The organism is Bradyrhizobium sediminis, assembly GCF_018736085.1.
GTDB lineage: Bacteria > Pseudomonadota > Alphaproteobacteria > Rhizobiales > Xanthobacteraceae > Bradyrhizobium > Bradyrhizobium sediminis.
Genome location: NZ_CP076134.1, coordinates 4,444,727 through 4,556,505 on the forward strand (window position 1 = coordinate 4,444,727; position 111,779 = coordinate 4,556,505).

Annotated in this window: 108 protein-coding genes, 1 tRNA gene and 2 pseudogenes (1 of these 111 cut by a window edge); 59 read left to right on the plus strand and 52 right to left on the minus strand. The window is 64.1% G+C overall.

Annotation, left to right across the window (positions count from 1 at the left end; genetic code table 11):
- The 6 genes from KMZ29_RS21365 to KMZ29_RS21390 form a co-directional block, all read right to left on the minus strand.
- Positions 1–63 carry the 5' portion of a carbohydrate ABC transporter permease gene (locus tag KMZ29_RS21365; RefSeq protein WP_215624363.1) on the minus strand. Its footprint begins 744 nt before the window's first position, so only the first 63 of its 807 coding nucleotides appear in the window; the start codon lies at positions 61–63; the stop codon falls past the left edge of the window.
- Positions 63–965, minus strand: a complete 903-nt coding sequence (locus KMZ29_RS21370) for a carbohydrate ABC transporter permease (protein ID WP_215621071.1) — start codon at positions 963–965, stop codon at positions 63–65. Before KMZ29_RS21370 ends, KMZ29_RS21365 begins: the two co-directional genes overlap by 1 nt.
- Positions 965–2,047, minus strand: coding sequence for an ABC transporter ATP-binding protein (locus tag KMZ29_RS21375; protein WP_215603230.1), 1,083 nt, complete (start codon positions 2,045–2,047; stop codon positions 965–967). Before KMZ29_RS21375 ends, KMZ29_RS21370 begins: the two co-directional genes overlap by 1 nt.
- A 12-nt stretch (positions 2,048–2,059) precedes the next feature.
- Positions 2,060–3,139 carry an ABC transporter ATP-binding protein gene (locus KMZ29_RS21380; protein ID WP_215621072.1) on the minus strand — a complete coding sequence of 360 codons (1,080 nt, stop codon included), beginning with the start codon at positions 3,137–3,139 and terminating at the stop codon, positions 2,060–2,062.
- The gene (gene glpD, locus KMZ29_RS21385; RefSeq protein WP_215621073.1) at positions 3,136–4,698 is read right to left on the minus strand and encodes a glycerol-3-phosphate dehydrogenase; all 1,563 of its coding nucleotides are present in this window, start codon (positions 4,696–4,698) and stop codon (positions 3,136–3,138) included. The genes KMZ29_RS21380 and glpD overlap by 4 nt, the downstream gene beginning before the upstream one ends.
- Positions 4,699–4,937: 239 nt before the next feature.
- Positions 4,938–5,768, minus strand: a complete 831-nt coding sequence (locus KMZ29_RS21390) for a DeoR/GlpR family DNA-binding transcription regulator (protein WP_215603233.1) — start codon at positions 5,766–5,768, stop codon at positions 4,938–4,940.
- Positions 5,769–5,991: 223 nt separating this feature from the next.
- On the opposite strand from KMZ29_RS21390, the pseudogene KMZ29_RS21395 reads away from it, so the two are divergent.
- A pseudogene (locus KMZ29_RS21395) lies at positions 5,992–6,294 on the plus strand (YMGG-like glycine zipper-containing protein); the annotation flags it as partial.
- On the plus strand, positions 6,271–6,423 hold the full coding sequence (locus KMZ29_RS27095; RefSeq protein WP_249779969.1) for a BA14K family protein: 153 nt from the start codon (positions 6,271–6,273) through the stop codon (positions 6,421–6,423). The pseudogene KMZ29_RS21395 and the gene KMZ29_RS27095, both read left to right, overlap by 24 nt.
- A gap of 65 nt (positions 6,424–6,488) precedes the next feature.
- On the opposite strand, the gene KMZ29_RS21400 is transcribed toward KMZ29_RS27095, so the two are convergent.
- Positions 6,489–7,694 carry a serine hydrolase domain-containing protein gene (locus tag KMZ29_RS21400; protein WP_249779751.1) on the minus strand — a complete coding sequence of 402 codons (1,206 nt, stop codon included), beginning with the start codon at positions 7,692–7,694 and terminating at the stop codon, positions 6,489–6,491.
- 190 nt (positions 7,695–7,884) lie between these two features.
- Between KMZ29_RS21400 and KMZ29_RS21405 the strand changes: the two genes are divergently transcribed.
- On the plus strand, positions 7,885–9,492 hold the full coding sequence (locus tag KMZ29_RS21405) for an AMP-binding protein (RefSeq protein WP_215621075.1): 1,608 nt from the start codon (positions 7,885–7,887) through the stop codon (positions 9,490–9,492).
- A gap of 107 nt (positions 9,493–9,599) precedes the next feature.
- Positions 9,600–10,238 (plus strand): class I SAM-dependent methyltransferase, encoded by a 639-nt coding sequence (locus tag KMZ29_RS21410; protein WP_215603236.1) that lies wholly within the window; start codon positions 9,600–9,602, stop codon positions 10,236–10,238.
- Positions 10,239–10,271: 33 nt separating this feature from the next.
- Here the strand turns inward: KMZ29_RS21410 and KMZ29_RS21415 are convergent, their stop codons facing one another.
- The 7 genes from KMZ29_RS21415 to KMZ29_RS21445 form a co-directional block, all read right to left on the minus strand.
- Positions 10,272–10,706 carry an acyl-CoA thioesterase gene (locus KMZ29_RS21415; RefSeq protein WP_215621076.1) on the minus strand — a complete coding sequence of 145 codons (435 nt, stop codon included), beginning with the start codon at positions 10,704–10,706 and terminating at the stop codon, positions 10,272–10,274.
- Positions 10,703–12,799: a 3-hydroxyacyl-CoA dehydrogenase NAD-binding domain-containing protein gene (locus tag KMZ29_RS21420; protein WP_215621077.1), complete on the minus strand. Its 2,097-nt coding sequence runs from the start codon at positions 12,797–12,799 to the stop codon at positions 10,703–10,705. The genes KMZ29_RS21415 and KMZ29_RS21420 overlap by 4 nt, the downstream gene beginning before the upstream one ends.
- A gap of 2 nt (positions 12,800–12,801) precedes the next feature.
- On the minus strand, positions 12,802–14,085 hold the full coding sequence (locus tag KMZ29_RS21425; RefSeq protein WP_215621078.1) for an acetyl-CoA C-acetyltransferase: 1,284 nt from the start codon (positions 14,083–14,085) through the stop codon (positions 12,802–12,804).
- A 113-nt stretch (positions 14,086–14,198) separates the two neighbouring features.
- Complete coding sequence (locus KMZ29_RS21430) at positions 14,199–14,822, minus strand: flavin reductase family protein (protein WP_215621079.1); 624 nt, start codon at positions 14,820–14,822, stop codon at positions 14,199–14,201.
- A 115-nt stretch (positions 14,823–14,937) separates the two neighbouring features.
- Positions 14,938–15,546, minus strand: a complete 609-nt coding sequence (locus KMZ29_RS21435; RefSeq protein ID WP_215621080.1) for a TetR/AcrR family transcriptional regulator — start codon at positions 15,544–15,546, stop codon at positions 14,938–14,940.
- A gap of 28 nt (positions 15,547–15,574) precedes the next feature.
- Positions 15,575–18,712, minus strand: coding sequence for an efflux RND transporter permease subunit (locus KMZ29_RS21440; RefSeq protein WP_215621081.1), 3,138 nt, complete (start codon positions 18,710–18,712; stop codon positions 15,575–15,577).
- 164 nt (positions 18,713–18,876) lie between these two features.
- Positions 18,877–19,983, minus strand: coding sequence for an efflux RND transporter periplasmic adaptor subunit (locus KMZ29_RS21445; protein ID WP_215621082.1), 1,107 nt, complete (start codon positions 19,981–19,983; stop codon positions 18,877–18,879).
- Positions 19,984–20,248: 265 nt separating this feature from the next.
- Here KMZ29_RS21445 and KMZ29_RS21450 point away from each other — a divergent pair, with 265 nt between their 5' ends.
- From KMZ29_RS21450 to KMZ29_RS21470, 5 genes are read left to right on the plus strand one after another with little or no spacing between them, the layout of a single operon-like run.
- Positions 20,249–20,431, plus strand: coding sequence for a hypothetical protein (locus tag KMZ29_RS21450; RefSeq protein ID WP_215621083.1), 183 nt, complete (start codon positions 20,249–20,251; stop codon positions 20,429–20,431).
- A gap of 4 nt (positions 20,432–20,435) precedes the next feature.
- Positions 20,436–21,941: a DUF4153 domain-containing protein gene (locus KMZ29_RS21455; protein WP_215621084.1), complete on the plus strand. Its 1,506-nt coding sequence runs from the start codon at positions 20,436–20,438 to the stop codon at positions 21,939–21,941.
- A 7-nt stretch (positions 21,942–21,948) separates the two neighbouring features.
- Positions 21,949–22,647 (plus strand): response regulator transcription factor, encoded by a 699-nt coding sequence (locus KMZ29_RS21460; protein ID WP_215621085.1) that lies wholly within the window; start codon positions 21,949–21,951, stop codon positions 22,645–22,647.
- Positions 22,644–24,254 (plus strand): sensor histidine kinase, encoded by a 1,611-nt coding sequence (locus KMZ29_RS21465; protein WP_249779752.1) that lies wholly within the window; start codon positions 22,644–22,646, stop codon positions 24,252–24,254. The genes KMZ29_RS21460 and KMZ29_RS21465 overlap by 4 nt, the downstream gene beginning before the upstream one ends.
- Complete coding sequence (locus KMZ29_RS21470) at positions 24,251–24,751, plus strand: ribosomal maturation YjgA family protein (protein ID WP_215621086.1); 501 nt, start codon at positions 24,251–24,253, stop codon at positions 24,749–24,751. The genes KMZ29_RS21465 and KMZ29_RS21470 overlap by 4 nt, the downstream gene beginning before the upstream one ends.
- Here KMZ29_RS21470 and KMZ29_RS21475 read toward each other — a convergent pair.
- Complete coding sequence (locus KMZ29_RS21475) at positions 24,678–25,376, minus strand: nitroreductase (protein WP_249779753.1); 699 nt, start codon at positions 25,374–25,376, stop codon at positions 24,678–24,680. The genes KMZ29_RS21470 and KMZ29_RS21475 overlap by 74 nt on opposite strands.
- Before the next feature lie 99 nt (positions 25,377–25,475).
- Between KMZ29_RS21475 and KMZ29_RS21480 the strand changes: the two genes are divergently transcribed.
- Complete coding sequence (locus tag KMZ29_RS21480) at positions 25,476–26,354, plus strand: LysR family transcriptional regulator (RefSeq protein WP_215621087.1); 879 nt, start codon at positions 25,476–25,478, stop codon at positions 26,352–26,354.
- A 6-nt stretch (positions 26,355–26,360) separates the two neighbouring features.
- Here the strand turns inward: KMZ29_RS21480 and KMZ29_RS21485 are convergent, their stop codons facing one another.
- Positions 26,361–27,527, minus strand: coding sequence for a winged helix-turn-helix domain-containing protein (locus KMZ29_RS21485; RefSeq protein WP_215621088.1), 1,167 nt, complete (start codon positions 27,525–27,527; stop codon positions 26,361–26,363).
- Between the two features lie 35 nt (positions 27,528–27,562).
- Between KMZ29_RS21485 and KMZ29_RS21490 the strand changes: the two genes are divergently transcribed.
- Positions 27,563–28,963 (plus strand): esterase/lipase family protein, encoded by a 1,401-nt coding sequence (locus KMZ29_RS21490; protein ID WP_215621089.1) that lies wholly within the window; start codon positions 27,563–27,565, stop codon positions 28,961–28,963.
- Positions 28,964–29,033: 70 nt separating this feature from the next.
- On the opposite strand, the gene KMZ29_RS21495 is transcribed toward KMZ29_RS21490, so the two are convergent.
- Together KMZ29_RS21495 and KMZ29_RS21500 are read right to left on the minus strand one after the other, a co-directional pair.
- Complete coding sequence (locus tag KMZ29_RS21495; protein WP_215621090.1) at positions 29,034–29,282, minus strand: hypothetical protein; 249 nt, start codon at positions 29,280–29,282, stop codon at positions 29,034–29,036.
- 176 nt (positions 29,283–29,458) lie between these two features.
- Positions 29,459–29,689: a hypothetical protein gene (locus KMZ29_RS21500; RefSeq protein WP_215621091.1), complete on the minus strand. Its 231-nt coding sequence runs from the start codon at positions 29,687–29,689 to the stop codon at positions 29,459–29,461.
- Between the two features lie 135 nt (positions 29,690–29,824).
- Here KMZ29_RS21500 and KMZ29_RS21505 point away from each other — a divergent pair, with 135 nt between their 5' ends.
- Together KMZ29_RS21505 and KMZ29_RS21510 are read left to right on the plus strand one after the other, a co-directional pair.
- Positions 29,825–30,127 carry a hypothetical protein gene (locus tag KMZ29_RS21505; RefSeq protein ID WP_215621092.1) on the plus strand — a complete coding sequence of 101 codons (303 nt, stop codon included), beginning with the start codon at positions 29,825–29,827 and terminating at the stop codon, positions 30,125–30,127.
- A gap of 162 nt (positions 30,128–30,289) precedes the next feature.
- Positions 30,290–30,934, plus strand: coding sequence for an OmpA family protein (locus KMZ29_RS21510; protein ID WP_215621093.1), 645 nt, complete (start codon positions 30,290–30,292; stop codon positions 30,932–30,934).
- A 68-nt stretch (positions 30,935–31,002) separates the two neighbouring features.
- On the opposite strand, the gene KMZ29_RS21515 is transcribed toward KMZ29_RS21510, so the two are convergent.
- A complete protein-coding gene (locus KMZ29_RS21515) occupies positions 31,003–32,331 on the minus strand; it encodes a phospholipid carrier-dependent glycosyltransferase (protein ID WP_215621094.1) in 1,329 nt (442 codons plus the stop codon).
- 160 nt (positions 32,332–32,491) lie between these two features.
- On the opposite strand from KMZ29_RS21515, the gene KMZ29_RS21520 reads away from it, so the two are divergent.
- The 3 genes from KMZ29_RS21520 (at position 32,492) to KMZ29_RS21530 (ending at position 35,501) form a co-directional block, all read left to right on the plus strand.
- Positions 32,492–33,211, plus strand: coding sequence for a FecR family protein (locus tag KMZ29_RS21520; RefSeq protein ID WP_215621095.1), 720 nt, complete (start codon positions 32,492–32,494; stop codon positions 33,209–33,211).
- 2 nt (positions 33,212–33,213) lie between these two features.
- Entirely contained in the window at positions 33,214–34,338 is a 1,125-nt protein-coding gene (locus tag KMZ29_RS21525; RefSeq protein WP_215621096.1) for a hypothetical protein, read from the plus strand.
- 77 nt (positions 34,339–34,415) lie between these two features.
- Positions 34,416–35,501: an IS5 family transposase gene (locus tag KMZ29_RS21530; protein ID WP_215620267.1), complete on the plus strand. Its 1,086-nt coding sequence runs from the start codon at positions 34,416–34,418 to the stop codon at positions 35,499–35,501.
- 330 nt (positions 35,502–35,831) lie between these two features.
- Here KMZ29_RS21530 and KMZ29_RS21535 read toward each other — a convergent pair.
- The 7 genes and pseudogenes from KMZ29_RS21535 to ggt all read right to left on the minus strand — a co-directional run.
- Positions 35,832–36,944, minus strand: a pseudogene (locus KMZ29_RS21535) (IS4 family transposase); the annotation flags it as partial.
- A gap of 197 nt (positions 36,945–37,141) precedes the next feature.
- Entirely contained in the window at positions 37,142–37,633 is a 492-nt protein-coding gene (locus KMZ29_RS21540; protein ID WP_215621097.1) for a VOC family protein, read from the minus strand.
- 27 nt (positions 37,634–37,660) lie between these two features.
- Complete coding sequence (locus KMZ29_RS21545) at positions 37,661–38,092, minus strand: VOC family protein (RefSeq protein WP_215621098.1); 432 nt, start codon at positions 38,090–38,092, stop codon at positions 37,661–37,663.
- A gap of 121 nt (positions 38,093–38,213) precedes the next feature.
- Positions 38,214–38,495, minus strand: coding sequence for a DUF1488 family protein (locus KMZ29_RS21550; RefSeq protein WP_215621099.1), 282 nt, complete (start codon positions 38,493–38,495; stop codon positions 38,214–38,216).
- 76 nt (positions 38,496–38,571) lie between these two features.
- Positions 38,572–39,108, minus strand: a complete 537-nt coding sequence (locus tag KMZ29_RS21555) for a cupin domain-containing protein (RefSeq protein WP_215621100.1) — start codon at positions 39,106–39,108, stop codon at positions 38,572–38,574.
- A 36-nt stretch (positions 39,109–39,144) separates the two neighbouring features.
- A complete protein-coding gene (locus KMZ29_RS21560; RefSeq protein ID WP_249779755.1) occupies positions 39,145–39,603 on the minus strand; it encodes an FKBP-type peptidyl-prolyl cis-trans isomerase in 459 nt (152 codons plus the stop codon).
- 52 nt (positions 39,604–39,655) lie between these two features.
- Positions 39,656–41,242 (minus strand): gamma-glutamyltransferase, encoded by a 1,587-nt coding sequence (ggt, locus tag KMZ29_RS21565; protein ID WP_215621102.1) that lies wholly within the window; start codon positions 41,240–41,242, stop codon positions 39,656–39,658.
- Positions 41,243–41,414: 172 nt separating this feature from the next.
- Here ggt and trhO point away from each other — a divergent pair, with 172 nt between their 5' ends.
- From trhO to KMZ29_RS21585, 4 genes are all read left to right on the plus strand, one after another.
- On the plus strand, positions 41,415–42,167 hold the full coding sequence (trhO, locus tag KMZ29_RS21570; protein ID WP_215621103.1) for an oxygen-dependent tRNA uridine(34) hydroxylase TrhO: 753 nt from the start codon (positions 41,415–41,417) through the stop codon (positions 42,165–42,167).
- Entirely contained in the window at positions 42,160–42,375 is a 216-nt protein-coding gene (locus tag KMZ29_RS21575) for a SlyX family protein (protein WP_215603263.1), read from the plus strand. The genes trhO and KMZ29_RS21575 overlap by 8 nt, the downstream gene beginning before the upstream one ends.
- 216 nt (positions 42,376–42,591) lie before the next feature.
- The gene (locus tag KMZ29_RS21580; RefSeq protein WP_369810042.1) at positions 42,592–44,136 is read left to right on the plus strand and encodes an acetolactate synthase large subunit; all 1,545 of its coding nucleotides are present in this window, start codon (positions 42,592–42,594) and stop codon (positions 44,134–44,136) included.
- Between the two features lie 10 nt (positions 44,137–44,146).
- Positions 44,147–45,523 carry an FAD-binding oxidoreductase gene (locus tag KMZ29_RS21585; protein WP_215621105.1) on the plus strand — a complete coding sequence of 459 codons (1,377 nt, stop codon included), beginning with the start codon at positions 44,147–44,149 and terminating at the stop codon, positions 45,521–45,523.
- A gap of 31 nt (positions 45,524–45,554) precedes the next feature.
- Here the strand turns inward: KMZ29_RS21585 and KMZ29_RS21590 are convergent, their stop codons facing one another.
- The 5 genes from KMZ29_RS21590 to KMZ29_RS21610 all read right to left on the minus strand — a co-directional run bounded on the left by KMZ29_RS21590 (position 45,555) and on the right by KMZ29_RS21610 (position 52,410).
- Entirely contained in the window at positions 45,555–46,334 is a 780-nt protein-coding gene (locus tag KMZ29_RS21590) for an enoyl-CoA hydratase (protein ID WP_215621106.1), read from the minus strand.
- Positions 46,331–46,771 carry a MarR family winged helix-turn-helix transcriptional regulator gene (locus tag KMZ29_RS21595; RefSeq protein ID WP_249779550.1) on the minus strand — a complete coding sequence of 147 codons (441 nt, stop codon included), beginning with the start codon at positions 46,769–46,771 and terminating at the stop codon, positions 46,331–46,333. Before KMZ29_RS21595 ends, KMZ29_RS21590 begins: the two co-directional genes overlap by 4 nt.
- Before the next feature lie 125 nt (positions 46,772–46,896).
- Positions 46,897–48,525, minus strand: coding sequence for a GMC family oxidoreductase (locus tag KMZ29_RS21600; protein WP_215621107.1), 1,629 nt, complete (start codon positions 48,523–48,525; stop codon positions 46,897–46,899).
- Positions 48,526–49,132: 607 nt separating this feature from the next.
- A complete protein-coding gene (locus tag KMZ29_RS21605; RefSeq protein WP_215621108.1) occupies positions 49,133–49,483 on the minus strand; it encodes a hypothetical protein in 351 nt (116 codons plus the stop codon).
- A 23-nt stretch (positions 49,484–49,506) separates the two neighbouring features.
- Positions 49,507–52,410: an NHL repeat-containing protein gene (locus KMZ29_RS21610; RefSeq protein WP_215621109.1), complete on the minus strand. Its 2,904-nt coding sequence runs from the start codon at positions 52,408–52,410 to the stop codon at positions 49,507–49,509.
- Between the two features lie 273 nt (positions 52,411–52,683).
- On the opposite strand from KMZ29_RS21610, the gene KMZ29_RS21615 reads away from it, so the two are divergent.
- Positions 52,684–53,016: a hypothetical protein gene (locus tag KMZ29_RS21615; protein WP_215621110.1), complete on the plus strand. Its 333-nt coding sequence runs from the start codon at positions 52,684–52,686 to the stop codon at positions 53,014–53,016.
- A gap of 214 nt (positions 53,017–53,230) precedes the next feature.
- On the opposite strand, the gene KMZ29_RS21620 is transcribed toward KMZ29_RS21615, so the two are convergent.
- The 3 genes from KMZ29_RS21620 to mnmA all read right to left on the minus strand — a co-directional run bounded on the left by KMZ29_RS21620 (position 53,231) and on the right by mnmA (position 55,400).
- Positions 53,231–53,307 (minus strand) — tRNA-Met (locus KMZ29_RS21620).
- Between the two features lie 230 nt (positions 53,308–53,537).
- Complete coding sequence (locus tag KMZ29_RS21625) at positions 53,538–54,176, minus strand: class I SAM-dependent methyltransferase (protein ID WP_215603271.1); 639 nt, start codon at positions 54,174–54,176, stop codon at positions 53,538–53,540.
- A 33-nt stretch (positions 54,177–54,209) separates the two neighbouring features.
- Positions 54,210–55,400 carry a tRNA 2-thiouridine(34) synthase MnmA gene (mnmA, locus tag KMZ29_RS21630; RefSeq protein ID WP_215621111.1) on the minus strand — a complete coding sequence of 397 codons (1,191 nt, stop codon included), beginning with the start codon at positions 55,398–55,400 and terminating at the stop codon, positions 54,210–54,212.
- Positions 55,401–55,785: 385 nt separating this feature from the next.
- On the opposite strand from mnmA, the gene KMZ29_RS21635 reads away from it, so the two are divergent.
- The 8 genes from KMZ29_RS21635 to flbD all read left to right on the plus strand — a co-directional run bounded on the left by KMZ29_RS21635 (position 55,786) and on the right by flbD (position 63,873).
- Entirely contained in the window at positions 55,786–57,372 is a 1,587-nt protein-coding gene (locus tag KMZ29_RS21635; protein WP_215621112.1) for a flagellar hook-length control protein FliK, read from the plus strand.
- A gap of 10 nt (positions 57,373–57,382) precedes the next feature.
- Positions 57,383–58,078, plus strand: coding sequence for a flagellar hook assembly protein FlgD (locus KMZ29_RS21640; RefSeq protein WP_215621113.1), 696 nt, complete (start codon positions 57,383–57,385; stop codon positions 58,076–58,078).
- A 194-nt stretch (positions 58,079–58,272) separates the two neighbouring features.
- Positions 58,273–58,548: a CtrA inhibitor SciP gene (gene sciP / locus KMZ29_RS21645; protein ID WP_002714638.1), complete on the plus strand. Its 276-nt coding sequence runs from the start codon at positions 58,273–58,275 to the stop codon at positions 58,546–58,548.
- A 171-nt stretch (positions 58,549–58,719) separates the two neighbouring features.
- On the plus strand, positions 58,720–60,348 hold the full coding sequence (gene fliF, locus KMZ29_RS21650) for a flagellar basal-body MS-ring/collar protein FliF (RefSeq protein ID WP_215621114.1): 1,629 nt from the start codon (positions 58,720–58,722) through the stop codon (positions 60,346–60,348).
- 1 nt (position 60,349) lies between these two features.
- On the plus strand, positions 60,350–61,432 hold the full coding sequence (fliG, locus tag KMZ29_RS21655) for a flagellar motor switch protein FliG (RefSeq protein ID WP_215621115.1): 1,083 nt from the start codon (positions 60,350–60,352) through the stop codon (positions 61,430–61,432).
- Positions 61,432–62,079, plus strand: a complete 648-nt coding sequence (locus KMZ29_RS21660; protein ID WP_215621116.1) for a FliH/SctL family protein — start codon at positions 61,432–61,434, stop codon at positions 62,077–62,079. Before fliG ends, KMZ29_RS21660 begins: the two co-directional genes overlap by 1 nt.
- A complete protein-coding gene (fliN, locus tag KMZ29_RS21665; protein ID WP_215621117.1) occupies positions 62,076–62,426 on the plus strand; it encodes a flagellar motor switch protein FliN in 351 nt (116 codons plus the stop codon). The genes KMZ29_RS21660 and fliN overlap by 4 nt, the downstream gene beginning before the upstream one ends.
- Before the next feature lie 61 nt (positions 62,427–62,487).
- Positions 62,488–63,873 (plus strand): sigma-54-dependent transcriptional regulator FlbD, encoded by a 1,386-nt coding sequence (gene flbD / locus KMZ29_RS21670; RefSeq protein ID WP_215603279.1) that lies wholly within the window; start codon positions 62,488–62,490, stop codon positions 63,871–63,873.
- 77 nt (positions 63,874–63,950) lie between these two features.
- On the opposite strand, the gene KMZ29_RS21675 is transcribed toward flbD, so the two are convergent.
- The gene (locus KMZ29_RS21675) at positions 63,951–64,130 is read right to left on the minus strand and encodes a hypothetical protein (RefSeq protein ID WP_215603280.1); all 180 of its coding nucleotides are present in this window, start codon (positions 64,128–64,130) and stop codon (positions 63,951–63,953) included.
- A 215-nt stretch (positions 64,131–64,345) separates the two neighbouring features.
- On the opposite strand from KMZ29_RS21675, the gene KMZ29_RS21680 reads away from it, so the two are divergent.
- Both KMZ29_RS21680 and KMZ29_RS21685 read left to right on the plus strand, forming a co-directional pair.
- On the plus strand, positions 64,346–65,641 hold the full coding sequence (locus tag KMZ29_RS21680; protein ID WP_215621118.1) for an O-acetylhomoserine aminocarboxypropyltransferase: 1,296 nt from the start codon (positions 64,346–64,348) through the stop codon (positions 65,639–65,641).
- Positions 65,642–65,644: 3 nt separating this feature from the next.
- A complete protein-coding gene (locus tag KMZ29_RS21685) occupies positions 65,645–66,427 on the plus strand; it encodes an alpha/beta fold hydrolase (protein WP_215621119.1) in 783 nt (260 codons plus the stop codon).
- Between the two features lie 47 nt (positions 66,428–66,474).
- On the opposite strand, the gene KMZ29_RS21690 is transcribed toward KMZ29_RS21685, so the two are convergent.
- The 3 genes from KMZ29_RS21690 to KMZ29_RS21700 form a co-directional block, all read right to left on the minus strand.
- Positions 66,475–67,413 carry a TauD/TfdA dioxygenase family protein gene (locus KMZ29_RS21690; RefSeq protein ID WP_215621120.1) on the minus strand — a complete coding sequence of 313 codons (939 nt, stop codon included), beginning with the start codon at positions 67,411–67,413 and terminating at the stop codon, positions 66,475–66,477.
- 27 nt (positions 67,414–67,440) lie between these two features.
- On the minus strand, positions 67,441–68,358 hold the full coding sequence (locus tag KMZ29_RS21695; RefSeq protein WP_249779970.1) for an aliphatic sulfonate ABC transporter substrate-binding protein: 918 nt from the start codon (positions 68,356–68,358) through the stop codon (positions 67,441–67,443).
- Positions 68,359–68,580: 222 nt separating this feature from the next.
- Positions 68,581–69,789: an LLM class flavin-dependent oxidoreductase gene (locus KMZ29_RS21700; RefSeq protein ID WP_215621122.1), complete on the minus strand. Its 1,209-nt coding sequence runs from the start codon at positions 69,787–69,789 to the stop codon at positions 68,581–68,583.
- A gap of 247 nt (positions 69,790–70,036) precedes the next feature.
- Here KMZ29_RS21700 and napE point away from each other — a divergent pair, with 247 nt between their 5' ends.
- The 8 genes from napE (at position 70,037) to msrB (ending at position 77,155) form a co-directional block, all read left to right on the plus strand.
- Positions 70,037–70,219 (plus strand): periplasmic nitrate reductase, NapE protein, encoded by a 183-nt coding sequence (gene napE, locus KMZ29_RS21705; protein ID WP_215621123.1) that lies wholly within the window; start codon positions 70,037–70,039, stop codon positions 70,217–70,219.
- 26 nt (positions 70,220–70,245) lie between these two features.
- A complete protein-coding gene (locus KMZ29_RS21710; RefSeq protein WP_215621124.1) occupies positions 70,246–70,566 on the plus strand; it encodes a chaperone NapD in 321 nt (106 codons plus the stop codon).
- 84 nt (positions 70,567–70,650) lie between these two features.
- Positions 70,651–73,155 (plus strand): nitrate reductase catalytic subunit NapA, encoded by a 2,505-nt coding sequence (gene napA, locus KMZ29_RS21715; RefSeq protein ID WP_215621125.1) that lies wholly within the window; start codon positions 70,651–70,653, stop codon positions 73,153–73,155.
- A 5-nt stretch (positions 73,156–73,160) separates the two neighbouring features.
- Positions 73,161–73,631 carry a nitrate reductase cytochrome c-type subunit gene (locus tag KMZ29_RS21720; RefSeq protein WP_215621126.1) on the plus strand — a complete coding sequence of 157 codons (471 nt, stop codon included), beginning with the start codon at positions 73,161–73,163 and terminating at the stop codon, positions 73,629–73,631.
- Entirely contained in the window at positions 73,628–74,266 is a 639-nt protein-coding gene (locus tag KMZ29_RS21725; protein WP_215621127.1) for a NapC/NirT family cytochrome c, read from the plus strand. Before KMZ29_RS21720 ends, KMZ29_RS21725 begins: the two co-directional genes overlap by 4 nt.
- Positions 74,267–74,397: 131 nt before the next feature.
- Positions 74,398–75,507, plus strand: a complete 1,110-nt coding sequence (locus tag KMZ29_RS21730; RefSeq protein ID WP_215621128.1) for an ATP-dependent DNA helicase — start codon at positions 74,398–74,400, stop codon at positions 75,505–75,507.
- 366 nt (positions 75,508–75,873) lie between these two features.
- Positions 75,874–76,590: a peptide-methionine (S)-S-oxide reductase MsrA gene (gene msrA / locus KMZ29_RS21735; protein ID WP_215621129.1), complete on the plus strand. Its 717-nt coding sequence runs from the start codon at positions 75,874–75,876 to the stop codon at positions 76,588–76,590.
- A gap of 151 nt (positions 76,591–76,741) precedes the next feature.
- Complete coding sequence (gene msrB, locus KMZ29_RS21740) at positions 76,742–77,155, plus strand: peptide-methionine (R)-S-oxide reductase MsrB (RefSeq protein ID WP_215621130.1); 414 nt, start codon at positions 76,742–76,744, stop codon at positions 77,153–77,155.
- A gap of 18 nt (positions 77,156–77,173) precedes the next feature.
- On the opposite strand, the gene KMZ29_RS21745 is transcribed toward msrB, so the two are convergent.
- Positions 77,174–77,362 (minus strand): hypothetical protein, encoded by a 189-nt coding sequence (locus tag KMZ29_RS21745; protein ID WP_215624430.1) that lies wholly within the window; start codon positions 77,360–77,362, stop codon positions 77,174–77,176.
- A 59-nt stretch (positions 77,363–77,421) separates the two neighbouring features.
- Between KMZ29_RS21745 and KMZ29_RS21750 the strand changes: the two genes are divergently transcribed.
- The 3 genes from KMZ29_RS21750 to KMZ29_RS21760 all read left to right on the plus strand — a co-directional run bounded on the left by KMZ29_RS21750 (position 77,422) and on the right by KMZ29_RS21760 (position 78,753).
- Positions 77,422–77,799 carry a hypothetical protein gene (locus tag KMZ29_RS21750; RefSeq protein ID WP_249779548.1) on the plus strand — a complete coding sequence of 126 codons (378 nt, stop codon included), beginning with the start codon at positions 77,422–77,424 and terminating at the stop codon, positions 77,797–77,799.
- Between the two features lie 275 nt (positions 77,800–78,074).
- Positions 78,075–78,239, plus strand: a complete 165-nt coding sequence (locus KMZ29_RS21755) for a DUF3309 family protein (RefSeq protein WP_215621131.1) — start codon at positions 78,075–78,077, stop codon at positions 78,237–78,239.
- Between the two features lie 217 nt (positions 78,240–78,456).
- Complete coding sequence (locus KMZ29_RS21760; protein WP_215621132.1) at positions 78,457–78,753, plus strand: hypothetical protein; 297 nt, start codon at positions 78,457–78,459, stop codon at positions 78,751–78,753.
- 102 nt (positions 78,754–78,855) lie between these two features.
- On the opposite strand, the gene KMZ29_RS21765 is transcribed toward KMZ29_RS21760, so the two are convergent.
- From KMZ29_RS21765 to KMZ29_RS21810, 10 genes are all read right to left on the minus strand, one after another.
- Positions 78,856–79,795, minus strand: a protein-coding gene (locus tag KMZ29_RS21765; RefSeq protein WP_369810043.1) for an IS630 family transposase whose coding sequence is annotated in 2 segments (ribosomal slippage) — positions 78,856–79,458 and positions 79,460–79,795 — 939 coding nt in all. Because the reading frame shifts where the segments join, the coding sequence is not laid out codon by codon here.
- A 91-nt stretch (positions 79,796–79,886) separates the two neighbouring features.
- Positions 79,887–80,429 carry a DUF4112 domain-containing protein gene (locus tag KMZ29_RS21770; RefSeq protein WP_215621134.1) on the minus strand — a complete coding sequence of 181 codons (543 nt, stop codon included), beginning with the start codon at positions 80,427–80,429 and terminating at the stop codon, positions 79,887–79,889.
- 48 nt (positions 80,430–80,477) lie between these two features.
- The gene (locus tag KMZ29_RS21775) at positions 80,478–80,897 is read right to left on the minus strand and encodes a DUF5413 family protein (protein WP_215621135.1); all 420 of its coding nucleotides are present in this window, start codon (positions 80,895–80,897) and stop codon (positions 80,478–80,480) included.
- A 620-nt stretch (positions 80,898–81,517) separates the two neighbouring features.
- Positions 81,518–82,480 (minus strand): IS110 family RNA-guided transposase, encoded by a 963-nt coding sequence (locus KMZ29_RS21780; RefSeq protein WP_215620192.1) that lies wholly within the window; start codon positions 82,478–82,480, stop codon positions 81,518–81,520.
- 586 nt (positions 82,481–83,066) lie between these two features.
- On the minus strand, positions 83,067–84,689 hold the full coding sequence (locus tag KMZ29_RS21785) for a hypothetical protein (protein ID WP_215621136.1): 1,623 nt from the start codon (positions 84,687–84,689) through the stop codon (positions 83,067–83,069).
- A 37-nt stretch (positions 84,690–84,726) separates the two neighbouring features.
- Positions 84,727–86,019, minus strand: coding sequence for an adenylosuccinate synthase (locus KMZ29_RS21790; RefSeq protein ID WP_215621137.1), 1,293 nt, complete (start codon positions 86,017–86,019; stop codon positions 84,727–84,729).
- A gap of 309 nt (positions 86,020–86,328) precedes the next feature.
- Positions 86,329–87,606, minus strand: a complete 1,278-nt coding sequence (locus tag KMZ29_RS21795; protein ID WP_215621138.1) for an NRAMP family divalent metal transporter — start codon at positions 87,604–87,606, stop codon at positions 86,329–86,331.
- Positions 87,607–87,642: 36 nt separating this feature from the next.
- Entirely contained in the window at positions 87,643–88,158 is a 516-nt protein-coding gene (locus KMZ29_RS21800; protein ID WP_215621139.1) for a Spy/CpxP family protein refolding chaperone, read from the minus strand.
- Positions 88,159–88,214: 56 nt separating this feature from the next.
- On the minus strand, positions 88,215–88,427 hold the full coding sequence (locus KMZ29_RS21805; RefSeq protein ID WP_215621140.1) for a YgaP family membrane protein: 213 nt from the start codon (positions 88,425–88,427) through the stop codon (positions 88,215–88,217).
- A gap of 152 nt (positions 88,428–88,579) precedes the next feature.
- Positions 88,580–89,209, minus strand: a complete 630-nt coding sequence (locus tag KMZ29_RS21810) for a TMEM175 family protein (protein WP_215621141.1) — start codon at positions 89,207–89,209, stop codon at positions 88,580–88,582.
- Positions 89,210–89,379: 170 nt separating this feature from the next.
- Between KMZ29_RS21810 and KMZ29_RS21815 the strand changes: the two genes are divergently transcribed.
- The 6 genes from KMZ29_RS21815 (at position 89,380) to KMZ29_RS21840 (ending at position 93,538) form a co-directional block, all read left to right on the plus strand.
- On the plus strand, positions 89,380–89,553 hold the full coding sequence (locus KMZ29_RS21815; protein ID WP_215621142.1) for a LiaF transmembrane domain-containing protein: 174 nt from the start codon (positions 89,380–89,382) through the stop codon (positions 89,551–89,553).
- A gap of 18 nt (positions 89,554–89,571) precedes the next feature.
- Positions 89,572–89,736: a hypothetical protein gene (locus tag KMZ29_RS21820; protein ID WP_215621143.1), complete on the plus strand. Its 165-nt coding sequence runs from the start codon at positions 89,572–89,574 to the stop codon at positions 89,734–89,736.
- Between the two features lie 17 nt (positions 89,737–89,753).
- Positions 89,754–90,230, plus strand: coding sequence for a Cys-tRNA(Pro) deacylase (gene ybaK / locus KMZ29_RS21825; protein WP_215621144.1), 477 nt, complete (start codon positions 89,754–89,756; stop codon positions 90,228–90,230).
- Positions 90,231–90,395: 165 nt separating this feature from the next.
- Positions 90,396–91,331: a DMT family transporter gene (locus KMZ29_RS21830; protein WP_215621145.1), complete on the plus strand. Its 936-nt coding sequence runs from the start codon at positions 90,396–90,398 to the stop codon at positions 91,329–91,331.
- A gap of 110 nt (positions 91,332–91,441) precedes the next feature.
- A complete protein-coding gene (locus KMZ29_RS21835) occupies positions 91,442–92,233 on the plus strand; it encodes an MlaD family protein (protein WP_249779756.1) in 792 nt (263 codons plus the stop codon).
- Between the two features lie 150 nt (positions 92,234–92,383).
- Positions 92,384–93,538: an alpha-hydroxy acid oxidase gene (locus tag KMZ29_RS21840; protein ID WP_215624367.1), complete on the plus strand. Its 1,155-nt coding sequence runs from the start codon at positions 92,384–92,386 to the stop codon at positions 93,536–93,538.
- Here KMZ29_RS21840 and KMZ29_RS21845 read toward each other — a convergent pair.
- Entirely contained in the window at positions 93,535–93,936 is a 402-nt protein-coding gene (locus tag KMZ29_RS21845) for a DUF1330 domain-containing protein (RefSeq protein ID WP_215621147.1), read from the minus strand. The two genes, KMZ29_RS21840 and KMZ29_RS21845, sit on opposite strands and share 4 nt — an antisense overlap.
- A 96-nt stretch (positions 93,937–94,032) precedes the next feature.
- On the opposite strand from KMZ29_RS21845, the gene KMZ29_RS21850 reads away from it, so the two are divergent.
- Positions 94,033–94,968 (plus strand): DMT family transporter, encoded by a 936-nt coding sequence (locus tag KMZ29_RS21850; RefSeq protein WP_215621148.1) that lies wholly within the window; start codon positions 94,033–94,035, stop codon positions 94,966–94,968.
- A 93-nt stretch (positions 94,969–95,061) separates the two neighbouring features.
- On the plus strand, positions 95,062–96,042 hold the full coding sequence (locus KMZ29_RS21855; RefSeq protein ID WP_215621149.1) for a Bug family tripartite tricarboxylate transporter substrate binding protein: 981 nt from the start codon (positions 95,062–95,064) through the stop codon (positions 96,040–96,042).
- Positions 96,043–96,197: 155 nt separating this feature from the next.
- Here the strand turns inward: KMZ29_RS21855 and KMZ29_RS21860 are convergent, their stop codons facing one another.
- Positions 96,198–97,883 (minus strand): methyl-accepting chemotaxis protein, encoded by a 1,686-nt coding sequence (locus KMZ29_RS21860; RefSeq protein ID WP_215621150.1) that lies wholly within the window; start codon positions 97,881–97,883, stop codon positions 96,198–96,200.
- Positions 97,884–98,124: 241 nt separating this feature from the next.
- Here KMZ29_RS21860 and KMZ29_RS21865 point away from each other — a divergent pair, with 241 nt between their 5' ends.
- The 9 genes from KMZ29_RS21865 (at position 98,125) to KMZ29_RS21905 (ending at position 109,913) form a co-directional block, all read left to right on the plus strand.
- Entirely contained in the window at positions 98,125–99,168 is a 1,044-nt protein-coding gene (locus tag KMZ29_RS21865; RefSeq protein WP_215621151.1) for a C-terminal binding protein, read from the plus strand.
- 299 nt (positions 99,169–99,467) lie between these two features.
- Positions 99,468–100,352 carry a substrate-binding domain-containing protein gene (locus KMZ29_RS21870; RefSeq protein WP_215621152.1) on the plus strand — a complete coding sequence of 295 codons (885 nt, stop codon included), beginning with the start codon at positions 99,468–99,470 and terminating at the stop codon, positions 100,350–100,352.
- 5 nt (positions 100,353–100,357) lie between these two features.
- Positions 100,358–101,803 (plus strand): sensor histidine kinase, encoded by a 1,446-nt coding sequence (locus tag KMZ29_RS21875; RefSeq protein WP_249779758.1) that lies wholly within the window; start codon positions 100,358–100,360, stop codon positions 101,801–101,803.
- Positions 101,793–103,121: a sigma-54-dependent transcriptional regulator gene (locus KMZ29_RS21880; protein ID WP_215621153.1), complete on the plus strand. Its 1,329-nt coding sequence runs from the start codon at positions 101,793–101,795 to the stop codon at positions 103,119–103,121. Before KMZ29_RS21875 ends, KMZ29_RS21880 begins: the two co-directional genes overlap by 11 nt.
- 207 nt (positions 103,122–103,328) lie before the next feature.
- On the plus strand, positions 103,329–103,850 hold the full coding sequence (locus KMZ29_RS21885; RefSeq protein ID WP_215621154.1) for an arsenate reductase (azurin) small subunit: 522 nt from the start codon (positions 103,329–103,331) through the stop codon (positions 103,848–103,850).
- 12 nt (positions 103,851–103,862) lie between these two features.
- On the plus strand, positions 103,863–106,391 hold the full coding sequence (locus KMZ29_RS21890) for an arsenate reductase (azurin) large subunit (protein WP_215621155.1): 2,529 nt from the start codon (positions 103,863–103,865) through the stop codon (positions 106,389–106,391).
- A gap of 254 nt (positions 106,392–106,645) precedes the next feature.
- Positions 106,646–107,710: an IS630 family transposase gene (locus KMZ29_RS21895; protein ID WP_215620943.1), complete on the plus strand. Its 1,065-nt coding sequence runs from the start codon at positions 106,646–106,648 to the stop codon at positions 107,708–107,710.
- A gap of 56 nt (positions 107,711–107,766) precedes the next feature.
- Positions 107,767–108,348, plus strand: a complete 582-nt coding sequence (locus KMZ29_RS21900) for a DUF2478 domain-containing protein (protein WP_215621156.1) — start codon at positions 107,767–107,769, stop codon at positions 108,346–108,348.
- A 209-nt stretch (positions 108,349–108,557) separates the two neighbouring features.
- Positions 108,558–109,913, plus strand: coding sequence for an esterase-like activity of phytase family protein (locus KMZ29_RS21905; protein ID WP_215621157.1), 1,356 nt, complete (start codon positions 108,558–108,560; stop codon positions 109,911–109,913).
- A gap of 104 nt (positions 109,914–110,017) precedes the next feature.
- Here the strand turns inward: KMZ29_RS21905 and KMZ29_RS21910 are convergent, their stop codons facing one another.
- A complete protein-coding gene (locus KMZ29_RS21910) occupies positions 110,018–111,673 on the minus strand; it encodes a mucoidy inhibitor MuiA family protein (RefSeq protein WP_215621158.1) in 1,656 nt (551 codons plus the stop codon).
- Between the last annotated feature and the right edge of the window lie 106 nt (positions 111,674–111,779).

Consider the following 111,779-nt stretch of genomic DNA (forward strand, 5'->3'; position numbering starts at 1 on the left):
CGGCAGCAGCAGGAAGATCAGGAACAGCGAGAGGATGAGGCGCCGGCCGGGGATCGAATGCATCATGCTGCTCCCTTGTCGGCCCGGCGCTCGACGCCGGCGTTGGTCATCACGGTGTAGAACACCCAGCACACGATGATGATGATGAGGTTGTAGACCAGCGACAGCGCCGCGGCCTTGCCAAGGTCGAACTGCCCGAGCGCGATCTTGACCAGCTCGATCGAAACGAAGGTGGTCGAATTGCCCGGCCCGCCGCCGGTCACCACGAACGGCTCGGTGTAGATCATGAAGCTGTCCATGAAGCGCAGCAGCACCGCGATCAGCAGCACCCTGTTCATCTTCGGCAGCTGGATCGCGGTGAACACCGCCCAGCGCGACGCGCCGTCGATCTGCGCCGCCTGGTAATAGGCGTCGGGGATCGATTTCAGCCCGGCGTAGCACAACAGCGCGACCAAGCTGGTCCAGTGCCAGACATCCATCACGATGACGGTGGCCCAGGCGTCGAATTCGTTGGAGACGTAGTTGTAGTTCAACCCGATGTGGTTGAGCACATAGCCCATCAGGCCGATATCGGGCCGTCCGAAAATCTGCCAGATGGTGCCGACCACGTTCCATGGAATCAGCAGCGGCAGCGCCATGATCACGAGGCACGCTGCGACCCGCCAGCCCTCGCGCGGCATCGACAGCGCGACTACGATGCCGAGCGGCACCTCGATCGCCAGAATGATCGCCGAAAAGAACAGATTGCGCCACAGCGACGCCAGGAAGCGCTCGCCGAGGTCGGTGGTGGGATCGAGCAGTTCCTTGAACCAGCCGACGCCGTTCCAGAAGAACTGATTGTTGCCGAAGGTGTCCTGCATCGAATAGTTGACGACCGTCATCAGCGGCAGGACCGCGGAGAACGCCACAATCAGGAACACCGGCAGCACCAGGAACCAGGCTTTCTGATTGACGGTCTTGTCCATTATGCCCCCTCGACCAGAAGGCTGTCGGCGTAGACGTGAACATGCGCGGGGTCGAACAACAGTCCGGCCTCGTTGCCGGGAATCGAAAATCCCGGCGGCACCCGTGCTGCGAATTTGGCGTCGCCGACGCGGACCCGCGCGAAGCGGACCCGGCCGAGATCGTCGATCCGCTCGATATTGGCCAACAGCAGGCCGGAGCCGGGCGGCGCGACGTCGACGAATTCCGGGCGCACGCCGATTTCGATCTTCGCGCCCGGCGGCAGGCCGTCATAGTTGCGGTCGAGCCGGATGATGTGACCGTCGATCCGGGCCTCGCGGCCCCGCACTTCGGCGGGCACGATGTTCATGCCGGGCGAGCCGATGAAATAGCCGACGAAGGTATGGGCAGGCTTGTCGAACAGTTCCGCCGGAGTGCCGCTCTGCACCACGCGGCCGTCATGCATCACGACCACGGTATCGGCGAAGGTCAGCGCCTCGGTCTGGTCGTGGGTGACATAGATCATGGTGAGGTCGAGCTCGCGGTGCAGCGCCTTGAGCTTCGAGCGCAACTGCCATTTCAGCTCGGGATCGATCACCGTCAGCGGTTCGTCGAACAGCACGGCGGCGACGTCGGAGCGCACCAGCCCGCGGCCGAGCGAGATCTTCTGCTTGGCGTCCGCCGTCAGCCGCGTCGCCTTGCGCTCGAGATAGGGCGTGAGGTCGAGCAGATCGGCGATCTCCGCGACCCGCGCCAGGATGTCGCTCCTGACCATGCCGCGGTTCTTCAACGGAAACGCCAGGTTCTGTCCGACCGTCATGGTGTCGTAGATCACCGGAAACTGGAACACCTGCGCGATGTTGCGCTTCTGGGTTGACAGCGGTGTGATGTCGACGCCGTCGAACAGGATTTTTCCGCGCGACGGGGTGACGATGCCGGAAATGAGATTGAGCAGCGTGGTTTTGCCGCAGCCGGACGGTCCGAGCAGCGCATAGGCCCCGCCCTGCCGCCAGGTCATCGAAATCGGCTTCAGCGCAAAAGATTCGGGGGCGGCATCGTTGCCGCCGTAGGAATGCGCGAGATCGACGAGGTCAATGCGGGCCATGTTGCATATCCCTCACATCGCGCCTGGCGCGGCGACCAGGCGGTCGGCCGCGTCGAACACAAAGACATTGTCGGGATCGAGCACGGCGTCGAGCACGTGGCCCGGTTCGAATTCGTGCACGCCCTGCAGCACCGCGACCCAGTTGGAGGCGTCGCGGCTGAGATGCACGAAACTTTCCGAGCCGGTGATCTCGGTCACGGTCACGGTGGCGTGGAAGGCGTGGCGGCCGGCAATGCCCTTGGCGACCTCAAGCTGATGGGCGCGGAAGCCGACGCGGTAGGCCCCGTCGCCGAGCCCGGCATAGAGTCCCGAGGCCGGCGCCTTGACGCCGCCGGCATATTGCACCGAGCCGTCGTGCTTTTCGATACCGACGATGTTGAGCGGTGGATCGGAAAACACCTGGGCGACGCGCAAGGTGTCGGGATGGCGATAGACCTTCGAGGTGTCGCCGGCCTGCAATACCTCGCCTTCCCACATGCAGACGGTGCGGCCGCCCAGCAACAGGGCTTCCGACGGTTCGGTGGTGGCGTAGACGAAGATCGCGCCAGAGGCTTCGAAAATGCGCGGCAGTTCAGTGCGCAGCTCCTCGCGCAGCTTGTAGTCGAGATTAGCCAGGGGCTCGTCGAGCAGCACCAGATCGGCGCCCTTGACCAGCGCGCGCGCGATCGCGGTGCGCTGCTGCTGCCCACCCGACAATTGCAGCGGCGTGCGGTCGAGATACGGCTCGAGCTTCAGGAGCTGCGCGGCTTCCCGCACGCGCTTTTCGATTTCCTCGCGCGGCCGGCGCTGCACCCGCAACGGCGAGGCAATGTTTTCATAGACCGTCAGCGAGGGGTAATTGATGAACTGCTGATAGACCATCGCCACCGAACGCTGCCGCACGTCGAGGCCGGTGACATCCTTGCCGTCGACCAGCACGCGGCCCGAGGTCGGCGTATCGAGGCCGGCCAGAAGCCGCATGATCGAGGTCTTGCCCGACAGCGTCGGGCCGAGCAGCACGCTCAAGGTGCCGCGCTCGAGCGTCAGCGAGACATCGCGGATGGCCGGAATGCCATCCACGGTGCGCGTGACGTGCTCGAGCGTGACCGTCATGTCCGCCCTCCTGCTTCGCGCAAGGGAGGCCCGGAAGCAACGTGGTTGGCGGCCATCCAGTCTTCAAGGGCGGCAACCTCGGCCGCCGACAGGCGCAAGCCGAGCTTGGAGCGCCGCCAGACGATGTCTTCGGCGGTGCGGGCCCATTCGTTCGCAATCAGATACCTGACTTCGCTCTCGGTCAAAGTGGCGCCGAAGGACCGGCCGAGATCATCGAGCGATTTGGCTTCGCCGAGCAGTTTGGCAGCGCGGGTGCCATAGGCATGCGCCAGACGGTTGGCATGGGCAGAGGTCAGGAACGGATAGTTCCGCACCAGTTCCGCCGTCAGCGCCGCGATCGCCGAGACATCCATGTCGCCGCCGGGCAGCGGCGACTTGCCGGTCCAGCCTTCCTTGGCCTTGAAGTCCTCGCGGGGCGTGGCGCCGCGCAAATACGGCGAAAGACGTTCGAGCGCTTCCTCGGCGAGGCGCCGGTAGGTGGTGATCTTGCCGCCGTAGATCGACAGCAGCGGCGCGCCGCCGGGGGTGTCGAGTTCGAACACGTAGTCGCGGGTGGCAGCCTTGGCTTCGCTGGCGCCGTCGTCATAGAGCGGGCGGACGCCCGAATAGGTCCAGACCACATCCTCCGGCTTGACCGGCTTGGCCAGATATTCGCTGACGGAATCGCAGAGATATTTGATCTCTTCGTCGGTGGCTTTCACCTTGGCGGGATCGCCGTCGTAATCGCGGTCGGTGGTGCCGATCAGGGTGAAATCATCCTGATAGGGAATCACGAACACGATGCGGCCGTCGCTGTTCTGGAACATGTAGGCGCGGTCGTGGGCATAGAGCTTGCGGACCACGACGTGGGAGCCCTGCACCAGCCGCACTTTGGCCTTGGCGTTGACGCCGGCGCCGGAGGCCAGCACGTTCTCGACCCAGGGGCCGCCAGCGTTGACCAGCGCGCGAGCCCTGATCGTCGAGCGCGCGCCGCTCGCGGCATCCTCGACGGTGACGTGCCAGATGCCGTCGGCCTGCCGGATCTCGACCGCGCGGGAACGGGTGCGGATCTCGGCGCCGCGGTCCGCCGCATCGCGCGCGGTGAGCACCACGAGGCGGGCGTCGTCGACGAAGCAGTCGGAATATTCGAACGCCCGAGTGAAACGGTTGGGCACCAGCGGCTTGCCGACCTCGTCACGGGTCAGGTCGACCGAACGCGTCGGCGGCAGCAGTTTGCGGCCGCCGATATGGTCGTAAAGAAACAACCCCAGACGCAGCAGCCAGGCCGGACGCAATCCTGCGTGGTGCGGCAAAACGAAACGCAAGGGACGGATGATGTGCGGGGCGATCTGCCAGAGCACTTCGCGCTCGATCAGCGCCTCGCGCACCAAGCGAAACTCGTAATATTCGAGGTAGCGCAGCCCGCCATGCACGAGCTTGGTCGACCAGGACGACGTCCCGCTGGCCAAGTCGTTCATTTCACATAGGAAAACGGAATTGCCCCGGCCCGCCGCATCGCGCGCGATGCCGCAGCCATTGATGCCGCCTCCGATGATGGCGAGGTCGAAAATTCGGTCCAACAGCGCTTCCCCGGCGTTCGCCTGTTCACTTAGGCGATTTCGCTTTCGGTTTGGAGTAAAACACAAATAAATGTGAAAGCAAGTGAAAACAGAAGACTGGCGCGCTTGAACGCCAGCGGCGGCAAAATCCAGAAAAGTGGAAGGTCGCGCTCGTTTATCGATCAACCGCACAAGCGAAGATCAGACGAGTGTCTCGCTCATCCAACCGCACCTCAGGTCGATCCTGAGGCCCGCGGCGATCAGGCGCGCCGCAGGGTGGGTGGAGCGGGCTCGGGGCCGGCTTCGTCAATGTCGACCGATGGTTTCGGCATCGCCTCGATCACCTCGATGCCTCTGCTATGGCAGATGTTGGCGATGCCGGCCGGCAGCGCCGCGTCGGTCACAAACGTCTGGATCTGGCTGAGGTGGGCGATGCGCACCGGCGCGCTGCGGCGCAGTTTGGTCGAGTCGGCTACCAGCATCACGCTGCGGGCATTGGCGATGATGGCCTGCGCCGCCTGCACTTCGCGATAGTCGAAGTCCAGTAGCGCGCCCTCCTCGTCGATCGCCGAGGCGCCGATGATGGCGTAATCGACTTTGAACTGGCCGATCAGGCTGATCGCGGTCGAGCCGATCACCGCACCGTCGGCGCGGCGCACCGCGCCGCCGGCCACGATCACCTCGATGCGCGGATGCCGGTACAACAGCATCGCGACATTGAGGTTGTTGGTGATGACGAGCAGATCCTCATGCGAGGTCAGGGCGCTGGCGACTTCTTCCGTGGTGGTGCCGATGTTGATGAACAGCGAGCAGCCGTTCGGTATCTGCGCCGCGGCGGCGACCCCGATCGCCTTCTTCTCCTCGGCGGCGACGAAGCGGCGCGCCTCGTAGGCGAGGTTCTCGACCCCGGAGGCGATGATGGCGCCGCCATGGATCCGGGTCAGCGAGCGGTGGTCGCAGAGGTCGTTGAGGTCCTTGCGGATGGTCTGCGCCGAGACCTCGAAACGCCGGGCGAGATCGTCCACCATCACCCGGCCGAAGGCGCGGGCGATATTGAGGATTTCGGATTGGCGATGGGTCAGGCCGGTCACGGGGCACCTCGGACAACAACTCCCATGGTGCGGCCGATTGCCTGGCCGGTCAACGAGCGAGATCGGGCCCGGCGGGCGGATCAGCAGTTGAATATTGGATAAGGTTAAGGGCTTTGGACGGCGATTGTGAGGCGCCGATGGCAGGCACCGCGGCCTTGACCTGCATCGAGACAGGCCCCAATGCTAGCCGTGAGTGCTCATCGAAACGGGCTGGAGAACGGACATGATATCGAAATTCACGCTGACAGCGCTGCTTGCGATCGCGGTTTGCGCGCCTGTCGAACGGGCGGCGGCGCAGGGCAGCACCCTCGGCGGCGCGATCTTCGGCGGCGCGGCCGGCGCCATTGTCGGCGGCGCGATCGGCGGCAATAGCGGTGCGGCGGTCGGCGCAATCATCGGCGCCGGCACCGGCGCGGCCATCGGCGCCCAGGGCGAGCCGCGGCCCGGCGGCTACCGCTATTACCAGAACGGCTGCTATGTGCAGCAGCCCGACGGCTCGTGGATGGGCGTTTCGCCGCGTTATTGCCAGACCGTGGAATACGCTCCCCGGGAGCGCTATTACGACGAAGCGCCGGCCTGCACGCGCTACCGCTCCTACAATCCGCGCACCGGCACCTTCATCGGCCGCGACGGCTACGAGCGTCCCTGCCCGTAGGGCATCGCGCGCTCCCGTCCGAGCGCACGAGGTGAAATAGCGCCGCGTGGCCTGACCAGGTGCGGTCAGGCCCTGCGCCTGACCGCTTCATAGGCCAGCCGCTTGAACTCGACGGCGAAGGGGTGGAAGAACGCCATCTGGCGCTGCGTCATCAACAGGCCGGCGATGTCAGTCTTCGGCGAGATCCACCATTGCGTGCCGGCCACGCCGCCCCACCAGAACTCACCGCTCGAATCGCCGTGATCGAACGGCGAAGGCTGCAGAGTCAACGCGCCCGCCAGCCCATAGCCCTTGCCGACGAGCTCTCCCGTCATCGGGAAGCGCATCCAGACCCCATCGGCCAGTTGATTGGTCATCATCTCGGCGATGGTTTCCGGTTTCAGCAAGGTCGGTCCGCCCGGCAGCAGGCTTCGAACCAGCGCCACCATATCCGGCAGCGTCGAAACCAGGCCGCCGCCGCCGCTCAGCCGCGGCCACGCCCGCACATAGGCGCCGGGCCAGGGCGAATTATCGGTGCGAGTCAGTCCCGGCTTCATCGGGTCCATCAGGTCTGCCCCGGCGTAATAGGCGGCGAGCCGGCTGTGGTCTTTTTCCGGCACCGCGAAGGCGGTGTCGACCATGCCGAGCGGAGCGAAAATCCGCTGCTGGATGAATTTGTCGAGCGGCATTCCGCTGACGACTTCCACCAGCCGCCCCACCACATCGGTTGCGATCGAATACTCCCATGACGTTCCCGGATGATAGACCAGCGGCAAATCGGCCAGCGTGTCGATCATGTCAGCCAGCGGCGTCGCAGGATTGAGCACCTTGCGTTCCTGGTAGGCCTTGAACATGACACTCCCGGGGTCGAACAGACCGTAGCTCAGCCCCGAGCTGTGGCTCAGCAGCTGGCGAATTGTGATCGATCCCCTCGCCGGCTCGGTGTCATCAAGCGAGGTAGCGCCCGGCCGCAGAACCTTGCGGTTGCCGAGTTGCGGAATGTACCGCTCGACCGGGTCGTCGAGCTCGAAGCGGCCTTCCTCGAGCAGCAGCAATGCCGCGCAGGACGTGACCAGCTTGGTATTGGAGAACACCCGGAACAGGTGATCGGCGCGCAATGGGACCTGCGCTTCCTTGTCGGCCCAGCCGGTACAATTCACATCGACCAGATCCCGGCCGACCAGCACCGCGGACGACACGCCGGACAGAATGTTGCCGTCGACCAACCGGCCCATCGCGGCGTGCGCCGCCCCGAAATCGTAGCCGGCGGCTGTCACTTGCATGTTTTCCATTTTCACTCCCCCGTGCGCCCGCGAGCACATCTGATTGAACGGCCGCAGATAGAGCGCCTTCAGTGTCGGCTAGCATGCCGTCAATGTCCCGCAAAGCCCCAAGAATCTTCTGCTGCACGGCTGCAATGACCAGCGCCGAATGTCATAGTCGGATCAATCGCCGGCGAATGCCGGCACAGGGAGGGGACCAATGGCTTTGACCGAATCTTACGTCGCGGGACCGGCGCTCCCCGCCGTGCGCGATATCACGCTTGGCCAGTTGCTCGAACAGGCCGCGAAGTCGGCGCCGGACCGGATCGCGCTGATATCAGGCCTCCCCGATCCCGCGCTTCGCCGCCAGTGGACCTATGCCGAACTCTACGCCGAGGCGCAACGCACCGCGCGCGCCCTGCTCAGCCGCTTCAAGCCGGGCGAGCGGATCGCGGTCTGGGCGCAGAACCTGCCGGAATGGATCATGCTGGAATTCGGCGCCGGGCTCGCGGGCATGGTGCTGGTCACCGTCAATCCCGGCTTCAGGGCCAAGGAAGTCGAATATGTGCTGAAGCAATCCCGCTCGGCCGGCGTGTTCGTCGCCAATTCCTTTCGCGGCAACCCGATGCTGGAGACGGTGCGCGAGGTTGCACCGCGCTGCCCGGAGCTTCGCGAGATCGTCTGCTTCGACGACTGGCCGGCCTTCATCGCCGCCGGCGACGACAAGCGCATTGCGCTTCCCGACGTCAAACCCGACGATCCCGTGATGATCCAGTATACGTCGGGCACCACCGGCTTTCCGAAAGGCGCGCTGCTGCATCATCGCGGTCTCGCCAACAACGGCGCCGACACGGCCGATCGCATGGGGATCGACCCCGGCGACGTCTTCATCACCACCATGCCGCTGTTCCACACCGGCGGCTGCGTCTGCTGCGTCCTCGGCGCCGTCTCAAAGGCTGCGACACAGGTGCTGCTGGAAGCGTTCGAACCCGGCCTCGTGCTCGAACTTCTCGCGACCTACCGCGGCAATGCGATGGTCGGCGTGCCGACCATGCTGGTGGCGATGCTCGAGCATCCCTCCTTCGCATCGACGGATCTTTCCTCGGTCAAGGCGATCTGTTCGGGCGGCTCCACCGTGCCGGCCGCGCTGGTTGCGTTGTTCGAACAGAAACTGGGAGCGCCCTTCACCATCGTGTTCGGGCAGACCGAATGCTCACCGGTGGCGGCGCAGACCAGGACCACCGACACGATCGAGGACAAGGCCTCTACCATCGGCCTGCCGCTGCCCAACATGGAAACCAAGATCGTCAATCCCGACACCGGCAAGACGGTCCCGATCGGCGAAATTGGCGAGTTCTGCACGCGCGGCTATCACATCATGCTCGGCTATTTCGAAATGCCTGAAGCGACCGCCGCCGCGATCGATTCCGAGGGCTGGCTGCACACCGGCGATCTCTGCGCGATGGACGCGCGCGGCTATTGCACGGTCGAGGGGCGCCTGAAGGACATGATCATCCGCGGCGGCGAAAATATCTATCCGCGCGAGCTCGAAGAATTGTTGTTTCGTCACCCCAAGGTCGGCGAAGTCGCGGTGGTCGGACTGCCGCACGAAAAATGGGGCGAAGAGGTCGCCGCCTTCATCCGCCCGGCGCCCGGCGCCGTCATCGACGCGGAGGAACTGTCGGCCTACATGCGCGCCTCGCTGGCCCCGCACAAGACGCCGCGGCACTGGTTCGTGGTCGAGGCTTTTCCGCTGACCGGATCGGGCAAGATCCAGAAGTTCAAGCTGCGCGAATTCTGGGCCAAGGGCGAGATGCGGGCGTTGTGAGGGCCGGTGCGTTCGGTATCCGGGCCGCCACTCTCTCATGCTCGCAAATTTCGACGGTTTGCTTCTCCTGCGCCTATGCTAAGCCGCATTGCGAAAGGAACCTCACCATGAGCACCGCGAGCGATGCCCGTTTCTGGGACCGGATTTCACGGAAATATGCGAAGGCTGCGATTTCGGATCAGGCCGGGTATGAGCGCTCGCTGGAGCGGACCCGCACCCTGCTGGGACCAGACGACCGGGTGCTGGAATTGGGCTGCGGAACAGGAACAACGGCGCTCCGGCTTGCAGGCGATGTGCAAAGCTATTGCGCGACGGATATTTCCACTGAAATGATCGCGATTGCCGAGACGAAGCTTGCCGCCGGCCCGATCCCGTCGCTCGTCTTCCGCACCGCGACCGCAGAGGCGCTTGCGCCCGAGGACGGGCAATTCGATGCCGTTCTGGGGTTCAACTATCTCCATCTGGTCCGCGATGTGCCCGGCACGCTGCGCCGCATCCATGCCTTGCTTGCAGCGGAGGGCCTGTTCATTTCCAAGACACCCTGCCTGGGGGATATGAACCCGCTCATCCGGCTTGCCTTGTTGCCGGCGATGCGCGCGATCGGAAAGGCGCCCCATGTCAGCGTCTTCCGGGCGGCGGAGTTGAGCCAACTCATATCTGCCGCAGGCTTCGACATCAGCGCCTCGGAAAGCCACGCCACCAAGGGCAACGACACCCGTCCCTACATCGTGGCGCGCAAGCGATGAGGCGAACGGCCGAGGTTGGATCGGGCCCCTACCCTACGCCGAAATCGGCCGCTCATCGCGCTGGATGACCTGCGGCTGGCCGTGGTCGTCGATCGAGACATAGGTGAAATTGCCGTCGGTCACCAGGATCGACTGCATCTCCTTGCGCCGCAGTACCCAGGCTTCGAGGTGGACGGTGATCGAGGTGCGGCCGACGCGGACCAGATTGGCGTGAACCGACACGAGATCGCCGACGTAAACCGCCTTGCGAAAATTCATCGCCTCGATCGCCACCGTCACGGTGCGTGATTTTGCCACCTTGGACGCGAACACGCCGCCGCCGACATCCATCTGGCTGAGCAGCCAGCCGCCGAAGATATCGCCGTTGGCATTGGTGTCGGCCGGCATCGCCAGCGTGCGGATGCAGAGATCGCCGCGCGGCTCGGTTTCGCCATTCAGCGATGCGTGGACGGCCGGGCTATCGGTCACTTGAAATTCTCCCAGCCGGCATCCGGCGTAAAGCGGTCGCCGAATCTTGCCGCCAGCGCGCGCAGGGTGGAAACCACATTCTCGGGCCCGCGCGTCCGCGCATAGTTGAGCGGGCCGCCGCGGAACGGCGCATAGCCGGTGCCGAAAATCATGGCGCCGTCGACGGTGTCGGCATTGTCGACGATGCCTTCGCGCAAGGCCGCGACGCAGACATTCGACATCGGCAGCACCAGCCGGTCGATCATTTCGTCCGTCGGCTGCGTGGTCGAAGGCGAAGCGGGAGTCTTGTCGGCCTTGCCGTCCTTCCAGAGATAGAACCCCTTGCCGGTCTTGCGGCCGAGTTCGCCCCTTGCCACCTTCTCGCGCAGCCAGGCCGGCGTCGGCGGCAGGGCGTCGCCGAATTTCGAGCGCAGCATGTCGCCGACATCGAGGCAGATATCGAGCCCGACCTGATCGGCGAGTTCAATCGGCCCCATCGGCATGCCGAATTTTTCCGCCGCGGCATCGATGACGAGCTTGTCGATCTTGCCGTCGAGCATCACCATCGCCTCCAGCATGTAGGGCGTCAGCGCGCGGTTGACCAGAAAGCCCGGCGAACTCCTGACCGGCAGCGGCAGCCGGTCGATGGCGCCGACAAAGGCCAGCGCCTGCTGCAATATTTCCGGACCGTTGCCGTCGTGGCTGACGACCTCGACCAGTTGCAGCCGCGACACCGGATTGAAGAAGTGCAGGCCCACCAGCCGCTCCGGCTTCGCCAGCGTGGCGCGCAGGTCCTGCAGCGGAATGCTGGAGGTGTTGGTGGCCAGAATCGCGCCCGGCTTCATCCGGGGCTCGAGCCCGGCATAGACCTTCTGCTTCAGCTCCAGTTTTTCCGGCACCGCCTCGATGATGAGATCGGCATTGCGGACGCCCTCGCCTTCCATATCCGGCACGAGGCGATCCAGCGCGTCGCGGATATCGATGCGCCTGCGCATGATCTTGCCGAACAGCTCCGAGGCGCGCTTGATCGCGCCGGCGATCGGCTCCGGCTTCATGTCGGCGAGCGTCACATGCAGGCCCTGATTGGCGCACCAGGCCGCGATATCGCCGCCCATCGCGCCGGCGCCGATGACGTGGACATGCCTGATGCGGTTGCCGGAACCTGCGAGCTTCTTCATCTGCTCGCGCAGGAAGAACACCCGGATCAGGTTCTGTGCCGTCGGCGTCACCATCAGATTGGCGAACGAGGTCTTTTCGGCCCTCAGCATCGCGATCTTGTCGTCGCCATGCTTTTCCCAGAGATCGATCAGCGCATAGGGCGCCGGATAATGTTCATGCGGTGCTGCCTTTTCCGCCTCGGCGCGCATGCGCTTGGCGAGCAAGCCCCTGACCGGGCCGAGGTTCAGAATCGCGTTCAGCGGCCCCGGCCTTGCCCGCTTCAGCCGCCCGAACACCGCGTCCTTCACGGCGTTGCGGACGTGGCGCTCCTGCGCCACCGCATCGACCAGCCCGAGCGACTTGGCCTTGCGGGCGTCGATGGTCTTGCCGGTCAGCATCAAGGTCATCGCCTGCATCGGGTTGACCAGCCGCGTGAAGCGCACGGTGCCGCCGAGGCCCGGATGCAGGCCGAGCATCACTTCCGGAAAACCAAAGCGCGCGCCTTCGATGGCAATACGCGACTGGCAGGCCAGCGCCACTTCGAGGCCGCCGCCGAGGCAGAAGCCATGAATGACGGCGACGGTCGGGATCTTCAGCGCTTCAAGGCGGTCGATCACCGCATGGGCCCGGCCGATGGCGATCTCGACCGGCCACGGATCGGTGGCGCCGCGGAATTCGTTGACGTCGGCGCCGGCGATGAAACCGGATTTCTTGGCGGAGCGGATGACGAGCCCGGCGGGCCGCGGGCTCTCCAGCGCCGCCAGCACCGATTCGAGTTCTTCGATCAGGTCGGCCGACAGCGTGTTGGCGCTGGCGCCCTCGCGATCGAACAGCAGCCAGGCGATGCCGTCGGCATCGCGGGTCAATTTGAAATGACGGTAGGGCGAACTGGCGTCTGGCGCAGGCCCGAGTTCGAGCACGCGGTCGCCGAGAAGGTTCATGATCCTGCTATCCATGATCACACCGTCTCGATCAGCATGGCGCCGCCCAGCCCGCCGCCGATGCATTCGGTGGCGATGCCGCGGCGGGTGCCCAGCCGCTTCATGGCGTTGACGAGATGCAGCACGATACGGTTGCCGCTGCAGCCGACGGGATGGCCGAGGCTGATCGCGCCGCCATCGACATTGAGTTTTGACGGGTCGATCTGGCCGGCGGCGCCGTCGAGGCCGAGAATTTCACGGCAGAATTTCTCGTCGTTCCAGGCCGCCAGGCAACCCAGCACCTGCGTGGCGAACGCCTCGTTCAATTCCCAGGTCTCGACGTCCTGCAGGGATAGATTGTTGCGCTTCAACAGTTCGGTGGCCGACAGCACCGGACCGAGGCCCATAATGCCGGGATCGAGCGCCGACCATTGGCTGTCGACAATCGCGGCCTTCGGGGTGAGGCCATATTTGGCGACCGCATCTTCGGAAGCCAGAATCGTCCACGACGCGCCGTCGGTGATCTGCGAGGAATTGCCTGGCGTGACCTGCCCCCATGGCCGCTCGAACACCGGCTTGAGTTTGGCCAGCGACTCCAACGAAGAATCCGGCCGCACGCCGTCGTCATGATCGTAGAATTTGCCGTCGCGCGCGAACGCGGTTTCGACCTCGCCTTTCAGCCAGCCCTGCGCCTGCGCATTGGCGAGCCGCTTGTGGCTCTCGACCGCATAGGCGTCCGACTGCGCCCGCGTAATGCCGAAGAGATGGCCGACCGCTTCGGCTGTCTGACCCATGTTGAGTTCGGTGATTGGATCGGTCAGCCCGCGCTCCAGCCCGATGACCGGCTTGAAGAAGGAGGGCCGCGTCTTCGCCAGCGCCGCCAGCTTGGCCACGATGCCCTTGGCGCCGGCCAAACCGGCAAACCAGCGCACGCCCTGCTGCGGCCAGACCAGAGGCGCGTAGCTCAGCGCTTCCGCCCCGCCGGCCAGAATGAGGTCGGACACGCCCTCGCGGATATAGCGATAGCCGGTATCGATCGACTGCATGCCGGAGCCGCAATTGATCTGCACCGTGAACGCCACCATGCTTTCGCCCATGCCGAGCCGAAGGGCTGCGACCCGGGCCGGGTTCATCTCGTCGGCAATGACGTTGACGCAGCCGAGGATCACCTGATCGAAGGCATTGGGGGCGAAGGGTTGCCGGGCCAGCAGCGGCCGGCCGCACTGCACGGCGAGATCGACCGGGGTGAACGGCCCCGGCCCGGAGCGCGCTTTCAGAAACGGCGTCCGGCTGCCGTCGATAATGAAGACCGGTCGCGCCATCAGCTTGCTACCTGCTGTTCACCTGACTCATTCTAGCGGAAAGTACGGGATTCGGGTGAACACTTCGCGTCGGAAATAAAGCGAAATTGATCCAGGCTACACTCTATTTCGGATCAATCCGGCCGCTTCATCTCGAACATGTTTTCCGGCTTGATCTCGAAATAGTCGCCCTGGCGGCCGGCGCGGACGATCGGATGGGCCAGCGCGGTCTGGTAGACGCCATCCTTGATCATGGCCTTGTCGATATGGACGGCGACGACCTCGCCCAGCGTGAGCCAGGCCTGCACCTTCTCGCCTTTGGCGCTCTGCAGCTGGATGATCTGCGACAGCTTGCATTCGAAGGAAACCGGGCTTTCGCCGACCCGCGGCACGTTGACGAGCTTGCAGGGCACCGCCGTGAGACTGGCGACGGTGAATTCGCTGACGTCGTGCGCGACATGTGCGGCGGTCAAGTTCATCTGCTGCGCCAGATCCATGGTCGCAAGATTCCAGACGAACTCGCCGGTCTCCTGGATGTTCTGGACGCTGTCCTTCCAGGAGGTCGAGGAGAAGCCGATGATCGGCGGATGGTAGTTGAAGCCGTTGAAGAAGCTGTAGGGCGCGAGATTGACGTTGCCCTTGGTATCGCGCGAGGAGATCCAGCCGATCGGGCGCGGGGCGATGATGGCGTTGAAAGGATCGTGCTTGAGACCGTGGCCGTTCGCCGGCTCGTAATAGTGCAGGTCTTTCGTGGTCACGCTGGTATCACCCTCACCGTTTCGTCATTGCGAGGAGCGAAGCGACGAAGCAATCCAGACCTTCTTCGCCGACAGATGGATTGCTTCGCTGCGCTCGCAATGACGCTCTGACTACTTATTTCGCCTTGCCGCGCGGCGCAAGGCCGGCGAGGATGAAGTCGATCATCTGGTCGAGCGTCGGGCTCGGCTTGTCGACGCATTGGGCGATCATCTGCGGATGGAAGAATCGCATCATCGCCATGCAGGTGCAGGTCGCTGCCACCGGCACGTCGGCGACCTCGAATTCGCCCGAGGCCACGCCCTGGCCGATGACGGAACCGATGATCTCGCCGATCAACTGGATATGCGCGTTGCAGACGTCCCAGTTCTCCTCCATCGCGATCTCGACCATCTCGTGCAGCTTGGCGTCACCGACATAGCGCTCGCTGTTCATGTGGTGAATGGTCGACAGCAACTCGCGCAGGCGGCCGGCCGCCGGACCGGGCCGCGCCGCGATCGCCTGCGCCGCGTCCTCCACCTCGCCCATCAGGCCGCGCGCCACCGCCTGATGGATCGCCTTCTTCGAATCGAAGAAGCGATAGACGTTGGCCGGGCTCATCCGCAGCACCTTGGCGATGTCGGCCACGGTGGTCTTTTGATAGCCGATCTCGCGGAACAGACGCTCCGCCACCACGAGAATCCGTTCCCGCGTGTCAGGTTCGATATGTTCAGAAACCAGCGTCATGTCAGGACTCGATAACCTCAATGTTCAATTATTCGGCCGCCTCGGCAAGCGGAAATGCGAGCTGCTTCTGGCTCTCTTGCTGCGGCGCAAGATCGACCTCGCCCGCGCCGCGTTCCTCGAGGCTCTTCCTGAACCAGAGCGCGTAGAGGCCCGGCAGGTACAGCAAGGTCAGGAAGGTTGCAACGAACAGGCCGCCCATGATGGTGATCGCCATCGGTCCCCAGAACGCCGAGCGCGACAGCGGGATCATCGCCAGGATGGCAGCGAGCGCCGTCAGCACCACCGGACGGGCGCGCCGGACGGTAGCCTCGACGATGGCCTCCTTCCGGCTCAGGCCGGCGGCGACGTCGGTTTCGATCTGGTCGACCAGGATCACCGCATTGCGCATGATCATGCCGGCCAGTGCGATCAGCCCGAGCAGCGCCACGAAGCCGAACGGCTGGTTGGCGACGTTGAGACCGAGCGACGCGCCGATGATGCCGAGCGGCGCGGTCAGGAACACCAGGATCAACCGCGAGAAGTTCTGCAGCTGGATCATCAACAGCGTCAGCATGACGAGGACCATCAGCGGAAACAGCACGAAGATCGAGGCATTGCCCTTGGCGGATTCCTCGAACGCGCCGCCCGCCTCGATCCGGTAGGCCGGCGACAGGCCGTCGCGGATTTCCTGCAGCTTGGGCCAGATCTGGTTAGTGACGTCGGGCGCCTGCACGCCGTCGACGACGTCGCCGCGCACCGTGATCGCCATGTCGCGGTTGCGCCGCCAGATGATCGGCTCTTCATGAGCGTATTCGATCTTGGCAATTTGCGTCAGCGGCACGGCGATGCCGTTGCGCGAGGTCACGGTGAGATCGCCGACACGGCCGAGATCGAGCCGCTCGCCCGGCACCGCACGCGCCACCACGCCGACCTTCTCGATTCCGTCGCGGATGGTGGTGACCTGCGCACCGGAGATCAGCATGGCCAGCGCCTGCGACACGTCCTGCGGGGTCAGGCCGAGCGCGCGGGCGCGGTCCTGATCGACCACCAGCTTGAGGTAAGGCGACTGCTCGTTCCAGTCGAGCTGCGGATCCCTGACATTGTCGTTCTGCCTGACCACGTCGCGCACCCTGTAGGCGATGTCGCGCACGGTATTGGCGTCGGGACCGATGACGCGGAACTGAACGGGGAAGCCGACCGGCGGGCCGAAATTGAAGCGATCGACCCGGACGCGGGCTTCGGTCAGCGCGCCGTCGCCGACCGCCTTCTCCAGCCGGGCCTTGATGCGCTCGCGCGCGTCGACGTCCTTGGCCACGATCACGATCTCGGCGAAGGCCTCGTTCGGCAGTTGCGGGTTGAGGCCGAGCCAGAAGCGCGGCGAACCCTGGCCGACATAGGCGGTGTAGGTCGAGATGTCCTTGTCGTCCTTCAGGAGCGCTTCGGCCTGCTTGACGGACTTTTCGGTGACGTTGAATGCGGTGCCCTCGGGCAGCCGCAGCTGCAGGAACAGCTCGGGCCGCTCCGACAGCGGGAAGAACTGCTGCTGGACGTGACCGAAGCCGACGATGGACAGCGCGAATACGCCGACCGTCGCCAGCACCACCTTGATGCGGTGGTCGACGCACCACTGGATCATGCTGCGCAGGATCCGGTAGATGCGGGTCTCGTAGACCGCATGCGGATCGTGGTTGTGGTGAAGCGTGATGTTGGGCAGCAGCTTGACGCCGATATAGGGCGTGAAGATCACCGCGACGAACCAGGACGCGACCAACGCGATCGCCACGATCCAGAAGATGCCGCCGGCATATTCGCCGACCGCGGAATTGGCAAAGCCGATCGGCAGAAAGCCGGCGGCGGTGACCAGCGTTCCCGTCAGCATCGGAAACGCGGTGGATTCCCAGGCAAAGGACGCCGCGCGGACGCGGTCCCAGCCCTGCTCCATCTTCACCACCATCATTTCGACCGCGATGATGGCGTCGTCGACCAATAGCCCGAGCGCGATGATCAATGCGCCGAGCGTGATGCGGTGCAGGTCGAGCGACATCGCGTTCATGACGATGAAGACGATCGCCAGCACCAGCGGCACCGACAGCGCCACCACGATACCGGTGCGCCAGCCCAGCGCCACGAAGGAAACGAACAGCACGATCGCGAGCGCCTCGATGAAGGAGCGCACGAACTCGCCGACGGCGTGCTCGACCACCTTGGGCTGATCGGCGATCTGCTCGACATTGATGCCCTGCGGCACCGCCTTCATGAATTCCGCGGTCGCGTTGGCGACTTCCTTGCCGAGTTCGAGGATGTTGGCGCCCTTGGCCGTGACCACGCCGATGCCGAGCGCGGGCTGGCCTTGCTGGCGCGCAATGAAGGTCGGCGGATCGACGAAACCGTGGGTGACGGTGGCGACATCGCCCAAACGAAATACCCGGCCGTTGCTCTCGACCGGCGTCTCGGCGACGGCCTTGGCGCCGTCGAGCGCGCCGGTAACGCGCAGCGGCACCCGCTGCGAGGAGGTTTCCACCGTGCCGGCGGGTGTGACGTTGTTCTGCTTGGCGAGCGAATCGAACAGCGCCTGCGGCGTGATCCCGAGCGTCGCCAGCTTGGCGTGCGAGAACTCGACGAAGATGCGCTCGTCCTGGGCGCCGTAGAGATTGACTTTCGTCACCCCGGGGACTTTCAGCAGCCGCTGGCGCATGCCTTCGGCGGCCTTCTTCAACTGCGCATAGTCGGCGCCCTCGCCGGTCATCATGTAGAGAATGGAATCGACGTCGCTGAACTCGTCGTTGACGGTCGGCCCGAGCAGGCCGGCGGGCAGCTGGCCCTGCACGTCGACGAGCTTCTTGCGCAACAGGTAAAACAGGTAGGGCACGTCCTTCGGCGGGGTCGAATCCTTGAAGGTGACCTGCATCGCGGTGAAGGACGGCTTCGAATAGGTCTGCACCTTCTCGAAATAGGGCAGTTCCTGCAGCTTCTTCTCGATGGGATCGGCGACCTGGGTCTGCATTTCCTGGGCGGTCGCGCCCGGCCAGATCGCCGAGACGTTGACGACCTTGACGGTGAAGAACGGATCCTCGGCACGGCCGAGCCGCTGGTAGGAGAAGAAGCCGGCGGCGCCGAGCGCGATCACCAGGAACAGGATCAGCGCGGGGTGGCTGACCGCCCAGCCCGAGAGATTGAAGTGCTTCATCTCATTCTCCATTCAACGACGCGCAAGACCCTGTTGGATTCGTCATTGCGAGCCAACGGGTCGCGCGAATGCGCGCCCGATGACAGGCTCCGCGAAGCAATACGGAAAACCGAACCGGACCATGGATTGCTTCGTCGCTGCGCTCCTCGCAATGACGGACGATTTCAGAACGACAGCGACGAGACGACGCGGACCTTCTGGGCCGGGTCGAGTTTTTGCACGCCGAGCACGACGACTTTCGAGCCCTCATCGACGCCGCCCGAGATGACGACGTTGCCGCTCTCGTAGGATTTCACGGTGACCGGCTTCAGCGACACCTCGCCCTTGTCGTCGACGATGTAGAGCGAGGGATCGCCGCCCTGGCTGTACAGCGCCGACAGCGGCAGCTTGGCGACACGCTCGGTGGCGGGATCGGCCAGCGTCAGCGTCGCGGTCATGCCGAGCGAGACGGTTTCGCCGGCGCCGGGCAGCGAGAATTTCGCGAGGTAAGTGCGCGTCGCGGGATCGGCCGTGGGCGCGATCTCGCGCAGCTTCGCGGCATATTTCCTGTTGGGTTCGGACCACAGGCTGACGCTGGCCGTGCCTTCCTTGGCGCGGCCGACCAGCGTTTCCGGAATCGCGACCACGGCTTCCTTTTCGGCAAAGCGCGCGACGCGAACCGCGGTCTGCCCTGCCGCGACGACCTGTCCGGCATCGATCAGGGTCGCGGTGACGACGCCGCGGCTGTCGGCGACCAGCGTCGCGTAGGACAGGCTGTTCCTGGTGAGTTCGACCGAGCGCTCGGCACGATTGAAGCGCGCGCGCGCCTCGTCGGCGGCGGCCCGCGACTGATCCATTTGCGCATCGGTGGTCCAGCCCTTGGCGCGCAGATCCTTGGCGCGCTGCTCCGAGGCCGTGGCCTGCGCCAGCACGCCGGTGGCGGCACGGAATTCGGCTTCAGCCTGCTCGGCCTGCAGCTTCAGATCGACTTCATCGAGGGTGGCCAGCGGCTGGCCGACATCGACGGTCTGGCCGACCTCGACCAGACGCTTGGCGACCTTGCCGGGGACCCGGAAGCCCATGTCGGTCTCGATCCGGGGCTTGATGGTGCCGACGAAGCTGCGCTCAGGCGATTCGGCCTCATAACGCACCGCCGCCACCAGCACCGGTCGGCCGGGAGTGGCTTTTTCGGCAACCTTCTCGTTGCAGCCGGTCAGAGCGATCGCCAGAACCGCCAGCGACATTCCAGCTAAGAACCTGGAATAGCTTGATAAAATGGAACGGACGACCATCAGAATCTCCATCGGCTGGGCCTGTTGAAGACTATCGATTGTTCACTGACGATTGTCAATATTCGTCACTGATCATGATTTTGTGAAGTGGCCGGCTGGTTAAGGGGTGGCGAATTGCCCCACCGCGGGCCGGCCGCGCCGCCGCCGCCGGCGATCCGTTACCCGGCCCGCGCCAGCGCGCCGCTGCGCAGGATCTGCACAACAATCCGCAAATCCTGAACGTCCCGCACATCAGCCCTGCGAACCGGCCGTCCATGGTCGGGTCATGGGGAAAATCATCCTGGTCAGATTTCGGCGATCGCGACTGCCACGGCGGCTGCTCAACGACGGCTGGTGGCTGGAAACGCCGCCCGCGCGCGCTGCCGTCATCGCGCTTCCGAAGCGCAAGGCTTCCGAGGCCACCCACAAGGTTCGCCACCTCACCCTCGTCACCAATCCCGGAAAGTGAAATCATGTCGATTGCGACCGCGCCCGTTCTCGAAATTGCTCCCGCGCGCCCGCTGCGGCTGCCGTTCGTCGCCGCCGCCTCGTGCATCGCGCTCGCCGACTGGCTGTTCTACGGCTGGCCCATCGGCATCTCGCTGGCGCTGTTCCTCGTCGTACTCGGCGGTGTCGCGGTGGCCGGCAACGGGGTGCAGGCGGCGCGCGGAATTCAAATCGTGATGACCGCCGTGTTCGTCGCCGGCCTGCTGCCGCTGATCGAGGGGGTCAACGCGCTGTCCGCGACCCTGGCCGCGCTGGCGACCGCGCTGTTCGTCATCCTGATCACGGCCCGCGAGCCATCGTCCTGGCAACGAAACCTGTTCGAGGCCGCGACGATCCCCTTCCGCGGCCCGTTTCAATTGGCCGTCGACCTGTTCAGATCACTGCAGTCGATGAATGGACATTTTCCGCAATGGCTGAGCGCGGCCTCGCTAGTTGGATGGATCATTCCGCTGGCCGCATGCTTCGTCTTCCTCAGCCTGTTCGCGTCGGCGAATCCGCTGATCGAATACCGGCTGCACCAGGTCGACTTGCGCGCGATCTTCAGCCTTCTCGATCCCCGGCGGGTGGTGTTCTGGATTCTGACGGTCTGTGCCATCTGGCCGCTGATCCTGCGGCGCTTCCGGTGGAACGTCCGGGATCCCGAACCGCGCACCACCGTCGCCACCGAAGCTTCCGATCTGAATCATCTGTTCGGCGTGCAGGCGGTGACGCGCTCGCTGATCCTGTTCAACGCGCTGTTCGCGCTGCAGAGCGGCCTCGATCTCACCTATCTCTGGGGCGGCGCCAGCCTGCCCGACGGCATGAGCCACGCCGAGTACGCCCACCGCGGCGCCTATCCGCTGATCGTGACCGCGCTGCTCGCCGCAGGTTTTGTTCTCATCGCGATGCGTCCCGGCGGACCGGCCGAACATTCCAGGCTGATCCGTCCGCTGGTGCTGGCCTGGATCGGACAAAACATCCTTCTGGTCATCTCGTCGATCTTCCGGCTCGATCTCTACGTCGCCGCTTACACGCTGACTTATCTGCGGCTCGCCGCCTTCATCTGGATGATATTGGTTGCCGCAGGACTGGCGTGGATCCTGATCCAGATCGTGCTGAAGAAGCCCAATTCCTGGCTGCTCGCCGTCAACGCGGCAACGCTGGCGCTGGTGCTGTACGGATGCTGCTTCGTCAACGCGCCGCGGCTCGTGGCCTGCTACAATATAGAACATTCGCGGGACAACGGCGGAACGGGGCTCAATCTCGATTTGCGCTATCTCGCCTCGCTTGGCCCGCAAGCGCTGCCCTGCGTTGAATCCCATGTGAACAGGATTCTGGTGCTGTCGTCGATCGCCCAGAACTACCGGCACAGTTACGAGACCCGGATGCGTCCGGTAAATTGGCGGGGTTGGGGCTTACGGACGTGGCGTCTGGACCGATATTTGGCTAACAATCCCGCCATGGCGCCGAACTTCTCGGACGATAAAGGCTAGCGCGACCGTGGCTCATTCCATTCTCGTCGTTGACGACGACCCCCATATCCGCGACGTCGTGCGCTTCGCGTTCGAGAAGACGGGCATGGCGATTTCCATTGCGCAGGACGGCAAGGAGGCGCTGGCCCGGTTCGACCGCAATGTCCACGACCTCATCGTTCTCGACATCGGCATGCCTGAGATGGACGGGCTCGAAGTCTGCCGCCAGATCAGGAAGACCTCGGACACGCCGATCCTGTTCCTGTCCGCCCGCGACGAGGAGATCGACCGCATCCTCGGCCTCGAAATCGGCGGCGACGACTACGTGACAAAACCGTTCAGTCCGCGCGAACTGGTGGCGCGGGTGAATGCGATCCTGCGGCGAACCCGGAACATGCCCGCGACGCCGGAATCCAAGGCGCTGAGCCATGGCGGGCTCACGCTCGATCCGGATGCGCGCACCGCGAATTTCCGGGATACGCCGGTTGCGCTGACGGCGCTCGAATTCTCGATCCTGCGCACGCTCTTGACGCGGCCCGGATTCGTGTTCACGCGCGAACTGATCCTCGACGCCGCCTACGCCGGCAATATTCACGTCGCCGACCGCACCATCGACAGCCACATCCGCAACATCCGCGCCAAGTTCGCCAGCGCCGGCTGCGAGTCCGCGATCGAGACCGTCCATGGCGTCGGCTTCAAGCTGGGGCGCTGCGAGGCGGCGCGTTGACCGACGCCCTGGCCAACACCAGCCGCAAATGGCGGCCCAGCCTCAGCCTCGTCGTCTTCATCGTTCTCTCCAGCGTGCTCGCGCTGCCGCTGTTCAGCCTGTATTTCCTCAAGGTCTACCAGAACCAGCTGATCCAGCAGGCCGAGGCCGAACTGATCGCGCAAAGCGCCGTGCTCGCGGCGGTGTTCCGCCGCGAGGTGGAGACCGGAATTCCTCCAGGCATTGCATTGGGCAAGCCGATCCCGCCGGCCGCGCGAAAGCAATCCGACGAACCGTATCAGCCGATCTGGCCCAAGCTCGAACTCGTCAACGAGAGCGTGCTGCCGCCGAGGCCGGAGGCGCGCCCGCCGGCAGCGCCGGCCGATCCGGCCTTCGTCACGCTCGGCGCGCGGATGATGCCGGACCTGGTCGCGACCCAGCACGTCACGCTTGCCGGATTCCGGCTGCTCGATCCTCATGGCACCGTCATCGCCGGCCGCGAGGAAATCGGGCTGTCGCTGGCGCATCTCGAGGAGGTCAGCGAGGCGCTGCAGGGTCGCTTCAGCGGCGTGCTGCGCGTGCGTATCTCCAAGCACGACCAGCCCTCGCTCTATTCGATGAGCCGGGGTACCGGGATGCGGGTGTTCACCGCGATGCCGGTGATCGCACGCGACCAGGTCGCCGGCGTCATCTATGCCTCGCGGACGCCGAGCAACGTCTTCAAGTACATGTACGAACAGCGCGGCAAGGTCATTCCCGCGATGCTCTCGATGATCGTGCCGACGCTGCTGATCGGGATCCTGTTTCACCGCACCATCACCGGACCGATGCGCGAACTGGTGGAGCGCACCAACCTGATCGGCAAGGGCGACCGCACCGCGCTGCGTCCGCTCCGGCATCACGGCACCAGCGAAATCGCCCGGCTGTCGCAGAGTTTCCTGGACATGGCGCGGCGGCTGAACACGCGCTCCAGCTTCATTTCGACCTTCGCCACCCATGTCTCGCACGAGCTGAAATCGCCGCTCACATCCATCAAGGGCGCGGCGGAACTGCTGCGCGAAGACGTCGACGCGCCCGACATGGACGATGAGGACCGGCGCAAGTTTCTCGACAACATCATTGCCGACGCCGACCGGCTGGGAACGATCGCCGGCCGCCTGCGCGACTTCGCCCGTGCCGAAAACCCGCTCGTGCTCGGCGCCGCGAAATTGTCGGTCGCGGTCGCCGGCCTGCGTGCGGCCTTTGCCTCGCTCGACATCGGCACGAACGGCGATCTCGAGACGCCGATGCGGATCTCCGAGGACAACGCCCTGATCATTTTTTCCAACCTTGCCGACAACGCCGTGCGCCACGGCAGCTCAAAGCTGGAAGTATCCGCCGTACGCCAAGGCAACCGGCTATTGGTCACTGTCGCCGATGACGGCGAAGGTGTCTCGCCCAACAACCGGGCACAGATCTTCGATAGCTTCTTCACCACAAGGCGCGACAGCGGCGGCACCGGGATGGGCCTCGCCATCGTTCGCGCCATGCTCGACGCCCATGGCGGCGCCATCCGGCTCATCGACTCCGAAAAGGGCACTGCGTTCGAACTCACCTTCCCGGTGGCTGACGCTGCGCCGTTGTCATGAATGGCGCCGCGATCGATCCCGATCAGGCGGCGCGACGATCCCTCGTCGTGGCCCGCGCCGGTCTGTGCCTCTCGGTCATCGTCTGCGGCCTTGCCTTGCGCGGATATGGTTTGCAGATCGGACTGCCCGCCTTTGTCGCGAAGTATGGCGGCTCCACGCTATGGGGGACGATGGTGTTCTTCCTGGTGGCGACGGCGGCACCAAATCTATCGCGGCCTCGCATCACGCTGGTTGCCGCCGCGATCGCCATCGGCGTCGAACTGTTCCGGCTGGTGCATTTCCCGTGGCTCGACGCCTTCCGGCTGACGTTGCCGGGCGCGCTGTTGCTCGGCCGCATCTTCTCGGGCTGGAACGTGCTGGCCTATGGCGCCGGCATCGTTTTGGCAGTGCTGCTCGACCGTGCTGGCCCGCCGCTCGCTGGGCTCATGCGGGCTCTACTGCCGCGACGGCAAAACCGCGGAGTTCGGCAACCTGCGCGAACGGCGCACGATCGGTAACCAGGCCGTTGATCGGATGGGCGGGGTCGGCATAGCCGAGCGAAATTCCGCAATAGACCATCAACTCATCGGGCAGGCCGAGATGCGCGCGCACCGTCTTGTGCATCGCCGCCCATGCGGCCTGCGGACAGGTAGCGAGCCCGCGCTCCTGCGCCAGCAACAGCAGCGACTGCAGAAAGATGCCGAGGTCGGCCCATTGCCCCGGCTCCATCGAGCGGTCGATCGACAGGATGATGCCGACCGGTGCGCCGAAGAAGTCGAAGTTGCGCGCGAACTGCATCAGCCGCCCGAACTTGTTCTCACGCGGAATGCCGATGGTGCCGTACATGTCCTCGGCGCATTTGCGGCGGTGACCGTTGTACGGCTCCTTCAGATGCTCGGCGTAGATCTTGTATTCCGATCCCTCGCCCATCGGCTGCGCGGTCAGGCTTTGCCGAACGGCCGCCTTCAGCCGGGCGAGATCGTCGCCGGCCATCGCGGCGAGGCGCCAGGGCTGCATGTTGCTGCTCGACGGCGCGCGGCGGGCGATGTCGATGATGTCGCGAACGAGATCGGCCTCGACCGGCCGGTCGAGAAAAGCGCGGGTTGAATGGCGCCCCAGCAGGGCTTCGGTCACGGAGATCATGGGTTGCGGGCCTTCATCGGAGAGGATGGCCGGCAACCTAATTGATTATACAGACGAATTGATCTAGCTCTTTATGGATATAATAAATGCGATTCTTGCATGAAAAGAGCCAACCTATCCGAAGTTGAGGCCTTTCTGGCGGTCGTGGACCGCCGCGGCTTTGGCGCGGCGGCGCGCGAGCTCGGCGTCACGCAATCCACGGTCAGCCGGCGCATCGCCGCTCTGGAACAGCGGATCGGACGCCGCCTGGTCGAACGCACGACGCGGCGCGTGGTGCTGACGGAAACCGGGCTTGCCTACGCCGACGAGCTTCGCGATGTCCTGATGCGGCTGGAAAATGCCGAGGCGCGCGTTCAGGCCCGGCCGGCGGAGCCGGAAGGATTGCTGCGCATCACGATGCCGACGGCTTACGGGCGGGTCTGCGTGCTGCCCCGTCTCGCTGCACTGGCCGAGCGCTATCCGCGGCTGCGCTTCGAACTCGATTTGTCGGACCGCTATGTCGATCTGCTCGACGGCGGCTTCGACGCGGCGGTTCGGCTGGCGGCGCCGCCGCAATCCGGGATCGACACCGAGAAGATCGGCTCGTTCGGACTGCATCTGTGCGCATCGCCGGGTTATCTCGCCAGACGCGGGCCGGTGAGTGATCCCCAAAATCTTGCCGCGCATGACTGCCTGGCGCTGCGAACCTATGCCCCGCGCGTCGACTGGCGCATGACCTGGCAGGACCGCATCGTGAATATCGAAATCACCCCGCGGATGACGGTGAGCGACATGACCGCGCTGCGCGAGCTGACGCTCGCCGGCGCCGGCGTCGCCGTGCTGCCTTCCTATGTCGCATCAGCCGATTTTGCCGCCGGCCGCCTCGTCGACGTGTTGCCCGGACTGGTGCTGCCGAGCATCGACGTCTTCGTCGCCTGCCCGCGCCATCGCAGCGACCTCAGCAAGGTCGCCGTGCTGCTGGATGAATTGCGCGGCTGAAGGCCCTCACTCCGCCAGTTGAAACCGCTCGAAGCGGTGCAGCTCCTCCTCGATGCGGCGCTTCAAGTCCTTGCGCGGGCCCTTTCGCGCCGCGCCGACCCAGCTCCATTTCTGCACCAATAGTTTCCGGCCCTTGCGGTCGGTCTTGAGATCGAGGGCTGCGACGATGGCATCGCCTGCCAGCACCGGCAGCGCGAAATAGCCGAACACCCGCTTTTCCTTCGGCACGTAGGCCTCGAAACGATGGCCGTAATCGAAGAACAGCTCGGTGCGCCTGCGCTGGATGATCAGGGGATCGAACGGGGAAAGGATATGCACCCGTTCGGAAGCGCCCTCGCCTGCCATCTCCAGCGTCTCCGGGCTCGCCCAATGCTGCTGCTTGCCGGCGCCTTCGAGCGCGACCGGCACCAGTTCATGGCGGCGGATTCTCGTGTCGATCAAACGGCGAACCGCCGGTTTGCTCGGCGCGTCGAGATGGCAGATCGAATCCACGCTGACGATCCCTTGCGCGCGCAAGGCGCGATCGAGCAGGTAGCCGGTGGTCTCGCGCGCGGAAGCCGGCTTCGGCGGCTTGTCCCAGCCGAAATGCCGCGTCGCCAGCTCATAGGTCTTGAGCATGCCGGCGCGCTCGGAGATCGTCAGCACGCCGGTATAGAACAATAACTGCAGCGCCCGCTTCGACGGCTTGCGGCTCGCCCACAGATGCTCCTTGTCGACCAGCACGTCGTCGTCGATGTCGCGGATGGTCAGCGCGCCGTCGCGCCGGATCAGCCGCAGCACCTTGCGCAAATCCGCGGGCTTGACCGAGGTCAGCCATTTGTGCCCCTCGCGCTGGTGCTGCTTCATCGCCGGGGCGAAGAAGCGGAAGTCCTGCGCCGGCACGTAGGACAGGGCATGGGTCCAGTATTCGAACACGCTCTTGTCGACGCTCTGGGCCTGGCGCAGATCGGCGCGCCGGTATTCGGGAATCCGGCTCCAGAGAATGTGGTGGTGGCAGCGCTCGATGACGTTGATGGTGTCGATCTGCACATAGCCGAGATGCGACACCGCGGCCGCCGTCGCCTGCGGCCCCTCGCCGAACGGCGCCGAGCTGTCGAGCCGCTGGGCGCGCAGCCAGATCCGGCGCGCCTCAGTCTTGGTCAGGGGACGGGATGGGCTTGCGATTCGGGACATCGCACGGGAATGTAGCCGGATTCGCACGAGACGAGATGCAGAAATGGCGCCATGCCGCGCTGTCCACCTGCCACACGCGCGATCCGGAACTGATATCGAAGGCGGGGCGGAATATGGCGACCTTCATCCTCGTTCACGGCACGTTTGCGCGCAACGCGGCCTGGACCAGCAGTAATTCGCCGCTGTGCGACCGCATCCGTGACGCGGCCCGTGAGCACGGACAGCCGGCGCGCTTCATTGCAGTCGAATGGAGCGGCAAGAATCTGGGCCAGGATCGTCGGGAGGCCGCAAGGTCCATTGTCGACAAGATCAAGGTCAGCCGGGCGGAAAATCCGCACGAGCCGATATTCCTGATCGGCCATAGCCATGGCGGAAGCGCGATCGCGTATTTCCTCAAGAACTTCCCCGATTGGCGTGACGCGGTGGCCGGATGCGCTTTCCTGTCGACGCCGTTTATCGCGCAGAGACTTCGGCCTTTGTGGGCCGAACTGCTGACGGCCTTGATCAGTGTGGCAGGCATGCTCGTCTTTTTTCTCGCCACCGTAATCACCGCCTGGACGGTAGCGAAATTCGGCTGGCTGGACCGCGAAGGGACAGCGCTTCAGGCTGCACTGGCGTTCGCAACATGTTGCGTCGCGGGTGCGATCGCCGCCATCTGGGTCTGGATCAAGGTCGCGCCGGGAATAAGGAAATCACTGCACGAATCGCTCGCTCGCCGCATCGCGGAAAGCGAAACGGCAGATATTCCGTCCGAACAGCATCTGTTCCTTCGCGCATCAGGCGACGAGGCCGCCGCCGTCCTTGGCACCAACCAGTTCATCGCGTGGTCGGTTGCAAGGCTGGTCGGATTTTCCAGTGCCGTCGTGCTGCAAACGCGGCGATGGCTGCTGAACGTCTACCAATCACGCGCTGGGCGGGTCGCGCTGGTCCTCGCCTCGATCCTGTTCGCCGCATGGCTCAATATTCTATTCCTGCTCTACTTCGCGGTTTCGAGGTCGGCGGAACAATTCGTTCGAGATGTATTCTGGAAAAGCTGGGATTTCAGCGGAACAGGGCTCGGTGCCGCCGGCGCGGTGGTCGACTGGATCGTAATCGCGCTGTGGCCGATCTTCGCGTTTCTTTTCGTCGGGGCCGTGATTTATTCGTTGGTTTTGCTGCTCGGCCTTGCGACCGGCATGCTGACGTTGCGGCTGTTCGGATGGATGAGTTATCGCGAAGCGATCTTCACTGATTTCTCGGTCGAACCCGTTCCCTACGGGTATGTGAACTTCGTCCATATCGACTGGAAGGATCAGGGCCTCGATGCATCCGGCCTGAGCCATAGCCGCACCTATCTCAACCCGCACGCGCTGGAGTGCCTGGCTGATTGGGTTTCGAACAAGCTTGGGGCTGGATCGCGTGACAGTGAGACGCAGGTTTCAGAACACCAGCTTTGACGGGAGCAGGCTCGCGGGAAAAGCCACGCCGCCTGCAGGCGGCGCGGCAGGGCGATCGCCTCGAGCGGCCTTACTTGGTGGCGCCCATCTTCTGCGCCTTCATGTAGTGCATGCAGGCGCCGCGCATATTGCCCTTGCTGATGTCCATATTGGCCATGCCCATCTCCTTGGCCATGGCCATCTTGCCGGGGCCGTCGGGCATGCCCGACATCATGCCGTTGCTCTTGGCCATGTTCTCGCCGGTGCAGGCCATCATCTTCGCGGACGCCGGCGTCAGGGCCAGGGCCGAGAACATGGCGGCAGTGATCAAGATCTTCATGGGAAACCTCGCCAAAGAATGAAGCCAGCAAATTGCCGGCTTTCGTAATACGCGGACGCCGCCGGGGCGTTTCCAAAGGGGAGAACTTTTTACGTGCTGCAGTGCGGGAAGCGGGAGTACCGTCGCGCTCCCCACCGGAGCCGATCCGTGGTGGATTCAGACGCTGCAGCGACCATTCAACGCTTCGGCCGCTGGGCGATCGTCCCGGTGGCGATGTCGGGGTCGCACGACGCCTTGCCGCGCTCCGCGGCCTGGCACCGATAGACATTGCCGGTGAGGCGGTCGACCAGCCAGGCGCTTTCCTCGCTGGGGCTCTCGACGGCCGCATAGCGGGAGCCCAGCGCCGTGATCAGCGTCGACAGCAGGATCGCCGCCGCGATCATGCCCGCGCCGATCAATACCGGCATCGAATTCGTGGAGCTCGTCTGATCCGGCCGCCCGGACCGATACCCATACTCATACTGCCGCTTTACTGACTGATACACGCGTCCCCTGCATCGCTTTGTTTGTTTGTTATTTTTCTTCGCGAGCGGATTTTCTAGATGCCCATCTGGCCAATTTCTTGTTCGCAGATCGGCGCTGAGGCGACGGTATTAAGACCGGGTTTGAGGCCGGTGCAACGGAAAGTCTGTGAGGTCAGCGAGAGCCATGCGGCCGCGCTCGGCATCAATCTCGCCGTTTGCGGCATAACGGCGAACCACTTGCGCAACTTCGACGTCGAGCAAATGCGGCGCGTGCAACGTCCGGGAAGGATCGAACAGCCGCTTCTCTCCCGCGCTTGCGGCCGGCGTGCGAAGAAGTACTTTGAGCACAGCCGAGGTCGAATTGTGATCTACATCACATAGAGTAAGGCAACGATCGAACGTCGCGGAGTGAGGATGCGACGACAGGGAAAGCCCGGGTCTTGGTCCGTCCAGCAATGTGAGCCAAGTCACATCCACGGCCCCTCGCCCGGTCTAACGTTCGACCACCAAAGCGCCATCAGGCGCAACAACGAGGATACGACGATGACCAGCTTTCACAGACTTACTGCCACTGCAGCGATTGCGCTCGGTGCCGCGCTGTCGATGACGGCCGGCATTGCGCTTGCCGGCGACAAGAGCGTCTCGGCAGACCAGATCCTGAATGCGCTGCAGCCGAAGAAGCCGCTGACCCGCGGCCTGTCGGCCGGGCCGCAGGCCGATCCGGCCGTCAAGGCCAAGGAAATCAGTTTCGTCGACAGCCTGCGCAACCGCAAGACGCGCTCGCTCTCGCTCGGCGAACGCCAGGAAATCGCCGAGATCGCAGCGACCAAGCCGAAGATCGATCTCGAGATTCAGTTCGACTACAATTCGGCGGAGATCAGCAAGACCTCGATGTCGTCGGTGCAGGAACTCGGCAAGGCGCTCTCGGACGCCAGTCTGAAGGGTTCGACATTCGTCGTCGCCGGCCACACCGATGCGATCGGCAGCGAGCCCTACAATCAGGACCTGTCCGAGCGCCGCGCCGACACCATCAAGCGGTATCTCACCGAGAAATACGGCATCAACGGCTCCGATCTCGTCACCGTCGGCTACGGCGAGAGCAAGCCAAAGGATCCGAACGCGCCGATGGACCCGACCAACCGCCGCGTTCAGGTCGTCAACATGGACACCAAGACCGCCTCGAAGTAACGGTCGATCGCTGCAAAATGATTTTTCAGCCCGCGCATGTGTTGCGCGGGCTGATCAGTTTTGCGCTACTAAATCCAGCTCTGGAAAAGCATCAGCCGGACAAACGTCTCCATCGACGTCCCGACGAACGCCGCCGAGATCGGCAGCATCGCGGCAAAGCCCGCGCACGCGATCGCGACGAAAGCCCATAGCAGCCAGCGCGGGCTGTTGCCCCGCCGCAGCACATAGACCAGCGCCAGGCTCGCGAAGGTGGCGGCCGGCAGATAATAATACAGGAAGCCGAGCGTCCGCGGCAGCAGCGCCCAGGCCAGATAGGGCCCGAAATAAAACGCCAGGACCAGGAACGCATCGGCCCGGCGCGTCACGATCCAGTCGCGCAGGCAGATCGCCAGCGCCGGCAGCGCCGCCCACAGCACTACGGGGTTGCCGAGCAACACCACCGCTGCGATCCGGTCGTCGCCGATCTTGTCGAACAGATACCAGACCGGCCGCACCAGCAACGGCCAGGACGGCCACGCGCTCATATAGGTGTGCCCTGCAATCGCGGTCGTGGTGTTGTCGCTGAAAATCCGGCGCTGGGCTTCAATGAGGCCGCTCACCGACAATCCATAGAGCGGGACGAAGGTCGCGAGATAGACCACCGCCGGCAGCAGCACGAAGCAGGCGGCGAAGTGATAATAGCGGAAATCGGGCCACAGCCCGGGCCGGTACCAGTCGCCGTCACGGCCATCGGCGAACTGCGTGCGCCAGCCCTGCATCAGGCGGATCGCGGCCACGATGACGATGCAGACCGCGAGCGCGAACAATCCGCTCCATTTGCAGGCGGCGGCAAGACCGAAGGCGAGACCGGCGAGCGCGAAGGCCAGATGCGGCCGCGCTTGCCGGAAGCCTTGCATGAACGCCGCGATCCCGAACAGCCCGAACGCCAGCGCAAAAATATCCAGCATCGCGATCCGCGACTGCACGAACAGCATCTGGTTGAAGAAGGCGATGAGACTGGCGGCGACCGCGGGGCCCGGGTTCGCGAACAGTGCCAGACCGCAGAGATACACCGCGACGATCGAAAGTGCTCCGAACAGCACGCCGGGATAGCGCCAGCCCAGCGGCCCATCCCCGAAGCTCCGGATCGACAAGGCGATCAGCTGCTTTGCCAGCGGCGGATGCATCGGGTTGAGCACCGGATTGGGCATCACAGGCTCGAGCATCTGCCGCGCGGCCGGCACGTAATGGATTTCGTCGAAATAGAATTTTTCGGGCGTGGTCACGCCAACCAGCATCGCGAGATGCGCAATGACGAAAATGATGGCGGCAATGGCCGTATTCCGCGCAACCGAATTTTCGGGAACAGAAGGTGATTCGCGCACGGGGATCACGGATTGAGGGCGTTGCAGGAACATCGAGTGTGGGCGGGCCGAATTTTTAAGTCCATTGCATTGAACGCATTTCAAATTCGCCGTCACTAACCATCGGGGTCATAAGGTGCCGCTTGTGATAAATTTACAACATTGCAGGCGTGCGCGATCCGGTACGATACGGGACAGATCGATCGGTAGTGAAATGAACTGGCGTTACGGCTCTCTCTCCATCTCCGCGCTTTGCCTGGCGGCGGGGCTTGCGGCAAGTCCCGCTCACGCGCAAACACGCGTCGGCGAAGCCACCATCATCAAGAACGAAGTCGTCCGCGTCACGGGATCGGCGACCAGCCAGATCAACGTCGGCGACAGCGTGCTGCGCGACGAGATCGTGCGCACCGGCCTCGACAGCGCGGCACGGCTGGTGATGGCCGACAGCACCAACCTGTCGCTCGGCCCCAATTCGACGCTCAAGCTCGACCGCACCGTGTTCGACGACGAACACAGCTATCGCGACATCTCGATCAGGCTGACCACCGGCGCGTTCCGCTTCGTCACCGGCCATTCGGACAAGGCCGCCTACAAGATCCAGACCCAGGTCGCGACCATCGGCGTGCGCGGCACCGTCCTCGATATCCTGTCCCAGCGCGGCAAGACCACCGTGGTGCTGCGGGACAATGGCGCCTCGCGGGTCTGCACCCTGACCTTCCAGTGCATCGACCTGACCAAATCCGGCGATACCGCGGTCATCACCTTCACCGGCGGCAAATACACCATTCAGAAGACCAGCAACCCGCCCTGGACTTTCGCCTGTGGTGCTGCGGCGGGGCTTTGCACCACCACCGAATATGCGGATGCGACGCCGACGGTCACGCCGCCCGTCGATGACGGCAACGATCCCAACGGCATGCTGTGCGGGCGCTGACGATGGCAAGATTCACCCGCAGCTTTGTTCTCCCGGCAGCCCTCAGCGCGGCACTGTCGCTGGTGCTGGTTCAGGCGCTGACCCCTCCGGCATCGGCGCAAACAACACCCATGCCGGACTCGACGCCGTCGGCCTCGCCTAGCCCGACACCGACACCATCGTCCTCGCCTAGTCCGACACCAACACCATCGTCCTCGCCTAGCCCGACACCGACTCCCACGCCGACCACCGGCTCGGATTCCAGCGCAGGCTCGGTCCGCGATCTGGCCAAGCAGCGCTTCAACCAGATGATCACCAACCGGGTGCTCGGCACGGTGCTGCTCGGCGTCAACGAACAGGTCAACTGCAACGACTGCGTCAGCGCGTTCGGCTCCGCGGGGTCGTTCTCGGCCGGCATCCATGGCCGCAAGAACCTGACCTCCAACCTCGCGCTGCTGGCCGGCATCGCCTACACCCAGTACAACGAAGGCGGCTACAGCGTCACCAGCGCGCCGATCGGCGCCTTCGCGCTGCGCTATGATTTCACCGACTGGGGATCATCGCGGCCGTTCTTCGACATCGGCGCCGTGCTGTCGCCGTTCCAGAAGGTGCGCTACCGTCGCAGCTATCAAACGAGCCTCGGCCCGGTATCGCTCGACAGCGAGACCACCAGCGAGAATTACGGCGCCTATGGACGGGCGGGCTGGATCAGCCGGCTGTCGCCGCGCGATGAGGTCGCAGCGTCGGTCGAGGTCTGGCAGTTGTGGCAGCGGGTCAAGGGCTACAGCGACCCGGCCGGCGTGGCGTTCAATCCGTTCGACGCAACCATCGCCACCGGCACGGACAAGACCAACCTGGTCAAGATCGGCGGCCAGTGGACGCATCTGTTCGGCGACAGCATCGAGGCCAACATCAACGGCGGCTTCGTGCAATCCTTTGCGACCCGCTCCGGCATCGTCGCCACCGTCACCGGCGAAGGCAATGTGGTGCCGACGATCGGAAACCAGAGCTGGTTCGAATATGGCGGCCGGCTCGGCTACCGCATCAGCAAGGGCTGGGTCACCGATCTCTTCGTCAACGGCACCGCCGGCCCGCAGCCGGTCGGCAACACCATCCATGGCGGCGTCGGGCTGCGGATTACTTATTAGCAGTCTGCTGAAGAACCCCCTCGCCACGGAGGGTGCTTGATGATTCACTTTATCATCTCGAATCGGCGGAGGCGATCATGCGCGGCAGGTTTACGGATCAGGGCGGCCTGTTTTCGTACATTGCGCCGGACAGGCGTGTGCCAGCGAACCACCCGCTGCGGAAGGTCCGGGAACTTGTCCGGGATGTTTTGAGTGATTTGAACCGCAGCCTTGGGAGGTTGTACGCCAGCGAGGGACGTCCTTCGATCCCTCCAGAGCAATTGCTGAGCGCCTTGCTGCTGCAGGTGTTCTACGGCATCCGCTCGGAACGCCAGTTGATGGAGCAACTGGACTACAATCTTTTGTATCGCTGGTTCGTGGGGCTGTCGCCGGACGATCCGGTCTGGGACCCGACCACTTTCACCAAGAACCGGGAGCGGCTGCAGAACGGCGATGTGTTCACGAAGTTCATGACCAGGCTTCTGAACCATCCGCAGGTCAAGCCGCTGCTGTCGGACGAGCACTTCTCGGTGGATGGAACGCTGATCGAAGCCTGGGCGTCACAGAAGAGCTTTCGCCCCAAGGACGGCAGCGGTGACGATGATGACGGCGCCAACTTCCACGGCCAGAAGCGCAAGAACGACACCCATGCGAGTACCAGCGACCCGGACAGCAGGCTTTATCGCAAGGCGGCCGGACGGGAGGCCAAGCTTTGCTATATGGGCCACGCCACCATGGAGAACCGGCATGGGCTGGCGGTGGCCGGCAGGGTCACGCATGCCAATGGCACCGCCGAACGCCGGGCTTCGGAGACTATGCTGAAGGCGAGACGCAAAGCCGCAGGCCGCCGCATCACGGTCGGTGAGGACAAGGCGTACGATACGGCCGATCACGTCGCCAATCTTCGCGCCATCGGCGTGACGCCGCATGTGACACAGAACCAGGCCGTCACCAAAACCGGCAAGAACCGCAACAGCGCCATCGACGAACGAACCACGCGGCATTCGGGGTACGGCATGTCGCAATCGCGCCGGGCGATGGTCGAGTGCATTTTCGGATGGGGCAAGCAGCATGGCACCATGCGCAAGACCAAACATCGTGGCATCGGCCGCGTCGCCGCCGACTTCCTGCTCAATCTGATCGCCTATAACCTGATCCGCATTCCCAAACTGCTTGCCGCTTAGCCACCCGGCGTCAGGGTACACCCAACACCAGACTAGAAAATTACATCCAACTCCACCGCGCCGCCCCAACAACGACCGGCGACAATACGAAAACTCTCCATTTCAAGGTTTTTCAGCAGACTGTTAGAGCGTTTTCGAGTTGGGTGGCCTCATCCTTCGAGTATGCAGCCAATGAAGCTCGTCATGCCCGGGCTTGTCCCACGGCTGTCCGGCACGGGTTATGCTTCATGCCGCCTTCTCCAATGTGACGCAACCGCGGGCGGTGCGACGACGTCGCGCCGTCCGGGTAGCGGAGGGCTCGAAATCGAATTTGGCCTGGTGTGGTGTTGGGCCTGGCGGGGAGGCTTTTTGAAGAAGTCCTGCAATCGGCCGCCGATGCATAAGATTGGCACGGATCAGCCTGGTGAAGGCGAGCGGGCTTTTGACGATCTTGTTGGCGTCGTGAGCCAGGCGCAGCAACAGGAAGGCAATCAGGGCGACCGTGATCTGAATGCGAACCGCATTTTCGGATGTGCCGAGGAAGTGAGTGATCTTCAAGGTCTGTTTGACCCATCGAAAGAACAGCTCGATCGCCCAGCGACGCTTGTACAAATCGGCGATTTCCTCTGCGCTGGCGGTCAGATCGTTGGTGAAGATGCGCAGCACCTTGCCGGTCTCTATCGTGACCTGGACTTCGCGGACCAGGCCCGACATTGGATTGCAGCGGGAGGCGGCGAGCCGCTTCGGAAGATATCCGGTCCGATCGCTCAGGACCGGCGATCCCACCGCAACCGGCCGATCCTCGACGACCTCAAAGGGCGTGTTGCGCTTCAGCCGCGTTACGATACGGCAGCCGGCCTGATCGAGCGTCGCCCACCACCCGTAATCGTAATAGCCGAGATCGAAAACATAGGTCGCCCCCGCCTCGATCGGCATCGCTTTGGCCGCCGTGATGTCATTGACGTTGCAAGGCGTCACCATCAGGTAGAGCGGCTGGTCGGCATCGGGATCGTAGATGATGTGGGCCTTGGCGCCGCAAACGCCGGCCGAAAATGTCGCCCAATGGCCGCTCAGGCTGCTCAGCCGCACGCTGGTCGAATCGATCAGGCGAACGCAATCGCCGATCTTCCTGCGATAGCCGTTCTGCAACTGAGCGATCAGCGCCGAGAGCAGGTCGGCAAACACTTCCACAGGGCGCGAAGCGTTCGCGGTCGACAAGGCCGACTTCGAGATCGTGCAGCCGCCAAGGTGATAAAGCTTACCGGCGTGGCTTCTCAGGCCGGCTTCGATCTCCCGAAGGCCGCGCGCCCCGCAAAACTGTGCGTACAGCATTGCGATCAGATGCGGACGGCTCTTCGTCACCCGATCGTCCCAATCGGCATTGTGCCGGTCCACAAGACGATCAAACGTCGCCCACGGAATCTGCTTCAGAAGGCAGTGAAAAACGATATTCTGGTGCGGCACGGCGTTGATCCTCTTGCTGTTCAGATGATTCGCAACCAACTGAACCCAAGCAGAATCAATGCCGTGCACTTCATCAAGCAGAAAACGTGCCGGACAGCCGTGGGCTTGTCCCGGGCATCCACGTCTTAGCTTCACTCAAACAACAAAGACGTAGATGGCCGGGACAAGCCCGGCCATGACGAGAAAGGGAGTCATCTTCAGGCGGCCGCCGACTTGCCCTCATAGGCTCTGCGCAAGCCTTCGATGTCGAGCTTGACCATCCCGAGCATCGCCTGCATCGCCCGCCGGGCGCCGGCCGGATCGGAGCCGCCGAGATATTGCATCAGCGCGGCCGGCACGATCTGCCACGACACCCCGAAGCGATCCTTCAGCCAGCCGCATTGCTCGACCGAGCCGCCATTGGCGGACAATGCATCCCACAGACGATCGACCTCGGCTTGATCGGCGCAGTCGATCTTGAACGAGATTGCGTGGGTGTATTCGAACCGGATGCCGCCGTTGAGCGCCATGAAGCGTTGGCCGGCCAGCGTGAACTCCACCACCAGCACCGTACCGGCCTTGCCGCCGGGGCCGTCGACGGTGTTCTTCTGGATCTTTTCGATCCGGGAATCCGGCAGCAGCGAAACATAGAATTTTGCGGCCTCCTCGGCCTCGCCGTCGAACCACAGGCAAGGAGAAATCCTCGACATGGGCATATTCCTCGCGTTGGGTTTGAATCAGGCATCGGCCATGGCGGACTGCGCAGCGGTCGCGGCCGCGACATCCATCCACATTACTTCCCAGATATGGCCGTCGGGATCCTCGAAGCTGCGGCCGTACATGAAGCCGTAGTCCTGCTTCGGGCAGGGATCGACGCCGCCGCCCGCGGCCTGCACCTTGCCAATCATCTGGTCCACCGCCTCGCGGCTCTCGGCGGAGAGGCAGATCAGCACCTCGCTGGAGGTCCTGGCATCGGCGATCTTCTTCGGCGTGAACTGGCGGAATTTGTCGTGGGTCAGCAGCATGGCGTGGATGGTGTCGGAAAATACCATGCAGGAGGCGGTTTCATCGCAGAATTGCTCGTTCTTTTCGGCGCCGACGGCCTGATAGAAGGCGGTGGCGCGGGCGAGATCGCTGACCGGCAGGTTGACGAAGATCATTTTGGCCATAAGAGGCTCCTTTGGCGTGTTGCGGCCGAAGGACGAACGGCCGGGCCGCGACCCGACACCCAATCTCGAATTTTTTGAGGGGCTGGCCGCTCCCGTCATCGCGCGGAGCAGTGACCGGGCCCTACCTGTTTGCGGGGATATGCCTGGTGAAAATCCGCACGACAGAGCCCTTCACGACCCGGCTCTCGTCGAACAATCTGGAGGCAATTCGCTCAATGGCGTCGCGATGCTCGAGAAACTGCGCCTGTCTCACGGTGCTTGGCGAGCCTCTGACGCCTGCAAGCTCATCCATCGCGGCATCGCTGATCTGACAGTCGACGGTCTCGCCGTCGTTCAGCATCGTAAATCCGAACGCCAGGCGTTCGTCGTCGTACCCCACAATGCGACCACGCGTCAGCGGCATCAAAAGGCTCCCTCACATCGCCCCCCAAAGCGTGCTTCGCACGGCGGCTTGTCGAGAAGGCGGCGTCGCGCGAAACCTACTTCGCCTCCGCCGGATCGCGGTGCACGGGATCGACCCACAGCACCGTCTCCGGCTTTTCTACCGGCTCGATGTCGAGATTAATGGCGACCGCCTGGCCGTCGCTGCGCACCAGCACGCATTCCAGCACCTCGTCGCGGCTGGCGTTGATCTCCTGATGCGGCACATAGGGCGGAACGAAGATGAAATCGCCGGGCCCCGCTTCCGCGGTGAACTGCAATTGCTCGCCCCAGCGCATCCGCGCCTTGCCCTTCACGACATAGATGATGCTCTCGAGATGGCCGTGATGATGCGCGCCGGTCTTGGCATCGGGCCGGATGGTCACGGTGCCAGCCCACAATTTCTGCGCGCCGGCGCGGGCGAAATTGATCGCGGCCTTGCGGTCCATGCCCGGCGTCGACGGCACGTTGGGATCGAGCTCGTTGCCGGGAATGACGCGAACGCCGTCGTGCTTCCAGCGCTCGGCGTCGCCGTGATCGTGCGAATGATCGGCGTGCGAATGATCGGAATGGCTGTGATCGTGGCGATCTGTCATCGTGCTGCTTCCCGCTGAATTTCCGGCTGGCGAATGCTACTTCACGCCGAGCAGTTCGACCTCGAACATCAGCGTCGCGTTCGGAGGAATGACCCCGCCGGCGCCGCGGGCCCCGTAGCCCAAAGCGGGCGGGATGATCAGAGTGCGCTTGCCGCCGACCTTCATGGTGGCAACGCCCTCGTCCCAGCCTGATATCACCTGGCGCTGCCCGATCGGAAATTCGAACGGCTCGTTGCGGTCCACCGAGCTGTCGAACTTCTTGCCCTTCTGGCCGTTCTCGTAGAGCCAGCCGGTGTAGTGCATGACGCAGATCTGGCCCGGCTTCGGCGAAGCGCCTGACCCGACCTTGCTGTCCGAAATCTGCAAGCCTGATGGTGTGGTCATGGTTTTTCCTGGGGTCTGGGCCGATACGCCTGACGGCGCGGCGAGGAGAAAGACGCCGGCCAGCGCAATGGCAACGGCGGCCGTGAGACTTCGAAACCGCAAGTGTCGCATCTTGTGAGTATCCTTCATGACAGAGGCAGGGGCCGCAATTCGCACCGCGTTCTCAATAGCCGAGCGCGCAACCGTCCTTGCGCGGATCGGAGCCGGCGGTGAGCGTGCCCTTGTCCCAGTCGATCCAGATCGCCTGACCGCCGCCGAGCGGGCCGACCACGCTGGTGGTCTTGTGCCCGAGCTTCTTCAGGCCCTCGACGATATCGGCCGGCACGCCGTCCTCGAGCTGGTAGATATTTTCGTAATGCAGGCCGCGCGGCATATCGATGGCTTCCTGCACGTCGCAGCCGTAGTCGAGCATATTTGTCAGTACACGCACCTGCCCGACCGGTTGATACTGGCCGCCCATCACGCCGTACGGCATCACGGCGCGGCCGTTTTTGGTGACGAGGCTCGGAATGATGGTGTGCAACGGCCGCTTGCCCGGCGCGATGCAGTTGGGATGGCCGGGCTGAATGCGGAAACCGCCGCCGCGGTTCTGCAGCAGCACGCCGGTCTTGTTGGAGACGATCGCCGAACCGAAGGCGTGCGCGATCGAATTGATGAACGAACAGACGTTGCGGTCCTTGTCGACCACGGTGATGTAGACCGTCGACGGATTCATCGGCGGCGTCACCACGGGAAGGTCGAGCATCCGATCCATCCGGATCTTGCTGCCGTATTCCTCGGCGAATTCCGGCGTCAAGATCCGCGCGACATCCACATTGACGAAGGCGGGATCGGCGACGTGCTGCTCGCGCATCATGTAGGCGATCCGCGCGGCTTCGGCTTCGAGGTGGAACCGCTCGACGCTCAGCGCCGGGAACTTCGTCAGATCGAAGCGTGACAGGATGTTCAGCATCACCAGCATGGTGATGCCCGGGCCGTTCGGCGGGCACTGCCAGACGTCGTGGCCCTTGTAGACGGTGCCGATCGGCGAAGTCGTTTCGGTGGTGTGGGCGGCGAAGTCGTCGAGCGTGTGCAGGCCGCCGATGCCGCGCAAGGTCTCGACCATGTCCTCGGCGATGGCGCCCTTGTAAAACGCGTCGCGGCCGTCCTTGGCGATCGCGCGCAGCGTCTTGCCGAGCTCGGGCTGACGGATCACGTCGCCGGCCGCCGCGGGCTTGCCGTGCGGCAGCAGATAGCGCTCGGTGTTGACGCCCTTCTTCAGTTTCTCGAACTGGTTCTTCCAGTCGAAGGCGACGCGGGGCGCGACGACGTAGCCTTCCTCGGCGGCCTTGATCGCGGGCTGCAGCACGGTGTCGAGCCCGAGCTTGCCGTGATCACGCAGGATCGTCGCCCAGGCGTCGACCGCGCCCGGAATAGAGACGGCGTGCGCCGAGGTCAGCGGGATCGCATTGATCTTGCGCTCGAGATACCATTCCGCCGTCGCCGCCTGCGGCGCGCGGCCCGAACCGTTATAGGCCGTGATCTTGCCCTCGCCCCTGGGCTGAAGCAGCGCGAAGCAGTCGCCGCCGATCCCGGTCGACTGCGGCTCGATCACCCCGAGCAGCGCGCAGGCCGCCACCGCGGCGTCGGCGGCGGTGCCGCCGGCACGCAGCACATCGATCGCCGCCAGCGCGGCCAGCGGGTGCGACGTCGCCACCATTCCGTTCTGGGCGTGGACCGTGGACCGGCCGGCGAGATGGAAGTTCCTCATGCCAAATTGCTCACTTTTCGCTGTTTTATCGTTGTCTCGGGCGCGGGCTTACTTGGCATATTCAGGCCGCGATGGGAATGCTTAGGGATGCATGACACAGGTACATCCTCATCTTGACAGGGGAGGTCGGGTCAGCCTTTCCCCTGCTCCACCCTCCTGATAAACCTCCGCCATGGCTTACAAGGTCGCCGCTTTCTACCAGTTTGCAGCCCTGCCCGACTTCCGCGAACTCGGGGAGCCGCTGCGGGCGATCTGCGCCGCTCTGGAACTGAAGGGCAGCGTGCTGCTGGCGCATGAGGGCATCAACGGCACGATCGCGGGAAGCGAGGACGCCATCGACGAGCTGGTCAGGGAGTTGCGCGACGGCGCCCTGTTCGGTGGCCGGCTCGACAATCTCGAGCTGAAATTTTCGGCCGCCGCGGCAATGCCGTTCCAGCGCCTGAAGATCCGCCTGAAAAAGGAGATCGTCACCCTCGGCGATCCCGCGGCCGACCCGACGCGGCAGGTCGGCATCTATGTCGACCCCGCCGACTGGAACACGCTGATCGCAGCGCCCGACACGCTCGTGATCGACACCCGCAATGCCTTCGAGGTGGCGATGGGCACCTTCGCCGGCGCCGTCGATCCCGGCATCAGGAGTTTCGGGCAATTCAAGGATTTCGCCGCGCAACAGCTCGATCCGGCGAAGCACCGGAGGATCGCGATGTTCTGCACCGGCGGTATCCGCTGCGAGAAGGCCAGCGCCCATCTGCTCGCGCGCGGCTTTGCCGAGGTCTATCACCTCAAGGGCGGCATCCTGAGATACCTGGAAGGCGTGCCGGAAACCGAAAGCCGCTGGCGCGGCGAGTGTTTCGTATTCGACGACCGCGTCGCGCTCGGCCACGGATTGCGGGAACGCGCAATGGAACATGGCTCCGATGAATGACGCCAGGACGCTCAGCGATCGCATCGACGCGCTTGAAATCCGTCTGGCGTTTCAGGACGAAACCATCGAGACGCTGAACAACACCATCACCGCACAATGGCAGCAGATCGACGCATTGACGCGGCAACTCGCCGCCCTGAACGAGCGGCTGCGGGAAGCGGAAGCCAACGCGCCGGGCGCCACCAACGAACCGCCGCCGCATTATTAGACAGCGCGCCGGATTAGATGGCGCGCCGGCCATCTCCGCACCGAACGGCGCGGAATGTTTCCGGCCCCCCGCGGGCAAACGTCCTGGCGATACCACTTGATCGGTTGCTGCCGGCGTCCTTAGCTGCAGCGGCGCGGTTGATTCACATCAATGGCAGTCTTCTGCCTGCGCCATAGCGTTCAAGAAAACAAAACGGGGACGGAAATGGAAGGTCAAATGAACGGCGCGCAATCGCTGGTGAAGACCCTGGTCGGTTGCGGTGTCGATATCTGTTTCGCCAATCCCGGCACGTCGGAAATGCATTTCGTCGCCGCGCTCGATTCCGTCACGCAATTGCGTCCGGTGCTTTGCCTGTTCGAAGGCGTCGCGACCGGCGCCGCCGATGGTTACGGCCGCATCGCCGGCAAACCGGCGGCGACCCTGATGCATCTCGGGCCCGGACTGGCCAACGGCCTTGCCAACCTGCACAATGCCCGCCGCGCCGCGACCCCGGTCGTCAATATCGTCGGCGATCATGCGACCTATCATCTGCAATACGATGCGCCGCTGACGTCCGACATCGTCGGCTTTGCCCGCCCGGTCTCGAGCTGGATCCACGAGTCCAAGAGCGCCAAGACCGTCGCCGCCGATACGGCGCGGGCGGTACAGGCCGCGCGCGCCGCACCGGGCGGCGTCGCCACGCTGATCCTGCCCGCCGACACCGCCTGGAATTCGGCCGATCGCGCCGCGCAAGCCTTGCCGGATATCGGGCCTGCCAAGGTCAGCGCCGATACCGTCGAGGCGACCGCAAAGCTGCTGTCGAACGGCAAGAAGACCGCCATGCTGTTGCGCGGCAAGGCCTTGATCGGCGACGGGCTCGAGGCGGCCGGGCGAGTTCATGCCAAGACCGGCGTGCGGCTGATATGCGACAACTTCGCGCCGCATTCCGAACCGGGTGCCGGCCGGGTGACGGTGGAACGGATTCCTTATTTCGGCGAGCAGATCACGGCGTTTCTCGCCGGCACCGAGCAGATCGTGCTGGTCGGCAGCAAGCCGCCGGTATCGTTCTTCGCCTATCCCGGCAAGCCGAGCTGGTGCGTGCCCGAGGGCTGCGAACTCTTCCATCTCGCCCACCCGCACGAGGACGGCGCCGGCGCCCTGCAAAATCTCGCCGATGCGCTCGGCGCGCCCGCCAGGCCTGCGCTCTACACCGAACTGCAACTGCCCGACCTGCCGAAAGGCCGGCTCAACTCCTACACCGTGGCACAGGTCATCGCCCACCTGACGCCGGACCATGCGGTCATCGCCGACGAGTCCAACACCGCAAGCCTGCCGCTGTTGATGACGCTGGCGCGGGCCCGCCCCCACACCCATCTGCCGCTGACCGGCGGTTCGATCGGCCTCGGCCTGCCGCTCGCGGTCGGCGCGGCGCTGGCCGCGCCCGGCCGCAAGGTGGTCTGCCCGCATGGCGACGGCGGCGCCGCCTACACCATGCAGGCGCTATGGACCATGGCGCGCGAAAACCTCGATATCACGGTCGTGATCTACGCCAACCGCTCCTATGCGATCCTCAATTACGAACTGCAGCGCGTCGGCGCCGGCACGCCCGGCGTCAATGCGCTGGCGATGATGGACCTGCACAATCCGGAAATGAACTGGACCAAGATCGCCGACGGCCTCGGCGTCGAGGCCAGCCGCGCCACCACGGCGGAGGAATTCGCCGCGCAGTACGAGTCGGCGATGAAGCACAAGGGGCCGCGCCTGATCGAAGCGATGACCTGAGGAAGCCGCCATGCCCGTGATCGATGCCCTCACCGGAATCGTCGGCGAAGGCGGCGTGCTGGACGCTGCCGAAGTCGCCAGGCGATCCGCCGGCGCGCTGCGCTGGGACAATCTGCAGGCGCAGGCGCTGGTGCGCCCGCGAACCACCGAGGAGGTCTCGCGGGTGCTGCGCTGGTGCCATGACCATGGCGTTGCCGTGGTGACCCATGGCGGCCTCACCGGTCTCGTTCACGGCGCCGATGCCGCGCCCGCCGAAGTGATCCTGTCGATGGAGCGGATGCGCGCCATCGAGGACATCGACCCGGTGCAGCGCACCGCCGTGGTTCAGGCCGGCGTGGTGCTGCAAACCCTGCAGGAAGCCGTCGAGGAGCACGGCCTGAGTTTCCCGCTCGACCTCGGCGCCCGCGGCAGCGCGACCATCGGCGGCAACGCCGCGACCAATGCCGGCGGCAATCGCGTGATCCGCTACGGCATGACCCGCGACATGATCCTCGGCCTCGAAGCGGTGCTGGCGGACGGCACCGTCGTCTCATCGATGAATCACCTGATCAAGAACAATACCGGCTACGACCTCAAGCAGATCTTCATCGGCTCCGAGGGCACGCTCGGGGTGATCACGCGGCTGGTGTTGCGGCTGCGGGAAAAGCCGGCCGCGCAGGACGTCGCAATCGTCGCGGTCGCGGATTTCGATTGCCTGCCGAAATTGCTCAAGCACATGGACCAGAACCTGAGCGGCTCGCTGTCGGCCTTCGAGGTGATGTGGCAATCGTTCTACCGCCTGGTGACGTCGGCGCCCGCCAAGGGCAAGCCTCCGGTCAGCCAGGACCACCCTTATTACGTTTTGGTCGAAAGCCTCGGCGCCAACGCGAGGCTCGACTCCGAACGCTTCGTGGCCACACTGGAATCGGCGCTGGAAGCGAGGCTGATTTCCGATGCAGCCGTCGCCCAGTCCGAAAACGACCGTCGCGCGTTCTGGGCGCTGCGCGACGATGTCGCGCAGGTCGTGGCCGGCGGCATTCCCGTGGTGTTCGACATCTCGCTGCCGATCAGTACGATGGAGCAATATGTCGCCGCCTTGAGCGGGGATCTGCAGTCCTCGATCGGCGACCACAAGCTCTGGATCTTCGGTCATCTCGGCGACGGCAACCTGCATGTCATCGTGCAGGTGCCGCTGAAGGACTATCTGGCGTTGCGGCCGAAAATCGAGGCCCTGGTCTACGGCCCGCTCGGCAAGCTCGGCGGTTCCGTCTCGGCCGAGCATGGCATTGGACTGGAGAAGAAACCGTATCTGTCGGTCTGCCGAAACGACAGTGAGCTCGCGGTGATGCGGCGGCTCAAGACGGCGCTCGATCCGGCCGGCATTCTCAATCCCGGCAAGATCCTCTGAGAATTCTCTGCCGCTCGACCTTGCCTCCGCGCTAGCGCGCATCCGCGAGCTTGAGGAAGTCCGGCGGCCGGCGCTCGGCGAATGCAATGAAGGCTTCTCGCGCCTCCACGGTTTTCAGACGCTCGGCGAACCGTTCGCTTTCCGCAACGATCTGCGCCATCAGCACCTCCGGATTCCGCATCAGCCGCTTGGTCGTGCCGAGGGCCCCCGCGGGCTGCCTGGCCAGACGTGCGGCGAGAGCCTTCGCCTCGGCGTCAAGCTTGTCCAACGGCACGACCCGGTTGGCGAGACCCCATGTGACTGCGGACACGGCATCCACCGGTTCGCCGAGAGCAAACATCTCGTAGGCACGCGCATAGCCGATGCGGAGCGGCATCAGCAGGCTGGATGCGGCTTCCGGCACCAGGGCCAGGTTGACGAACGGCGTTGAAAGCAGCGCATTCTCGGCGAGCACCACTAGGTCGCAATGAAGCAACATCGTGGTGCCTATGCCGACGGCGCGCCCTTGCACCGCGGCGACCAACGGGCGGCTCGATCGGGCGATGGCCTGCAGGAAGCGGCCGACGTGCCGCTCGCCCTGGAAACCGCCGGCGGCAATGGCCGCAAACTCGCCGACATCGTTGCCGGCCGTAAACATGTCCCCCTCGCCCCGGATCAGCAGGACGCGGACGGCGGGGTCGGTCTCCGCACCTTCGATCGCATCGGCCAATGCACCATACATCGCGTTGGTCAGGGCATTCTTCTTGTCCGGCCGCGCCATCGTCAGACTCAAAATCCCGCCGTCGTTTTCGAGTTTGATATGCTCAGTCATTCATCTTCTCCTTTTGGAAATTTGGTTTGCACACTGGCGAGCCAGCGCGCGACGACGTCGATTTCCGCGTCGGTGAACCCTTCGGTGAGACGTGCGTTGATGTCGGAAAGCCCTGCTTTCGAGCGCGCGAGCGCCGCGCGGCCGGCGGAGGTCAGCCAAAGGCGCCACGCGCGCCCGTCATCCGGATCGGCGCGCCGCTGGATCAGGTTCGCCGTCGTCATCCGGTCCACCAGCCCGCTGATGCCCGGCGGCCCCAGGTCGAGCGCCGCCCCCGCCTCGCCCATCAGCATGCCGTCCCGCCGGCCCAGGATGAAAAGCAACCCGGACTGCGCGGCCGTAACCCCGCTCTTCTCGGTCCGCGTCGCCACCCACCGCTGCAGCCGGCGCTGCGCGACGTTGAGCAAAAAGACCAGGCGGCGGTCCTGACGGAAACTCACAGGGACAGGCTCTCAAAATTTAGTTCGCATACGAACTATATAAGTGCCGGGACATTGTCACGATAAATCTTTGCCCGGGGGGACCTGCCGGGATCCGGCTGCGGGCTGGCGGCGCGCCGGCCGCGCTATCGCGCGTCCTGCAGGATCATGTCGGACGCCTTCTCGGCGATCATGATAACGGGGGCGTTGGTATTGCCCGATACCAGGTCCGGCATCACGGAGGCATCGACGACGCGCAGGCCCTCGATGCCGCGGACGCGAAGCCGCTGGTCGACCACCGCCAGCGGATCGTTGCCCATCCGGCAGGTCGAGGTCGGGTGATAGACCGTGTTGCCGCGCAGCCGGCAGAACGCCAGCAGGTCCTCGTCGCTCACCACCTTCGCGCCCGGCTCCTTCTCCTCGATCACGAAGGGCTTCAGCGCCGGCGCGGCCAGGATCCTGCGCAGGATCTTGAGGCCTTCGACATTGGCGGCGCGATCGGTCTCGGTCGCGAGGTAATTGATGCGGATTTCCGGCGGCGCCATCGGGTCGGCGCTTCGGATGCGAAGCGAACCGCGGCTCTCGGGGCGCACTTGGCAGACCGACGCGCTGAAGGCGGAAAAGGGATGCAGCTTTTCGCCCATCTTGTCGGTCGAGAACGGCAGAAAGTGAATCTGGACGTCGGGCGAGGCCAGCCGCGGGTTGGTCTTGAAGAACGCGCCCGAGGTGCCCGCGGCGATCGTCAGCGGTCCCTTGCGGAACGCCGCATAGCGCACGCCGGCCATGATCCGGCGCACGGGATGATTGAGAACGTCGTTGAGCGTGATCGGCTGCGCGCAAAGCATCACGATGCGGACCTGCATGTGATCCTGCAGGTCGTTGCCGACGCCGGGCGCGTCGAGCACGACGCCGATGCCGTGGCTCTTCAACAGTTCCGCCGGTCCGACGCCGGAAAGCTGCAGCAGCTGCGGCGAGTTATAGGCGCCGCTCGAGACCAGGATTTCCTTGCGCGCCCGCACAGTCCGCAACGCGCCGTTCTGCCGGTATTCGACAGCGGCGGCGCGCCGTCCCTCGAACAGCAGGCGCTGCGCCAGCGCGGATGTCTCGACGCGCAGATTGCTGCGCCCCTTCGCGGGACGAAGATAAGCCACCGCCGTGCTCGCCCGCCGGCCGTTCCGCGTCGTGGTCTGAAACCAGCCGGCGCCTTCCTGGGTCGCGCCGTTGAAATCGGGATTGGCGGGGATGCCGGCCTCGGTCGCCGCATTGATGAAGGCCCCCGACAGCGGATCGGCGTGCAGCATGTCGGAAACCGGCAGCGGGCCGCCGGCGCCGTGGAAATCGTTTGAGCCGCGCTGCTGGTCTTCGGCCTTCTTGAAATACGGCAACACGTCGTCGTAGCCCCAGCCGGTGTTGCCATGCTGCCGCCAGCGATCGTAGTCTTCGTGCTGGCCGCGAACGTACAACAGGCCGTTGATCGAACTCGATCCGCCCAGCACCTTGCCGCGCGGCTGAAACACCTGGCGCCCGTTCAGCCCCGGTTCGGGCTCGGTCTGGTACATCCAGTTGACGGTTTTTTCCTTGAACAGCTTGCCGTAGCCGAGCGGCACGTGGATCCAGAGATTGGTATCCTTCGGGCCGGCTTCGAGCAGCAGCACCGAATGTTTGCCGTCGGCGCTGAGGCGGTTGGCAAGCACGCATCCGGCCGAGCCCGCACCGACGATGACGTAATCGAATTCGGAAGTGTCGTTGGGCGACGTTGCGCCATTATTGGTCATGTATTTCCCCCACGCCCGGCACGGCCGGCGCTGCACCTAACCAGATAATTCAAGGAGGTTGCAAGCGGGCGATCATTCAAATGCAGCGCTACATGCGGCCAATCGTACGGAATTCTGTCTCCCGCGAGTTCTGTCTCCCGCGAAGGATTCTTCGCAAAATCGGCTTTGGCCTTACGTGCAAATCGCAAGGTATCGCATGATATCGCTTCGTTGCCTTGGCGCCGCCATCGGTTGACTCACATCAATGTTGGGCGACGGCGCAGGCATATGAATGAAAAAGCAAATCAAGAACAACGTGCTCACGCGGGGCACAAGGGTTTGAGGGTTCAACGATGCGCATGACACTTGCCTTCACGCTGGCCGCAGTCGCCCTGTTGCCGTCTGTTCAATCGGCATCGGCGGCACCCTGTCCGTTTCCGATGGTGCGGGTCTGCGCGCCGCAGCCACAGAACCGACCCCCGGCTACCCCCACGCAGTGCCGGTGCGAGAATCCGCCCGGCAGTCCGACGTGGGGCGGCAAAGCGGAGATTCACAAGAAGAATGTGCCGACGGTGAAGCCCAACAAGACACCCGGGGCAAACAACTGAGTGCGCATCGACGCGTGAATTTAGTTCAGTTTCTTGCTGCCCGTAACCGGCCGCGGCGGCTCCGGCTGCGGGTTCAGCCAGGTTCCGCCCTTATCGACCTTGGCGGGGCCCATTGGCGGCTCGGGCTGCGGATTGAGCCAGGTCTTTCCTGATCCTCGCACCTTCGGCTTCTTCACATTCTTCGAGTTGGTCACCACCGCCGCTTCGGCCAGCCTGACTAACCGTTGCGCCCCGAACCGGGCCGAGTCGCCGGCCGACCCCGTCGAGATGCTCGCGCTGGCGACATCTATTGTGGCAGCAAGAACAAGACCAGCCATCGCAAGAGCTGATCGCTTCGCGATGGTCGCCGACGTGAATTTTTCTCGCATCATGGATCCTCCTGACAGAACTGACATCACCGATCGAATTGTTGGCGGAAGCGTGGCGCGATTGGAGCCGGCCGAACTATCGGCTTCGGTACAAAGCGCTTCGGCGGGACGAACCGCTTCGGCGGCGGCCGCACCACGATCCGCGGCGGTGGCGGGACAAACTCCCGGCCGCCTCGTTTGCCGCGCGGAAGGATGACCGGCGCGGGAACATGAATGCCGCCCGGCACGAATGCCGGACCTCCGGGCACGCATTTCCGCTTGTCGGCATCAGGCTTCTGTCCGGACGGGCAGCACTGCCCGCCTGCCGTCGCCTGGGCCGCGAGGCAGCATGAGCCGTTCGGCAGTTTGACATAGCCGGTGAAGCAGGCGCCCGGTTGCGTGACCGGCGCGGCATTGGTGACGCATTTCCCGTCGACAAGGAATTGCCCTTGCGGACAGCTGCACGCGGCGGCGGCGCCGGCTACCGCGCTCGGCGGCAGACAGCACTCGCCGGTGAGCGCATTGGTGATCGTGCCCGGCGGGCAACCCGCCAGCTGACCGCAGCTGCCGTCTGACTGCGGCTTGGTGCCGGACGGGCAGCATTGACCGCTCGACGACAACTGCTCGGGCGGGCATATCTTCTTCAGCGGGCCGCAGCTGCCATCCGGCTGCGGTGTCGTGCCGGCCGGGCAGCAGGTGCCGTTCGACGACAGCTGCTCGGGCGGACATGGCTTCTTCATCGGGAAGCAACTGCCGTCGGGCTGCGGCTTGGACCCCGGCTCACAGCAAATGCCTTTCGACGACAACTGGCCGGGCGGACAGCCTGGCAGCTTTGGCTTGTCGCACTTGCCGTCGGGGCCGGGCAGCGTGCCGTCAGGGCAGCACTGGTTGGCGTAGAATGCCGCGGATCCGCTCGGACACAACTGCAGGCAACTTCCGTCGAGCCCAGGCTGGATCATAATTGGACCAGGCTGCGAACAAGCCTTCCCCGCAGCCGTCGGCTTGCAGCCGTGCGCGCTGGATGGATCCGGCTCGTATCCAACCGGACAGACCGGCATCTTGAACGCCGGGCAATGATAGCCATTGGCATCGTGGACCGCCTTGGTGCCATCTAGACAGGTCAACTTGGTCAGGTCGTTGGGATCGAATGTGCTGGGGTCAAAGCCTGACCAGCACGCCTCGACATGGCCGGGGTCGGTAGATCCGTCCGGGCATGGCGACTGGCACTGCCCGTTCGGGCCAGGAAAGAATCCTATCGGGCAGCACTGGAATCCGGGCTGTTGTGTCGTGCCGGGCGGACAGGCGCACTGATTGCCGGAGCCGGGCGGGCAATCGAGCTTCGGCGGCTTCTTGCCGTGCATCCGATACCAGAAGAATCCCGGCAGCAGCTCGACCCGCGGCCGGTACCAGCCCGGCAGCATGAAGCCGGCCTGACCGCAGACGCGCAAGATCGCGATGTCGCCGATGTGACCGCGCGCGCCGGGGTCCTGGAATTGGTCGTCGTAATCGGCAAAGTAGCTTTGCAGCGGCGGCGTGTTGGCCGGCACGACCGCGGTAATCTCATTGCCTTGCAGGCCGTTCACGTCCGCCGGGCCGCCTTGGGCGAGCAGCGCGGCGAGCGCGGGATCGACAGCATTGCGCAGTTGTTCACCGGTCGACCAAAGAAATTGGCCGCAGGCGGCGCGGTCGATGCGGCCCAGTTCGTCGTAACCGAAACCGACGGCAACGCCGCCGTTGCCGTTGCGCATCTGCCGCGCGAAACCGATCGCATATTCGTCGGACTGCTCCTGCCATTGCGGCCCGGCTGTACCGGGAGGTGCCGGCAGATAGCGCAGCACGCGGCCGGTCGCTTCCATGGTTAGCGCCGTGAAGTCGGCGGCGCCGCTGGGAGCCGCGCGCTCGGCGAGCAGCATGCGGCCCTGATCGTCGAAGGTGATCCTGGAGATTTCGCTCGGCCCCGGTCCGGGCGCGACGCTGAGTTCGAGGCGCGGATCGGCGCCGAAATCCGGCGCGATCGCCACCGACCAGATCTGCAAGTCCCTGGCGACGGCATAATAGAGACGCCCGTTGCGAACGCCGAGACCGAAGATCAACCGCTGCGAAGCGGTATAGCCCCAGGTGCCGGGATCGCCGGTGCGGAATTTCGGGCTCGAGATGTCGAGACGGCCGGCGGGATCATAGGGCACAGGCGGCAAGCCCGCGGCACCGCGCCCCTGGACACCGTGATCGTAGCGGCCGCGTTCCTTTCCGGTGGAATCAAAAGCGTGGATCATTCCGGTCGCGCGGTCGGCGACGAACAACGTGTTCGAGACGGAATCGAAAGCGAGGCCGCCGAGCGCCGGCCCGGGATTGGAAGCGCCATCGAACGTCACATTGGCGAGCAGACGGACTTCGCCAGTCGTGCCATCGATCCGCCAGATCGAACCGGGACCGCCGCCGAGCTGCGACGGTCCGAACAAGCCCGTCATGAAGGCAGCGTTGGGCGCGCCCTGCTTGACACGATCCAATTGGCCCGCGCCGCCGGGGACGACGATCGGCAGCCCGTAGGCCGAAGTCGCCGCGACGAAGATATTGGGCTGCGTTGCGTTGTCGAGCGCAACGCCGAACACCTGGCCGATCTGACCCGCGGTCACGGTGAAAGGCTTCGGCGCCGTGAGCAATTGCGCCTGCGGCGGCGCGGCTGGCGCCTGCAGATCGAAAACGCGCGCGGCCGGTCCCTGCAGATCGATGAAAGTCTTGTCGGCGGGATCAACACCCGGCGCGATGCTGACCGGCGGCTGTGCGCCGGAAAAGCCGGTCACCACCGCATTGCCGTTGGCGACGATGCCGGTTGGCGGCAATGACTGCGCAAAGGCCGCACCGCGATGATCACCGCCGGAAAGCAGCACCGCGAAGACAGCTGCAACAGCTACGTGGCCTATGCTGGAATGATTGCCTTGTCGGACCGCCAAGGAAGTCGCATTTGCGCGCATGGATATATCCACTGTAAGGCAACCAAAAATTCAATTTGATCTTGAAACCGGAAGACTGAATTGATCAGGATCAACAGCGCGACGTTTCAAATTGCGTCAAATGCGCGGCGTGTCGATATTCGATGACAGCCGGCAGCGGCGCCACCCGACCACTCCTCCTCGACAACCATCGCATCATCACGAGATTGGTGTTGCCGAGGATGCCAAACAGCGGCGATTATCCTGGCCGCCACTCCAAAAAAGAAGAACTGGATGCTGATGCGAAATTCACTCTTCGTCCTGCTGTCACTCGTCATGGCCGCCGGCGCTGCATCGGCGGAGGAAGCTTCAGTCGATCTGGCCGGCATCGGCGGCCGCACATGCGCCTACTGGCTCTCGAGCCGGGACCACAGGCAGGAAGGTACGGTGTGGATTTACGGTTTCTGGAGCGGCCTCAATTACGTGGCCGCATCGAGCCAGCAAGACCAGTCGAAAGCCAGTGATGCCACGATGATCGCCGCCGTCGAGGCGGCCTGCAAGGGCAAGCCATCGCGGATCCTGGCCACGGCGGCCTGGTCGGCCTATATCGACAGCAGCGGGAAATAGTCCGGCCCGCCAAGTTTCTCCGAGAGCTCGAACCATCGAGTCAGTCGGATGCCAATTGATCGGCCGGATATGAAATGGAAGAGAGGTTCGAGAACTGGAGCAGAAAACCCTGCAACCACTCGACAACCCGTTCGGCACGAGGTTGTCACCCATGTCTTAGGTACGTGGTGTTACCTATGTGTCCGGGCCGGACACGGGCTGGACACAAAAGATTTGGTAGCGAGAGAGGGACTCGAACCCCCGACCCCAGGATTATGATTCCCGTGCTCTAACCAGCTGAGCTACCTCGCCACGGTTCACCTGCACGGCACTATATACCGCGGTTGCGAACGCGCGGCATATAAGAAGCCGGTCAGGTGCCTGTCAAGCAAACCCGCATTGGCCGCCAAGTGCCTGCAAACGTAGTTGTTTCGGGCGGACATGGGGATCGCCGCCGGGGCTCCCGGGCGGCGGAATCACCAGCATATTGCCGGTATCGGGCGTCGGGGGCGCGGCTGTTCCCGGCGAAACCGCCGCAGCCTTCAGGACTTGCGGTAGCGGATAAGCGAGAAATGCCCCATCGGCGGCATCGGCCGGCGCTCGGTCAGGGTGACGCCGCCGTGCCGGGCGGCCCAGTTCACCAGGCGGCCCCACGGAAATTCCGGCCGCCAGCCGAGCCGGCGCGCCAGGGGCGCGAACGCCAGTTCGAAGATGCGGCGCGGGCCGCTCTCGGCGCCGATGTGATTGACCAGGATGAGTTCGCCGCCGGGCTTCAGCACGCGGATGAAATCATCCAGCGTGGCCTCGGGATCGGGCACCGCGGTGATGACGTACTGCGCCACCACCGCGTCGAAGAACGAATCCGGAAACGCCAGGTTCTTGGCGTCCATCACCGCGAGCGTCTCGACATTCTTGAGACCGAGCGCGCGCACGCGGCTCTGCGCCTTGCGCAGCATCGGCTCGGAAATATCGACGCCGCACAGTTTCGTGGTGGGTGAATAATCCGACAGCGACAATCCGGTGCCGACGCCGACGTCGAGAACCCGTCCGCCGATCTTGTCGGCCTCCGCGATGGTCGACTGGCGACCCTGATCGAACACCTTGCCGAATACGAGATCGTAGACCGGCGCCCAGCGCCCATAAGCCTTTGCGACCCCCGCGCGGTCGATATCTGCAGCCATGCCCAGCCTTGAAAATTATCTGCCTGAAGATTCTTATCCGCGCACGGCCTCGACCAGCGGCCGCGACGCGGCTGCTTCGCGCACCGCGCCCCTGGACGTTGCGCTCTTGATGAAACCGCCGCCGAGCACGCGCGCCTGCCCCGAAGAAGCATCGTAGAACACGCAGGCCTGGCCCGGCGAGACGCCCTCTTCGCCGGCAACCAGTTCTACTTCATAGCCGCCGTCGGCGGCGCGCAGCCACGCCGGCTGCGGCGCACGGGTCGATCGCACCCGCACGAACAATTCGAGGCCGTCGCCGACCGCGGCATCGAGTGCGCCGTCGCCGATCCAGTTGATGTCGCGCAGCTGGATGCGATCCATCCGCAGCGCCTCGCGCGGACCGACCACGACGCGGCGGCTGCCGGCGTCCAACCGCACCACATAGAGCGGCGCACTGGAGGCGATACCGAGGCCGCGGCGCTGGCCGACGGTGAAGTGAACGATGCCCTGATGCTTGCCGATGACGCGGCCGCCGAGGTCGACGATGTCGCCGGGCTCGACCGCGTTCGGCCGCAGCCGGCCGATGATGTCGGTGTAGCGTCCGGTCGGCACGAAGCAGATGTCCTGGCTGTCCTGCTTGTCCGCGACGTCGAGGCCGAAGCGCCGCGCCAGTTCACGCGCCTGCGGCTTGGTCATGTCGCCGAGCGGAAAGCGCAGAAAATCGAGTTGCTCGCGCGTGGTCGCAAACAGGAAATAGCTCTGGTCGCGATCGGCGTCGGCGGCGCAGACCAGCGCACGCGATCCGTCGGGCAAGCGGCGCGAAGCGACATAATGTCCGGTCGCGAGCGCGGCGGCGCCGAGTTCGCGCGCGGTCGCCAGCAGATCGCGAAACTTGATCGAACGGTTGCACTCGATGCAAGGCACCGGCGTCTCGCCCGAAGCGTAGCTGTCGGCGAAGTTGTCGATGACGGATTCACGAAAGCGGTTCTCGTAGTCCAGCACGTAATGCGGGATGCCGATCCGCTCGGCGACGTTGCGGGCGTCGTGGATGTCCTGCCCGGCGCAGCAGGCGCCCTTGCGATGGGTTGCCGCGCCATGATCGTAAAGCTGCAGCGTGATGCCGACGACGTCATAGCCCTCGGACTTCAACAGCGCAGCCGTCACCGACGAGTCGACGCCGCCCGACATGGCGACGACGATCCTGGTGTCCTGTGGACGGCCTTGGAGATCCAGACTGTTGAGCATGGGTTCCGGTCATCAATGCGACCGCGGCCCGGAGGGCTTCGCGATCAGAGTAAAAAGCCTTGTCGTTAGAAAGCCTTGGAACGGCACCGGGAAGGCGGATCGGCCTTTTCGGCGCGGCTGAAAGGCTGCTCTTTAATATAGGCCGTATTCCCGCGAAGCAATCACGCCAAGCCGTTTTGCGCGGGGGCCCAACGGCAAATCTTGCCGCCGGGCAGGAAAAGAGAGCGCGCGGCGGCTCCGTAGCTCACCCAGCAGGCAGCTAAGCCACTGTAAAATATAAACATTTTTTGGAGCTCGAAATGGCCCGGTCCTTGCTGATGCCTCTAACAAGTTCCATTGCAAGAGGCCGCCCGTGTTCAGCGTGACCACAGATCCAGCAGCATCAGTGTCTTTTCAGGCGCCGGCGCCGAGGTCCGCAAGATCGGACCAGTCGCCCGGAAACGACAGTTTCGCGGCGCTGGTCGACAGCAATGCGTCCCCGGACGTCAACAACGCGCGCGCCGATGCACAATCGGCCTCGCAACGCCGCTCCGACGATGCAGCTGCAGCGGCAGCCGATGTCAGGCGGTCGCGCGACGCCGCGGCTGCCGACCGGGCGGCCCGGAACGATGCAGACGATCGCGCCGCCAATTCCAGACAGCGCGCCCGGACCGACACCGACGTAGACGCCGACACGGCCCCGCGCGCCAGCGCCAAGCCCGGCCCCTCGAAGGACGAGCCCGCGAGATCAGACGCAAAGCAGGCCTCCGACGAGCCTGCGGCAAACGATTCTGCGGCCGATACGGCCGCCGCGGTTGAGCAGGACGGCGCGGCCGCGACGACGCCCGACCCGGTCGCGGTGCCGATTGCTACCGCTGCGGCGGCGACGGCGGTTCCTGCTGCTTCGCCTGCGTCCGGCAATGCGACGGCGCCGCTTGCGATCGCAGCCGCCGCCCTTGCGGCGAGTGCATCGGACACCGGCGCCTCCGCGGTTGCGTCATCCGCGCAGGCCACGATCGATCCCGACGCTGGCACGTCCCATGCAGCCGCCGCGGCAAAGACCGATGCGCAGGCCGCAGCGACAGCTGCAGCCGCCGCGCAACCAGCGGCCGAGGCCGATGCAATCCCGGCGGCCGGCGTGGCATTGGCCGCGTCCATTGCCGCGCCGGTGGCGCCGAAGGTCGCTACGCCCGCCAAGGCAGCGGCGACCCAAACGCCGACTGCGGCACCCGACGGCTCCGACGCCGCGCCGGGCACGGCCGATCCCACCGCGACAGCCACATCGACCGCAACGCCGGCCAGTCATGTCGCGCAACCAGCGGCCGCCACCGGCAAGCCGAAGGCCGGACACGAGGCCATCGACGCGGCGAAAACGGACGGCTCCGCCGGCGCTGCGCCGGCATCGGCGGCCAACGGATCGGGCCCGGCGCCTTCGACCGCCCAGGCCGGACCGACGCCGCTCGATTCATCCGGCACCGGCCTGCAGGCGACCGGCGCGATCCAGCCGCAGCTTCACGCCGGCCCGGCCGCCGCCGCAGCGCCGTTGACCGTCACGGCGGCAACCAATGCGGCGGTGCCGCTCAGCGGTCTAGCGCTCGAAATTGCCGTGTCGGCGCGAAGCGGCAAGAGCCGCTTCGAAATCCGGCTCGATCCCGCCGACCTTGGCCGCATCGATGTCCGCATCGACGTCGACCGCAATGGCCTCGTGACTTCGCATCTGATGGTCGAAAAGGCGGAAACGCTGTCGATGTTGCGCCAGGACGCCCCCCAGCTGCAGCGCGCGCTCAACGACGCCGGGCTCTCGACCGGCGACGGCGGCCTGCAGTTCAGCCTGCGCGACCAGTCTTCCTCCGGCCGGAACGACGGGGACGGATCTGCTCCCAACGCACATCGCCTGATCGTGGCCGAGGAAGACAGCATTCCCGCCGTTGTCGCGGGACGAACCTATGGCCGCATGCTCGGTTCGAGCAGCGGCGTCGATATCAGGATCTGAGGAGATCACCATGGCAGTCGACGTATCCATGCCAACGCCGGTCGTATCGGGAAAGACGACGCCGAGCACCGACAAGACCACCACCGCCTCGACGGCGACGACCGGAATTGCGGATAATTTCCAGACTTTCCTGACGCTGCTGACGACGCAGCTGCAGAACCAGAATCCGCTCGATCCGCTCGATACCAACCAGTTCACCCAGCAACTGGTGCAGTTCGCGGGCGTCGAGCAGCAGCTCAAATCGAACGAACAGTTGAAGTCGCTGATCGCGCTCGAGAAGAGCGCGCAGGCGACGCAAGCCCTGATCTATGTCGGCAACACCGTCGCCGTCGACGGCAGCACCCAGCAGTTCAACGATTCGGCGACCTGGAATTTGAAGGCTGCCAAGGCCGCGACCGCCGAGGTCACCATCACCAACTCGACTGGACAGACGGTCTATACCGGCAACTATGCGCTGAACCAGGGCAATGCCAGTTTCGTCTGGGACGGCAAGGGCAATGACGGCGCGCAATGGCCGGCGGGCACCTACAAGCTGACCGCGACGGGCAAGGACAGCTCGGGCAAGGACGTGGCTATCGCCACGGAAATCCAGGGCGTCGTCGACTCCGTCGATCTCACCGCGAGCCCGGCGCTGCTCTCGATCGGGGGGCAGAACTACACCACCGACCAGATCCGGCGCGTGATCCGCCCCACCACCACCAGCTAGGCGCCATTCGGGGCGCCGCCGTTCCCGCCAGATCCACCAGCCTGTTCCGGCCCGGCGTCCCCCAGACGCCGGGCCGAGCGCTTTGGCGTCATTTTCAAGGAGATTCGTATTGAAGCCTTGAGCTTAGGCAAATTTTAAGCCGGGGGGCGTAGGTTGTCATGGTGAGTTAGTGGTTGAGAGTTTGTGAGTACGCCATGACAGAACCCCATCGCCCGAGGGTAAAATACGTCATCGGGCCTGACGGCAGTCCGTTAACAATTGCGGATTTGCCCGCGCCCGGTACCAAACGGTGGGTAATTCGCCGTAAAGCCGAAGTCGTTGCCGCAGTCCGCGGCGGCCTGCTCTCCCTCGAGGAGGCCTGCAGCCGCTACACGCTGACGGTCGACGAATTCCTTTCCTGGCAGTTTTCCATCGATCAACATGGCCTTGCCGGACTGCGCACCACCCGCATCCAGCAATATCGCCAGTAAGCCCTCTGCAAACCCATCTTATTTGATGAAAATCGGCTTCGTCCTGCGAAGCCGATTTTTTTGATGTTCAACTTTCGCCACGGCCCTTAACGGTCGTTAACCATATCGAAACCATCCCATAGGCAATAATTGCCCAGTCGGCTCCTGGGGGCCGAATCTCAGGGGCGGTTGGTGCAGGGTCTGGTAGCTTTCCTAAGAGGTCTCGGTGCCTCCCGCCTGATGGCGATGATCGCGGTGACAACCGCGCTGATCGCCTTTTTCGGCTTTGTCATCATGCGCGTCACCACGCCGCAGATGACCACCCTGTTCACCGACCTCAGCGCCGAGGACTCCTCGGGGATCATCAAGGACCTGGAACGCCAGGCCATTCCCTTCGAGATCCGCAACGAGGGCGCCGTGATCATGGTGCCGAAGGACAAGGTCACCCGGCTGCGGATGAAGCTCGCCGAAGGCGGCCTGCCCAAGGGCGGCGGCATCGGTTACGAGATTTTCGACAAATCCGACGCGCTCGGCACCACCAGCTTCGTCCAGAACATCAATCATCTGCGTGCGCTCGAGGGCGAACTGGCCCGCACCATCCGCGCCATCGACCGCATCCAGGCGGCCCGCGTGCACCTGGTGCTACCCGAGCGGCCGCTGTTTTCGCGCGAAACGCCGGAACCGTCGGCCTCGATCGTGGTGCGCGTGCGCGGCTCGCTGGAGCCGCAGCAGATCAGGGCCGTCCGCCACGTCGTCGCTTCCGCCGTCAACGGATTGAAGCCGCAGCGGGTATCGATCGTCGACGAGGCCGGCCGTTTGCTCGCCGACGGCGCCACCAACGACGCCGACAACGCCATCGGCGATGAGCGCCGGGCCGGCTTCGAGAAGCGGATGCGCAACGAGATCGAGGCGATCGTGTCCTCGGTGGTCGGCGCCGGCCGCGCCCGGGTCCAGCTCTCGGCCGACTTCGACTACAACAAGATCACCCAGACCTCGGACAAGTTCGATCCCGAGGGCCGGGTGCTGCGCTCGAGCCAGACCCGGGAAGAGTCCTCCGCCAGCGCCGGCGACAACGGCCAGGTCACCGTCAACAACGAGCTGCCGGGCAACCAGAACAAGGACAATGCGGCGGTCGCGCGCGACCAGAGCAAGAAGAGCGAGGAAACCAACAATTACGAGATTTCCCGCACCACCAAGACCGAAGTGACCGAGGTCGGACGGGTCAATCGCATTTCGGTCGCCGTGCTGGTCGACGGCGCCTACGTCAAGAACGAAAAAGGCGAAATGGTCTACCAGGACCGCAGCAAGGAGCAGCTCGACCGCATCGCAGCACTGGTCCGTTCGGCGATCGGCTTCGACCAGAAGCGCGGCGACCAGGTCGAGGTGGTGAACCTCAAATTCGCCGAACCGCCCGTCGTCCCGCCCGTCGTCGAGCCGACCGGACTGCTCGGCATGCTGCAGTTCACCAAGGACGACGTGATGTACGTCATCGAGCTCGGCGTCATGATGCTGCTCGGCCTGGTGGTGCTGTTCATGGTGATCCGGCCGCTGGTCAAGCGCATCCTGGCTTCCGAAGTGGTCCCCGGCCTGACCGGCGACGGTTCGGTGCCGGCGCTGACCGACGGCAGCGCGCCGGCCGAAGGCGCGCCCGGCCAGAGCCTCGTTCCCAGCCCCAACGCCACCGCGACGCTGATCGACGTCGCCCAGGTCCAGGGCCAGGTCCACGCCCAATCGGTGCACCGGGTCGGCGAACTGGCCGAACGCAACCCCAACGAAACCGCCACCATCGTCCGCCAATGGCTTACGGAGCCCGCGACCTGACATGTCCGTACCGCAAACCACCAACGCCAACGATATCACCAGCGTCGTCGCCGCGCTGGCCAGCCGTCAGGCCAATCGCCCGAAGAGCAAGCCGCTGAGCGGGCCGAAGCGCGCCGCCATCCTGATGCTGGCACTGGGCGAACAGTATGGCGGCAAGGTGTGGTCGCTGCTCGATGACAATGAAGTGCGCGAATTGTCGATGCACATGTCGACGCTCGGCACCGTCGAGGCCGACATCGTGGAAGATCTGCTGCTCGAATTCGTCTCGCGGATGTCGGCGTCCGGCGCGCTGATGGGAACCTTCGACGCCACCGAACGGCTGCTGCAGCAATACCTGCCCGCCGAGCGCGTCACCGGTATCATGGATGAAATCCGCGGCCCCGCCGGCCGCAACATGTGGGAGAAGCTCTCCAACGTGCAGGAAGAGGTGCTCGCCAACTATCTGAAGAACGAATATCCGCAGACCATCGCCGTGGTGCTGTCGAAGCTGAAGCCGGAACACGCTGCGCGCGTGCTCGCGATCCTGCCCGAAGACATGGCGCTCGACGTGATCGGCCGGATGCTGAAAATGGAGGCGGTGCAGAAGGAAGTGATCGAGCGCGTCGAACAGACGCTGCGCACCGAGTTCATGTCGAACCTGTCGCAGACCAGGCGCCGCGACGCCCACGAGGTGATGGCCGAGATCTTCAACAATTTCGACCGCCAGACCGAAACCCGCTTCATCACCTCGCTGGAGGAGGACAACCGCGAGTCGGCCGAACGCATCAAGGCGCTGATGTTCACCTTCGACGACCTGGTCAAGCTCGACTCCGCTTCCGCGCAGACCCTGATGCGCCACGTCGACAAGGACAAGCTCGGCGTCGCGCTGAAGAGCGCCAACGAGGACGTCCGCGGCTTCTTCCTCGGCAACATGTCTTCCCGCGCGGGAAAGATGCTGTTGGATGACATGACGGCGCTGGGACCGGTACGGTTGCGCGACGTCGACGAGGCGCAGGCGCTGCTCGTCAACCTGGCCAAGGACCTCGCCGCCAAGGGTGAAATCATGCTGACCAAGAACCGCGCCGACGACGAGCTGGTGTACTGATGGCCGCGCCCGCAAAATTCCTGTTCGACATGGACTTCTCCGCGCCGGACAAGGCGCGCGAGCGGCCGGCCACGTCGGCCGAAATCGCCCAGAAGATTGCGGCCGCCGAGGCCCGCGCCTATCGCGACGGATTCGACGCGGGTCAGCGCGAGGCCAAGGCGGAAAGCGACCGCCGCACCGCGCTGGCGCTCGAGGAGATCGGCATCGGCGTTCAGGGTATCGCGACGCGCTTTTCCGGCATCGAAACCCGGATGGAAACCGAGGCCGTCGACGTCGCGGTCGCGGTGGCGCGCAAGTTGTGCACCGAGCTGATCGCCGGCGAGCCGCTCGGCGAGATCATGGGGCTGGTCAGCGACTGCTTCTCGCATCTGGTCTCGACGCCGCATCTGGTGGTCCGGATCAACGATTCGCTCTACGAGGCCGCACGCGAGCGGATCGAACGGCTGGCGAAGCAAAGCGGCTTCGAAGGCCGTCTCGTCATCCTGGCCGAGCCGGGAATTGAGACCGGCGATTGCAAGATCGAATGGGCCGACGGCGGCGTGGTGCTGGAGCGTGCGGCGATCGAAGCCAAAGTCAACGAACTTGTCGGGCGCTACATCGCGTCCCGCGACCAGGCCGGAAATCCGGCCACGAGGATTGAACCATGAGTGACACCGACGCACAGGTCCCGCTTCCCGATCTCAACGCCGCAGACGCGCCGGCGATCGGTGACATTGCCTATAGCGAGGACGAACAGGCATCCCGCATCGCCGCCGACCTGGAGGCGGTGTTCGACGTCCCGGTGCAGGTCTCGGCCGTGCTCGGCCGCTCCAAGATGGACGTCGGCGAACTCCTGAAGCTCGGGCCCGGCACCGTCCTCGAACTCGACCGCCGCGTCGGCGAAGCCATCGACATCTATGTCAACAACCGCCTGGTGGCGCGCGGCGAAGTGGTTCTGGTGGAAGACAAGCTCGGCGTGACCATGACGGAAATCATCAAGGCGGAACGCACCTGACGGGGCGCGCTCTCAACGAGACGGCGCATAAACGGCGCGAGCAGACGAACAGGAGAATATCATGCGGCTTCTCATCGTTGGCACCTTGAAGGGCCAACTCACGACAGCCACCAAGATCGCCATGGAAAACGGGGCGTCCGTGACGCACGCCGAGGGCAACGAACAGGCGATGGCCGTGCTGCGCGGCGGCAAGGGCGCCGACCTCCTGCTGGTCGACGTCGCCCTCGACATCCGCGATCTGGTGATGCGGCTGGAAGCCGAACACATCCACGTGCCGATCGTCGCCTGCGGCATCTCCAACGACGCCCGCGCCGCGGTGGCGGCGATCCATGCCGGCGCCAAGGAATACATCCCGCTGCCGCCCGATCCGGAACTGATCGCCGCAGTGCTCGCCGCGGTCGCCAATGATTCACGCGACCTGGTCTATCGCGACGAGGCGATGGCCAAGGTGATCCGGCTGGCGCAGCAGATCGCGGGCTCCGACGCCTCGGTGATGATCACCGGCGAATCCGGCACCGGCAAGGAAGTGCTGGCGCGCTACGTCCACACCCGCTCCCACCGCGCCAAGCGGCCGTTCATCTCGATCAATTGCGCGGCGATCCCCGAGCACCTGCTGGAATCCGAACTGTTCGGCCACGAGAAGGGCGCATTCACCGGCGCCGTGGCGCGGCGGATCGGCAAGTTCGAGGAAGCCACCGGCGGCACCCTGCTGCTCGACGAAATCTCGGAAATGGACGTGCGGCTGCAATCCAAGCTCTTGCGCGCCATCCAGGAGCGCGTGATCGATCGCGTCGGCGGCACCAAGCCGGTGCCGGTCGATATCCGCATCATCGCGACCTCGAACCGCAACCTGGCCGACGCCGTGCGCGAAGGCTCCTTCCGCGAGGACCTGTTGTTCCGGCTCAACGTCGTCAACCTGAAGATTCCGCCGTTGCGCGAACGCCCGGCGGACATTCTCGAACTGGCGCAGCACTTCGCCAAGAAATATGCCGACGCCAACGGCGTGCCGCTGCGCCCGATTTCGGCCGAGGCGCGGCGGGTGCTGACGTCCAACCGCTGGCAGGGCAACGTCCGCGAGCTGGAAAACACCATGCATCGCTCGGTGCTGATGGCGCAGGGCGACGAGATCGGCGTCGAGGCGATCCTGACGCCCGACGGCGACCGTCTCGATCTCGCCAGGACCCCGCCGGCGGTGGCGCACGCCACCTTCGCCGCCGAACAGGTGACGCGCGCGCTGGTCGGGCGCACGGTCGCCGACGTCGAGCGCGATCTGATCCTGGAGACGCTGAAGCATTGCCTCGGCAACCGCACCCATGCCGCCAACATCCTCGGCATCTCGATCCGCACCCTGCGCAACAAGCTGAACGAATATGCCGACGGCGGTTTGCCGATCACGCCGGCCGGAGCCGGCGCCACCGACTATCACCGCGTCGCCGCGGGCGCGTAACGGGCATCATTGCGAGGAGCCGCAGGCCCGGAAGAACATCATCATGGGCCCGGCCGCCCGGCCTTTGCCTCCCGGCATCAGCCGAAAGCAGCGTCCGCCGCGGCCGAATAACTCGGCGCATCCGGTCTGCGGAAGATGTGGATCGGGTCGCCCGGCTGCAGGCCGCGGCCGGTGAATGCCGCATAGGCATAGAGCGCGAGATAGCCGATCGCCAGCGCGCCGATGCCGTAAAATACCCAGACCGCAAACCGTTTCATCAGGTCAGGCGCTTTTCGCCGGGCGCAGAGACGAAGTGAAGAAGGCGTTCCATCGCGTCATCTCCTCTCCAGTCGATCTTTAAGCCACGAATGGAGAAAAGGCGATCTCCGATAGGCGCCGCGCCAACCCCGGGGGCTAACAATCCCTGACTTTTTGTGGCACATCCTGCTGCCGTCCGGGATAACCGGCAAACCGCACCGTTTTCGAGATCGCCATGGCCGCACCCAAACCGCCCGCCTTCGAAACCCTGAGCCTGCATGCCGGCCAGCATCCGGATCCCGTCACCGGCGCACGCGCGGTCCCGATCTATCAGACCACCTCGTATGTGTTCCAGGATTCCGAGCACGCCGCGGCGCTGTTCAACCTCGAACGTGCCGGCCACATCTATACGAGGATTTCGAACCCGACCACGGCGGTGCTGGAAGAGCGGCTGGCCGCGCTCGAAAGCGGGGTCGGCGCGATCTGCACCGCGAGCGGCATGGCGGCGCTGCATCTGGCCATCGCGACGCTGCTCAATGCCGGCGACCACATCGTCGCCTCCGCTTCGCTCTATGGCGGCACCATCAATCTGCTGGCGCACACGCTGCCGCGCTTCGGCATCACCACGACCTTCGTCAAGCCGCGCGCGCTGGACGAGTTCCGTTCGGCGATCCGGCCCAATACGCGCCTCGTCATCGGCGAGACCATCGGCAATCCCGGCCTCGAAGTGCTGGACATCCCCGCCGTCGCGCAAATCGCGCATGAGGCGAAAATCCCGCTCCTGATCGACAACACCTTCGCGACGCCCTATCTCAGCCGGCCGATCGAGCTCGGCGCCGACATCGTGATGAACTCGGCGACCAAATGGATCGGCGGCCACGGCATCGCCATTGGCGGCGTGATCGTCGATGGCGGCCGGTTCGACTGGCGGGCGTCCGGCAAGTTTCCGGTGCTGACCGAACCCTATGCCGGATATCACGGCATCGTCTTCGACGAGCAGTTCGGCCAGGCCGCCTTCATCATGCGGGCGCGCACCGAAGGCCTGCGCGACTTCGGCGCCTGCCTGTCGCCGACCAACGCCTTCCAGCTGCTGCAGGGCGTCGAGACGCTCGGCGTCCGCATGGACCGCCACATGGCCAATACCCATGCCGTGCTCGAGGCGCTGGCCGCCAACAAGGCGGTGGCGTGGGTGCTGCATCCGTCGCTGGAAAATCATCCCGACCATGAATTGGCCAAGCGCCTGCTGCCGCGCGGCGCCGGGTCGATCGTCAGCTTCGGCATCAAGGGCGGCCGGGTGGCCGGCAAGAAATTCATCGAGTCACTTCGGATGATCAGCCACCTCGCCAATGTCGGCGACGCCAAGACCCTGGTCATTCATCCCGCCAGCACCACCCATCAGCAGATGGACGCCGCGCAACTGAAGGCCGCAGGGGTCGGCGAAGAGCTGGTGCGGTTGTCGGTCGGCATCGAAGCCGCCGCCGACATCATCGACGACCTCGGCCAGGCGCTCCGTATTTCGCAGAAGGCTTGAGCCATGCAACTGTCCGTGAACGGCATTGATACCTTCGTCGCCACCGGCGGCCGGGAATTCGACAAGTCCCTGCCTGCCATCGTACTGCTGCACGGCGCCGGCTTCGATCACACCACCTGGGCCCTGCATTCGAGGTGGTTCGCGCACCACGGCTTTGGCGTGCTGGCGCCGGACCTGCCGGGCCATGGCCGCTCGGGCGGCGCGCCGCTACCGACCATCTCCGGCATGGCCGACTGGACCGCCGCATTGCTCGATGCGGCCGGCGTGCCCAAGGCGCGACTGGTCGGACATTCCATGGGCTCGCTGATTGCGCTCGAAACCGCGGCGCGGCACCCGGCCAAAGTCTCCGGGCTGAGCCTGATCGGCACGGCGGCCACCATGACCGTCGGTCCCGACCTGCTCAAGGCCGCCGAAGCCAACGACCATGATGCGGTCGACATGGTCTCGATCTGGGGCCTCGGCCATCAGGCCGAACTCGGCGGCAGCCTCGCGCCCGGCCTGTGGATGCATTATGGCGCCCAGCGGGTGCTCGAACAGTGCCGGCCCGGCGTGCTGTTCAACGACCTTTCCGCCTGCAACGCCTATCAGGGCGCGCTCGCCGCCGCCGCCAGGATCACGGTGCCTGCCACGCTCATTCTCGGCGAGCGCGACATGATGACGCCGGCAAGAGCCGGCAAGGCGCTGGCCGCAGCCCTTGCGAATTCACGCACCGTGGTGCTGTCGGGCGCCGGCCACATGATGATGGTCGAGCGGCCCGACGAACTGCTGGCGGCGCTGCAGGGCTGAGCGGCGCAATTGCCGGGTTCAACAAGCAGCGCCCACCGAGCCGGCGGCTATTCCGCCGCGACGCTCAGATCGAGACGGGCCTGCGGCGCCTCGCCGGTCACGACCGAGACACGCTCGCCCCACCGCTCTTCCGGGTAATAGTCCCACACGGCATGATGCTGGCTCGCCCAATTGTCCCACACCAGCAGCGAATTCGGTTGCCAGTGCACCCGCGTCTGCAGCGCAAGCTGGCCTTCGACATGGCGGAACAGGAACTGGAGCAGCGCGTCGCTTTCCCTGCGTGTGAGTTGCACGATGTGGGAGGTGAACGAGGCGTTCACATAGAGAAACTTCCGTCCCGTTCGCGGATGGGTCGCCACCACGGGATGCTCCGACTGCGGATAGGTCTTGCCGGGATCCGGCTTTGCACCATAGCCCGCCGTCCACGCAAGCGAGCCATCGTGGATCGCCGTCAGCCCGTCGAGCAGGCGCTTGATCGGGTCTGACAGAAACTCGTAGGCAAGATACATGTTGGCGAAGGCGGTGTCGCCGCCAAGAGGTGGCGTCTTCGTCACGCGCAGCAGCGAGACTGCGATCGGACTTGGGTCGCAGGACACATCGGGATGCCAGCCGTCGCCCGCGGTGAAACGCGAATCCCGGCCGGTTTTCCATGACAGAAATTCCGGGTCGAACGGGCCGTCATGGCTGAAGCGCGTGGCGGCGAGTTCATGCCGGTGCAGGGACTTGCCGAAGCGCAGGCCGAACCGCTTATGGTGCTCACGCGAGATGTTCTGGTCGCGGAAGACGATTGCAAGGTTCTCGTCGAGCGCGCGGCGGATTTCCGCGAACTGGACGTCGGAGACCTCCTTCGAAAGGTCGACGCCGGATATCTCGGCGCCGACGGTCGGCGAGAGCTGTTTGACCCCGATGGTTTCGTAAGGCTGGCGCCTTTCGCCATTCCAGGCCTCGATCGCAATCTTGTCGTTGAAATCCCGGTAGAAGCTCATTTGCTATTCCTCTCAACTGCGCTAACTTCAGGAGCCGGATGTCCATTTCCAGACAATGTCGGAGACGTTAACCGGCTTCGGGATCAAGCCGAGGCGGGCAAAACGATCGGCAATCGCCTGCTGGCTCTTGATGACCTCGTTGTCGAGCGGAACGACGCGGTAGTTGGAGCGGCCGACAAAGCGCCTGATGGCTTCGATGTCGACGCCGGTTGCCTCCGCCTGGGCCTTGGCGACCTCCTCGTGATGGAGATCGGCCCACTGGCCTTCCGATGCGAACACGCTGTTGAGCTTTGCTACCAGCGAGGGATATTTCTCCACGAAATCCGTCCACGCAATGTAGAAGGCATTGGGCTTGTGCACATCCTTGTCGAAGGCGATCACGCGCGCATTCTGCTTGAGTTCCGCGAGTGAGAGATAGGGATCCCAGATCGACCAGGCATCGACCGAGCCTTTGACAAAGGCCGCGGTCGCGTCGGCTGGCGCGAGTGGAGCGGGCGAGATGTCGCTCCAGGCAAGTCCGCCCTTTTCCAGAGCGGCGACGAGCAGATTGTGCGCGCTCGATCCCTTGCCAAAGGCAACGCGTTTGCCCTTGAGATCGGCAAGGGTCTTGATCGGCGAATCCTTGGGGACGATGATCGCCTGCGTATTGCCGTCCGATTTGACCGCAGCGACGTAGCGAATCCTGGAGTTACCCGCCTGCGCGAAGATCGGCGGCGAATCGCCGACAAAGCCGAAATCGACCGCACCCACGTTGATTGCCTCGAGCAGCGGCGGACCGAACTGGAAGTCGATCCACTTGATCTCAATGCCCAGCGGCTTGAATGCATCTTCCACCGTATGGCGCTGCCGCACCGCCGGAAAGAATCCGCCCTTCTGCGTGCCGATGCGGATTTCGGTCGGCTTGCCCTGCACCTGCGCGGCGACAGGCGATGAGGCGATGCCCATCGACCCCAGCAAGGCCAGCACAACGCCGGCGATGAGGGTCCGTCTGGTCTGTAACATGCCCTGGCTTTGCTCCGTTTTGTGTTTGCGATGCGAGATCGCGAAACCAAAACGCTACGCCGGTTTTTCCGGATTGTTGTTTCAAAGATAAAATGAAGTGCGCAAGATTTTTGATCCGCCGCGAGATGCGGCGAATGACTTCATCTCTGTGACCGATGACCTGGGCTACCCCGCCGCCGCCGTGATCGGCTTGGCGACGTTCACCGCCAGCTTGCCGTAGCGATCCGTGAACGCCTCGGTGTCGATCTCCTCGAGCTTTATCGCGCCGCTCATCACGCCTTTCTTCCAGGCGTCGTGCTCGGGATCGGCGCGGAATTCCGGCATCACTTCGCGAGCGAACAGTTCGAGGGATTCGCAGATGTGCTCATGGCTGTTCTTGCCGGCCTGGTTGAGCAGGATCACCTGGTCGATATGCGAACTGCGGAACCGGCGCAGTTTTTTCCGGAGCGTTTCGGGCGATCCGATCAGGCCGCCGCGCAATGCCGCCTCCTGCGCCTCCGGATTGTCGCGCTTCCACTTGTTGTATTCGTCCCACATGTTGACGGTGCCGGGATCGGGGCGCTGCCGGTTCTGCGACGCGCCGTAAAAGCGCAGCGCGAACTGGAAGAAGGTGGCACCGTCGGCGCGCGCGCGGGCCTCGTCGTCGGTCTTCGCGCACATGAAGAACGACACCAGCGCCATGTTCGGATTGATCTCGTAATCGGCGAGCTTCTTCAGCCGCTTGGTGATCGCATTGTAATAGGCGTGCACCCAGGCGTGCGCGGCATCGGCGCTGACGAACTGAAAGCCGAGCGCGCCGAACCCGTTCTGGCCGGCGCGTTCGATGGTCGGCAACTGCGAACACGCCATCCACAGCGGCGGATGCGGCTTCTGCACGGGTTTGGGCACCACGTTGCGCAGGGGTATGTCGAAATACTTGCCGTGATGCTCGCTGCCGCCGTCCCTGAACATCGGGAAGATGGCGCGGACGGCTTCCTCGAACACTTCCTTCTTGGTCTCCATGTCGCGGCCGAACGGCGTCAGCTCGGTGATCGAGGCGCTCTCGCCCATGCCGAATTCGACGCGGCCGTTGCTGAGGAGATCGAGCACCGCGACGCGCTCGGCGACGCGCACGGGATGATTGGTGGTGAGCTGGAAGATGCCGTGGCCGAGCCGGATATTCCTGGTGCGCTGGGAGGCTGCGGCGAGAAACGATTCCGGCGACGGCGAATGCGAATATTCTTCCAGGAAATGATGCTCGACCACCCAGGCATGATCGTAGCCGAGGCGGTCGGCGGTCTCCAGTTGCGTCAGCGCGTCCTGGTAGAGCTTGAGTTCGTCGCCGGCTTGCCACGGGCGCGGCAATTGCAACTCATAAAAGATGCCGAATTTCATGGCGTCGCTCCCAGGACCGGCTTGTTGTTGGCGGTATTGTAATGGCCGCGGGAGCCGAGTCCACCGTCGCGCCAATTCCGCATGGCGGAAGGAAGTGTGGGAAGGGACGTTAGGTCGCGCCGGGAGGCGGGCAAGGCGTGCTATGCTTGATCAAGATCAAGGCGCGCTATCTGATTCGAAGCTCAACATTGATCCAAGGTACGGCCCGGATGCCGCCAATCATCATCATTTCCAAGTGAGACGCAGCATGTCGGCCGCAGGCGACGACACGAGTGGACGACCGCGCCGCAGGCGCATGGAAATCTTTGCATTCCTGTTCCTGACCGCAGTGCTGATGCCGGCCGCTGCGGTCGCGACCGTCGGCGGCTACGGGCTCGCGGTCTGGGTCTATCAGATGCTGGCCGGTCCGCCCGGCCCTCCCGCGCGCTAAGTCCAGCTTTTTCAGGGAATTTCATCGTGGCCAGACCTCACACTGCAATCGATCGTCGGGCCCTCATCACGGGCCGCCTTCTCAGAGCGGACCAGGTGGTGGCGCCGCCCGGCGGCGAGATCGCGAGCATTCTCGTTCAGGCCCGGCCGGAGAGCCTCACCAGCGTCGAAGCCGCCATCGTGGCGCTGGCCGGATGCGAGATCTACGGCCGCGATCCCAAGGGCAAGCTGGTCGTCGTGGTCGATGCGCCCGATGCCGGCGCGCTCGGATCGACCCTCAACACCATCGCGCTGCTGCCCGACGTCTACACCGCCTCACTCGTCTTTCACGCCATCGACGCAAGCTGACACAGCGCATGATCCCGAAGAGCCGGAACCGGTTTTCGGAAACGATCATGCTCAAACGAAAAATCTGACGTCGGGAGAATCGCCATGACCTCGCCCAAACTCGATCGCCGCCAGGTTCTGAAGCTGGAGGCCGCCGCGATGGCGGCGCTGGCGGGAGGAATGAGCACGCCGGCGGCGGCGGCCAATCTGGTCACCGAACGCGCCGCCAACGAGCTGAAGTGGGACAAGGCGGCGTGCCGGTTCTGCGGCACCGGATGCAGCGTCATGGTGGCGACCAAGGACAACCGCGTGGTCGCAACCCACGGCGACATCAAGTCGGAGGTCAATCGCGGGCTGAACTGCGTGAAGGGCTATTTCCTTTCCAAGATCATGTACGGCCACGACCGCCTCACCAAGCCGATGCTGCGCAAGACGAACGGCAAATACGACAAGAACGGCGAGTTCACGCCGGTGTCGTGGGACGAAGCCTTCGACATCATGGCGGAGAAATACAAGGCGGCGCTGAAGAAGCGCGGCCCCAGCGGGGTCGGCATTTTCGGCTCCGGCCAGTGGACGATCTGGGAAGGCTATGCCGCCGCCAAGCTGTTCAAGGCCGGCTTCCGCTCCAACAACATCGATCCCAATGCGCGGCACTGCATGGCCTCGGCGGTTGCCGGCATGATGCGCACCTTCGGCATCGACGAGCCGATGGGCTGCTACGACGACATCGAACAGGCGGACGCGTTCGTGCTGTGGGGCTCGAACATGGCCGAGATGCATCCGATCCTGTGGACCCGGGTGACCGATCGCCGGCTCTCGGCGCCGCATGTCCGCGTCGCCGTGCTGTCGACCTTCGAGCACCGCTCGTTCGACCTCGCCGACATCGGCATGGTGTTCAAGCCGCAGACCGATCTCTACATCCTCAACGCCATCGCCAACCACATCATCAAGACCGGCCGGGTCAACAAGGACTTCGTCGCGGCGCACACCACGTTCAAGCGCGGCCAGACCGACATCGGTTACGGGCTTCGCCCCGAGCATCCGCTGCAGAAGAAGGCGACGGGCGCGGCCAAGGCCAACGACTCCACCGACATGAGCTTCGACGAATATGCAAAGTTCGTCTCCGACTACACGCTGCAGAAGGCGGCGGAGATGTCCGGCGTGCCGCTCAACCGCCTCGAGGCGCTGGCCGATCTCTATGCCGACCCGAAGACCAAGGTCACCAGTTTCTGGACCATGGGTTTCAACCAGCACACCCGCGGCGTCTGGTGCAACAATCTCGTCTACAACATCCATCTCCTGACCGGAAAAATCTCCGAACCCGGCAACAGCCCGTTCTCGCTCACCGGCCAGCCCTCGGCCTGCGGCACCGCGCGCGAGGTCGGCACCTTCTCGCACCGCCTGCCCGCCGACATGGTAGTGACCAACAAGGCGCACCGCGACATCGCCGAGAAGATCTGGCTGCTGCCGGAGGGCACCATTCCCGACAAGCCGGGCTACCACGCGGTGCTGCAGAGCCGAATGCTGAAGGACGGGCTGCTCAACGCCTACTGGGTTCAGGTCAACAACAATTTGCAGGCCGGGCCCAACGCCAACGAAGAGACCTATCCGGGCTTCCGCAATCCGGACAATTTCATCGTCGTCTCCGACGCCTATCCCTCGGTCACCGCCCTCGCCGCCGACCTGATCCTGCCGACCGCGATGTGGGTGGAAAAGGAAGGCGCCTACGGCAATGCCGAGCGGCGCACCCAGTTCTGGCATCAGTTGGTCCCTGCCCCCGGCGAGTCCCGCTCGGATCTCTGGCAGCTGATGGAATTCTCGAAGCGCTTCAAGATGGAGGAAGTCTGGCCGGAAGAGCTGCTCGCCAGGAAGCAGGAATACCGCGGCAAGACGCTGTTCGACGTGCTCTACAAGAACGGCCAGATCGACAAGTTCCCGCTGTCCGACATCGAGGCCGGCTACGCCAATGACGAATCGAAGGCGTTCGGCTTCTACGTCCACAAGGGCCTGTTCGAGGAATATGCCGCCTTCGGCCGCGGCCATGGCCACGACCTCGCGCCGTTCGAGACCTATCACCGCGAGCGCGGGCTGCGCTGGCCGGTCGTGAACGGGCAGGAAACCAAATGGCGTTTCCGCGAGGGCATGGACCCCTATGTGAAGCAGGGCGTCGGCGTGCAGTTCTACGGCTTCCCCGACGGCAAGGCGCGTATCTTCGCCCTGCCCTTCGAGCCGGCGGCCGAGTCGCCCGACAGCGAATATCCGTTCTGGCTGTCTACCGGACGCGTGCTCGAGCACTGGCATTCCGGCACCATGACGCGCCGCGTCCCCGAGCTCTACAAGGCGTTCCCGGAGGCGGTATGCTTCATGCATCCCGACGACGCCGCCGAGCTGAAGCTGCGGCGCGGCGACGAGATCAAGGTGCAGTCCCGCCGCGGCTATATCCGCACCCGGGTCGAAACCCGCGGCCGCAACAAGACGCCGCGCGGGCTGGTGTTCGTGCCGTGGTTCGACGAGGCGCAGCTCATCAACAAGGTGACGCTGGACGCCACCGATCCGATTTCGCTGCAGACCGATTTCAAGAAATGCGCCGTGCGCATCGAGCGGGTGTGAATGCCATGATCAGAAAACCCGGAATTTTCCTGCTGGTGATCGCGATCGCGGCTGGATCCAGCTCGCTGCTGGCGCAAGGGCTCAATTCGGGCCTGCGCGGCGCGACCCCGCTCAATGAAGAGGGGCCGGCCGCCCCGATGACGCCGATGCGCAATACCTCGGAGAAGGAAAAGCGGAACTATCCCGAGCAGCCGCCGGTGATTCCGCATTCGGTCGAAGGCTACCAGATCGACATGGACGGCAACAAATGCCTGTCCTGTCATGCCCGCGCCCGCACCGGCGAGTCGCAGGCCCCGATGGTCTCGATCACCCACTTCATGGATCGCGACGGCCAGTTCCTCGCCTCGGTGTCGCCGCGCCGGTTCTTCTGCAATTCGTGCCACGTCCCGCAGAACGTGGTGAAGGCACCGATCACCAATGACTTCGTCGACGTCGACACCATGATCAGCCGGGCGACGCCGGGAGGACGCCGATGAGCGCGGTCGACCCGGCCGCGCCGCGCCGGTCCTGGCTGGTGCGTCTCTGGCATTTCATCGTCGAATTGTGGGGCGTGCTGCGCCGGCCGAGTTCGGTGTTCGGGCTCGGCCTGCTGGTGTTCGCCGGCTTCGTTGCCGGCGTGATCTTCTGGGGCGGCTTCAATACCGCGCTGGAGCTGACCAACACCGAGAAATTCTGCACCGGCTGTCATGAGATGCGCGACAACGTGTTCGCGGAGCTGAAGACCACCATTCACTTCTCCAACCGCTCCGGCGTCCGCGCCAGCTGCCCGGATTGCCACGTCCCGCACAACTGGACCGACAAGATCGCGCGCAAGATGCAGGCTTCGAAGGAAGTCTGGGGCCATTTGTTCGGCACCATCAACACCCGCGAGAAATTCGTCGATCACCGGCTCGAGCTGGCGCTGCACGAATGGGCGCGGCTGAAGGCCAATGACTCCCTGGAATGCCGCAACTGCCACAGCACGGAGTCGATGGACATCACCAAGCAGTCGCCGCGCGCTTCGGTGGCGCATAAGCGTTTCCTGTTCACGGGCGAGAAGACCTGCATCGACTGCCACAAGGGCATTGCCCACCATCTGCCCGACATGCGCGGCGTCCCGGGCTGGCAATAGGCCCGGTTTTGCCCACGAATTCGCGGGCCCCGGCTGGCCGCCGGCGGCTTGCGCCTTCGGCATGAATGGTTAGCTTGCGGGGTAGTTGAGTCGCGGTCCACGGCCGCGCGAACGCCCCCATTCGAGACCCCATGCCCACTTTCACGCCGCATCAGGATTCCGCGCTGAAGGCTGTTGCCGACTGGCTGAAGGCAAAGCCCGGCAGGAACGGCACGCCGCCGGTGTTCCGGCTGTTCGGGTTTGCCGGCACCGGCAAGACCACGCTGGCGCGGCACATCGCCGAAGGCGTCGAGGGCGAAGTGAGGTTCGCCGCCTTCACCGGCAAGGCGGCGCTGGTGATGCGCAACAAGGGCTGCGACAACGCCTCCACCATTCACTCGCTGATCTACCGCGCCCGCGAATCCGGCGTCGAGCAGCCGAGTTTCGAGCTTTGGGACGACGCGCCCGCCTCGAAAGCCAAGCTGATCGTGATCGACGAATGCTCGATGGTGGACGCCGAACTGGGGCGCGACCTGATGTCGTTCGATTGCCCGCTGCTGGTGCTCGGCGACCCCGCGCAACTGCCGCCGATCCAGGGCGGCGGCTTCTTCACCGACTGCGAGCCCGACGTGATGCTGACCGAGGTGCATCGCCAGGCGCAGGACGACCCCATCATCCGGATGTCGATGGACGTGCGCGAGGGCCGCGAACTCGACATCGGCCGCTACGGCGAAAGCCAGGTGGTGTCGCGCAACGAACTCGATCCCGACCGGGTGATGAGCGCCGACCAGGTGCTGGTCGGGCGCAACAACACGCGGCGCGCCTACAACATGCGGGTGCGGCAGAAGCAGAACATCGAGGATCCGTTGCCGGTCGCCGGCGACAAGCTGGTGTGCCTGCGCAACAACCGCAAGAAGGGCCTGTTCAATGGCGGGCTGTGGCGGGTGAAATCGCGCGCGGCGTCGAAATCCAAGATCATCACCATGCGCCTGTCGCCCGACGAGGACTTCGGCCACAAGGTGACGAAAGTCTCGGTGCGCGGCGACTGTTTCGGCGGCGCCATCGAGACCATTCCGTGGGAGCAGCGCAAGCCCTACGACGAGTTCGACTACGGCTACGTGCTCACGGTGCACAAATCGCAGGGCTCGCAATGGGACGACGTCGTGCTGTTCGACGAGAGCTTCGCGTTCCAGGACAGCCGCGCACGGTGGCTCTACACCGGCATCACCCGGGCGGCGAAGCGGCTGAGCGTGGTGGTGTAGGGCTGGCCTCCGCTCTCTCCACGTCATTGCGAGCGCAGCGAAGCAATCCAGCTTTCTTGAAACGAGAAGGTAGTAAGTAAGCTGGATTGCTTCGTCGCAAGAGCTCCTCGCAATGACGTTTAGGGATCGCGACTCGCTGCTTTGATTGGAATTCCTGCTTTCCCCACCAGCCGCTCAATTCACCGGTGCGGCTGGCCCGCTAACGCCCTGGCATAGCGCCGCTCTTGTTCACGAACTCGTGTGCTTTCCGCCGTAACAACGCGCGCTCCGCCGCGTATCTTGGGGCATCGAGTGGAGCTACAGATTGCAAAGCGCGGCTTCCGCCCCAGACTGTCCACCAATCCGCTGACACCCAGAGGAACCCCCATGTCCCGCAGCCTCAACCGCCTCTCGCTCTGTGCCGCCGCCATCGGCGCGCTGGCGATTTCAGCGTTGTCGATCGCGCCCTCGCGTGCCGCCGAGGATGCCGTGATCATTCCCGCGCCCACCACCGACGTCCAGGCGGCCGACGGCATCCAGACCGCTGTGATCGCCGGCGGCTGCTTCTGGGGCGTGCAGGGCGTGTTCCAGCATACGGCCGGCGTCGTCAACGCCGTCTCCGGCTATGCCGGCGGCAGCAAGGCGACCGCCAACTACACCCTGGTCAGTTCAGGCGCGACCGGCCATGCCGAAGTCGTCGAGATCAAGTATGACCCGAAGAAGATCAGCTACGGCAAGATCCTGCAGATCTTCTTCTCGGTGGTGCACGATCCGACCCAGCTGAACCGGCAGGGACCGGACTCCGGCACGCAGTATCGTTCGGCTATCTTCACCACTTCCGACCAGCAGAAGAAGGTCGCGGAGGCCTATATCGCCCAGCTCAACGCCGCCAAGGTCTACAGGAAGCCGATCGTGACCAGGATCGGGCCGCTGGAGGCGTTCTATCCGGCAGAGGCCTATCATCAGGATTACCTGACACTGCACCCGAACCAGCCCTATATTGCCTATAATGACATTCCCAAGGTCGAAAACCTGAAGAAGATTTTCGCCGAGAACTACATCGAGAAGCCGACGCTGGTGAGCAGCGCCAAGGTTACCAACTGAAACAATGCTTCCCGTCATTGCGAGGAGCGCAGCGACGAAGCAATCCATAGTGCTTCCCTCACACTGGATTGCTTCGCGGAGTTTATCATCGGGCGGCGCTTCGCGCCGACCCGTGGGCTCGCAATGACGATCCAAATCTCAAGGAGACTCCATGCCCGACACCAAATCGATGACCGGCAAGATCGAGAAGAGCGAGGCCGAGTGGCGCAAGGAGCTGACGCCGATGCAGTATGCGGTGCTGCGCGAGAAGGCGACCGAGCGGCCGTTCTCCGGCGAGTACGAGCATGAGCAGCGCGCCGGCACCTATACCTGCGCCGGCTGCGGCCAGACGCTGTTCGAATCGGATGCCAAGTTCGATTCCGGCTGCGGCTGGCCGAGCTTCACCGCGCCGGCGGCGGAGAGCCATGTCGACGAGGAGCGCGACATCAGCCACGGCATGATCCGGACCGAAGTGTTGTGCTCGAAATGCAACGGCCATCTCGGCCACGTCTTCGACGACGGCCCCGGCCCGACCGGGCTGCGCTACTGCATCAATTCGGCGGCGCTGAAGCTGCAGCCGAAATAATACGGCGGCGGGTGTCACTCACTCGTCATGCGCGGGCTTGACCCGCGCATCCATCAAAAGAAGAACAGTTTTTTCGAGGTGATGGATTGCCGGGTCAAGCCCGGCAATGACGGCAGATGGGTCGGGCGAAAGTCCGTCAATATAATCTCTCCCATGTTCGAACGTATCGTCCGCCCCGTGCGACCAAATACCGGTCGCGCGGGGCATTTGTTTCCTTGGTCAAGGTCTTTCGGCTTGTCCGCGCCCAAGCCCCGGGAAAGTCTGAAATGTCCAAAACCTCCACGCGCCTGTTGCTTGGAATTGGCCTCGCCGGCCTCATCATGGAGAGCACTGTGATCCAGCCCGCCTTTGCCGCCGACAAGGTCTCCCTGTTCAAGGTCATCACCTCGAAGGATGAAATCGTCATCGGGATGACCGACGACGAACTGGCGAAGCTCGAAGGCAACAACGCCGGCGGGATCGCCAAGATGCTGGTGGCCAAGGGCTCGATGAGCGTGTGGCAATATGCGGTGCGCAAGGCGCCGACCGGCGACCTCGAGCAGGCGCCGCTGCGCCAGGTCGGACTGATTGCGAGCGAGTCGCTCCGCGTCGAACCCTACGCCTCGCCGCTGAAGATCGTGCCGATCGAGGACGGCAAGAAGTAGCAAGTCGGGAATTCGACGCCCCCTTCGCTCCCGGGCAGAAACTGGGGCTTGGCAAGACGTCCGCCACAACCGTATAGACCGGGCGATCCAGTACGCCGCGGCTTCACGGCACCATGGCTGGCGTCTCTGGAATACTGGGTCGCCCCAAAAGGCCGGTACCGAACTCGCATGAGCGGCATGGTTCCCCGCGGTGGAACCATCGCCCGGGATATGCTTTGCTTGGGGCAGGCCGGGCGGCAGATCTCGTTCGCCGGCCGCCTTTCGGGGAGAGTGCCATGTCGCTCGGAACGATACTCATCATCATCCTAATTATAATCCTGCTCGGCGGCTACAGCGGCCGGTTCGGCGGCTATGGCTTTGGCATGGGCCATTCCGGAATGGGGCTCGGCGGCGTCATTCTGGTCGTGCTGATCGTCCTGGTGCTGCTCCGCAAGCTCTGATCACGACAAGACATTGAAATAACAGGATTAATTTCGGTCACGGTATCGGGGTGCCCGGATTCATCATCCCGCCCGTCAGGAGTCGCATTTCTGGCAAACGGGCTTATATTAAAGACTGTCCTGAAATGACGTGTGCCGGCGCGGCCTTGAACCCACCCGCACGATACGTTCGCGATTGCGAACCGCGTTCCCACGAAAAGATTAGAGGTCACTGACCATGGCTGCCTTCAGTTACAATACTGCCGCCGAGTTGTTCCCTGCCGCGATCCGCAAGAAGAAGCGGGCCGGATTCGCCTATCGGCGATTTGGCACCGCGGCTGAAGCGGTTCGCTTCGCGATCGAGGAATTGCCGGCGGATTCGCTGAACGGCGCCTATCTGCAGGTCGACGAGGCCCGCTTCGACCAGAGCGGCATCCGCACGCTCTATGAGAGCCAGGATTTCCCGCTGCCTCGCCGTCCGCGTGCGCCCGAGCCCGCGCCTGCCGGCAACGACGCCGACGCCGACGCCGCGTAACCTCACGCCTCAAAGCGCCCATGCCCTCGGATCGGCTCCGGGGGCATTGCTTTTTGCGGGTCCCGCGTTCCGTTGAGCAGCGCGGGCTAAAGCGTGATGGCATTAGGTTCGATAGCCTGAATTTTTGAGGTAGTTGGCGCATTCTTGGGGTGTGAAGGCGTTGAGCAACTGACCGATTACGGCGCAAACCGCATCGACGGTTCGCGCGGCGGCCTTTCGGAGCAGATGTTTGAGCTTGGCAAAGACCTGTTCGATCGGGTTCAGGTCGGGTGAGTATTTGGGCAGAAAGAACAGCTTGGCACCGGCAGAACGGATGAGCTGACGCACGCTCTTGCTTTTGTGGCTGCCGAGATTGTCCATGACGACGATGTCGCCGGGCCGCAGGGTCGGCAGGAGAGCCTTTTCGACATAGGTCCGAAAGCTCTCGCCATCGATCGGTCCCTCGATGAACCATGGCGCATCGATCCGGTCATGGCGCAGGGCCGCCAGGAAGGTCATGGTCTTCCAGCGCCCGTGGGGAACCTTGGCGGGCAGTCTGCGCCCGCGCAGTGCCCATCCCCGCAAGGGAGCCATATCGGTCCGGGTCCAGGTCTCGTCGATGAAGACCAGCCGCTCAGCTTCGACGCGACCTTGATACTTTGTCCACTGGGCCCGCCGCCGCGCCACGTCGGGACGATCGCGCTCGCCAGCCACCACGCTTTTTTTTGAAGCTGAGCTTCTCGGCATGCACGAAGTCCCACACCGAGTGGTAGTCGACCTTCAGGCCGCGTCCGGCGAGTTCGGCAACGAGCCCGCGTATGGTGAAATCACTGTCCCTGAGCCGCTGCGACAGCCAGACCGCGTGGTCTCCCGAAATTGCTTTCGGCTTGTGGCCACCCATCTGGCCAGGCTCAACGCTGCCGGTCTCCTCGACCCGCTGCATCCAGCCGATGGCCGTGCTGATCGCGACCCCAAACCGCTTGGCGGCCTGATTGCGGGACATCCCTCCCTCAATTGCCGTCACGACACGCTTGCGCAAATCCAGAGAGTAAGGCTTGCCCATACATGCTGGCCTCCTAACCCAGCCTGCATGGTGAATCAGAAACACGCTGATTTGGGAATCCCAAATCGATTCAACCTAACCCCATCCCGCTTTAGCGCGGCTGCTTGTCCATCCAGCGCTTCAGCATCCGCACGTTACGCACATTGGCGCGGAACAGGACGTCGAAGGCGTCGCCGGCGACCGGCACCAGTCCGACCACGCCGTCGAGCGCGACATTGCCGAGCATCCTTGCCGTGAGATGCCAGGGCGCGCCCAGCGCGCGCGCCTCGCGCACCAGCCACAGCGAGATCGCCGTGGTGATGAGATCGCCGACCACCGGGATCAGTCCGATCAGCCCATCGATGCCGTAGCGGATATTGGTGCCGGGCACGATGAAGGCGACGTCGAGTAGTTTCGCCAGCGCATCGAGCCGCGCCATCCGCTGCTCGCGGGTGAGATCGGCAAACGGATTGGCGCTTGAATTGCCGAATTCGAAATGGAAGCCGCTCCCCTGCGGGCCCAGCGCCTCGGGGCGGATCTCGCGCCCCTCCTGATCGATGACCGGGCCACACGCCTGCGCGCCGCGGAACGTGGCGCCGGAGGCGCGGGCACGCGCGGCCCTGGGGAATATGATCTCTTCGTTCGACATCGCCATCACATGGTAGCGCGCCGGACGAGCGCAAGCTGCGTCACGCGGTCGCGCTCATGCAGCCGGCACGGTTTGCGGCTCGGCGTATTTATGTGCCAGCCATGACGCGATCATCGCCGGGACCAGGCCCGGCAGGCCGTAGAGGATGAACTGCACGGCGCCGGAGTCGGGCCCGCGCGATCCGAAGAGCAATTCCGACGCGACGAAGGCGAGCGCGCCGACGATCAGCATCCGCGCGACCGGGCCGATCCGTTTGACGTGGAGCAGAATATCGTCCACCGCCGCCATCATCAGCGCCGGCACGATGCCGAACAGATAGGCGTATTGCAGCGTTCTCGCGAACACTGCGAGCAGCTTCTTGATTTCCCCGATGTTGGTCTGGGTCCAGTAGCCCGACGTGTAGGTGGTCGCCAGCAGCAGCAGGAATCCGCCGAGGAAGGGGCCGAGGGCTGCGAAAATCAGATAGCGTTTCATGATTTACTTTCGTGTCTTTTGGCCAGCATAACGATTTTCGCTACGGTGCAAACCCATTTAAGCCGATCCCAGCCGCACAGGGTAGAGATTCCATCCTCACCCGCGCGCGCCCGTCGGTGACCTTGATGGCCAGCGCCGACAGCGGCGTGCCGCGGGCTGATCAAAGCGCGAACTGCTTCGCCTCGCGCGCAAGCGAAATCTTGCGACCCGGCCGCGACATAACAACCCGTCGAGGCTGGGCAAATCATCTCTATAGCTCCGCGCGTCTCACCCGATGAGAGGGGCGGGTCGCGATCGTCACGAACGCGCGGTGGGATGCGGTGGACGCGGGAGCTACGACTGACGAGCGTGGCTCAAGCGGACGGCGAAGCCGTGTGGTCCTGAACGCCTCGAGGTTGGCTTCAAGTTCGCGGGAAGCAAAACTTCCCGCGGATGACGGTGACAAGCAAATCCTGATCGCCGGGGAGCAACTGTATTTTACGTAGACCTGTGATCGGCCGGCCTCAAGGCTGGCGCTGCGCGCCACCGCCTTCGGCGGCTGACGGCCTTGACCCCGTCCGCTCACCGGTCTTTTGGCTTTGCATGCGCTCGGTCCTGGACCGAGCGCAGGGTTCGCTCGATCAGCTGACCGCGTAGCGTTTGGCGTCCCACTTCTGGCGCCGCTCGATCATGATGTTGAGAATGCTGATCAGCTTGCGCATGCAGGCAGTGAGCGCCACCTTCTTCAGTTTTCCCTTCGCCACCAGGCGGTCGTAAAAGGCCTTCAACACTGGATTGTGCTGTGTCGCCGCCCCAAGGCAGGCCATATAGAACATGTTGCGGGTCCGGCGCCGTCCGCCCTTGATGTGCCGTTCGCCTCGACGTCGGCCACTGTCGTCATCGTAAGGAGCTACACCCAACAAGGAGGCCACGATCTTGTTGTTGGCCTGGCCCAGCTCCGGCATGGCGGCAATGAGCGCAGCAGAGGTGACACGGCCGAGTCCCGGAACGCTTTCGATGATCTCGGCGAGTTCGGTAAAACGCGGCGTGGCCTGGATCATGGCTGAGATCTCAGCCTCGATCTTGACCAACTCGACGGCGATCGTCTTCGATATCCGGGCGTGAATCCGCTGCACCGCAGCCGGTAACGCATGCTCGCCCTGGCTTGCCAGCTTGGTTTGCATATCCTTCAGTGCCTGGCGCGCATTGACCATCTGGTGAAGCTGCTCGCGCGTCGCATCGTAGGCCTGGCCCCGAGCTTCGTCGAAGGTCTCGGCGAACCAGGCAATCATCTCGGCATCGATCGTGTCATTCTTGGCGAGCCGCCCGGCCGATTGAGCGAAGCTGCGAACCCGCTTCGGATCGACGATCCGAACCTCGATCCGGGCGTCACGCAGCACCTTGGCCCACTCGCGCTCGTAGCCGCCGCTCGCCTCCATCACCGCCTTGCCGACCTTCTTCCGGCGGAGCCACGAGGCCAACTCGCGCCGGCCCTCCGCCGTGTTTGCGAACGTGCGCCTCAACGACAGCGAACGAATGCAACCATCCACCTTGTCTTTAGCGACATCGATCCCCGCGACAACGAGATCATTTTGTGCCATCATCCAGCTCCCTTCCTTGCTCGGTCCGGGCTCTAAGCCCATGCAACTGTTCGGGTTGAGGAAGACACCGGATCTGTCCCACGCTCCCCGGCAGGCTCTAACGGCCTTCGAGCACGAACGGGCTCAGATCCAGCGACGGGCGGTTGGTGAGAACCGCCCGTTCGCACATTCTGGCAGATTTTGCGGACACAAGAGCGCGCTATAAGCCGTAAAGCCATTGCGCAGGGAATGTCGGATTGCCTCCGCTGCCCTGTATGCTCGTGTGCGTTTTTTACTCGTGCATTTTGCACACGAGACCGCGGGTGCAGCGCGCATCCGGTATTCCCTGCTCCCTCTTCGTTGGAGGGACAACGACACGTAAACCTCGGGCGCTTCCCGCCGCGAGAATGCGGACGCATATCTGCTGTTTGAAATTCGAATTTGAATGTCCGCAGAATCGTAGGGTGGGTTAGCGCAGCGTAACCCACCAGTGTCTCACCCTGCGCACAGATGGTGGGTTACGCCTTCGGCTAACCCACCCTACCGCCCTACTTCAGTCCCGTAGCCCGGATGGAGCGCTTGCGAAATCCGGGGCGGGCTTAACGCAAGTCTACTCGCCCCACGCCGCGAACGCATCGTTGAAGGCGCGTTCGCCGGGTGCGCCCTTTTCGATGGCGATGATGGCGCGGCGCTGGTTGACGTAGACCAGCGGCACGTCGAACCAGGAGCGCTCCTTCAGGAGCTGCAGGTTGCGCGAGCGTTCGGAATCGACGTTGGACAGGCCAACCAGGAAGAAGCCGTCGGTGACCTTGACGGCCAGCGCCGACAGCGGCGTGCCGCGCGCCTGCTCGTTGGATTTCATCAGGATGCCCGGCACGTTGCCGACGCCGCCGCCGGTGAAATCCTGCGGCAGGATGAAGGTCAGCTCCGCGGTATGGCTGGCCGGCAGCGAGGTGTCGGTGTTGCGGCGGAACGACATCGTCATCTTGAACTTGCGGTCGGGGATTTCGATGTCGGCGCGCACCGCGATATCGGCCTTCTGGTTGCCGGACGCCTTGATCGGTTCGGTACGCCAGATCACCGAGCCGACATATTGCTTGCCCTTGGGATCGCTGGGATCCTCGTCATACAGCACCACGCGCTGCGCCACCGGGGCGAGCTGGTCCGACGACGGCTGGCCGACGCGATCTGGAATCTTCGGCTTCGACAGCGACGTCGAGGGATCCTTCGGGGCTTCGACCACCGCGGGCTGCGACTTGAACAGTCCGCTGACCGCCGTCACCAGCGACTTGCCCCACAGGATGCCGGCGCCCACCAGAATCAGGACCAGGCCGACCGCGATCGCGCTCTTGAACGGAAACACCGTGCCGGTGCGGACGCGCTTCTTCGGTTCGCGATCCTGGCCGATCCGGGCGCGCGCGGCGGGCGCCTGCGGCGGCGGCGCATAGCGCTCGGCCTCCTCGACGGATTCGTCATAGGAATAGGGCGCGTCGGGATCGGCGCCGCGATTCTCCATGCTCGGCTCGAGCCGGTCGAATTCCGGCGAGGGCGAAGGCACGTTGGCATAGGTCTTTCGTGCGGCGCGGCTGGCCTGCGCGGCGGCGCGGCCGAGATCGTCGGCGTCGGCGGCGATGTCGCGGAAGCCGCGCATGCCCGGCGCCTGCGGGATGGCGCTGTCGGAACCGCGGCGCGGCGCGCCTGACCGCTCCCGGGTCGGCGGCAGCTGCGGATCCTGCATCGAGACCTGCGGTTGCGGCGGCTGCGGACGCGGCAGCGGCGGCGCGGCGTCGGGGCGCGAGCCGCGCGGGGCGCGGTCATCCTGGCCAAGCGGCGGCCGTTCGTTGCGGGCCGGCGGCGGCCCGGGCGGACGCGGCCGCGGCGGTGGCTGCTGCGGCTGGGCGGCGGCCGGCGGCGGCGCCGGTTCGGCCGGCCGCCCTGCGGGGCGGGTGGTGGCGCGGAAAGAATCGCCGGCGCGGCCTCCGTCGCCGCCGCGGGCGCTGCGCGAGGCGTCGCGGGCGCGCTGGGCGGCTTCGGATTCGACCTTGCGCACGGCCTCTTCCAGCGACAGCCGCTCGCGGGTGATTTCGGATTCGCTCAAGGGAGGCTGCACGCTGCGCAGCTGCGCGATCAGCGCGGTGCGCGCCCGCTCATACAGCGCGCGGCGGCTCTCGCCGGGGGCACTGGGATCCAGTCCGGCAATGGCGCGGGCGATCAGCGGGTAGTAATCAGCCATTTGTACTCAACAATGCGGACTTCCCGGTAATATCTCGTTAAGCCTCGAACGGGTTCTGTACCAGAATAGTATCTTCGCGTTCGGGGCTGGTGGAAAGCAAGGCGATTGGACAGCCTACCAATTCCTCGACCCGGCGGACATATTTGATGGCCTGGGCCGGCAAATCCGCCCAGGAACGGGCATTGGCGGTCGGCTCCTTCCAGCCTTCGATGGTCTCGTAGACCGGAACCACCCGGGCCTGGGCGCCCTCGCCCGCCGGCAGATGGTCGATCTCCTTACCATCAAGCATATAACCGGTGCAGACCTCGATGGCGTCGAAACCATCGAGAATATCCAGCTTGGTCAGCGCCAGTCCATTGATGCCGCAGGTCCGCACAGTCTGGCGCACCAGCACCGCGTCGAACCAGCCGCAGCGCCGCGGCCGGCCGGTATTGGTGCCGAACTCGCGGCCGCGCTCGCCGATCCGGCGGCCGATCTCGTTGTCCTGTTCGGTCGGGAACGGGCCCTGGCCGACCCGGGTCGTATAGGCCTTGCAGATCCCGAGCACGTAGCCGACCGCACTCGGCCCCATGCCGGTGCCGGTCGCCGCCTGCGCCGCGACGGTGTTGGACGAGGTGACGTAGGGGTAGGTGCCGTGGTCGACATCCAGCAGCGCACCCTGCGCGCCCTCGAACAGGATGCGCTTGCCCTCGCGGCGCTTCTGGTCGAGCAGCCGCCACACCGTCTCGGCGTAAGGCAGAAGCTGCGGCGCCAGCGCGGTCAGTTCCTTCAGGATGCCCGCGCCATCGATCTCGTCCAGCTTGAGCCCGCGGCGCAGCGCATTGTGATGCGCCAAGAGCCGGTCGATCTTGTGCGGCAGCGTATCGAGATCGGCGAGGTCCATCAGCCGGATGGCGCGGCGGCCGACCTTGTCTTCATAGGCCGGACCGATGCCGCGCCGCGTGGTGCCGATCGCGGTCAGGGCCGAGGCGGATTCGCGGATCGAATCGAGGTCGCGATGCAGGGGCAGGATCAGCGTGACATTCTCGGCGATGCGCAGATTGTCCGGGCTGATGGCGACGCCCTGGCTCTTCAGTTTTGTCACTTCATCGAGGAAGGCCTGCGGGTCGAACACCACGCCGTTCCCGATCACCGCGAGCTTCGACGGCCGCAGCACGCCGGAGGGCAACAGCGCCAGCTTGTAGGTGATGCCGTTGATGACGAGGGTATGGCCGGCATTGTGGCCACCCTGGAAGCGCACGACGATATCGGCCTGCTCCGACAACCAATCGACAATCTTGCCCTTCCCTTCGTCACCCCATTGGGCGCCGACGACGACGACATTGGCCATTTCGTAAGTTATCCCTCTGCAACTCGCTTCGTTGGAGCACGATCTCCGGGGCAACCGGCCGGCTTGTCCCGAAGGAAACCGGTCCCGCTTTTCCGGATCATGCTCGCGCGTACGCCCCCAGCCAAAACACGGCCGGGGCCGCTCGCATGCGAGGCACACCATCGGATAAAGGAAGCAGGTGATCTAGGCAAGCAAGAACGGGGCCTCGGGACCGGGTTAGAAGAGCCTCAACCCATTGATATCCCCTGAAAATTTGTGGCCGTACGATGGCAATCGTGCAGGGCGGCGACGGCCGGGTATGGCGGCCTTCTAACGCAGCGCGAAAAACCCCAGCGATGCCGCGGCCATCACCGCGGTCGCGGCCCAGCCCGAGATCGCCATCGACCGCGATACCGTCAACCGCCCCATCACCCGCGGGTTGCGGACGATCAGCATCATCACCGCCATCAGGGGCGCTGCCAGCACGCCATTGACGACCGCCGCCCAATACAGCGCCTTCACCGGATCGAGCCCGACGAAATTGAGCGCCGCGCCGAGCAATGTCGCCACCGCGATCGTCGCATAGAAGGCACGGGCGTCGTTGGGCCGGGCGTCGAGGCTTTCGGCCCAGCCGAACACCTCGCTGACCGCATAGGCCGCCGAACCTGCCAGCACCGGCACCGCCAACAGGCCGGTGCCGATAATGCCCATGGCGAACAGCGCAAAGGCGAACCCGCCGGCGATCGGACGCAGCGCCTCGGCGGCCTGCGCCGAGGTGGCGATATCGGTAATTCCGTGTGCGTGCAGCGTCGCCGCGGTGGCGAACACGATCGCCAGCGACACCAGCGAACTGAACGCCATCCCGGTGATCGTATCGATGCGGATGCGGGCAAGCTCCGGCCCCGCGGTCTTCGGCGCCACGCAAAGCGGTTTGGCGTGGTGGCGGTGCTGCTCCTCGACTTCCTGTCCGGCCTGCCAGAAGAACAGATAGGGGCTGATGGTGGTGCCGAGGATCGCCACCATCGCCATGGCGGAAGCGCCGGTGAGGTCGATGGTCGGAATGAACAGCGATTTCAGCGCGGCCGTCCACGGCACGTCGGCGACGAACACGACGGCGACATAGGAGAACAGCGAAAGCGTCGTCCATTTCAGGACCGCCGCATAGCGCGGATAGCTCAGCCAGACCTCGAGCACGATACAGACGATGCCGAACAGCAAGGTGTAAAGCTGCACCGGCCCGCCGATCAGCAGCTGAAGTGCCGCGCCCATCGCGCCGAGATCGGCGCCGAGGTTGATGATGTTGGCAACCAGGAGCAGCGTCACGACCAGCCGCAGCAGCCACGGCGGGTAATGCCGCTTCAGATTGAGCGCGATGCCGCGCCCGGTAACGCGGCCGATCTGGGCCGCGACCTCCTGGATCACCACCATCAGCGGAAAACTAAGGACGAACGTCCACGCCAATCCGAAGCCGAACTGCGCGCCGATCTGGCTGTGGGTGGCGATCCCGCTGGGATCGTCGTCCGCCGCGCCGGTCACGAGACCGGGACCGAGCCGGCTCCACAGACGGCCGAGCAGGCTGCCGGCCGGTTTATCGGGTGATTCGTTCATGTCACCAGCTTAGCCGGTAAGCTGGGCACCGCCCGTTTACCAGCGGTCGCGCCAGCGCCCGAACCGGCCGCGGCCGTAATTGGAATTGAGCTTGGCTTTTTGCTCATCGCTCAACGTTGCGTAGAACACCTCCAGCGCGGGCCGCATGGTGCGAATCGCCTGCAGCATCGTGTCCATGCGCTTTTCCATGGCCTCGGTTCGCCCCACGATGGTTTCGGGAACATCGGTCTGGCAGGCGTTGCGCATGACCTCGGCCGACTTGATCGACGCCGCCTTGAATTCGTCGAACTTGCCGCGCTGCGCGTCGGTCAGCTTGACCAGCTCGGCGATCCTGTCGGCCCGCCACTCCGCAAATCCGGTTGCGCCCGGATTGCACATGGCGCCGAAACCGCGGCGGCCCATCATTCCCGGCCCCATCATGCCGGGACCCGACATCATGCCCGGGCCCATGAATCCGGGCCCCGGACCGGGCTGTGCGGTGGCGGTCGCCAGCAGCGCGCTGACGCCCAAGGCTGCGGAAGCAACCAGCACGATCCCGAATCTTGCTGCCATGGTGTTCTCTCCGGTTCAGGGGCACGAGGCCCAGATCGATTGAACGACGCGCGCCGTCAGCTCTGCTGTTTGAGCGGACAGGTGGACATGCCGAACAGCGAGTAGGCCGGGCAATAGCCAAAGGCAGCTGTCAGCAAGGGCACCACACCGATCCAGCCGACCCAATTCCAGCCGGTCTGCGAGAAGCCGATGGGAATGGCGTATGCGATCAGCAGAAGCCCCACTACGACACGTATGATCCGATCGACCGATCCAACGTTCCTGCTCATGATGCGCGATCCTTTCGAGATTGCGGGTAAAGGGCGACTTTAATTGCACAACGATATCGGACCGCCGTCGCCAGACATTGACGTGAGTCAAACCCGCACGCCGGAAGCCGGTAAACCTAGTGTGTAATGAACGGCCGCGACCGTTCGATCCGTCACGTATCCGTCATCCGCGGAAGTTTCAAAACCGCGAACAGCGTGACGGGAAACGTCAGCACCCACATCAAGCGGCCCGCGGTGGAATCCAGCAAGGCCACTGCGATCGAAGCCGCGAATACTGCCGCCGACAGCAGTGGAACGAGAATCAGCTCGCGCCCGATATCGCGAGGCGCGGTCTTGGCGATGAGATCGGCATGACGCGCCGCGTACCAACCGGTTGCTGCCAGAAGCAACAGCGTCGTCATCATGCTCGCTGCATATACCATGGTTGCGACCTTGTTGGAGTACTCACTGACGAGGCTTGTCACAAACGGCACCAGGCCGACCGACATCAGGAACAGCAGATTGAGCTGCATCAGCCGACGATCGACACGTTCGATGTAGGAGAACTTCTGGTGGTGGGCGAGCCAGATCGACCCGACGACGACGAAGCTCAACGCGTACATCCCGAGCTTGGGAAGGATTCCAACCAGGGCGTCCGCGAGTTGGGAATCGCTGACACTGCCGCTCATTGGGGGAAGCCTGATATCGAGAACCAGCAGCGTCATCGCAACGGCAATCACCCCGTCGCTGAAAGCAAGCATTCGCTCCGGACCGTAAATTCGGCGTACTGGCGCCTGAGCCATTCGACCCCTCCTCGTCCAATCGAAATGTGACGGGATGCTTCGCAACCTGATGGAGGTTCTGTTGATTTTTCCTGCCCTGGGTTGACGCAGGTCAAGGGCGTAGCAGCATTATATTGACAGTGTTATTAATAGTGCGATCAGTTCGGCACTGAGAGCCTGTGGAGGCGAACATGCATTTGCATATCGGTGCGGTGATCCTGATCCTGCTCGGCGTCGTCTTCCTCCTGATCAATCTCGATGTCGCGCCGGCGGCGGAAATCAAGAAGCTGCTGGCGCAATGGTGGCCCCTGCTGCTCATCGTCGTCGGCGTCACGGTGATGCTGCGGCCCCGCCGCGCCAGGTAGCGCCGGCCGCGAGGCACCGTGCCTCGCCTGCTGGTGCTGACGGCGATCGCACTGGTCCTGGTGATGCTGCCGGGCGCGACCTTGTGGCGCCGGCTCGGCTATGTCCCGGCTGAAGCGGACAAGATCCGAGCAGGCGTGACGACGCGCCCGAAACTCTGCTATCTGAACTTCCAGGATATCTGACGAGGAGCGGCGGCGCCATGTCGAAGACCACGCCTGCGACCCTTGCGCTGCGGAAGCTTGGCTGCGCCTTCAAGCTGCACACTTATGTCTACGATTCCAATGTGGACAACAAGATCGGCCTGCAGGCCGCCGAGGCGCTCGGCGTCGAACCGAAGCGCATGCTGAAGACCCTGATGGCCGAGGTCGACGGCAAGCCGGTCTGCGTGATCGTGCCGTCGGATCGCGAAGTCAGCATGAAGAAGCTCGCCGCGGCGTTCGACGGCAAGGCGGCTAACATGATGCGCCCGGCCGATGCCGAGCGGCTGACCGGCTATCATGTCGGCGGCATCAGCCCGTTCGGGCAAAAGCGGCGCGTGCCGGTCGCGATCGAACAGGCGGCGCTCAGCCATCTGACCGTGTTCGTCAATGGCGGGCAGCGCGGCCTACAGATCGAGATCGATCCCAATGACGCCGCCCTGGCCGCGGGCGCCGTTGCTGACGAACTGACGGCCTAGGGGCGGAGCGCGGCTCCCACCGGAACAACCTTGCCCTGCATGGTCGCATGCGTCCAGCGCCGTTGAAAGCGGATGGAAATCCGTGTCTTTGAGGCATGCCGGGCGAACATTCCGGCCCGGCTGTCCGCGCCGGGCGGGCGCGGCGTCATGAACCGAGCTCAGCGAATGTCTGCTTCCGATCCGACCACCAATGCCGCCCCTTCCGGGAACTGGATCGCCAACCAGCCCTATCTGCTGCTGTCCATCACCTCGCTGTGCTGGGCCGGCAACGCCATCGTCGGCCGGCTCGCCGCCGGGCATATCCCCCCGGTGACGCTGTCGTTCCTGCGCTGGTCGCTGGCGTTCCTCATCATCCTGCCGTTCGCCTGGAACCATCTGATGCGCGACTGGGCCGCGATACGCCGCCACCTCGGCACCATGGTGATTCTGTCCATCACGGGGATCGGCGCCTTCAACACCATGCAATACTGGGCGCTCGAGCATACCCAGGCGCTGAACACGCTGTTGCTGCAATCGGCCGGACCGCTGTTCGTCGCGGCATGGTCGCTGGTCCTGCTCGGCGTCCGGCTGACGCTGGCGCAGGCCGGCGGGCTCGCGCTGTCGCTGGTCGGCGTGCTGGTGATCCTGCTGCACGGCGACCTGACCACGCTGAAGAATATCGAGTTCAACGCCGGCGATATCATCTTCGTCGCCGCGCTGGCGATCTTTGGGCTGTATTCGGCGCTGTCGTTCAAGCGTCCGCGGATTCACGGCCTGTCGTTCGTCGGCTTCACCTTCGGCTGCGGCGCGGCCGTGCTGATTCCGTTGCTGATCTGGGAACTGCTCGCCCGGCCGGTGATGCGGATCGATACTGCCAACCTCCTGTCGCTGTTCTACGTCGCGGTGTTTCCCTCGACGCTGGCCTATCTGTGCTTCAATCGCGGCGTGCAGCTGATCGGCGCCAACCGCGCGGCACCCTTCTTTCACGTCATCCCGGTGTTCGGAGCGGCGATGGCCATCGTGTTTCTCGGCGAGCAGCCGCAACCGTTCCACGTCATCGGCTTCGCGCTGGTGCTAACCGGCGTTTTCGTCGCCTCGCGAAGGCCCGCCGCGGCGGGCTGACCCGCCGCAGACCCGTTCGGAAAGCGGTGACGCGGGACGGCAAGTGCGCTATCTCTTGCCGCTGTTTGCAGCTGGATTCTTCGAACATGAGATGGCGGGCGAGCAGCCTGATGATCGGATCCCTGTTCCTGGCGTTGATCGCCGGGGGTTTCGGCACGTTCCTCGGCGTCAAGAAGTTCGCCGGCATCCGGGGACAGGTGCCGCTGCGGGTGATTTTCGAAGGTGCCGCCTCCGGCCTCCACAAGGGCGGCAGCGTCAATTTCGACGGCATTCGGGTCGGCGAAGTAGTGTCGCTGAAGCTGGATCACCCGCGCCGGGTGGTCGCAATGGCGATGATCGACAGCAGCGCGCCGGTGCGCAAGGACACCGAGGTTGGACTGGAGTTTCAGGGGTTAACCGGCGTGGCGGCCATATCGCTGATCGGCGGCTCGATCGACGGTCCGCCGGTCCCGCTGGACAAGGACGGGGTGCCGGTGCTGACCGCCGATCCGGACGCACTGCTCGACATCCAGGAAAAGATCCGGGTGGCGCTGCGCAACGTCGACAGGATCATCGCCGACAATCAGGTGGCGGTGAAGGATACGCTGCGGAATTTCGAGACCTTCACCGCGACGCTCGCGGGTAACGGCGAACGGATCACCGAGATCGTCTCTGCCGCCGACAACGCCCTGGCGGGCGTCGACAGCGGCCTAGCCAGGACCGACAAGTTTCTGGCGAGCCTCGGCAGCGCCAAATATGGCGGCGACCTGCTGCCGACCGTGATTTCGCTTCGCGAGCTGATCGAAAGTTTCGACAAGCGCTCCGGCGCCTTGATGGCGGACACCCGCCGCATGCTCCACGATGTCAGCCAGTCCATCAGCAAGACGGACCAGAAGTCTGGCGGCCGCCCCGCCCGACGCTAGCGTGCCGGGGGCCTGCGGCGGAGGTTGACGCTCGCTCCGCTCTGTCACACCATCACGGCCAAGACCCCCGAAAGAAGGTTCGCCGACGTGCACGACAAGACCACGCCTACAACACCCCCGCCGCCGACCGTGAACCGCGCGCAGAGCGCGGTGCCGCGCGCCTTGCGGCGCTATCTGTCGCTCGACGATTTCGAGGCGACCGCCCGCCGCCGGCTGCCGAAATTCCTCTACGGCTACATCTCCGGCGGCGCCGAGACCGATGCTGCGGTGCGCGACAATCGAAAAGCCTTCGACGAATACGGCTTCGTGCCGCGCGTGCTCAACGACGTTTCCGGCCGCGATCAGACCACGACGCTGTTCGGCAAGACCTATGCGTCACCGTTCGGCATTCCGCCGATGGGCTCGTCGGCGCTGTGCGCCTATCGCGGCGACATCGTGCTGACGCGCGCGGCCGCCGCGATGAATCTGCCGATGATCCTGAGCGCGTCGTCCCTGATCACGCTTGAGGAGGTCAAGCGCGCCAATCCCGATGCCTGGTACCAGGCTTACCTCGCCGGCGTCCCCTCGCGCATCGAGCCGATGGTCGACCGGGTCGCTGCCGCCGGCTACGACACCTTCGTCGTCACCGCCGACGTGCCGGTGCCGCCCAACCGCGAGAACAACATCCGCAACGGCTTCCAGGTCCCGCTGGCGATCACGCCGCGCGTCCTCTGGGACACGATCACGCATCCGCACTGGCTGTTCGGCACCTGGGCGCGCACGCTGATGAATCACGGCATGCCGCATTTCGAGAACATGGACGCCAAGCAGGGTCCGCCGGTGCTCTCCAAAAACCTGATGCGCAACATCGGTCACCGCGACCAGCTCTCCTGGAAGCATGTCGAGCTGATCCGCAAGCGCTGGAAGGGCAAGCTCGTCGTCAAGGGCCTGATCTCGCCACAGGATGCGCGGATCGCGCGCGAGAGCGGCGTCGACGGCGTGATGGTCTCCAACCATGGCGGCCGCCAGCTCGACTGCACCGTGTCGGCGCTGCGCATGCTGCCGGAGATATCAGCCGAAGCCCACGGCATGACCGTGATGCTCGACGGCGGTATCCGGCGCGGCACCGACGTCATCAAGGCCCTGGCGCTCGGCGCCGACTTCGTCTTCGTCGGCCGGCCGCTACTCTACGCCGCGGTCGCCGGCAGCGAAGCCGGGGTAACTCGCGCGCTGACGCTACTCAAGGACGAGATCGACCGCGATCTGGCGCTGCTCGGCATCCGCAAAATCAGCGAAATAACGCCCGACCTGGTGCGGCGGTTTTAGCCGATCTTGAACTTACTGTACGACTCCTTCGTGCAGATGATGACATGCTCGGCGCAGCCGTTGCGGCGGTGCGGGTCACAACGATTTTCGTAATCGGCCGAGGTCATCATGTCGATGAAGGCGGCCACCGACGGGTAATACACCAGCGCCAGATAGTCCCACTGATTGCCGTCGGGCCTGCCGAGTGCGACCGCCTTGGCGTCGCCGGTCCACAGCAGCGTGCCGCCGCGCGCCTTGATCATCGGCACGGTAAGCGCGCTGTAGCGCAGATACGCATCCCAGCCCGAGCCGTCGCCGTCGAGCGAGCGCGGGTGGAACCGCATCAGGTTCACCATCACGACCGGCCCCTGATGCTCCAGCTCCTCCAGACCTCTGATATTCAACAGATCCACGCCCATGGCCGCTCCTCGTTCGCTTTGATTCCGGCATTGTAGCATTGCGGATGCAGGACTTGTCGCGGGGCGCAAATCCGGCACAACTCGTCCCTGAAGCACATGACAATTCCCGCGCCGGCGCCATCTGCCCCCGATCCGGTCAGGTGGCTCAATAACCAGCCCTATCTGCTCTTGAGCCTGACCTCGCTGTTCTGGGCCGGCAATATCGTGCTCGCGCGCTATGTCGCCGGACACGTGCCGCCGATGACGCTGTCCTGCGTCCGCTGGATCGGCGCCTTCCTGATGCTGATGCCGTTTGCCTGGCCGCATCTGAAGCGGGACTGGCCGGCGCTACGCGCCCGCCTGCCCCTGATGGTGGCGCTGTCGGCCACGGGTTTCGCCTTCAACAATGCGATTTCCTACTGGGCTCTGCAATATACCGAGGCGCTGAATGCGCTGCTGATCCAGTCCTCCGGACCGCTGTTCGTGGCGCTGTGGGCGCTGACGCTGTTCGGGGTGCGGCTGACCTGGGCACAGCTCGCCGGCATCATGATCTCGCTCGCCGGCGTGCTCACCATCCTCCTGCGCGGCGACTTCGCGGCGCTGGTCAGCATCCGTTTCAACCGGGGCGACGTGATGTTCGCCGGCGCGGTGGTGAGTTTCGGGCTGTATTCGGCGCTGATGACGCGACGACCGAAGACGCATCAACTGTCGCTGATTTCCTTCACCATCGGCTGCGGCGCGCTGTTGCTGCTGCCGTTCTCGATCTGGGAATTTTCCACCGGCGTCAGGCTGCAACCCGATCTGCTGACGGCCGCGACGCTGAGCTACGTCGTGATCTTTCCCTCCACGCTGGCATACCTGTTCTTCAACCGCGGCATCGCACTGATCGGGCCGAACCGCGCCGCGCCGTTTCTTCATCTGGTACCGGTGTTCGGCTCGGCGATGGCGATTCTGCTGCTCGGCGAGCAGCCGCGGCTGTTTCATCTGATCGGCTATCTGCTGGTGCTGGCGGGCGTGGTGATCGCCTCGCGGCAGGCGTCGGCCGCAGCCTGACCTGCGGCTGGCGCATGGCACAGGCTTTTGTTTTCGCCTCGGGCAGGCTAGCGTGCCGGCATAACCAGAAAGCCCCATGGGAGATGAAACGGAATGATTTCGCTATCGACACAATGCCTGCGTGCAGCCGCCGCGTTTGCACTGATCTTCGCCGGACTGACATCCACTGCTTCCGCGCAGGCACCCTATCCGAACCGTAACATCACCCTGGTATTGCCGTTCGCCGCCGGCAGCGGCACCGACACCACGACCCGCATCATTTCGAAAGAACTCGGCACGGCCCTCGGCGTGAGCATGGTGATCGAAAACAAGCCGGGCGCCAGTGGCTCGATCGCGGCGAGCTATGTCGCCCGGTCCGCGCCGGACGGCTACACGCTGATCGTGACGACGAATACACCGCATTCGGCAAATCCATATTTGCTGAAGAACATGACTTACGATCCGATCAAGGACTTCACGCCGATCGCGCGGACCGGCGATCTGCCCTTCATGCTGGTGATCAATCCGGAAATTCCGGCGAACTCGGTGGCCGAGCTGATCGCGCTGGCCAAGAAGGAACCGGGCAAGTTCTCCTATGCCAGCGGCAGTTCGGCGGCGATCGTGTCAGGCGCGACGTTTGCCCGCCTTGCCGGCATCGATCTGCTTCACGTTCCCTACAAGAGCTCGCCGCCGGCTCTCACCGACCTGATCGCCGGCCGCGTCTCGATGATGTTCATCGATGTCCTTACCGGCCTGCCCCACGTCAAAGGCAAGGCGCTGAAGGCGCTTGCGGTCACGACCAAGCAGCCCTCGGCCCTGCTGCCCCACCTTCCCACCATGGATGCCACGGTGAAAGGCTTCGACATCACGTCGTGGCAGGGTTACCTCGGCCCGGCCAATATGCCGAAAGATATCGTCACCAGGCTGAACGCGGAAATCCGCAAGGTGGTCGAGCGGCCGGACGTCAAGAGTCAGCTCGCCGAGCGCGGCATGGAAGCGTTCTCGGGCACCCCTGAAGAGTTCGATGCGTTCCTGAAAGAGCAGCTGCTGGTGTGGGAAAAGCTGATCGCAAACGCGGGAATCGAGAAGCAGTGAGATGCGGCTCGCCTAGATAGTTGCCGTCATGGCCGGGCTTGACCCGGCCATCCACGCCTTTCCGTCGCTACCACGAAGAGAGTGGATGCCCGGGACGTCTAGCGCGAAGACGCGCTTCGCGCTTCTGCCCGGGCATGACGCGAGTGCAATCTTGCCTACGCCGCGCGGACCTTGGCCAGGAATCCGTCGACCGCGCTGCGCAGCATGCCGGACTGATTGTCGAGCTCGCGGGCGTTCGAGAGCACCTCGGAGGCGGCGGTGCCGGTGGCTGCCGCCGCTGACGTGACGCCGCCGATATGGGCGCTGATCTCGTTCGACCCGGCCGCGACTGACTGGATGTTGCGGGCGATCTCGCGGGTCGCGTCGCCCTGCTGCTCGATCGATGTCGAGATGCCGTTCGTGATCTCGCTCATCTGCGCAATGGTCTCGCTGATGCCGCTGATCGCGGTCACCGCCTCTCCGGTGGATGCCTGCATGGCGGCGACCTGGGCCGATATTTCCTCGGTGGCCTTGGCGGTTTGGTTGGCGAGCGCCTTCACCTCGGAAGCCACCACCGCGAAGCCACGGCCGGATTCGCCGGCCCGCGCCGCTTCGATGGTGGCGTTGAGCGCCAGGAGATTGGTTTGCGCCGCGATCGAGTGGATCAGCTTGACCACCTCGCCGATCTTCTCAGCGCCGGTCGACAGCGCCTGCACGGTGGCGTTGGTGCGCTCGGCGTCCCCCACCGCCTTGCTGGCGATTTCGCTGGAGCGGCTCACCTGCCGGGAAATCTCGCTGACCGAGCTGGACAGCTCTTCCGCGGCGGCCGCGACCGTTCCGACATTGTTCGAAGAGCTCTGCGACGCCGCCCCGACGGTAGCCGCACGCGCGCTGGCGTCGCTCGCGGTGGCGGTCATGGACTGCGCCGTGGTCTGCATGTCTGCCGCCGCCGTCGACACCGAGCGGACGATGCCGTTGACGCTGCGCTCGAAGTCGCCCGCGAGGCTCTCCATGGCCGCCCGGCGCTCGGCCGCGGCGTGGGCCTGGGTTTCGGCCTCGGCCTTTTCCAGCCCGCGAATCCGTAGCGCGTTGTCCTTGAATATCTGGACGGTCGCGGCCATCGCGCCGACCTCGTCACCGCGACCGATGCCGGGAATGTCGCCTTCCAGCGAACCATGGGCCAGCGCCTGCATGCGGTCGCCGAGCTGACCGAGCGGCCGGCTGATGCTGCGGCCGATCATCCAGGCAATGCCGCCCGCGATCACGCCGATGCCGAGAATGGCGAGACCGAGCATCCACATGATCGGCCTCAGCTTGGCGTCGATATCGTCGATATAGGCCCCGGTGCCGATAAACATGTTCCAGCCAGGAACTGCAACGGCATACGATATCTTGCGCGTGATGTCCTCCTGACCTGGCTTCCGGTATTCATAGGTCAGGGTGACCTCGCCCTTTGCAGCCACGCCGTCACGCAATTCGCGCGCAAGCTTTCTGCCATTGGTCTCGACATCGAGGCGGTTCTGACCGTGCTGCTTGGAGTCGGGCGTCATCAGCGCAACGCCTTCCATCGTATAACCGAACAGATAGCCGGCCCCCTTGTCGAAGGTCATCGAATTCCCGCGGCGCGCAAATTCGGCGATCGCGGCTTCCTTGGTCAGCTTGCCGGCCTCGACTTCCTTCTGCAGCCCGGCCGCCAGGTTACGCCCGATCTCGACGATGGCCTTGGTCTGTTCGATGCGGGCGTTGAGCATCTCGCGCTGCATCAGATAGCTTGCGAGAGCGCCGGCGATGCAAAGGCCGAACAATGCCACCCCCACCAAAATGCCGAGTTTGGGGGCAATCTTCAGATGGTTCAGCTTCACAGTGTTTCTCCAGGGATTTTGGCGCGGGGTGGCGCGCGATTCGCGGAATGAGTCCCAACACGGTATAGTGAAAGCCTTTAGCGCTTTGTTACTCGGCCGCCCGTAGAAGCCCGGACGCAAATGCCGCTTTTTTCCGCAGGTCGCCGGAATTGTGCGAGGCTGAGAATGCTGGAAACGCGAGGCAGCGGCGACGTGTCGCCGTCATAACCAACACCGAAGCGTCAAATCGGGGAGAGCAAGAATGCCGAAATTCAGAGTGCTGACGCCGAAAGGCGCGAGTTTTACGGTCGCCGGCGGCGGTTATGCGCTCGAAAGAGAGGCGCTCGACCCGATCGACGCCGAGATCATCGAGGCCCCGGCCAACGAGGCGGAATTCATCGCCGCCGCCCGGACCGCCGATGCGATCTACGCCAAGGGCATGCCGATCACCAGGACCATCATCGACGCCCTGGAAAACTGCAAGGTCATCACGCTCGGCACCGTCGGCGTCGACAGCGTCGACGTGAAGGCCGCCACCGCGCGCGGCATCCCCGTCACCAATGTTCCCGACACTTTCATCGAGGAAGTCGCCGACCACGCCATGATGCTGCTGCTGGCGGGCTTTCGCCGGCTGGTCGCACAGGACCGAATGGTCCGCGAGGGCCGATGGTCCGAGGGCCGCCCGGCGCTGCTGAAGATTCCCCGGCTGATGGGGCAAACGCTGGGTTTCATTTCGTTCGGCCGGGTGGCGCGCGCCGTGGCCAAGCGCGCGGCGCCGTTCGGGCTGCGGATGATGGCCTATGATCCCTTCATTCAGGAGACCCTGATTTCCGACCATGGCGTGATGCCGGCAACCTTGTCGGAAGTGCTGTCGCAATCGGATTTCCTGTCGATGCATGCTCCGGCGCGGCCGGAGGTCCACCACATGCTCGGCGAAAAGCATTTTCGGCAGATGAAGCCGGGCGCGGTGTTCATCAATACCGGCCGCGGCGCGACCGTGGACGAAGAGGCGCTGGTCAAGGCGCTGCAGGAAGGCTGGATCGCGCACGCCGCCCTCGACGTGCTGGAGACGGAACCGCCCTCCCACAACAATCCGATGCTGGGCATGGAGAACGTGACGCTGACGGCTCATGTCGCTTCCGCTTCGGCGCGCTTCGACGAAGCGCGCAAGCGCCGCGTCGGCCACGAATTGTCATTGGTCCTGCAAGGCATGTGGCCGGCAAGCTGCGTCAATCCGTCGGTGCTGCAAAATACTTCGCTTCGGCGTTGGCAACCCGTCAGCATCGACCGCGGCCCCAACAGCTAGCTACTGCCAAGGGCCATCGGCGTTCCCGACCGAGCTGGTGTCGGGCGGCCTCTATCGGCGCGTTGATGGTCGCCTCCCGCCAGCGTGATGTTCCAGTCGCTGTTCGTCGAGCGGCGAAGGACGAGCATGGCGGCCCACGCCGCAGGTTCGAACGCCTCCCATGTTTGTCGGCGGGGCGCCCGCATCGTCAGCGCTTCGAGGGGGAGCCGGACGCAGGCATAAGACCTCGACAGCCTGTTCCAAACATTTCGAATATACGCTAGTATTGCAGGCAAAACTCGAAGAAAATTGGGAGGTTCATGAATTTCAGCTTGGACCATCGACTGCATCGGCGGGCGCTTCTGCGCGCGAGCGCATGTGCGCTATTGGCACCGGCTTTAGGCGCGCCGGCGGCGGCGCAGGCATCCGGACGTATTCGATTTGGTCTTACGCCCGTATTTCTTACCAATGACCTTGAGCTTCTCGGGCGCTTGCAGTCATATCTTCAGCGCGCAACGGGGCATCCGGTTGAGCTGGTTACCCGGCGCACATATCAGGAAATCACCACTCTCCTCACCACGAGCCAACTCGATGCCGCCTGGATTTGCGGATTTCCGTATGTTGCGCATCGCTCCGAACTCCAGCTTGTTGCGGTCCCACTCTGGCACCACAAGCCACTTTATCGATCGTATCTGATTGTCGATCGCGGCCGTGGGGGTAGCGGACTTCTTGATCTCCGAGGCGACATCCATGCGTTTTCGGATCCTGACTCCAATTCCGGATTTCTCGTCACGCGATCGGCCCTCGCCGAGCGCGGTCTCAGGCCAGAAACGTTCTTCGCGAAAACCTTCTTCACTTACGGCCACCGCGATGTGATCCGAGCGGTCTCGTCCGGACTTGCCGGGTCAGGGTCGGTGGATGGCTACATTTATGACGTTGTTGGCGAGATCGAACCCGATTTGACAGCCGGCACCCGCGTTCTGACGGCATCGGAGTTGCTTGGCTTTCCTCCCATCGCCGCGCCAAGGGTTCCGCTCAATCAGGTTCGCCTGAATGCACTCGTCAAGGCACTGTGGGAAATGAACAAGGACGACGAAGGTCGAGCCGTCCTGAAGATGCTGCGCCTGGATGGTTTCGGTGCGGAGGACCCCGCCTCTTTCGATGCAATCGCATCGAAGGCGGCTCTTGTCGCAGCTGCGGGATAACGTACATGCGTATGCCTCTGGTGCACTCTTGGCCAATCACGGTGAAGGTCCCCGTTGCGGTCGCTTCGCTGATGTTGCTGGTTGGGCTTGTCTTGTCGGAGCGTGTACTTTCGCGTCTGGGCAACACGCAGGAAAGCCATCTCATTGAATTATCGCAAAGCTATCTCGATGGGCTATCGTCGGCGATCACTCCTTCCATCCTGCGTGAAGACAATTGGGAGATATTCGACGCGATCACCCGGATGCAAACGATCAACAAGAGTCTGCATCCGATGGCAACGATCGTGACAAACGCGGAGGGCGCAGTCATCGCGGCATCCGATCCCAGGCAGCATCCCGTCGGATCCATCATCAAGCCGGCCCGGACCGGCAACGAAACGTCTGCAAGTTTCAGCTTCAGTGCGGGCGCGGACAGCGCCAGCGCCATCCGGGTGTTGTCCTATCCGGGTCGGGTGGCGGGCATCATCTATGCGACATTCGATACACGGCACCTCGCAGCCGAGCGGCGTGACGTGGTCATCGCACTGGCCTTGACCAACGGGATCCTGACGTTATCCCTGGCCATAGCGGGATGGTTTCTGGTGGCTTTCATGATGCGCCCGGTGCGTATCCTTTCGGAACATCTCGGCGTGGCGCAGGAGACACTTGCGGTACCCATTCCCGAAGATGTCGTTTCGAAAACGAGAGGCGAATTCGGACGTCTGTTTCGAGGCTATAACGCTCTCGTTCGATCGATGAGAGAGCGCGAGGATCTGGGAAAACGTCTCGCCGAGGAAAAGCGTCTTGGAAGCCTGGGACGACTTGCCTCGACGGTCGCGCACGAAATCAATAATCCGCTCGGAGGAATGTTCAATGCCCTCGCGACACTCAGGTCGCACGGTCACCTCGACAATATTCGCGACAGCAGCCTGGGTTTGCTGGAGCGCGGCCTGGTCGGCATACGCGACGTCGTCCGCACGACGCTGACCATCTATCGGACCGATGGCGTAACAAGAGAGCTGGCCCCCACGGATATAGAGGACCTGGGTCTCCTGATCGCCCCGGAAGCTCGCAGAAAGGGCGTCCAGATCAAGACAGAGAATACGCTGGAGGAAATCGTCCCGCTGTCGAGCACACCGATAAGACAGGCGGTGCTCAATCTGCTCCTGAACGCCGTCGCAGCGACTCCGGACGGGTCTCAAGTCGATATGTCGGCTGTGGCAGGTCTCCACGAACTCGAAATTACCGTTGCGGATCGGGGGCCGGGGTTGCCCGACGCCGCAGCCGAGATCCTCACGAGCCGGCGCGCTGCACCTCCACCGCCTGACGGCGGGGGTTTGGGACTCTGGACCACGAGTCGGCTTATCACCGACATCGGCGGCCGGATTGAGGTAGGATATCCCGCACATGGTGGCACCGCCATCACACTTAAGATCCCAATCGTGCGCATGGAGTTGTCCAATGTCGCATAACGAGCGTGTGATCGGTCTTGTCGAAGACGACCAGATCATGGGTGAAAGCATCGTCCAAAGGCTCGCCCTGGAGGGTGTGACAGTCAAATGGTGGCAGTGCGGACGGGATGCGATAAGGGAAATCCCGGTCAGCAAGCTGGAGGCGATCGTCTGCGATATCAGATTGCCCGACCTCAACGGAGAAGAGGTGTTTCGAGAGTCGGCGCGCTCGTCAAATGTGCCCCCGTTCCTTTTCATCACGGGTCACGGCGACATCGACCAGGCGGTGCGACTGATGCGGGCCGGCGCAGCCGATTATTTCATGAAGCCATTCGAACTCGACGATTTCCTGATCCGGATCGGAGAGCTGATGGGTCCGCCTCCGGCGTCAGGAACACATGTTCTCGGATTTGCGCCGAAGATGAAGGAACTGGAACGCCTGCTGACGCGGGTGGCCAGGCTCAACTCCACGGTGCTCATCGCTGGGGAGACCGGGAGCGGCAAGGAGGTCGCCGCCAGATTTCTCCATGCCATGTCGGCCAGCGACGGCCGCCCATTTATGGCAGTCAATTGCGCCGCCATTCCGGGCGACCTTCTGGAAAGCGAACTGCTGGGCCACGAAAAAGGAGCGTTCACGGGTGCGTCGCAGCGACACCTCGGCTATGCGGAGCGTGCCGGTGAAGGCATCCTGTTCCTGGACGAGATTGGCGAACTCAGATCCGAGCTTCAAGCGAAGCTATTGCGCCTGATCGAAGATAAATCGTTCTATCGCGTTGGCGGTGAGCGGCCGATCCCCTTCAACGGACGCCTCGTCGTGGCCACGAACGCAGATCTTCCGAAATTGGTCCAGGCCGGGCGGTTTCGTGAAGATCTCTACTACCGGATCAACGTCGTATCCGTAAGGATCCCGCCGTTGCGCGAGCGGCAACAAGACATCCCGTGGCTCATGGAACGCTTCTTCGCCGAGAGCGCGGGCCGAATGGAAACGTCGTTGAAGGGCATCAGCAGTCTCGCGGAAGAGGCTGCCCTCTCCTATGCGTGGCCGGGCAATATCCGGGAACTCCGCAACCGCATGGAACGCGCCGTCGCGCTCGGACTTGGACAATGGGTGATGCCCGGTGACATGTTTCCGGAACAAAGCGAGGGGATGGCCTCGGCGATGCAAATGGGATCGCTCGAAGACGTCCGACAAAGCGCCGAAAAGCGTCACATCATCCGCGCGCTGCTGGCGACAAATGGGGAGGTCGGCGCCGCATCGAAGTTGCTCGGCATCGGTCGGACTACCCTTTGGGAAAAGATGCGCCGCCTGGGTCTGAACGACGGCGATCCGGATTTGTAATTTCATACCAGTTGCATAGCCAACCTGCCTCCGGACTTTCGAACCGACGGCATCGCAATATGTTCGGATTTCCGAACATCGCCCCCCTGTTTCAGCCAAAGTTTTCCGCGGGACATTTGATTCCCCACATCATTTTGCTTTGGCCCGGCTCCTGCAATGAGGGGTGAGCGTCCATTCGGACACGCCAATATCCGGGAGCGAAACCAAATGAAAAGGTGCAACAACCTTGTCGATGCCGGCCGCCGCCGGTTCCTCAGCGGAGCCGGGCTCGCCGCAGCCGGCGCTGCTGCAACCACCCTTCTTCCCACGGAAGCCAACGCAGCACCCACCACGGCGCGGGTGAATTATCCCTCGAACCGGCTGGCGAACGTATCGCAGCTCAAGGTCAATGAGCCGTTCGATGTGACCTATCCGGACAAGGACGCGCCGGGCGTCCTCCTCAAACTTGGGACGCGGGTCCCGGGCGGCATCGGCCCCGACGGCGACATCGTCGGTTTCTCGACTGCATGCCCCCACAAGGGATTCCCCCTGAGCTACTCGAAGGAGGACAAGACGCTGAGCTGCCCGGGACACTACGGTCGCTACGACTGCGAAAAGGGCGGTCAGCAGATTTGGGGCCACGCAACGCAGAACCTCGCGCAGTACGAACTTCGCGTGGACGGCAAAGGAGACGTCTACGCCGAAGGCGTCGATGAGCTTCTTTATGGCCGGCTATCCAACGTACTTTGACGGGAGGACTCCATGACCTACAAGCGACAGACTGATCGCCTGCCGATCGTCCCGGCGGATGCGAAGGAGCACAACGTCACGTGCCATTATTGTATCGTCGGCTGCGGCTACAAGGCCTACACGTGGCCGATCAACAAGCAGGGTGGATTTGACGCGAAGTCAAACAAGTTCGGTATCGACCTATCGAAGCAGCAAGCTGCGGAAACCGCCGCTTGGTATTCGCCGTCGATGTACAATGTGGTCAAGCAGAATGGCCAGGACGTCCAGCTCGTCATCAAACCGGACGTCAACTGCGTCGTCAATTCGGGCCTCGGCTCGATCCGCGGCGCGCGAATGGCCGAGAACCACACTTCGCAACAGCGCGGCACCCAACTACAGCGACTTACCGATCCGATGGTGTGGCGCTACGGTTCGATGCAGCCGACGAGCTGGGATGACGCGCTGGATCTGGTTTCCCGCGTGACTTCGGCTGTCATCAACGAGCAGGGCGAGGATGGGCTTTTCGTCTCGATGTTCGACCACGGTGGTTCTGCCGGCGGCTACGAAAACACCTGGGGCACCGGAAAGCTCTACTTCGGCGCGATGAAGATCAAGAACGTCCGCATCCATAACCGTCCGGCCTATAATTCGGAGGTTCATGGCACGCGTGACATGGGCGTCGGCGAACTCAACAACTGCTACGAGGACGCTGAACTGGCCGACACGATCGTCGCCATCGGCACCAATCCGCTCGAGACCCAGACCAACTATTTCCTGAATCACTGGGTGCCGAATTTGCGCGGCACGTCGCTCGACAAGAAAAAGAAGGAATTTCCGGGCGAAGCCGTCGAGGCCGGCCGTATCATCATCATCGATCCGCGCCGAACGGTGACCGTTGCCGCCTGCGAGGCGGAAGCGGGCAAGGACAAGGTGCTGCACCTCGCGCTCGAACCGGGCACGGACCTCGTTCTGTTCAATGCGCTGCTGACTTATATCGCCGACAAGGGATGGATCGACAAGGCATTCATCGCAGCCAGCACGCTGGCTGCCGAGCAAGGGGCGGCATTGATCTCGCGGCCAGGCGGCGCCCCCACCGATCAGCCCCTCACCGACTTCGCGGCGGCCCTGGCGGCCAACCGGACCTCAATTGCCGATGCGGTGCGGATTACCGGCCTCAACGGCGAGGACATCGTCAAGGCGGCCCAGTGGATCGCTGAGCCGAAGTCCGGCAACAAACGCCGGCGCACGATGTTCGGGTACGAGAAGGGCATCATCTGGGGCAACGACAATTACCGCACCAACGGTGCAATTGTGAACCTGGCGCTTGCGACCGGCAATGTCGGGCGCCCTGGCGGCGGCGCTGTCCGGCTCGGAGGCCATCAGGAAGGCTACTCACGTCCGTCCGATGCTCACGTCGGGCGCCCCGCCGCCTATGTCGACAAGCTCCTGATCGAGGGTCGCGGCGGCATCCATCACATCTGGGCATGCGATCACTACAAGACGACATTAAACGCCCTCAAGCTCAAGCAAATCTACAAGCGGCGCACGGATATGGTGAAGGATGCCATGAATACCGTGCCATGGGGCGACCGCAAGGCCATGGTCGACGCCATCATGGTGGCGGTCAGGCAAGGCGGGTTGTTCTCGGTCGATGTCGACATCGTGCCGACGCAGATCGGCCAGGCTTCTCATGTCTGGCTGCCCGCGGCGGTTTCAGGCGAAATGAACCTGACATCCATGAACGGCGAGCGGCGCATGCGGCTCACCGAGCGTTACATGGACCCGCCGGGGAACGCGCTGCCCGACTGCCTGATCGCCGCACGTCTCGCCAACAACATGGAGCGTGTTCTCCGCGAGCAAGGCAAGGCCGCCTACGCCGATCAGTTCAAGGGCTTCGACTGGAAAACGGAGGAGGACGCCTTCAAGGACGGCTATGCCAAACACGAGAAAGGCGGCGAGCACGTCAGCTATGCCAGGCTGAAAGCAATGGGCAACAATGGCTTCCAGGAACCTGCAACCGCGTTCGCAGATCAAAAGATCGTCGGAACGAAGCGTCTCTATACCGACGGCAAGTTCTCGACCAAGGACGGCAAGGCCTTCTTCATGGCGACGCCGTGGCGCGGCCTGCAGGCGCCAGGCAAGGCCGAGCAGAAGGCCAAATACAAATTCCTCGTCAATAACGGACGGACGAACCTGGTCTGGCAAAATGCATTCATGGATCAGCACAACGACTTCGTGATGGATCGGATGCCCTATCCCTTCATCGAAATGAACCCCGAGGACATGAAGGAGCTGAATGTGGCCGCCGGAGATATCGTCGAAATCTTCAACGACTCCGGCTCAACTCAGGCCATGGCGCAGCCCACGCCTTCGGCAAAGCGAAACCAGACATTTATGCTGTTTGGCTTTCCGAAAGGTGTCCAGGGCAACGTCGTCAATGCGGGAGTGAACGAGTTGATCATTCCAAACTACAAGCAGACTTGGGCCGACATCCGGAAGATCGCCTCAGCGTCGGAGACGACAAAACGGGTATCTTTCAAGTCGCCTGAATACAAGACCTGATCTCTCGGGCAAGATCCTCGCCGGGCGGCAATGGCCGCCCGGCGCTGTCTGAAAACAGGCCGCCTATTGGTTCGAAGATGAGAGCGTTTTCAAGCGAAGTGGATACCGGTTCGCGTGAAGAAAACGCGTCAAAACAAAAAGATAGAGCCCCGTTCCGATTCAATCGGAACGGAAAAGGCTCTAGTACCCACTATCCGAAGTGACTGAGTCATATTTGCACTATCGTGCGGCGTTGCGGCGTGATTCAAGATGGCATGATAAGCGATGCCATGAAAGTCCGGCTGCGGCCGGGAGATCGCGCGATCCTTGAAGCGCGGTTGCGCGCCGGCAGCACCGAGCAGCGGCAGCTGTTGCGGATACGGATCGTGTTGGAGGCGGCCGGCGGGCACGCGACACGGGAGATCGCCCGCGAGCTGGAGACGACGCCGACCACGGTCAGCTTGTGGCGTATCCGTTACGCGCGCGAAGGCCTTGATGGGCTGGAGGATCGGCTGCGGTCCGGCACCCCGCCGATCTACGACGAGGCGACCGACCAGCGCATTCGCAAGGTTCTCGACCAGCCGCCGCCCAAGGGTTTTGCACGCTGGAACGGGCCACTGATCGCGCGGGCTTTGGGCGACGTCGATGTGCAGTATGTTTGGCGATCGCTGCGCAAGCAGAAGATCGATCTGGCCGGACGCAAAAGCTGGTGCGAGAGCAACGACCCGGATTTTGCGGCAAAGGCCGCCGATGTGGTCGGCCTCTATCTGGCGCCGCCGAAGAACGCGATCGTCCTGTGCGTCGATGAGAAACCGTCGATCCAGGCACTTGAACGGGCGCAGGGTTACTTGAAACTGCCGAACGGGCGCGCCCTGACCGGGCAAAGCCACGACTACAAGCGGCATGGCACGACAACCCTGTTTGCCGCCTTTGAGGTCGCCACTGGCAAGGTCCGGGCCACACACAAGAAACGCCGTCGCCGCAAGGAATTCCTCGACTTCATGGATGACGTCGTCGCCGCCTATCCAAAGGCACGGCTCAAGGTCATCCTCGACAATCTGAATACGCACCAGAAGAACGACGAATGGCTGAAACGCCACCCGCTTGTGACATTCCACTTTACGCCGACACGCGCCTCGTGGCTCAATCAGGTCGAGGGCTGGTTCTCCATCTTGCAGGGCCAGTCGCTGACCGGCGCATCATTCACCTCGGTCGAGCAACTCAAGCAGCACATTAATGCCTTCGTCAAAGCCTACAACAAACATGCGGAGCCGTTCATCTGGACAAAATCCAAAGTCCACCAGCGCCGCGTCAAAGGACGCCGTCTTAGTGACTTATGATTCCGGGTACTAGCCCCCATAACATGGATCAAACCGCCAGTCCCAGAGGCATTGAAATGAATAACGCGCCCGATCCGCCCCCGATCCTGGCAATCGTCTATTCAGACGGCCTCGCGGCCGATCGATTCATTTCCGATCTCGGTTACAGGATCCGTGACGCGGGTATCGCCGTGGCGGGTATCGTTCAGCACAACAAATTCATCCGCGACCGGACCAAGTGCAACATGGAGGTTGAGGAACTCGGCTCGGAAACCGTCCTGCAACTTTCTGAAGATCGCGGAAAGGAAGCACGAGGTTGCCGATTGGATCGGGGCGCATTGGCGGAAGCCGCCGCCCTGCTCTCCGCTTCGCTCGAAAACGGACCGGAAATTGTGATCCTCAACAAATTCGGCAAGCTCGAGGCCGAGGGCCGAGGGTTGCGTGATGCGCTCGCCGACGCCGTGCAACTCGGCATGCCAATTGTCGTCGGTGTTCCCTACCGCAACATTGAACAATGGCGCATCTTTGCTGAAGGCCTCGCCGAGGAATGCCCAATCGATTCCTCTCGGCTGCATGAATGGCTCCTGCAGCACGGGCTTAACGTAGATCGAGAAGCTATTGGCACTGTGGCCATGGCGAATTCCGCAAGTATCGATTGAGCGAGATCGCCACGGCGTGTTCGTCACTAGACAAGTGTCCTCGACGACGTCCCACCGTCGGCCTGCGCGGTCATGAGGGAGTGACACCGCCGCCGGCGGCGTAACGCCGCAGCTTCGCCCACAGGCGTCACGCCGGCTTCATGGAACTGTCAGTGCGCCGTAACGCACGCTCCGCAAAACACCGCATGGTCAACTGAAGGAGACGAACCATGCGGATGTCACTGCTTTGCTCCGTTGCATCGATTTTTCTGGCTACAGGCGCTGCCTTCGCGCAAGGCGAAGGCGAGTTCCCCGCGACGCTGAAGGGGCATGCCGTGCTGCCGGCGCAGTCCTTCGTCGAGGCGCCCGCCGACGCGCCCGACGATCTCAAGACCGCGGGCAAATACACCACCGGCCGCAGGGTCGATGCCATCGGCAGCGTGATGGGGAAATCCTACGAGCGGCCGACCGGCGTGTCGCTGCCGTTCAAGGGGCAGCCGCTGCAGGGCCATTCCGGCATCAAGGTGATGCCCGACGGTTCGTTCTGGGTACTCACCGACAACGGCATGGGCTCGCGCTACAACTCGCCGGATTCCATGCTTTACCTGAACCGTCACAAGATCGACTGGGCGACCGGCAAGATCGACCGCCAGGAAACCGTGTTCCTGCACGATCCCGACAAGAAGGTGCCGTTCCGCATCCTGCATGAGAACACCGCCAAGCGCTATCTCACCGGCGCCGACTTCGACACCGAAGGCTTTCAGATCGTCGGCGACACGTTCTGGATCGGCGACGAGTTCGGGCCCTACATCCTGAAGGCCGACAAGGGCGGCAAGGTGCTGGCGGTGTTCGACACCATGGCTGACGGCAAGCCGGTGCGTTCGCCGGACCATTGGTCGGTGCAGTCGCCGGGCGCGCCGGGCGCAAGCTACACCACCGTCAATCTGCGCCGCTCCAAGGGCTATGAAGGCTTTGGCGGATCGAAGGACGGCAAGTTCCTCTACGGCCTGCTGGAGGGCCCGCTGTGGGATGCCGAAAAGAAGGATTGGGAAAAGGTCGACGGCAAGGAAGCTGCGCGAATCCTCGAATTCGACGTTGCAGCGGAGAAGTTCACCGGGCGCTTCTGGCATTATGTATTCGAGCAGAACGGCCATGCGATCGGCGACTTCAACATGATCGACGCATCGAGCGGCCTGATCATCGAGCGCGACAACGGCGAAGGCACCGCGGACAAGGCCTGCCCGCAAGGTAGCCGCGGCGACAACTGCTTCCCGGACCTCGCCAAGTTCAAGCGCATCTACAAGGTCGAGCTCACCGACGCCAACGTCGGCAAGCCGGTGCGCAAGATCGCCTATATCGACCTGATGAAGATCAGGGATCCCGACAAGAAGGCGAAGAAGCCGCTCAACGACGGCACGCTGACGTTCCCGTTCTTCACCATCGAAAACGTCGACCGCGTCGACGAGACCCATATCATCGTCGGCAACGACAACAACCTGCCGTTCTCATCGAGCCGCGATCCCAACAAGGCCGACGACAACGAGTTCGTGCTGCTGGAAGTCGGTGAGTTCCTGAAGGCGAAGTGAGACGCGGCTTCTGTGGCTTCATCGCAAATTCCGATTGCGCTGAAGCGATTCCCTGCATGTCATGCCCCGCTTGAAGCGGGGCATGACGGCGTTGGCGTGCCGCCTCAGCCGGACGGGATCATCACGACCCCCTTGTCCTTGGGCCAGCGCACGCGCCACGCGAACGCGATGTCCCTCGCCTCGCCGGGCTTCGCTTCGTATGTCCATTCGAGCACGCCGCGCTTCTCGCGCACATTGGTCGCGGTCGGAGGGGTCGTCGATGGCAGCATCTCGACCTGGATTTCCTCGTTTTCGCTCACCGGCAACTGATCCTCGACTACGATCCGGATCGGGAAGTCGTGTCCGTTGCGCACGCTGGTCTTGAAGCTGCGTTCGTCGGTCTTCGATGTCGTCACGATCAGGCCGGCCGAGCCCTCGTTGCGCCTGACCACGGAGCGTTCGATCTTGACCTTGTCGTCGGCGCCGAAGCCGAGCCGCACCGTCTCGTCCTTGCTTACGGCGGCCATTTGGCCGCGGCCGACAAACACTCCGTCGCGATAGATCGCCACGCGCCCCGGCAGCAGCGGCGCGTCCTCGTTTTGCTTGAAGCTTGCTTCGAGAAACGCCGTCGGATCCCGGACCGGCACCGAACGCACCGCGAGAGCCGGCGCAATGGTGGCGGTCGACACCCGCAGGCTCTTGGCGCCTTCATTGGCGCCCAGGCTGACGCGGCCGGGAATCCTGAACGTCACTTGGAAGCCGCCGACTTCCGCCGTAGCCTGCTGCTCGTCGGCGATTTTCGCACGGGCTTCGGCTGCTTGGGGCGCCGGCATCGCGCGCGGCCTGGCCATATCCGAGGAGACGCTGCCCGCCGCCGGCGGGCGCGGCACTTGCGGATATTGCACGATCAGCGAACCCAGCTCGGGTGCGCTGCCGCCGCGCGCGGTCCGCACCGTCGAGACGGCCAGCGCGACGTTCGACCAATCCTCTCCCGTGGTCTGGGTGATCTCGGCGCGGCGCACCAGCTCGAGCGCGGGCTTGCGGTCCTTCGCGCCGGTGTCGAGCCGGGCGTCGTAGATCGGCGCCCAGCGCGCGTTGCGCACGGCGTAGGTCACCCGCAGCGTCGCCCTGGTCGCAGCGGCGGTGGCGACATCGATCCGGACCTCGAGCTTGCGCGGCGGCTTGGCCGCACGGTCGGATTCGAGCCGGGCGATCTCGCGGTCGATGTCGCGCTGCTTGCGTTCGGCGTCGCGGATCGCGGCGTCCGCGCTGGCGACTTCCTCCGCTACCGCGGCAAAGGCTGCGCGCCACTCGGCGATCGGACGCGCCTCGCCCTTCTCGCCCAGCCCCGCGGGGGAGGTCTCCGCAAAGCGCTCGGCAAATTTGCGGCGCGCGGCGGCGGCATTGATCGCGCCCGCGAGATTGGCGCGCTCGTCCTTGAGCGCCTCGATGCGCTTATCGAGTTCCGGCAGATTGACCGGCGGCGCGGCACGTGGCGGCCTAGTGTCGATGGCGCCGATCGTGAGCTTCGCGCCGGCTTCACCCTCGACCCGGAGCGAAGACGGATCCAGCGTCAGCGGGAAATCCTTCGCCACCAGGGTGTTGTCGCCGGCCGGCATATCCAGCGTCATGACGCGCGTGATGCTGGCGCCGTCGGGATAGACCGTGACGGCGTCGACGGCCGAGATGGCGTCGATATCGGCCGCCCGCGCCTCCATGGTAGCAAAGGCCGTAGCCGCGACCAGGCTGGTCGTGACGAGCATGTTGGCAATCGTTGGCATGAATTTCCTCCCGCAAATCTGGCGCGCGCAACCACCCCGCCCATCTCCGGCGGCGCCGGACGGTCGAGGTCGCATCACCACGTGTGGTGAGACGCGGCGACGAAGG

What these genes read in the sequence shown, in the direction of transcription:
- KMZ29_RS21370 (WP_215621071.1), bottom strand. Translation starts at nt 965, where the DNA reads ATGGACAAGACCGTCAATCAGAAAGCCTGGTTCCTGGTGCTGCCGGTG.
- KMZ29_RS21375 (WP_215603230.1), bottom strand. Translation starts at nt 2,047, where the DNA reads ATGGCCCGCATTGACCTCGTCGATCTCGCGCATTCCTACGGCGGCAAC.
- KMZ29_RS21380 (WP_215621072.1), bottom strand. Translation starts at nt 3,139, where the DNA reads ATGACGGTCACGCTCGAGCACGTCACGCGCACCGTGGATGGCATTCCG.
- KMZ29_RS27095 (WP_249779969.1), top strand. Translation starts at nt 6,271, where the DNA reads ATGGGCGTTTCGCCGCGTTATTGCCAGACCGTGGAATACGCTCCCCGG.
- KMZ29_RS21400 (WP_249779751.1), bottom strand. Translation starts at nt 7,694, where the DNA reads ATGGAAAACATGCAAGTGACAGCCGCCGGCTACGATTTCGGGGCGGCG.
- KMZ29_RS21405 (WP_215621075.1), top strand. Translation starts at nt 7,885, where the DNA reads ATGGCTTTGACCGAATCTTACGTCGCGGGACCGGCGCTCCCCGCCGTG.
- KMZ29_RS21410 (WP_215603236.1), top strand. Translation starts at nt 9,600, where the DNA reads ATGAGCACCGCGAGCGATGCCCGTTTCTGGGACCGGATTTCACGGAAA.
- KMZ29_RS21420 (WP_215621077.1), bottom strand. Translation starts at nt 12,799, where the DNA reads ATGGATAGCAGGATCATGAACCTTCTCGGCGACCGCGTGCTCGAACTC.
- KMZ29_RS21425 (WP_215621078.1), bottom strand. Translation starts at nt 14,085, where the DNA reads ATGGCGCGACCGGTCTTCATTATCGACGGCAGCCGGACGCCGTTTCTG.
- KMZ29_RS21435 (WP_215621080.1), bottom strand. Translation starts at nt 15,546, where the DNA reads ATGACGCTGGTTTCTGAACATATCGAACCTGACACGCGGGAACGGATT.
- KMZ29_RS21440 (WP_215621081.1), bottom strand. Translation starts at nt 18,712, where the DNA reads ATGAAGCACTTCAATCTCTCGGGCTGGGCGGTCAGCCACCCCGCGCTG.
- KMZ29_RS21445 (WP_215621082.1), bottom strand. Translation starts at nt 19,983, where the DNA reads ATGGTCGTCCGTTCCATTTTATCAAGCTATTCCAGGTTCTTAGCTGGA.
- KMZ29_RS21450 (WP_215621083.1), top strand. Translation starts at nt 20,249, where the DNA reads ATGGGGAAAATCATCCTGGTCAGATTTCGGCGATCGCGACTGCCACGG.
- KMZ29_RS21455 (WP_215621084.1), top strand. Translation starts at nt 20,436, where the DNA reads ATGTCGATTGCGACCGCGCCCGTTCTCGAAATTGCTCCCGCGCGCCCG.
- KMZ29_RS21470 (WP_215621086.1), top strand. Translation starts at nt 24,251, where the DNA reads ATGAATGGCGCCGCGATCGATCCCGATCAGGCGGCGCGACGATCCCTC.
- KMZ29_RS21475 (WP_249779753.1), bottom strand. Translation starts at nt 25,376, where the DNA reads ATGATCTCCGTGACCGAAGCCCTGCTGGGGCGCCATTCAACCCGCGCT.
- KMZ29_RS21480 (WP_215621087.1), top strand. Translation starts at nt 25,476, where the DNA reads ATGAAAAGAGCCAACCTATCCGAAGTTGAGGCCTTTCTGGCGGTCGTG.
- KMZ29_RS21485 (WP_215621088.1), bottom strand. Translation starts at nt 27,527, where the DNA reads ATGTCCCGAATCGCAAGCCCATCCCGTCCCCTGACCAAGACTGAGGCG.
- KMZ29_RS21490 (WP_215621089.1), top strand. Translation starts at nt 27,563, where the DNA reads ATGCAGAAATGGCGCCATGCCGCGCTGTCCACCTGCCACACGCGCGAT.
- KMZ29_RS21495 (WP_215621090.1), bottom strand. Translation starts at nt 29,282, where the DNA reads ATGAAGATCTTGATCACTGCCGCCATGTTCTCGGCCCTGGCCCTGACG.
- KMZ29_RS21500 (WP_215621091.1), bottom strand. Translation starts at nt 29,689, where the DNA reads ATGCCGGTATTGATCGGCGCGGGCATGATCGCGGCGGCGATCCTGCTG.
- KMZ29_RS21505 (WP_215621092.1), top strand. Translation starts at nt 29,825, where the DNA reads ATGCCCATCTGGCCAATTTCTTGTTCGCAGATCGGCGCTGAGGCGACG.
- KMZ29_RS21510 (WP_215621093.1), top strand. Translation starts at nt 30,290, where the DNA reads ATGACCAGCTTTCACAGACTTACTGCCACTGCAGCGATTGCGCTCGGT.
- KMZ29_RS21515 (WP_215621094.1), bottom strand. Translation starts at nt 32,331, where the DNA reads ATGTTCCTGCAACGCCCTCAATCCGTGATCCCCGTGCGCGAATCACCT.
- KMZ29_RS21520 (WP_215621095.1), top strand. Translation starts at nt 32,492, where the DNA reads ATGAACTGGCGTTACGGCTCTCTCTCCATCTCCGCGCTTTGCCTGGCG.
- KMZ29_RS21525 (WP_215621096.1), top strand. Translation starts at nt 33,214, where the DNA reads ATGGCAAGATTCACCCGCAGCTTTGTTCTCCCGGCAGCCCTCAGCGCG.
- KMZ29_RS21530 (WP_215620267.1), top strand. Translation starts at nt 34,416, where the DNA reads ATGCGCGGCAGGTTTACGGATCAGGGCGGCCTGTTTTCGTACATTGCG.
- KMZ29_RS21540 (WP_215621097.1), bottom strand. Translation starts at nt 37,633, where the DNA reads ATGTCGAGGATTTCTCCTTGCCTGTGGTTCGACGGCGAGGCCGAGGAG.
- KMZ29_RS21545 (WP_215621098.1), bottom strand. Translation starts at nt 38,092, where the DNA reads ATGGCCAAAATGATCTTCGTCAACCTGCCGGTCAGCGATCTCGCCCGC.
- KMZ29_RS21550 (WP_215621099.1), bottom strand. Translation starts at nt 38,495, where the DNA reads ATGCCGCTGACGCGTGGTCGCATTGTGGGGTACGACGACGAACGCCTG.
- KMZ29_RS21555 (WP_215621100.1), bottom strand. Translation starts at nt 39,108, where the DNA reads ATGACAGATCGCCACGATCACAGCCATTCCGATCATTCGCACGCCGAT.
- KMZ29_RS21560 (WP_249779755.1), bottom strand. Translation starts at nt 39,603, where the DNA reads ATGCGACACTTGCGGTTTCGAAGTCTCACGGCCGCCGTTGCCATTGCG.
- ggt (WP_215621102.1), bottom strand. Translation starts at nt 41,242, where the DNA reads ATGAGGAACTTCCATCTCGCCGGCCGGTCCACGGTCCACGCCCAGAAC.
- trhO (WP_215621103.1), top strand. Translation starts at nt 41,415, where the DNA reads ATGGCTTACAAGGTCGCCGCTTTCTACCAGTTTGCAGCCCTGCCCGAC.
- KMZ29_RS21575 (WP_215603263.1), top strand. Translation starts at nt 42,160, where the DNA reads ATGAATGACGCCAGGACGCTCAGCGATCGCATCGACGCGCTTGAAATC.
- KMZ29_RS21580 (WP_369810042.1), top strand. Translation starts at nt 42,592, where the DNA reads ATGAACGGCGCGCAATCGCTGGTGAAGACCCTGGTCGGTTGCGGTGTC.
- KMZ29_RS21585 (WP_215621105.1), top strand. Translation starts at nt 44,147, where the DNA reads ATGCCCGTGATCGATGCCCTCACCGGAATCGTCGGCGAAGGCGGCGTG.
- KMZ29_RS21590 (WP_215621106.1), bottom strand. Translation starts at nt 46,334, where the DNA reads ATGACTGAGCATATCAAACTCGAAAACGACGGCGGGATTTTGAGTCTG.
- KMZ29_RS21600 (WP_215621107.1), bottom strand. Translation starts at nt 48,525, where the DNA reads ATGACCAATAATGGCGCAACGTCGCCCAACGACACTTCCGAATTCGAT.
- KMZ29_RS21605 (WP_215621108.1), bottom strand. Translation starts at nt 49,483, where the DNA reads ATGATGCGAGAAAAATTCACGTCGGCGACCATCGCGAAGCGATCAGCT.
- KMZ29_RS21615 (WP_215621110.1), top strand. Translation starts at nt 52,684, where the DNA reads ATGCTGATGCGAAATTCACTCTTCGTCCTGCTGTCACTCGTCATGGCC.
- KMZ29_RS21625 (WP_215603271.1), bottom strand. Translation starts at nt 54,176, where the DNA reads ATGGCTGCAGATATCGACCGCGCGGGGGTCGCAAAGGCTTATGGGCGC.
- mnmA (WP_215621111.1), bottom strand. Translation starts at nt 55,400, where the DNA reads ATGCTCAACAGTCTGGATCTCCAAGGCCGTCCACAGGACACCAGGATC.
- KMZ29_RS21640 (WP_215621113.1), top strand. Translation starts at nt 57,383, where the DNA reads ATGGCAGTCGACGTATCCATGCCAACGCCGGTCGTATCGGGAAAGACG.
- sciP (WP_002714638.1), top strand. Translation starts at nt 58,273, where the DNA reads ATGACAGAACCCCATCGCCCGAGGGTAAAATACGTCATCGGGCCTGAC.
- fliG (WP_215621115.1), top strand. Translation starts at nt 60,350, where the DNA reads ATGTCCGTACCGCAAACCACCAACGCCAACGATATCACCAGCGTCGTC.
- KMZ29_RS21660 (WP_215621116.1), top strand. Translation starts at nt 61,432, where the DNA reads ATGGCCGCGCCCGCAAAATTCCTGTTCGACATGGACTTCTCCGCGCCG.
- fliN (WP_215621117.1), top strand. Translation starts at nt 62,076, where the DNA reads ATGAGTGACACCGACGCACAGGTCCCGCTTCCCGATCTCAACGCCGCA.
- flbD (WP_215603279.1), top strand. Translation starts at nt 62,488, where the DNA reads ATGCGGCTTCTCATCGTTGGCACCTTGAAGGGCCAACTCACGACAGCC.
- KMZ29_RS21675 (WP_215603280.1), bottom strand. Translation starts at nt 64,130, where the DNA reads ATGAAACGGTTTGCGGTCTGGGTATTTTACGGCATCGGCGCGCTGGCG.
- KMZ29_RS21680 (WP_215621118.1), top strand. Translation starts at nt 64,346, where the DNA reads ATGGCCGCACCCAAACCGCCCGCCTTCGAAACCCTGAGCCTGCATGCC.
- KMZ29_RS21685 (WP_215621119.1), top strand. Translation starts at nt 65,645, where the DNA reads ATGCAACTGTCCGTGAACGGCATTGATACCTTCGTCGCCACCGGCGGC.
- KMZ29_RS21690 (WP_215621120.1), bottom strand. Translation starts at nt 67,413, where the DNA reads ATGAGCTTCTACCGGGATTTCAACGACAAGATTGCGATCGAGGCCTGG.
- KMZ29_RS21695 (WP_249779970.1), bottom strand. Translation starts at nt 68,358, where the DNA reads ATGGGCATCGCCTCATCGCCTGTCGCCGCGCAGGTGCAGGGCAAGCCG.
- KMZ29_RS21700 (WP_215621122.1), bottom strand. Translation starts at nt 69,789, where the DNA reads ATGAAATTCGGCATCTTTTATGAGTTGCAATTGCCGCGCCCGTGGCAA.
- napE (WP_215621123.1), top strand. Translation starts at nt 70,037, where the DNA reads ATGTCGGCCGCAGGCGACGACACGAGTGGACGACCGCGCCGCAGGCGC.
- napA (WP_215621125.1), top strand. Translation starts at nt 70,651, where the DNA reads ATGACCTCGCCCAAACTCGATCGCCGCCAGGTTCTGAAGCTGGAGGCC.
- KMZ29_RS21720 (WP_215621126.1), top strand. Translation starts at nt 73,161, where the DNA reads ATGATCAGAAAACCCGGAATTTTCCTGCTGGTGATCGCGATCGCGGCT.
- KMZ29_RS21725 (WP_215621127.1), top strand. Translation starts at nt 73,628, where the DNA reads ATGAGCGCGGTCGACCCGGCCGCGCCGCGCCGGTCCTGGCTGGTGCGT.
- KMZ29_RS21730 (WP_215621128.1), top strand. Translation starts at nt 74,398, where the DNA reads ATGCCCACTTTCACGCCGCATCAGGATTCCGCGCTGAAGGCTGTTGCC.
- msrA (WP_215621129.1), top strand. Translation starts at nt 75,874, where the DNA reads ATGTCCCGCAGCCTCAACCGCCTCTCGCTCTGTGCCGCCGCCATCGGC.
- msrB (WP_215621130.1), top strand. Translation starts at nt 76,742, where the DNA reads ATGCCCGACACCAAATCGATGACCGGCAAGATCGAGAAGAGCGAGGCC.
- KMZ29_RS21745 (WP_215624430.1), bottom strand. Translation starts at nt 77,362, where the DNA reads ATGCCCCGCGCGACCGGTATTTGGTCGCACGGGGCGGACGATACGTTC.
- KMZ29_RS21750 (WP_249779548.1), top strand. Translation starts at nt 77,422, where the DNA reads ATGTCCAAAACCTCCACGCGCCTGTTGCTTGGAATTGGCCTCGCCGGC.
- KMZ29_RS21755 (WP_215621131.1), top strand. Translation starts at nt 78,075, where the DNA reads ATGTCGCTCGGAACGATACTCATCATCATCCTAATTATAATCCTGCTC.
- KMZ29_RS21760 (WP_215621132.1), top strand. Translation starts at nt 78,457, where the DNA reads ATGGCTGCCTTCAGTTACAATACTGCCGCCGAGTTGTTCCCTGCCGCG.
- KMZ29_RS21770 (WP_215621134.1), bottom strand. Translation starts at nt 80,429, where the DNA reads ATGGCGATGTCGAACGAAGAGATCATATTCCCCAGGGCCGCGCGTGCC.
- KMZ29_RS21775 (WP_215621135.1), bottom strand. Translation starts at nt 80,897, where the DNA reads ATGAAACGCTATCTGATTTTCGCAGCCCTCGGCCCCTTCCTCGGCGGA.
- KMZ29_RS21780 (WP_215620192.1), bottom strand. Translation starts at nt 82,480, where the DNA reads ATGATGGCACAAAATGATCTCGTTGTCGCGGGGATCGATGTCGCTAAA.
- KMZ29_RS21785 (WP_215621136.1), bottom strand. Translation starts at nt 84,689, where the DNA reads ATGGCTGATTACTACCCGCTGATCGCCCGCGCCATTGCCGGACTGGAT.
- KMZ29_RS21790 (WP_215621137.1), bottom strand. Translation starts at nt 86,019, where the DNA reads ATGGCCAATGTCGTCGTCGTCGGCGCCCAATGGGGTGACGAAGGGAAG.
- KMZ29_RS21795 (WP_215621138.1), bottom strand. Translation starts at nt 87,606, where the DNA reads ATGAACGAATCACCCGATAAACCGGCCGGCAGCCTGCTCGGCCGTCTG.
- KMZ29_RS21800 (WP_215621139.1), bottom strand. Translation starts at nt 88,158, where the DNA reads ATGGCAGCAAGATTCGGGATCGTGCTGGTTGCTTCCGCAGCCTTGGGC.
- KMZ29_RS21805 (WP_215621140.1), bottom strand. Translation starts at nt 88,427, where the DNA reads ATGAGCAGGAACGTTGGATCGGTCGATCGGATCATACGTGTCGTAGTG.
- KMZ29_RS21810 (WP_215621141.1), bottom strand. Translation starts at nt 89,209, where the DNA reads ATGGCTCAGGCGCCAGTACGCCGAATTTACGGTCCGGAGCGAATGCTT.
- KMZ29_RS21815 (WP_215621142.1), top strand. Translation starts at nt 89,380, where the DNA reads ATGCATTTGCATATCGGTGCGGTGATCCTGATCCTGCTCGGCGTCGTC.
- ybaK (WP_215621144.1), top strand. Translation starts at nt 89,754, where the DNA reads ATGTCGAAGACCACGCCTGCGACCCTTGCGCTGCGGAAGCTTGGCTGC.
- KMZ29_RS21830 (WP_215621145.1), top strand. Translation starts at nt 90,396, where the DNA reads ATGTCTGCTTCCGATCCGACCACCAATGCCGCCCCTTCCGGGAACTGG.
- KMZ29_RS21835 (WP_249779756.1), top strand. Translation starts at nt 91,442, where the DNA reads ATGATCGGATCCCTGTTCCTGGCGTTGATCGCCGGGGGTTTCGGCACG.
- KMZ29_RS21845 (WP_215621147.1), bottom strand. Translation starts at nt 93,936, where the DNA reads ATGGGCGTGGATCTGTTGAATATCAGAGGTCTGGAGGAGCTGGAGCAT.
- KMZ29_RS21850 (WP_215621148.1), top strand. Translation starts at nt 94,033, where the DNA reads ATGACAATTCCCGCGCCGGCGCCATCTGCCCCCGATCCGGTCAGGTGG.
- KMZ29_RS21855 (WP_215621149.1), top strand. Translation starts at nt 95,062, where the DNA reads ATGATTTCGCTATCGACACAATGCCTGCGTGCAGCCGCCGCGTTTGCA.
- KMZ29_RS21865 (WP_215621151.1), top strand. Translation starts at nt 98,125, where the DNA reads ATGCCGAAATTCAGAGTGCTGACGCCGAAAGGCGCGAGTTTTACGGTC.
- KMZ29_RS21870 (WP_215621152.1), top strand. Translation starts at nt 99,468, where the DNA reads ATGAATTTCAGCTTGGACCATCGACTGCATCGGCGGGCGCTTCTGCGC.
- KMZ29_RS21875 (WP_249779758.1), top strand. Translation starts at nt 100,358, where the DNA reads ATGCGTATGCCTCTGGTGCACTCTTGGCCAATCACGGTGAAGGTCCCC.
- KMZ29_RS21880 (WP_215621153.1), top strand. Translation starts at nt 101,793, where the DNA reads ATGTCGCATAACGAGCGTGTGATCGGTCTTGTCGAAGACGACCAGATC.
- KMZ29_RS21885 (WP_215621154.1), top strand. Translation starts at nt 103,329, where the DNA reads ATGAAAAGGTGCAACAACCTTGTCGATGCCGGCCGCCGCCGGTTCCTC.
- KMZ29_RS21890 (WP_215621155.1), top strand. Translation starts at nt 103,863, where the DNA reads ATGACCTACAAGCGACAGACTGATCGCCTGCCGATCGTCCCGGCGGAT.
- KMZ29_RS21895 (WP_215620943.1), top strand. Translation starts at nt 106,646, where the DNA reads ATGATAAGCGATGCCATGAAAGTCCGGCTGCGGCCGGGAGATCGCGCG.
- KMZ29_RS21900 (WP_215621156.1), top strand. Translation starts at nt 107,767, where the DNA reads ATGAATAACGCGCCCGATCCGCCCCCGATCCTGGCAATCGTCTATTCA.
- KMZ29_RS21905 (WP_215621157.1), top strand. Translation starts at nt 108,558, where the DNA reads ATGCGGATGTCACTGCTTTGCTCCGTTGCATCGATTTTTCTGGCTACA.
- KMZ29_RS21910 (WP_215621158.1), bottom strand. Translation starts at nt 111,673, where the DNA reads ATGCCAACGATTGCCAACATGCTCGTCACGACCAGCCTGGTCGCGGCT.